Annotated in this window: 112 protein-coding genes, 4 tRNA genes and 1 other RNA gene (2 of these 117 running past the window's edge); 82 read left to right on the top strand and 35 right to left on the bottom strand. The window is 65.4% G+C overall.

The window, feature by feature from the left end; all coding sequences use genetic code 11:
* The 3 genes in view from U1738_RS12725 to U1738_RS12715 are tightly spaced (each overlapping or abutting the next) and all read left to right on the top strand, a layout consistent with a single transcriptional unit that may run on beyond the window.
* Positions 1–543 carry the 3' portion of an SDR family oxidoreductase gene (locus U1738_RS12725; protein ID WP_332789410.1) on the top strand. The gene continues 213 nt to the left of window position 1, outside the view, so only the last 543 of its 756 coding nucleotides appear in the window; its start codon lies off the left edge, out of view; the stop codon is at positions 541–543.
* Entirely contained in the window at positions 536–886 is a 351-nt protein-coding gene (locus U1738_RS12720; RefSeq protein ID WP_332789409.1) for a dihydroneopterin aldolase, read from the top strand. The genes U1738_RS12725 and U1738_RS12720 overlap by 8 nt, the downstream gene beginning before the upstream one ends.
* A complete protein-coding gene (locus U1738_RS12715) occupies positions 886–1,404 on the top strand; it encodes a GNAT family N-acetyltransferase (RefSeq protein WP_332789408.1) in 519 nt (172 codons plus the stop codon). Before U1738_RS12720 ends, U1738_RS12715 begins: the two co-directional genes overlap by 1 nt.
* Here U1738_RS12715 and leuA read toward each other — a convergent pair.
* Positions 1,382–3,040, bottom strand: coding sequence for a 2-isopropylmalate synthase (gene leuA / locus U1738_RS12710; RefSeq protein ID WP_332789407.1), 1,659 nt, complete (start codon positions 3,038–3,040; stop codon positions 1,382–1,384). The genes U1738_RS12715 and leuA overlap by 23 nt on opposite strands.
* A gap of 264 nt (positions 3,041–3,304) precedes the next feature.
* Between leuA and U1738_RS12705 the strand changes: the two genes are divergently transcribed.
* Complete coding sequence (locus U1738_RS12705; protein WP_332789406.1) at positions 3,305–3,754, top strand: BLUF domain-containing protein; 450 nt, start codon at positions 3,305–3,307, stop codon at positions 3,752–3,754.
* 22 nt (positions 3,755–3,776) lie between these two features.
* Here the strand turns inward: U1738_RS12705 and U1738_RS12700 are convergent, their stop codons facing one another.
* The 6 genes from U1738_RS12700 to miaA form a co-directional block, all read right to left on the bottom strand.
* Positions 3,777–4,415, bottom strand: a complete 639-nt coding sequence (locus tag U1738_RS12700; RefSeq protein ID WP_332789405.1) for a YceI family protein — start codon at positions 4,413–4,415, stop codon at positions 3,777–3,779.
* A gap of 120 nt (positions 4,416–4,535) precedes the next feature.
* The gene (locus U1738_RS12695) at positions 4,536–5,381 is read right to left on the bottom strand and encodes a glycosyltransferase family 2 protein (RefSeq protein ID WP_332789404.1); all 846 of its coding nucleotides are present in this window, start codon (positions 5,379–5,381) and stop codon (positions 4,536–4,538) included.
* A gap of 213 nt (positions 5,382–5,594) precedes the next feature.
* Entirely contained in the window at positions 5,595–6,614 is a 1,020-nt protein-coding gene (gene ilvC, locus U1738_RS12690) for a ketol-acid reductoisomerase (protein WP_332789403.1), read from the bottom strand.
* A gap of 133 nt (positions 6,615–6,747) precedes the next feature.
* Positions 6,748–7,263 carry an acetolactate synthase small subunit gene (gene ilvN / locus U1738_RS12685; protein WP_332789402.1) on the bottom strand — a complete coding sequence of 172 codons (516 nt, stop codon included), beginning with the start codon at positions 7,261–7,263 and terminating at the stop codon, positions 6,748–6,750.
* Positions 7,263–9,011, bottom strand: a complete 1,749-nt coding sequence (locus tag U1738_RS12680; protein WP_332789401.1) for an acetolactate synthase 3 large subunit — start codon at positions 9,009–9,011, stop codon at positions 7,263–7,265. The genes ilvN and U1738_RS12680 overlap by 1 nt, the downstream gene beginning before the upstream one ends.
* Before the next feature lie 83 nt (positions 9,012–9,094).
* Positions 9,095–10,018: a tRNA (adenosine(37)-N6)-dimethylallyltransferase MiaA gene (gene miaA / locus U1738_RS12675; protein WP_332789400.1), complete on the bottom strand. Its 924-nt coding sequence runs from the start codon at positions 10,016–10,018 to the stop codon at positions 9,095–9,097.
* Here miaA and serB point away from each other — a divergent pair.
* A complete protein-coding gene (gene serB / locus U1738_RS12670; RefSeq protein WP_332789399.1) occupies positions 10,017–10,898 on the top strand; it encodes a phosphoserine phosphatase SerB in 882 nt (293 codons plus the stop codon). The genes miaA and serB overlap by 2 nt on opposite strands.
* Positions 10,899–11,033: 135 nt before the next feature.
* On the opposite strand, the gene U1738_RS12665 is transcribed toward serB, so the two are convergent.
* The gene (locus tag U1738_RS12665) at positions 11,034–11,996 is read right to left on the bottom strand and encodes an SPOR domain-containing protein (protein WP_332789398.1); all 963 of its coding nucleotides are present in this window, start codon (positions 11,994–11,996) and stop codon (positions 11,034–11,036) included.
* Positions 11,997–12,162: 166 nt separating this feature from the next.
* Here U1738_RS12665 and U1738_RS12660 point away from each other — a divergent pair, with 166 nt between their 5' ends.
* From U1738_RS12660 to U1738_RS12650, 3 genes are read left to right on the top strand one after another with little or no spacing between them, the layout of a single operon-like run.
* Entirely contained in the window at positions 12,163–12,876 is a 714-nt protein-coding gene (locus tag U1738_RS12660; RefSeq protein WP_055783373.1) for an AAA family ATPase, read from the top strand.
* A 16-nt stretch (positions 12,877–12,892) separates the two neighbouring features.
* Positions 12,893–13,483 carry a hypothetical protein gene (locus U1738_RS12655; RefSeq protein ID WP_332789524.1) on the top strand — a complete coding sequence of 197 codons (591 nt, stop codon included), beginning with the start codon at positions 12,893–12,895 and terminating at the stop codon, positions 13,481–13,483.
* Positions 13,484–13,502: 19 nt separating this feature from the next.
* On the top strand, positions 13,503–14,966 hold the full coding sequence (locus tag U1738_RS12650) for an SPOR domain-containing protein (protein WP_332789397.1): 1,464 nt from the start codon (positions 13,503–13,505) through the stop codon (positions 14,964–14,966).
* Positions 14,967–15,088: 122 nt separating this feature from the next.
* On the opposite strand, the gene U1738_RS12645 is transcribed toward U1738_RS12650, so the two are convergent.
* The 4 genes from U1738_RS12645 to U1738_RS12630 are packed head-to-tail and all read right to left on the bottom strand — an operon-like array spanning position 15,089 to position 18,912.
* On the bottom strand, positions 15,089–16,315 hold the full coding sequence (locus U1738_RS12645) for a dihydroorotase (RefSeq protein ID WP_332789396.1): 1,227 nt from the start codon (positions 16,313–16,315) through the stop codon (positions 15,089–15,091).
* Positions 16,312–17,298: an aspartate carbamoyltransferase catalytic subunit gene (locus U1738_RS12640; RefSeq protein WP_332789395.1), complete on the bottom strand. Its 987-nt coding sequence runs from the start codon at positions 17,296–17,298 to the stop codon at positions 16,312–16,314. Before U1738_RS12640 ends, U1738_RS12645 begins: the two co-directional genes overlap by 4 nt.
* A gap of 46 nt (positions 17,299–17,344) precedes the next feature.
* Entirely contained in the window at positions 17,345–17,809 is a 465-nt protein-coding gene (ruvX, locus tag U1738_RS12635) for a Holliday junction resolvase RuvX (protein WP_332789394.1), read from the bottom strand.
* Positions 17,806–18,912: a DUF3089 domain-containing protein gene (locus U1738_RS12630; RefSeq protein WP_332789393.1), complete on the bottom strand. Its 1,107-nt coding sequence runs from the start codon at positions 18,910–18,912 to the stop codon at positions 17,806–17,808. The genes ruvX and U1738_RS12630 overlap by 4 nt, the downstream gene beginning before the upstream one ends.
* Before the next feature lie 131 nt (positions 18,913–19,043).
* Between U1738_RS12630 and U1738_RS12625 the strand changes: the two genes are divergently transcribed.
* The 8 genes from U1738_RS12625 to U1738_RS12590 all read left to right on the top strand — a co-directional run bounded on the left by U1738_RS12625 (position 19,044) and on the right by U1738_RS12590 (position 27,550).
* Positions 19,044–20,837 (top strand): DUF4153 domain-containing protein, encoded by a 1,794-nt coding sequence (locus U1738_RS12625; RefSeq protein WP_332789392.1) that lies wholly within the window; start codon positions 19,044–19,046, stop codon positions 20,835–20,837.
* A 37-nt stretch (positions 20,838–20,874) separates the two neighbouring features.
* Positions 20,875–21,162, top strand: a complete 288-nt coding sequence (gene gatC, locus U1738_RS12620) for an Asp-tRNA(Asn)/Glu-tRNA(Gln) amidotransferase subunit GatC (protein ID WP_332789391.1) — start codon at positions 20,875–20,877, stop codon at positions 21,160–21,162.
* Positions 21,159–21,287, top strand: a complete 129-nt coding sequence (locus tag U1738_RS12615) for a hypothetical protein (protein WP_332789390.1) — start codon at positions 21,159–21,161, stop codon at positions 21,285–21,287. The genes gatC and U1738_RS12615 overlap by 4 nt, the downstream gene beginning before the upstream one ends.
* Positions 21,284–22,768: an Asp-tRNA(Asn)/Glu-tRNA(Gln) amidotransferase subunit GatA gene (gene gatA, locus U1738_RS12610; RefSeq protein ID WP_332789389.1), complete on the top strand. Its 1,485-nt coding sequence runs from the start codon at positions 21,284–21,286 to the stop codon at positions 22,766–22,768. The genes U1738_RS12615 and gatA overlap by 4 nt, the downstream gene beginning before the upstream one ends.
* A 170-nt stretch (positions 22,769–22,938) precedes the next feature.
* On the top strand, positions 22,939–24,414 hold the full coding sequence (gatB, locus tag U1738_RS12605; RefSeq protein ID WP_332789388.1) for an Asp-tRNA(Asn)/Glu-tRNA(Gln) amidotransferase subunit GatB: 1,476 nt from the start codon (positions 22,939–22,941) through the stop codon (positions 24,412–24,414).
* 551 nt (positions 24,415–24,965) lie between these two features.
* Positions 24,966–25,718, top strand: coding sequence for a hypothetical protein (locus U1738_RS12600; protein ID WP_443027014.1), 753 nt, complete (start codon positions 24,966–24,968; stop codon positions 25,716–25,718).
* Positions 25,719–26,921: a M48 family metalloprotease gene (locus U1738_RS12595; RefSeq protein WP_332789387.1), complete on the top strand. Its 1,203-nt coding sequence runs from the start codon at positions 25,719–25,721 to the stop codon at positions 26,919–26,921. It begins immediately after the preceding gene.
* An 8-nt stretch (positions 26,922–26,929) separates the two neighbouring features.
* A complete protein-coding gene (locus U1738_RS12590) occupies positions 26,930–27,550 on the top strand; it encodes a hypothetical protein (RefSeq protein ID WP_332789386.1) in 621 nt (206 codons plus the stop codon).
* Positions 27,551–27,727: 177 nt separating this feature from the next.
* Here the strand turns inward: U1738_RS12590 and U1738_RS12585 are convergent, their stop codons facing one another.
* Together U1738_RS12585 and U1738_RS12580 are read right to left on the bottom strand one after the other, a co-directional pair.
* Positions 27,728–27,922: a hypothetical protein gene (locus tag U1738_RS12585; RefSeq protein WP_332789385.1), complete on the bottom strand. Its 195-nt coding sequence runs from the start codon at positions 27,920–27,922 to the stop codon at positions 27,728–27,730.
* Between the two features lie 10 nt (positions 27,923–27,932).
* Positions 27,933–28,142, bottom strand: a complete 210-nt coding sequence (locus tag U1738_RS12580) for a hypothetical protein (protein ID WP_332789384.1) — start codon at positions 28,140–28,142, stop codon at positions 27,933–27,935.
* Positions 28,143–28,288: 146 nt separating this feature from the next.
* Between U1738_RS12580 and U1738_RS12575 the strand changes: the two genes are divergently transcribed.
* The 6 genes from U1738_RS12575 (at position 28,289) to U1738_RS12550 (ending at position 34,800) form a co-directional block, all read left to right on the top strand.
* Positions 28,289–28,373, top strand: a tRNA-Leu gene (locus tag U1738_RS12575).
* 62 nt (positions 28,374–28,435) lie between these two features.
* Positions 28,436–30,097: a trigger factor gene (gene tig, locus U1738_RS12570; RefSeq protein ID WP_332789383.1), complete on the top strand. Its 1,662-nt coding sequence runs from the start codon at positions 28,436–28,438 to the stop codon at positions 30,095–30,097.
* A 146-nt stretch (positions 30,098–30,243) separates the two neighbouring features.
* On the top strand, positions 30,244–31,191 hold the full coding sequence (locus U1738_RS12565) for a glycosyltransferase family 2 protein (RefSeq protein WP_332789382.1): 948 nt from the start codon (positions 30,244–30,246) through the stop codon (positions 31,189–31,191).
* Positions 31,192–31,277: 86 nt separating this feature from the next.
* Positions 31,278–31,970 carry an ATP-dependent Clp protease proteolytic subunit gene (locus U1738_RS12560; protein ID WP_332789381.1) on the top strand — a complete coding sequence of 231 codons (693 nt, stop codon included), beginning with the start codon at positions 31,278–31,280 and terminating at the stop codon, positions 31,968–31,970.
* 88 nt (positions 31,971–32,058) lie between these two features.
* Positions 32,059–33,321, top strand: a complete 1,263-nt coding sequence (gene clpX, locus U1738_RS12555) for an ATP-dependent Clp protease ATP-binding subunit ClpX (RefSeq protein ID WP_055783340.1) — start codon at positions 32,059–32,061, stop codon at positions 33,319–33,321.
* A gap of 339 nt (positions 33,322–33,660) precedes the next feature.
* A complete protein-coding gene (locus U1738_RS12550) occupies positions 33,661–34,800 on the top strand; it encodes a calcium:cation antiporter (protein WP_332789380.1) in 1,140 nt (379 codons plus the stop codon).
* 7 nt (positions 34,801–34,807) lie between these two features.
* On the opposite strand, the gene U1738_RS12545 is transcribed toward U1738_RS12550, so the two are convergent.
* The 4 genes from U1738_RS12545 to U1738_RS12530 all read right to left on the bottom strand — a co-directional run bounded on the left by U1738_RS12545 (position 34,808) and on the right by U1738_RS12530 (position 37,836).
* Complete coding sequence (locus U1738_RS12545) at positions 34,808–35,020, bottom strand: hypothetical protein (protein WP_332789379.1); 213 nt, start codon at positions 35,018–35,020, stop codon at positions 34,808–34,810.
* A 153-nt stretch (positions 35,021–35,173) separates the two neighbouring features.
* Positions 35,174–35,521, bottom strand: coding sequence for a hypothetical protein (locus tag U1738_RS12540; RefSeq protein WP_332789378.1), 348 nt, complete (start codon positions 35,519–35,521; stop codon positions 35,174–35,176).
* Positions 35,522–36,154 (bottom strand): methyltransferase family protein, encoded by a 633-nt coding sequence (locus tag U1738_RS12535; RefSeq protein ID WP_332789377.1) that lies wholly within the window; start codon positions 36,152–36,154, stop codon positions 35,522–35,524. It abuts the gene before it with no gap.
* Positions 36,118–37,836: a M1 family metallopeptidase gene (locus U1738_RS12530; RefSeq protein WP_332789376.1), complete on the bottom strand. Its 1,719-nt coding sequence runs from the start codon at positions 37,834–37,836 to the stop codon at positions 36,118–36,120. Before U1738_RS12530 ends, U1738_RS12535 begins: the two co-directional genes overlap by 37 nt.
* Positions 37,837–37,924: 88 nt before the next feature.
* Between U1738_RS12530 and lon the strand changes: the two genes are divergently transcribed.
* The 5 genes from lon to U1738_RS12505 all read left to right on the top strand — a co-directional run bounded on the left by lon (position 37,925) and on the right by U1738_RS12505 (position 45,926).
* Positions 37,925–40,351, top strand: a complete 2,427-nt coding sequence (lon, locus tag U1738_RS12525; protein WP_332789375.1) for an endopeptidase La — start codon at positions 37,925–37,927, stop codon at positions 40,349–40,351.
* Positions 40,352–40,513: 162 nt separating this feature from the next.
* Positions 40,514–40,786, top strand: a complete 273-nt coding sequence (locus U1738_RS12520; RefSeq protein ID WP_332789374.1) for an HU family DNA-binding protein — start codon at positions 40,514–40,516, stop codon at positions 40,784–40,786.
* Positions 40,787–40,925: 139 nt separating this feature from the next.
* A tRNA-Val gene (locus tag U1738_RS12515) sits at positions 40,926–41,000 on the top strand.
* A 428-nt stretch (positions 41,001–41,428) separates the two neighbouring features.
* Complete coding sequence (locus U1738_RS12510; RefSeq protein WP_332789373.1) at positions 41,429–43,045, top strand: beta-helix domain-containing protein; 1,617 nt, start codon at positions 41,429–41,431, stop codon at positions 43,043–43,045.
* A 94-nt stretch (positions 43,046–43,139) separates the two neighbouring features.
* On the top strand, positions 43,140–45,926 hold the full coding sequence (locus U1738_RS12505) for a TonB-dependent receptor domain-containing protein (protein ID WP_443027013.1): 2,787 nt from the start codon (positions 43,140–43,142) through the stop codon (positions 45,924–45,926).
* Positions 45,927–46,084: 158 nt separating this feature from the next.
* On the opposite strand, the gene U1738_RS12500 is transcribed toward U1738_RS12505, so the two are convergent.
* Positions 46,085–46,735: a prolyl hydroxylase family protein gene (locus U1738_RS12500; RefSeq protein WP_332789372.1), complete on the bottom strand. Its 651-nt coding sequence runs from the start codon at positions 46,733–46,735 to the stop codon at positions 46,085–46,087.
* Between the two features lie 152 nt (positions 46,736–46,887).
* On the opposite strand from U1738_RS12500, the gene U1738_RS12495 reads away from it, so the two are divergent.
* The 14 genes from U1738_RS12495 (at position 46,888) to U1738_RS12430 (ending at position 59,479) form a co-directional block, all read left to right on the top strand.
* Positions 46,888–47,724: a type II secretion system protein N gene (locus U1738_RS12495; protein WP_332789371.1), complete on the top strand. Its 837-nt coding sequence runs from the start codon at positions 46,888–46,890 to the stop codon at positions 47,722–47,724.
* The gene (gspD, locus tag U1738_RS12490; RefSeq protein WP_332789370.1) at positions 47,721–49,919 is read left to right on the top strand and encodes a type II secretion system secretin GspD; all 2,199 of its coding nucleotides are present in this window, start codon (positions 47,721–47,723) and stop codon (positions 49,917–49,919) included. Before U1738_RS12495 ends, gspD begins: the two co-directional genes overlap by 4 nt.
* Before the next feature lie 140 nt (positions 49,920–50,059).
* On the top strand, positions 50,060–51,586 hold the full coding sequence (locus U1738_RS12485) for a GspE/PulE family protein (protein ID WP_332789369.1): 1,527 nt from the start codon (positions 50,060–50,062) through the stop codon (positions 51,584–51,586).
* On the top strand, positions 51,579–52,805 hold the full coding sequence (gene gspF, locus U1738_RS12480) for a type II secretion system inner membrane protein GspF (RefSeq protein WP_332789368.1): 1,227 nt from the start codon (positions 51,579–51,581) through the stop codon (positions 52,803–52,805). The genes U1738_RS12485 and gspF overlap by 8 nt, the downstream gene beginning before the upstream one ends.
* Positions 52,806–52,813: 8 nt before the next feature.
* A complete protein-coding gene (gspG, locus tag U1738_RS12475) occupies positions 52,814–53,299 on the top strand; it encodes a type II secretion system major pseudopilin GspG (RefSeq protein ID WP_332789367.1) in 486 nt (161 codons plus the stop codon).
* Position 53,300: 1 nt separating this feature from the next.
* Positions 53,301–53,747 carry a GspH/FimT family pseudopilin gene (locus tag U1738_RS12470; RefSeq protein WP_332789366.1) on the top strand — a complete coding sequence of 149 codons (447 nt, stop codon included), beginning with the start codon at positions 53,301–53,303 and terminating at the stop codon, positions 53,745–53,747.
* Complete coding sequence (gene gspI / locus U1738_RS12465; protein ID WP_332789365.1) at positions 53,740–54,225, top strand: type II secretion system minor pseudopilin GspI; 486 nt, start codon at positions 53,740–53,742, stop codon at positions 54,223–54,225. The genes U1738_RS12470 and gspI overlap by 8 nt, the downstream gene beginning before the upstream one ends.
* 146 nt (positions 54,226–54,371) lie before the next feature.
* On the top strand, positions 54,372–55,007 hold the full coding sequence (gspJ, locus tag U1738_RS12460; protein ID WP_332789364.1) for a type II secretion system minor pseudopilin GspJ: 636 nt from the start codon (positions 54,372–54,374) through the stop codon (positions 55,005–55,007).
* The gene (gene gspK, locus U1738_RS12455) at positions 54,994–55,971 is read left to right on the top strand and encodes a type II secretion system minor pseudopilin GspK (protein WP_332789363.1); all 978 of its coding nucleotides are present in this window, start codon (positions 54,994–54,996) and stop codon (positions 55,969–55,971) included. The genes gspJ and gspK overlap by 14 nt, the downstream gene beginning before the upstream one ends.
* A complete protein-coding gene (gspL, locus tag U1738_RS12450; RefSeq protein WP_332789362.1) occupies positions 55,968–57,062 on the top strand; it encodes a type II secretion system protein GspL in 1,095 nt (364 codons plus the stop codon). The genes gspK and gspL overlap by 4 nt, the downstream gene beginning before the upstream one ends.
* Positions 57,059–57,538, top strand: a complete 480-nt coding sequence (gene gspM / locus U1738_RS12445; RefSeq protein ID WP_332789361.1) for a type II secretion system protein GspM — start codon at positions 57,059–57,061, stop codon at positions 57,536–57,538. The genes gspL and gspM overlap by 4 nt, the downstream gene beginning before the upstream one ends.
* A complete protein-coding gene (locus U1738_RS12440; RefSeq protein WP_332789360.1) occupies positions 57,535–58,254 on the top strand; it encodes a type II secretion system protein N in 720 nt (239 codons plus the stop codon). Before gspM ends, U1738_RS12440 begins: the two co-directional genes overlap by 4 nt.
* Before the next feature lie 74 nt (positions 58,255–58,328).
* Positions 58,329–58,405, top strand: a tRNA-His gene (locus tag U1738_RS12435).
* A gap of 21 nt (positions 58,406–58,426) precedes the next feature.
* A complete protein-coding gene (locus tag U1738_RS12430) occupies positions 58,427–59,479 on the top strand; it encodes a Glu/Leu/Phe/Val family dehydrogenase (protein WP_332789359.1) in 1,053 nt (350 codons plus the stop codon).
* A 147-nt stretch (positions 59,480–59,626) separates the two neighbouring features.
* Here the strand turns inward: U1738_RS12430 and U1738_RS12425 are convergent, their stop codons facing one another.
* The gene (locus tag U1738_RS12425) at positions 59,627–60,370 is read right to left on the bottom strand and encodes an HAD-IIB family hydrolase (protein WP_332789358.1); all 744 of its coding nucleotides are present in this window, start codon (positions 60,368–60,370) and stop codon (positions 59,627–59,629) included.
* A 144-nt stretch (positions 60,371–60,514) separates the two neighbouring features.
* On the opposite strand from U1738_RS12425, the gene ccmC reads away from it, so the two are divergent.
* The 6 genes from ccmC to U1738_RS12395 all read left to right on the top strand — a co-directional run bounded on the left by ccmC (position 60,515) and on the right by U1738_RS12395 (position 65,413).
* Complete coding sequence (ccmC, locus tag U1738_RS12420) at positions 60,515–61,240, top strand: heme ABC transporter permease CcmC (RefSeq protein ID WP_332789521.1); 726 nt, start codon at positions 60,515–60,517, stop codon at positions 61,238–61,240.
* A gap of 100 nt (positions 61,241–61,340) precedes the next feature.
* On the top strand, positions 61,341–61,787 hold the full coding sequence (gene ccmE / locus U1738_RS12415; protein WP_332789357.1) for a cytochrome c maturation protein CcmE: 447 nt from the start codon (positions 61,341–61,343) through the stop codon (positions 61,785–61,787).
* The gene (locus U1738_RS12410) at positions 61,784–63,841 is read left to right on the top strand and encodes a heme lyase CcmF/NrfE family subunit (RefSeq protein WP_332789356.1); all 2,058 of its coding nucleotides are present in this window, start codon (positions 61,784–61,786) and stop codon (positions 63,839–63,841) included. The genes ccmE and U1738_RS12410 overlap by 4 nt, the downstream gene beginning before the upstream one ends.
* Positions 63,838–64,365 carry a redoxin family protein gene (locus U1738_RS12405; protein ID WP_332789355.1) on the top strand — a complete coding sequence of 176 codons (528 nt, stop codon included), beginning with the start codon at positions 63,838–63,840 and terminating at the stop codon, positions 64,363–64,365. The genes U1738_RS12410 and U1738_RS12405 overlap by 4 nt, the downstream gene beginning before the upstream one ends.
* On the top strand, positions 64,362–64,769 hold the full coding sequence (locus U1738_RS12400; protein WP_332789354.1) for a cytochrome c-type biogenesis protein: 408 nt from the start codon (positions 64,362–64,364) through the stop codon (positions 64,767–64,769). Before U1738_RS12405 ends, U1738_RS12400 begins: the two co-directional genes overlap by 4 nt.
* Positions 64,730–65,413: a tetratricopeptide repeat protein gene (locus U1738_RS12395; protein ID WP_332789353.1), complete on the top strand. Its 684-nt coding sequence runs from the start codon at positions 64,730–64,732 to the stop codon at positions 65,411–65,413. Before U1738_RS12400 ends, U1738_RS12395 begins: the two co-directional genes overlap by 40 nt.
* A gap of 108 nt (positions 65,414–65,521) precedes the next feature.
* Here U1738_RS12395 and U1738_RS12390 read toward each other — a convergent pair whose 3' ends face one another.
* Together U1738_RS12390 and ald are read right to left on the bottom strand one after the other, a co-directional pair.
* Entirely contained in the window at positions 65,522–65,740 is a 219-nt protein-coding gene (locus U1738_RS12390) for a DUF3072 domain-containing protein (protein WP_332789352.1), read from the bottom strand.
* Between the two features lie 39 nt (positions 65,741–65,779).
* Positions 65,780–66,886 (bottom strand): alanine dehydrogenase, encoded by a 1,107-nt coding sequence (gene ald / locus U1738_RS12385; RefSeq protein ID WP_332789351.1) that lies wholly within the window; start codon positions 66,884–66,886, stop codon positions 65,780–65,782.
* Between the two features lie 134 nt (positions 66,887–67,020).
* Here ald and U1738_RS12380 point away from each other — a divergent pair, with 134 nt between their 5' ends.
* The 4 genes from U1738_RS12380 to U1738_RS12365 all read left to right on the top strand — a co-directional run bounded on the left by U1738_RS12380 (position 67,021) and on the right by U1738_RS12365 (position 70,218).
* A complete protein-coding gene (locus U1738_RS12380; RefSeq protein ID WP_332789350.1) occupies positions 67,021–67,497 on the top strand; it encodes an Lrp/AsnC family transcriptional regulator in 477 nt (158 codons plus the stop codon).
* A 178-nt stretch (positions 67,498–67,675) separates the two neighbouring features.
* A complete protein-coding gene (locus U1738_RS12375) occupies positions 67,676–69,556 on the top strand; it encodes a potassium transporter Kup (RefSeq protein ID WP_332789520.1) in 1,881 nt (626 codons plus the stop codon).
* Between the two features lie 8 nt (positions 69,557–69,564).
* Positions 69,565–70,074: a 2'-5' RNA ligase family protein gene (locus tag U1738_RS12370; RefSeq protein WP_332789349.1), complete on the top strand. Its 510-nt coding sequence runs from the start codon at positions 69,565–69,567 to the stop codon at positions 70,072–70,074.
* A 67-nt stretch (positions 70,075–70,141) separates the two neighbouring features.
* A tRNA-Met gene (locus tag U1738_RS12365) sits at positions 70,142–70,218 on the top strand.
* Positions 70,219–70,233: 15 nt separating this feature from the next.
* On the opposite strand, the gene U1738_RS12360 is transcribed toward U1738_RS12365, so the two are convergent.
* Positions 70,234–70,842, bottom strand: coding sequence for a peptidylprolyl isomerase (locus U1738_RS12360; RefSeq protein WP_443027012.1), 609 nt, complete (start codon positions 70,840–70,842; stop codon positions 70,234–70,236).
* Positions 70,843–71,085: 243 nt separating this feature from the next.
* Here U1738_RS12360 and trxB point away from each other — a divergent pair, with 243 nt between their 5' ends.
* Positions 71,086–72,051 (top strand): thioredoxin-disulfide reductase, encoded by a 966-nt coding sequence (trxB, locus tag U1738_RS12355; protein WP_332789348.1) that lies wholly within the window; start codon positions 71,086–71,088, stop codon positions 72,049–72,051.
* Between the two features lie 3 nt (positions 72,052–72,054).
* Here trxB and U1738_RS12350 read toward each other — a convergent pair whose 3' ends face one another.
* The 3 genes from U1738_RS12350 to U1738_RS12340 form a co-directional block, all read right to left on the bottom strand.
* Complete coding sequence (locus U1738_RS12350) at positions 72,055–72,783, bottom strand: hydrolase 1, exosortase A system-associated (protein WP_332789347.1); 729 nt, start codon at positions 72,781–72,783, stop codon at positions 72,055–72,057.
* A gap of 38 nt (positions 72,784–72,821) precedes the next feature.
* The gene (locus U1738_RS12345; RefSeq protein WP_332789346.1) at positions 72,822–73,457 is read right to left on the bottom strand and encodes a hypothetical protein; all 636 of its coding nucleotides are present in this window, start codon (positions 73,455–73,457) and stop codon (positions 72,822–72,824) included.
* A gap of 71 nt (positions 73,458–73,528) precedes the next feature.
* Positions 73,529–73,771 (bottom strand): acyl carrier protein, encoded by a 243-nt coding sequence (locus U1738_RS12340; protein WP_332789518.1) that lies wholly within the window; start codon positions 73,769–73,771, stop codon positions 73,529–73,531.
* 151 nt (positions 73,772–73,922) lie between these two features.
* Here U1738_RS12340 and U1738_RS12335 point away from each other — a divergent pair, with 151 nt between their 5' ends.
* The 12 genes from U1738_RS12335 (at position 73,923) to U1738_RS12280 (ending at position 89,350) form a co-directional block, all read left to right on the top strand.
* Positions 73,923–75,422 carry an AMP-binding protein gene (locus tag U1738_RS12335; RefSeq protein ID WP_332789345.1) on the top strand — a complete coding sequence of 500 codons (1,500 nt, stop codon included), beginning with the start codon at positions 73,923–73,925 and terminating at the stop codon, positions 75,420–75,422.
* On the top strand, positions 75,419–76,651 hold the full coding sequence (locus U1738_RS12330) for a pyridoxal-dependent decarboxylase, exosortase A system-associated (protein WP_332789344.1): 1,233 nt from the start codon (positions 75,419–75,421) through the stop codon (positions 76,649–76,651). Before U1738_RS12335 ends, U1738_RS12330 begins: the two co-directional genes overlap by 4 nt.
* Positions 76,652–76,748: 97 nt before the next feature.
* Positions 76,749–77,393: an XrtA/PEP-CTERM system exopolysaccharide export protein gene (locus tag U1738_RS12325; RefSeq protein ID WP_443027011.1), complete on the top strand. Its 645-nt coding sequence runs from the start codon at positions 76,749–76,751 to the stop codon at positions 77,391–77,393.
* A gap of 1 nt (position 77,394) precedes the next feature.
* The gene (locus U1738_RS12320; RefSeq protein ID WP_332789343.1) at positions 77,395–78,915 is read left to right on the top strand and encodes an XrtA system polysaccharide chain length determinant; all 1,521 of its coding nucleotides are present in this window, start codon (positions 77,395–77,397) and stop codon (positions 78,913–78,915) included.
* Between the two features lie 5 nt (positions 78,916–78,920).
* The gene (locus U1738_RS12315) at positions 78,921–79,820 is read left to right on the top strand and encodes an AAA family ATPase (protein ID WP_332789342.1); all 900 of its coding nucleotides are present in this window, start codon (positions 78,921–78,923) and stop codon (positions 79,818–79,820) included.
* Positions 79,817–81,418 (top strand): TonB-dependent receptor, encoded by a 1,602-nt coding sequence (locus tag U1738_RS12310; RefSeq protein WP_332789341.1) that lies wholly within the window; start codon positions 79,817–79,819, stop codon positions 81,416–81,418. Before U1738_RS12315 ends, U1738_RS12310 begins: the two co-directional genes overlap by 4 nt.
* A gap of 93 nt (positions 81,419–81,511) precedes the next feature.
* Entirely contained in the window at positions 81,512–82,690 is a 1,179-nt protein-coding gene (locus U1738_RS12305) for an AAA family ATPase (RefSeq protein ID WP_332789340.1), read from the top strand.
* 5 nt (positions 82,691–82,695) lie between these two features.
* Positions 82,696–83,535 carry an XrtA system polysaccharide deacetylase gene (locus U1738_RS12300; RefSeq protein ID WP_332789516.1) on the top strand — a complete coding sequence of 280 codons (840 nt, stop codon included), beginning with the start codon at positions 82,696–82,698 and terminating at the stop codon, positions 83,533–83,535.
* 5 nt (positions 83,536–83,540) lie between these two features.
* Positions 83,541–84,605, top strand: a complete 1,065-nt coding sequence (locus tag U1738_RS12295) for a FemAB family XrtA/PEP-CTERM system-associated protein (RefSeq protein ID WP_332789515.1) — start codon at positions 83,541–83,543, stop codon at positions 84,603–84,605.
* Positions 84,606–84,616: 11 nt separating this feature from the next.
* Entirely contained in the window at positions 84,617–85,831 is a 1,215-nt protein-coding gene (locus tag U1738_RS12290) for a TIGR03087 family PEP-CTERM/XrtA system glycosyltransferase (RefSeq protein WP_332789339.1), read from the top strand.
* A complete protein-coding gene (gene xrtA / locus U1738_RS12285; protein WP_332789338.1) occupies positions 85,828–87,363 on the top strand; it encodes an exosortase A in 1,536 nt (511 codons plus the stop codon). The genes U1738_RS12290 and xrtA overlap by 4 nt, the downstream gene beginning before the upstream one ends.
* Before the next feature lie 100 nt (positions 87,364–87,463).
* Positions 87,464–89,350 carry an XrtA/PEP-CTERM system amidotransferase gene (locus U1738_RS12280; RefSeq protein ID WP_332789337.1) on the top strand — a complete coding sequence of 629 codons (1,887 nt, stop codon included), beginning with the start codon at positions 87,464–87,466 and terminating at the stop codon, positions 89,348–89,350.
* Positions 89,351–89,450: 100 nt separating this feature from the next.
* On the opposite strand, the gene U1738_RS12275 is transcribed toward U1738_RS12280, so the two are convergent.
* Positions 89,451–89,876, bottom strand: coding sequence for an MAPEG family protein (locus tag U1738_RS12275; RefSeq protein ID WP_332789336.1), 426 nt, complete (start codon positions 89,874–89,876; stop codon positions 89,451–89,453).
* 187 nt (positions 89,877–90,063) lie between these two features.
* Between U1738_RS12275 and U1738_RS12270 the strand changes: the two genes are divergently transcribed.
* Positions 90,064–90,288: a hypothetical protein gene (locus U1738_RS12270; RefSeq protein WP_332789335.1), complete on the top strand. Its 225-nt coding sequence runs from the start codon at positions 90,064–90,066 to the stop codon at positions 90,286–90,288.
* Positions 90,289–90,342: 54 nt separating this feature from the next.
* Here the strand turns inward: U1738_RS12270 and U1738_RS12265 are convergent, their stop codons facing one another.
* From U1738_RS12265 to U1738_RS12255, 3 genes are all read right to left on the bottom strand, one after another.
* Positions 90,343–91,314 (bottom strand): alpha/beta hydrolase, encoded by a 972-nt coding sequence (locus U1738_RS12265; RefSeq protein WP_332789334.1) that lies wholly within the window; start codon positions 91,312–91,314, stop codon positions 90,343–90,345.
* On the bottom strand, positions 91,314–92,363 hold the full coding sequence (locus tag U1738_RS12260; RefSeq protein WP_332789333.1) for a 1,9-bis(guanidino)-5-aza-nonane synthase: 1,050 nt from the start codon (positions 92,361–92,363) through the stop codon (positions 91,314–91,316). The genes U1738_RS12265 and U1738_RS12260 overlap by 1 nt, the downstream gene beginning before the upstream one ends.
* Before the next feature lie 148 nt (positions 92,364–92,511).
* Positions 92,512–93,732 carry a type III PLP-dependent enzyme gene (locus U1738_RS12255; RefSeq protein WP_332789332.1) on the bottom strand — a complete coding sequence of 407 codons (1,221 nt, stop codon included), beginning with the start codon at positions 93,730–93,732 and terminating at the stop codon, positions 92,512–92,514.
* A gap of 148 nt (positions 93,733–93,880) precedes the next feature.
* Between U1738_RS12255 and U1738_RS12250 the strand changes: the two genes are divergently transcribed.
* Positions 93,881–94,849, top strand: coding sequence for a threonine ammonia-lyase (locus tag U1738_RS12250; RefSeq protein WP_332789331.1), 969 nt, complete (start codon positions 93,881–93,883; stop codon positions 94,847–94,849).
* 126 nt (positions 94,850–94,975) lie between these two features.
* Positions 94,976–95,158 carry a hypothetical protein gene (locus U1738_RS12245; protein ID WP_332789330.1) on the top strand — a complete coding sequence of 61 codons (183 nt, stop codon included), beginning with the start codon at positions 94,976–94,978 and terminating at the stop codon, positions 95,156–95,158.
* A 347-nt stretch (positions 95,159–95,505) separates the two neighbouring features.
* Here the strand turns inward: U1738_RS12245 and U1738_RS12240 are convergent, their stop codons facing one another.
* The gene (locus tag U1738_RS12240) at positions 95,506–96,162 is read right to left on the bottom strand and encodes an alpha/beta hydrolase (RefSeq protein ID WP_332789329.1); all 657 of its coding nucleotides are present in this window, start codon (positions 96,160–96,162) and stop codon (positions 95,506–95,508) included.
* Between the two features lie 102 nt (positions 96,163–96,264).
* On the opposite strand from U1738_RS12240, the gene U1738_RS12235 reads away from it, so the two are divergent.
* The 7 genes from U1738_RS12235 to U1738_RS12205 all read left to right on the top strand — a co-directional run bounded on the left by U1738_RS12235 (position 96,265) and on the right by U1738_RS12205 (position 101,534).
* Positions 96,265–97,344, top strand: a complete 1,080-nt coding sequence (locus U1738_RS12235; RefSeq protein WP_332789514.1) for a cysteine desulfurase family protein — start codon at positions 96,265–96,267, stop codon at positions 97,342–97,344.
* Complete coding sequence (locus tag U1738_RS12230) at positions 97,341–98,549, top strand: cysteine desulfurase family protein (protein WP_332789513.1); 1,209 nt, start codon at positions 97,341–97,343, stop codon at positions 98,547–98,549. The genes U1738_RS12235 and U1738_RS12230 overlap by 4 nt, the downstream gene beginning before the upstream one ends.
* Positions 98,546–98,878 carry a 2Fe-2S iron-sulfur cluster-binding protein gene (locus U1738_RS12225; RefSeq protein WP_332789328.1) on the top strand — a complete coding sequence of 111 codons (333 nt, stop codon included), beginning with the start codon at positions 98,546–98,548 and terminating at the stop codon, positions 98,876–98,878. The genes U1738_RS12230 and U1738_RS12225 overlap by 4 nt, the downstream gene beginning before the upstream one ends.
* A gap of 42 nt (positions 98,879–98,920) precedes the next feature.
* The gene (locus U1738_RS12220; RefSeq protein WP_332789327.1) at positions 98,921–99,199 is read left to right on the top strand and encodes a hypothetical protein; all 279 of its coding nucleotides are present in this window, start codon (positions 98,921–98,923) and stop codon (positions 99,197–99,199) included.
* 42 nt (positions 99,200–99,241) lie between these two features.
* An RNA gene (gene ffs, locus U1738_RS12215) (signal recognition particle sRNA small type) lies at positions 99,242–99,337 on the top strand.
* Between the two features lie 206 nt (positions 99,338–99,543).
* Positions 99,544–101,214 carry a DNA polymerase III subunit gamma/tau gene (locus U1738_RS12210; RefSeq protein ID WP_332789326.1) on the top strand — a complete coding sequence of 557 codons (1,671 nt, stop codon included), beginning with the start codon at positions 99,544–99,546 and terminating at the stop codon, positions 101,212–101,214.
* Positions 101,211–101,534: a YbaB/EbfC family nucleoid-associated protein gene (locus U1738_RS12205; protein ID WP_332789325.1), complete on the top strand. Its 324-nt coding sequence runs from the start codon at positions 101,211–101,213 to the stop codon at positions 101,532–101,534. Before U1738_RS12210 ends, U1738_RS12205 begins: the two co-directional genes overlap by 4 nt.
* A 238-nt stretch (positions 101,535–101,772) precedes the next feature.
* On the opposite strand, the gene U1738_RS12200 is transcribed toward U1738_RS12205, so the two are convergent.
* From U1738_RS12200 to U1738_RS12185, 4 genes are all read right to left on the bottom strand, one after another.
* Positions 101,773–102,411 (bottom strand): CAP domain-containing protein, encoded by a 639-nt coding sequence (locus U1738_RS12200; RefSeq protein ID WP_332789324.1) that lies wholly within the window; start codon positions 102,409–102,411, stop codon positions 101,773–101,775.
* A 2-nt stretch (positions 102,412–102,413) separates the two neighbouring features.
* Entirely contained in the window at positions 102,414–103,151 is a 738-nt protein-coding gene (gene mtgA, locus U1738_RS12195; RefSeq protein WP_332789323.1) for a monofunctional biosynthetic peptidoglycan transglycosylase, read from the bottom strand.
* A 367-nt stretch (positions 103,152–103,518) separates the two neighbouring features.
* A complete protein-coding gene (gene rpoH, locus U1738_RS12190) occupies positions 103,519–104,421 on the bottom strand; it encodes an RNA polymerase sigma factor RpoH (RefSeq protein ID WP_055783172.1) in 903 nt (300 codons plus the stop codon).
* A gap of 52 nt (positions 104,422–104,473) precedes the next feature.
* Positions 104,474–105,424, bottom strand: a complete 951-nt coding sequence (locus tag U1738_RS12185; RefSeq protein WP_332789322.1) for an RluA family pseudouridine synthase — start codon at positions 105,422–105,424, stop codon at positions 104,474–104,476.
* Between the two features lie 16 nt (positions 105,425–105,440).
* Here U1738_RS12185 and U1738_RS12180 point away from each other — a divergent pair, with 16 nt between their 5' ends.
* The 8 genes from U1738_RS12180 to U1738_RS12145 form a co-directional block, all read left to right on the top strand.
* On the top strand, positions 105,441–105,857 hold the full coding sequence (locus U1738_RS12180) for a M67 family metallopeptidase (RefSeq protein WP_443027010.1): 417 nt from the start codon (positions 105,441–105,443) through the stop codon (positions 105,855–105,857).
* Positions 105,858–106,041: 184 nt separating this feature from the next.
* Positions 106,042–106,686, top strand: coding sequence for a histidine phosphotransferase family protein (locus tag U1738_RS12175; RefSeq protein WP_332789320.1), 645 nt, complete (start codon positions 106,042–106,044; stop codon positions 106,684–106,686).
* Between the two features lie 63 nt (positions 106,687–106,749).
* Positions 106,750–109,056 carry a chemotaxis protein CheA gene (locus tag U1738_RS12170; RefSeq protein WP_332789319.1) on the top strand — a complete coding sequence of 769 codons (2,307 nt, stop codon included), beginning with the start codon at positions 106,750–106,752 and terminating at the stop codon, positions 109,054–109,056.
* Positions 109,053–109,484 (top strand): chemotaxis protein CheW, encoded by a 432-nt coding sequence (locus U1738_RS12165; protein WP_332789318.1) that lies wholly within the window; start codon positions 109,053–109,055, stop codon positions 109,482–109,484. The genes U1738_RS12170 and U1738_RS12165 overlap by 4 nt, the downstream gene beginning before the upstream one ends.
* 72 nt (positions 109,485–109,556) lie before the next feature.
* The gene (locus tag U1738_RS12160) at positions 109,557–109,922 is read left to right on the top strand and encodes a response regulator (RefSeq protein ID WP_202090982.1); all 366 of its coding nucleotides are present in this window, start codon (positions 109,557–109,559) and stop codon (positions 109,920–109,922) included.
* Positions 109,923–109,935: 13 nt separating this feature from the next.
* On the top strand, positions 109,936–111,048 hold the full coding sequence (locus U1738_RS12155; RefSeq protein ID WP_332789317.1) for a chemotaxis protein CheB: 1,113 nt from the start codon (positions 109,936–109,938) through the stop codon (positions 111,046–111,048).
* 65 nt (positions 111,049–111,113) lie between these two features.
* The gene (locus U1738_RS12150) at positions 111,114–111,908 is read left to right on the top strand and encodes a CheR family methyltransferase (RefSeq protein ID WP_332789512.1); all 795 of its coding nucleotides are present in this window, start codon (positions 111,114–111,116) and stop codon (positions 111,906–111,908) included.
* A 39-nt stretch (positions 111,909–111,947) separates the two neighbouring features.
* Positions 111,948–111,988: the 5' end (the start) of a DMT family transporter gene (locus U1738_RS12145; protein ID WP_332789316.1), read on the top strand. It continues 853 nt past the right edge of the window; only the first 41 of its 894 coding nucleotides appear in the window; it begins with the start codon at positions 111,948–111,950; its stop codon lies beyond the right edge, outside the window.

The raw sequence follows: 111,988 nt of genomic DNA, 5'->3' as shown, positions 1-111,988 counted from the left end.
GCGCGGGGCGTGGCTGGCGGGCCGATCCATGGGTTGGTGAACAGCGCTTCCGCATTCGAATACGATACGCCGCCTGCGCTCGATCCGGCGCTGTTGGCGCGGCTCTATGCGATCGGGCATTCCGCACCGGTGCTGCTGGCCTCGGCTCTGGCGCGGCAGGATGATCTGGGGGAGGGGGCGGTGGTCAATCTGCTCGACCAGAAGGTGACAAACCCGAACCCCGATTTCTTCTCCTACACCGGCGGCAAGGTGGCCTTGGCCGGCGCGACGGCAATGCTGGCGCAGGCGCTGGGGCCGCGCATCCGGGTGAACGCCGTCGCTCCCGGAATCACGCTACCGAGTGGCGATCAGAGCGAAGCGGAGTTCCGCGCGGTGGCGAGCGAGAATGTGTTGCGGCGGCCGGTCGATCCGGCGGATGTGGCGGACGCGGTGGCGTTTCTGTTGGATGCGCGAGGCCTGAACGGGCAGACTGTGTTCGTGGATTGCGGACAGCGGTTTCTGAAGCGGGATCGCGATGTGATGTTCGAGCGTGCACGTGGCTGAATTCACCACGATCCTCGATAGCCTCGCGGTGATGATCCGGCTGGGCATTCACCCCTATGAGGTCGATCCGCAGCGGGTGATCGTGTCGGTCGAGATGATCGTCGATTATCCCGAACCGCTGGGCGAGGATGCGATCGAGCGGGTGCTGGACTATGATTTCGTCCGCGAAGAGATTTTGAAACTGGCGGCGGAGCGGCGGTTCGCGTTGCAGGAGACGCTGTGCGAAACGATCGCGGCGTTGTGCCTTGCGGATGTCAGAGTGAAGCGGGTTCGGGTCCGGACGATGAAGGCCGATGTGTATCCGGATGCGCGGATCGGGTGTGAGATTGTGCGGGGGCGGTAGTGGAAGTTCCCTTGATCCAAACTGCGCGTTTGACCCTTCGCTGTCCGACAGTGGACGATTTTCCTATTTATCGGGAATTTTACAGCGATGCCGAAGCTTCCTCATTTTACGGCGGACCGATCGATACTGCGGCCGCGTGGCGCCGATTAGCGTTTGACATCGGGCACTGGGCATTACGGGGTCATGGAATGTGGTCGGTGGTGGAGCGTGCTTCCGATCGGATGATCGGAGGCTGCGGTCTCTTGTGGCCGGAAGGCTATCCGCGATCGGAACTGACCTGGTGGATCCTGCCGGCTGCGCGACGGCAAGGCTTCGCGTCGGAGGCATCCGCCGCCGTCATTGCGTTCGGTTATGAAGTGCTTGGATGGTCAACGATCGAAACACATATGAAAGACGAAAACGTCGCGGCGCATCTGCTGGCGGCGAGACTTGGCAGCCGGATCATCGCGCGCGAGGTGTTCCCGGATGGGATCGCACGCGATGTTCACGCCTTCCCTAAACCCGGTTCGCCGCGCTGAGGACCGCGCGGACGCTGGCGGTGGCGATGTCGGTATCCAGCCCGACGCCGAAGACCGTTTTGCCTTCCGCCGTGCGGCATTCGACATAGGCGGCGGCCTGCGCATCGGCACCGTGGCCGATCGCGTGTTCGCTGTAATCGACGACATCCAAGGCCGGGCCGGTGCTGTCGCCAAGTGCCGCGATGACGCCCGAGATCAGGCCGTTGCCGCGTCCGGAGATCGAGCGTTCCTCGCCATCGACCGACACGCGTCCCACGAACAGCCGCTGACCGCTGGCGCCGCTTTCCTCATAATCGACCAAAGCGAAGCGATCCGCGTCGCGGGCGAGATACGTCGCCTCGAACACCTGCCAGATGTCGGCGGCGTTCAGTTCTCGGCTCGTTTCGTCGGCATAGGCCTGTACGTAGCGGCTGAAATCGGCTTGCAGGCGCTTGGGCAGTTTCAGGCCCTTGTCTTGCTCCAGCACCCAGGCGACGCCGCCCTTGCCCGATTGCGAATTGACCCGGATCACCGCCTCGTAGCTGCGGCCGAGATCGGCCGGGTCGATCGGCAGATAGGGCACTTCCCACAACTGATCGTTGCGCTCGGCCTGGGCGGTGAAGCCTTTCTTGATCGCATCCTGATGGCTACCCGAAAACGCCGTGAACACCAGATCGCCAGCATAAGGCGTGCGGGGGTGGACGGGGATGTTGGTGCAGTAGTTGATCGTGTTGACGATCTCGTCGATGTCCGAGAAATCGAGTTTCGGATCAACGCCTTGGGTGTACATGTTGAGCGCGACCGTGACGAGGTCGCAATTGCCGGTGCGTTCGCCGTTGCCGAGCAAACAGCCCTCGACGCGATCCGCGCCGGCCATCATGCCCAGTTCCGCCGCCGCGACACCGGTGCCGCGATCGTTGTGGGTGTGCAGCGAGATCACCACGCTGTCGCGGTTCGGGATGTGGCGACCGAACCATTCGATCTGGTCGGCATAGATGTTGGGCGTGGCGCATTCGACCGTGGCGGGCAGGTTGAAGATGATCGGCTTGTCCGGGGTGGGGGCCAGCACTTCCATGACGCTCGCGCATACCTCGACCGAGAAATCCAGTTCGGCTGTGGAAAAGGTTTCCGGCGAATATTCGAACGTCCAGTCCGTTTCCGGCTGGGCGGCGGCGCAATCGCGCAGGATCTTCGCGCCCTCGATCGCGATCGCGCGGACCTCGTCGCGGCTCATGCCGAAGACGATCTTGCGCCACGCCGGGCTGACCGCGTTGTAGAGATGGACGATCGCGCGGGGGACACCCTTCAGGCTCTCGAAGCTCTTCTCGATCAGGTCGCGGCGCGATTGCGTCAGCACCTGGATCGTCACGTCGTCGGGGATGCGGCCGTTCTGGACGAGACCGGAGATGAAATCGAATTCGGTCGCCCCGGCGGACGGGAAGCCGACCTCGATCTCCTTCAGCCCGACCTTGCACAGCAGATCGAACATCCGGGTCTTCTTCTCGGCATCCATCGGATCGATCAGCGCCTGATTGCCGTCGCGCAGATCGGTCGACAGCCAGCGCGGTGGCTGGGTGATCGTCCGCGAGGGCCATTGGCGGTCGGGGAGATCGATCTGGGGGAAGGGGCGGTATTTTACGGAAGGGTCACGCAGCATCGTGTGTCTCGCAGAACTTCGGGTCGTCGTTCGGGGCGGGTCGGTCCCTTAGGCGGGGTCGCTGTGCCGCGCCCGAGGGCGCGCACGGCGAGGTGTCGCGCCTAAGGGCACGTAAGTCGAAGCAGCGAAAGGAGCAGCCCTTGCGTCATTGCCGCGTGCGTAGCTTGGCAAGGCGCGTGCTGTCCAGCGTGGATTGCGGGCCACCCCCCAACAGATTGATCGATCTCAATCGCGATCGGGCAGATCAGTATTAAGACGATGCTCATGGACACCGCCCACATGCCGCTGCGCCAGCTTCTTTATATGAGTTCGAGCAACCCCGCCAACGGTGTGTTCGAACTGCCGCGGATCGTCGCGCAATCGCGGCAGAATAATGCGCTCGATGGCGTGACGGGTCTGTTGTGGAGCGACGGCACGCGCTTCCTGCAGGTTCTGGAAGGCCCGGCCGACAGCGTTTCGTCCACGTTCGATCGGATCCGGCGCGATCCGCGCCACCGCGCCGTAGTGATCCTGCACGATCGCGAGATCGAGGCGCGGCAGTTCGGAAGCTGGACGATGGTGCAGCGCGGGGAAGGGGACGGCGGCGATGCGTTCGATGCACAAATGCAACGCCTGCTCGAGAATGCATCGGAAAGCGTGCGCGGCAGCTTTCTCGGCCTGATCGCGGCGGGGGCTGACCGCGGCGGCGTCTTGTCGGAGCCCCTCCCTTTTTAGGGGGAGGGGCAACTCGGTGTGGTTACTTCTGGAACGCCGCAGCGATCTTCAGCTTCACCGCGTCGGACACCATCGGAATGCCCATGTTGACGCCGAAATCGCTGCGCATCAGCGTGGTGGTCGCTTCGAATCCGACATTCTCCTTGCCGCCCATCTGCGCCGGCATCTTGCCCGCGCCATAGAAGGTGACGGCCAAAGTCACCGGCTTCGTGATGCCGTTGAGCGTGAGATTGCCGATGACGGTCGCCTTGTCCTTGCCCAGCGGCTTGACCGAGGTTGAGACGAATTTGGCATCGGCGGGGGCGGGGCCGAAGAAGTCGGGCTTGCCGCCATCCTTGCCGGCGCGGAGCATATGTGCGGTCAGGCCGGCGCTGGCCGTCGTCACCTTGGACACCGGAATGGTGATATCGACCTTGGACGCGGCGGGGTTCTTGGGGTCGAGCGTCAGCGTGCCGCTGATGTCACCGAACAGGCCGAAATACGGCGTGAAGCCGAGATGGTTCACCTCCCAGCTGACCAGGGTGTGGTTGGGGTCCGCCGCGTAGGTGCCACCGGTGATCGCGGTAATGCTCTTGGTGCCGGGAGCCTGCATCGCTTGCTGGGCGATCAGCGGGGTGGCGATGGCCGTGGTGGCGGCGAGAAGAATGAGGGGGATGCGCATGATTTGTCTCCTGTTGTTGGGGACATGCTGGCGCATGACCGGGGGAGGGTCAAACCTTTGCCGGGCAACGCATCGTTTCGTGGGCGATGCTGTCCCCCGGTCGTTACCGCTGGGCGACGGTTACAGGTAGTGGGGAGCAGGCTCGTTTTGCGATAGGGTGGCGGTAGGCGTCTCGATCCAGTCGCGCTCGCGCAGATTGGCATTTGCCATGCCGCGAGCGCGGAAGCGCGCGGCGAGGAAATCATAGAAAAACCAGTCCTTCAGGGCGAACGGAGTCGCGTGGTAAAGCAGCCGTTCGAACAGCGTCCAGCGCACATGCGTGTTATGGCCGCGCCGGTCCGAGGGCAGGCAGACATGATCGGCCCGGTAGCAGGATCGCCCGATCTTGTGGACGCGCTGCATCAGTTCATGATCGTCGAGCACCCATGGCCATGCCTCCGACCGCGGCCCGCCGGCCGCGCGCAACGCATCGGTGTGGAAAGATTGGCCGAACGTGCCGGTATGCGCCTGACGCGACATCAATGTGCTGGCCAGTCGCTTATGCTGGCACCGTAGGCGCGAGAGGAAGCTGGTGGGCGGGGCGGGCAGGTCGATTGCCATCGCCGCGACGATACCCGGCCGGCGCAACATCGCCTCGGCGCGAAAAAGATAGTCGGCGGGATACCAGGTGTCGGCATTCCACAGGGCGACGAGCGGCGTCTCCACCCGATCGAACCCGGCCTTCAGCGCATGGCTGGGGCCCGGTCGCCTCTCGTGGACGAAAAGCACGTCGATATGCGGTGCTTCTGCGAGGAGCGATCGGCACAGTGCCTCAGATCCGTCGGTAGAGGCGTTATCGACGAGGATGAGCCGGAACGACACGTCGCGTTGCGCGATGGCGGCGGCGATCGTCGGGCCGATGAACGCGGTTTCGTTGTAATAAGGCAGGACGATCGACCAGACCGGATTGCAGCCCTCGATATGCAAGCGACCAACTCCTCCCTCGACCCCGCTCCGCAACATATATCCTATAACGAATTTTGAACAGGCCAGGACGAGCGGTGATCGCTCGTGACGGCCGATTGCGGCAGGGGCAAGGCAGGCGTTCGGCATCCACCGTGCCGCAACTCTATGCTACACGGTGGATGCCGACACGTCCGGGGTAGCCAAGTGCATGGAACTGGCGTGCCCCGGCGGCGGTCAGTTCTTGCCCTTGTCCACCAGCGCGTTCTTGCCGATCCAGGGCATCATGCCGCGCAGTTCGCTGCCGATCTTCTCGATCGGATGCGCCAGCGCTTGCTTGCGTGCTGCCTTGAGTTCCGGCTGGCCGGCGCGGTTGTCGAGGATGAAGTTCTTGACGAAGCGGCCCGACTGGATGTCGGCGAGGACGCGCTTCATCTCGGCCTTGGTTTCGGCGGTGATGATGCGTGGACCGGTGGTGATGTCGCCATATTCCGCGGTATTGCTGATCGAATAGCGCATGTTGGCAATGCCGCCTTCATACAGCAGATCGACGATCAGCTTGGTCTCGTGCAGGCATTCGAAATAGGCCATTTCCGGGGCGTAGCCGGCCTCGACCAAAGTCTCGAACCCGGCCTGGATCAGGTGGGTGATGCCGCCGCACAGAACGGCCTGCTCGCCGAACAGATCGGTCTCGCATTCCTCGCGGAAGTTGGTTTCGATGATGCCGCTGCGCCCGCCGCCGACGCCGGACGCGTAGGCCAATGCCACGTCATGCGCGTTGCCGCTCTTGTCTTGGTCGATCGCGATCAGGCAGGGGACGCCGCCGCCGCGAACATATTCGCTACGCACGGTGTGGCCGGGACCTTTGGGGGCGATCATGATCACGTCGAGATCGGCGCGCGGCTCGATCAAGCCGAAATGCACGTTAAGGCCGTGTGCGAAGGCCAACGCCGCGCCCTGCTTCATGTTATCGTGCAGGTCTTCTGCATAGATCGCGGCTTGATGCTCGTCGGGCGCGAGGATCATGACGATGTCGGCCCAGGCCGCGGCCTCCTTGTTCGACTTGACCGCGAAGCCGGCGTCGATCGCCTTCTTTGCCGTGGCCGAGCCTTCGCGCAGTGCGATGGCGACATCCTTGACGCCGCTGTCGCGCAAATTCTGGGCGTGGGCGTGGCCCTGCGATCCGTAGCCGACGATGGCGATCTTCTTGTCGGTGATCAGGTTCAGATCGGCGTCGCGATCGTAATATACGCGCATTGGAATTCCCTTTCGAAGATGATCGTCATGCCAGCGCAGGCTGGCATCTCAGGGGGCTCGGGTGGTGCCGGTTGCCGCGAGACCCCAGCCTTCGCTGGGGTGACAGTGGGTGGGTTGATGTGAACAGTGAAACTCAGGCCGCGTTCTTCCCGCGCGCGATGGCGACGATGCCGGTGCGGGCGACCTCGATCAGGCCGACCTCGCGCATCAGGGTGATGAACGTGTCGATCTTCTCGCGGCCTCCGGTGACCTCGAACACGAAGCTGGTCGTCGTGGCATCGACCACGCGGGCGCGGTAGACGTCGGCGAGGCGCAGTGCCTCGATGCGATGATCGCCGGTGCCGGCAACCTTGACCAGCGCGAGTTCGCGTTCGACGTGCGGACCGAGTGCGGTGAGGTCCGTTACCGAATGCACCGGGATCAGCCGGTCGAGCTGGGCGAGGATCTGCTCCATCGTCTGGTCGGACGCGGTGGTGACGATCGTGATGCGGCTGACGGCGTGATCGGCTGTGACGTCCGACACGGTCAGGCTCTCGATATTATAGCCGCGCGCGGTGAACAGGCCGGCGATCCGGGCGAGGATGCCCGGTTCGTTGTCGACCATTACCGCCAGCGTATGGCGGGACGAGGTTTCGGTTTTGATGTGCATCAGACCAGCGCCTTCGCTTCGTCGTCCATCTCGCCGGACACTTCCTCCGCCTGCAGGATCATGTCGGTGTGCGCCGCGCCGCTCGGGATCATCGGGAAGCAGTTGGTGAGTTGCGAGACCATGCAATCGACCATCACCGGGCCGTCATGCGCGAGCATCGCGGCGATCCCGGCGTCGAGGTCGTCGGGGTTTTCGATGCGGATGCCCTTCCAGCCATAGGCCTCGGCGAGCTTCACGAAATCGGGCAAGGCATCCGAATAGCTTTCCGAATAGCGCGAGGAATAGGTCAGTTCCTGCCATTGGCGGACCATGCCCATATATTGGTTGTTGAGGATGAAGACCTTCACCGGCAGGCGATATTGCGTCGCGGTGCCGAGTTCCTGGATGTTCATCTGGATCGATGCTTCACCGGCGATATCGATGCACAGCGCGTTGGGATTGCCGAGCTGCGCGCCGATCGCGGCGGGCAGGCCATAGCCCATCGTGCCGAGACCGCCGCTGGTCAGCCATTTGTTCGGCCCTTCGAAGCCGAAATGCTGCGCGGCCCACATCTGGTGCTGGCCGACTTCGGTGCTGACGATCGGCGCGCGCTTGTGCGTCGCCTCCCACAGCGCCCGGATCGCGCGTTGCGGCATGATCTCGGTCGGGTGATCGGCGAAATCCAGGCTGCCGCGCGCGCGCCAGCCGTTGATGCGCGTCCACCATTCCGACAGATCGGGTTTGGGATGGCGGCGCGATTTGTAGACGCGCACCATGTCTTCCAGTGCGTGGCCGACATCGGCGATGATCGGAAGATCAACGCGCACGTTCTTGTTCACGCTCGAACGGTCGATATCGATATGGATCTTGCGGCTGAGCGGGCTGAACGCGTCGAGCCGCCCGGTCACGCGATCGTCGAAGCGCGCGCCGAGGCAGACGATGAGGTCGGCCTTGTTCATCGCCATATTGGCTTCGTAGGTGCCGTGCATGCCGAGCATGCCGAGCCATGCCTCGCCGCTTGCCGGATAGGCACCGAGGCCCATCAGCGTCGAGGTGACGGGCGCGCCGGTGATGCGCGCGAGTTCGCGCAGTAACTGCGATGCGCCCGGGCCGGAATTGATGATCCCGCCGCCTGTATAGAAGATCGGGCGTTCGGCTGCGGCCAGCATGTCCACCGCCTGCTCGATCAGCGTGGGATCGGCCTTGATCTGCGGACGATAGGTCTTGTGCTTGATCGGGCCGGGCTTGGTGTAGCGCGCCGTCGCGACCTGCACGTCCTTGGGGATGTCGACCACGACCGGGCCGGGGCGACCCGAGGTGGCGATGTGGAACGCCTCGTGAATGATGCCGCCCAGCGAGGCGGGGTCCTTCACGAGATAATTGTGCTTCGAACAATGGCGCGTGATGCCGACCGTGTCCGCCTCCTGGAAGGCGTCCGTGCCGATCAGGGCGGTCGGCACCTGGCCGGTGATGACGACCATCGGGATCGAATCCATCAGCGCATCGGTGATGCCGGTGACGGCGTTGGTCGCACCCGGGCCGGAGGTGACGAGCACCACGCCGGGCTTGCCGGTCGAGCGGGCATAGCCCTCCGCCGCATGCGTCGCCGCCTGTTCGTGGCGGACGAGGATATGCTTGATGCGGCCGGACCTGAACATGGCATCGTAGATCGGCAGCACCGCGCCGCCGGGATAGCCGAACACGACCTCCACGCCGAGATCGCACAGCGCCTCGACCAGGATATCGGCTCCGCTCTTTTCCGCGTTCATCACTCAGATCCTCTTTTGCCGCGCTGCAATAGCGGCTTGGCGGGGGTGCGGCTACCCGTATGATTCGTACGCGTCAAGCGTTATTATTGTAATAATCTATCGTATTGAGCGATATAATTGGATATTTCTGACGTTACGATGCGGGGCCAATCGGGTGGCGGCTGGTTGCGGAACCAGGTGAACTGGCGCTTGGCATATTGGCGAGTGGCGAGGCGAAGTGCCTCAAGTGCCTGTTCGCGCGTGGTTTTACCGGTCAGCCAGTCGGCGATCTCGGCCACGCCGATCGCGCGGCGGACCGAGAGGTTCGGGGCGATGTCGTCGCGGGCGAGCAGGGCCGCGACTTCCGCGACCGCGCCGTCCTCCAGCATCGCTTCGGCGCGCGTGTCGCAGCGGGCGAGTAGCCAATCGCGGTCTGGTAACAGTATGGTGGGGATGAGGTGGATCTGCCCGGCGATGCCGCCCTCGCGGTGCGCCTGCCATTCGGCCAAGGTGCGGCCGGTCGAGCGGGCGACCTCCAAGGCGCGGGCAACGCGGGTGGTGTCGGCGGGGGCGAGGCGAGCGGCGGCTTTCGGGTCGGCTTGCAGGAGTTGCGCGTGCGCCTCGGCGACGGGCAGGGCGCGGACCGCTTCACGGATCGCGGGATCGATTTCCGGTACCGACGCGATGCCGTCGAGCAGGGTGCGGATGTAGAGGCCGGTGCCGCCGACGAGGATCGGCAGCTTGCCCGTCGCCTGCGTCTCGGCGATGGCGGCGCGCGCATCGGCGGCCCAGCGCGCGGCGGAGCAGCTTTCCGCGCCGTCGATATAGCCGAACAGACGGTGCGGCACGCGGGTCTCGTCCGCCACGCTCGGGCGGGCCGAGAGGATGCGCAGATTGGCGTAGACCTGCGCGCTGTCGGCATTGATCACTACGCCATCGTAACATTCCGCCAGATCCGTCGCGAGCGCGGACTTGCCGCTGGCGGTAGGCCCTGCGATGAGCGCGAGCTTCGGGAGGTTCTTAGCCATGTTCATCGCCACGCTGATAGCACCGGGGACGCTTTCCGGGGGCGATATTTCGGCCGCGCGCGATCGGCTGGCCGAGGCGGGGTGCGCGCCGGCCGATACGGCGTGGATCGATGACGGCTTCGCGGCCGATATGACCTTCGCCGAACTGCCCGAGGCCGCGCGCACTGCGCTGGAGGGTGCGATTCCGGGTGGCGACGTCGTGGTGCAGGCGGCAGCGGGTCGGGAAAAGAAACTGCTCGTCGCCGATATGGATTCGACCATGATCACAGTCGAATGCATCGACGAACTGGCCGATTATGCCGGCATCAAGCCGCAGATCGCCGAGATCACCGAACGCGCGATGCGCGGCGAACTGGATTTCGAGGCGGCGCTGGATGCGCGCGTGGCGTTGCTGGCGGACCTGGACGAAGCCGCGATCGGAACGTGTTTGAAGGAGCGCGTCGTGATCATGCCCGGCGCGGCGGCTTTAGTGCGCACGATGAAGGCGCGGGGCGCGTTGACGGTGCTGGTGTCGGGCGGCTTCACGCGCTTTGCCGAGCCGGTGGCGGCGACGATCGGGTTCGACCGGGCGATTGCCAACCGGCTGCTGATCGAGGGCGGCGTCCTGACGGGGAAGGTCGCCAAGCCGATCGTGGGATCGTATACGAAGCTGGAAACCTTGCTGGCCGCGACCGCCGAGCGTGGGCTGGCGGCGGCGGCGACGCTGGCGGTTGGGGATGGGGCGAACGATCTGGCGATGATCGAGCGGGCTGGCCTCGGCGTGGCGTACCGCGCGAAGCCGATCGTGGCGGCGGCGGCGGCTGCGCGGGTGGATCATAACGATCTGACGGCGTTGTTGTATGCTCAGGGAATCAGGCGGGAGGATTGGGTTTCGGGCTGACCACAATCGTCATCCCAGCGGAGGCTGGGATCTTGTGGCAATCGGCGCGTGTTTGCCGCTTGAGACCCCAGCCTTCGCTGGGGTGACGACGTAGGCGACGGTGTGACGAGGTAGGTGCTGGTGTGACGATTTAGTTTAGCCGCCGGTTGGCACGCAGGGCTTGATCGCGGCGCAGGCGCGCGCGGCTTCCGCGTTCGTTGCGTACGGACCGACGAGCAGGCGGGTGAGAGTGCCGGATTTCACGTAATAAGGCGTTCGACCGGCGAACTTGCCGCCCATTTGCGTCCAGAGTTTGCGCGCGTTTGCAGGGTCGCCAAAAGCGCCCAGCTGGACCCGCCAATTGCCGCTCGGCGCGGCAGGCGCGGGGACGACGCGCGTGGCTGCGACGGTCTGGCGTGGCGGCGCGGTGCGCGGTGCAGGCTGGTGATTGCTCACCTCGTAACTGGATGCCGGAAGTTCGGTTGCACGCATCGCATTGTCATTCCCCTGACCGGCGATTTCCGGGGGCGGCAGATCGACACGCTGCGCGTCCGCTTCGTATTGGCGGGCGAGGATCATGCCCTGCTGGCGGTCGGCGAGTGGGACGTATTGGTCCATCTGCGCGAGCACTTTCGAGGCGGAGGGGACGTTCGCGGCGGACGAGCGCACCATCAGCGCATAGGCGCGAGGGTAATCGCGCGACACGCCGTCGCCGTTGAACAGCATCGTGCCGAGTACGAGTTGCGCGCGCGGTTCGCCACGCGCGACCGATTTTTCCAGCCAGGGCAGTGCGCCGGCGCGGTCGCCACGATCGAACAGCGCCAGACCGTAATTCACTTCGGCCTGCGGCAGGCCCTGCAGCGCGGCCTTGCGATACCAGCTTTCGGCCATCGGCATGTCGGTCGGCACGCCGCGCCCGAGCTTGTAGGCCTGACCCAGATTGAATTGCGCCTGGGCATCGCCGGCGATCGCGGCCGGGCGCCACTCATCCGCGGCCTTGCGATATTCGCCCTGATTCCACAGATCGATGCCATGCTTGACGTCGGCCAGCGCCGCGCCGGATGTCGCCGCGATCAGGGCGGTGAGACCGATAGCCAGCAGAGATACGCGCTTACGCATGAATGTTCCCGCATTCGAAAATTCCGTGATCGCCCATCCCTATCGAGAAGATGGTAAACGGATCGTTAGCGTGACCCGCCCGCACACCCTTACTTTACGATGTTAACGTCTTCTTGAGAGGTGACGTGCGATCTCCGATGCTCGAATTGGGGAGTTCTTGGGACACATGCGCGTTCTCGCGATGGCATCACAGAAGGGCGGGTCCGGAAAGACCACGCTATCCGGGCATCTTGCCGTACAGGCACAGTTGGCTGGAGCCGGCCCGGTCGTGCTGATCGATATCGATCCGCAGGGGTCGCTGTCCGATTGGTGGAACGAGCGTGGCGCGGAATATCCCGCCTTCGCCCAGACCACCGTCGCGCGGCTCGCCGCCGATCTGGAGGTGTTGCGCCAGCAGGGCTTCAAGCTCGCCATGATCGATACGCCGCCGGCGATCACCATGGCGATCCAGAGCGTGATCGCGGTGGCCGAACTGATCGTGATCCCGACCCGCCCTTCGCCGCACGACCTGCGCGCCGTGGGGGCCACGGTCGACCTGTGCGAACGCGCCGGCAAGCCGTTGCTGTTCGTCGTCAACGGCGCCACCCCGAAGGCCAAGATCACATCGGAAGCCGCCGTCGCGCTGTCGCAGCATGGCACGGTCGCGCCGGTGACCATCCACCACCGCACCGATTTCGCCGCATCGATGATCGACGGGCGCACCGTGATGGAATGCGATCCCAAGAGCCGGTCCGCGCAGGAAGTGCAGGCCTTGTGGTCGTACATTTCCGATCGCCTGGAAAAGAATTTCCGCCGCACCGTGTTTTCGGCACCGGGTGCCAACACCTATGTGCCGCAGCGCACCGCCGCAGGTGGCTTCGGCCGCCGGGTCGTCAGCTAAGGAGCGCGGGCATATGATGGGAACCCAGAAACCGCTCGCCTCGCTGTCCTCCACCCTGCTCGCGCGCAAGGGCACCGCCCGTCCGGCGATGCGCCCGCAAGGCTTTGGTGGCTTCGGCGCGCCGCAGAACGTGCATGACGATCTCGGCTGGAACGATATGGGCGAGGCGGAGCTTGCTCCCGCGCCCGTTGCCGCCGTGCCGCCGGTGCTGCTGCAGCGTGAGGCGTTGCAGGAAGAATTCGCCGCTCCGGCCGCCGTCGAGAAACCGGTAACCGCCAAAGCTCCGATTGCAGCCAAGGCTCCGATCGTCATCGAGGCACCTGTGCCGGTCGAAGCGCCGGTTGCGGAACAGCCAGCGCGCAAATCGGTCTCCGTCGCCACCGCGACGCGGATCGGCCGCGAGACGCGCGCGCATCACAAGGGTGCCGCGAAATCGGCCTTCACGCTTCGTTTGGATGCGGATCGCCACCTGATGTTGCGGCTGGCCAGTGCGCTGGAGAAGCGCTCGGCGCAAATGCTCGTGACCGAGGCGTTAGACGCTTTCTTAACCACTTTGCCCGATGTTGCCGAGCTAGCGAGCCAGGTTCCGAACCGGGCTGGCAAGTGATCGAATAGGGATTTTTCCGATGAAGACCCGCGCACTCCTCGCCCTGGGACTATCCACCATTGCCTTTGCGGGCACGATGACCGCGTTCATCGGCGAGGGCGGCAGCGCCTATGCCGGCGCGTCCGATCCGACCAAGATGGCGCGCAAGCAGTTCGATTACGCGCGCAAGGCGCTGGCCGGCGATAATGCGCTGGCGGCCGTGAAGTTCGGCGAAGCGGCGGTCAGCTACGATCCCGGCGTCGTCGCATATCGGCTGGTTTTGGGTCAGGCGTATTTGAAGGCGGGGCGCTTCACGTCGGCGCGGGCCGCGTTCAGCGATGCGCTGGTGCTGGAGCCGACCAACGGCAAGGCAGCACTTAACCTTGCGCTGGCGGAGATCGCCGAGGGCAATTGGGACGGCGCGCGCCACACGCTCGACGCCAATGCCGCGACGATCCCTGTCAGTGATCGCGGGCTGGCGATTGCGCTGGCGGGTGATCCGGCCAGTGCGGTCGAATTGCTCGAACCGGCGGTGCGCGCACCCGATGCCGACGCCAAGACCCGACAGAATTTCGCGCTCGCACTGGCGCTCGCCGGCCGCTGGCAGGACGCCAAGACGGTCGCGGCGATGGACGTCTCGCCGGGCGACCTCGACGCGCGCATCCTGCAATGGGCTGCTTTCGCCAATCCCAAATCCGCATCCGATCAGGTCGCATCCTTGCTCGGCGTGACGCCGGTGGTCGATCCCGGCCAGCCGGTCGCGCTGGCGCTGAATGCCAACAAGAATGTTGCGGTTGCGGCGGTCGCGCCGGTCGATGCTTTCATGCCGAAGGCCCAGCCGGAAGCGGCGGCGGTCGCCACGGCGATGGGCACGCCGGTCGTGCCCGCAGCCGAGCCGGTGCCCGTGATGGCGTCGGTGTCGAGCGTCAGCTTCGCGCCGCGTCGTGAGATCGTACAAGTTTTGCCGGCCCGCGCCGTTAGCACCATTCCGGCCAAGCGCGAGAGCGCACCCGGTGCTGCGATTGCGAATGTGTTTGTAGCAAAATCCCGGACGGCGACCAGCGCCTTCGTAATTCCGAAGGCCAAGGCGGCACCGGTGGGCGCAGCCGTGGCCACTGCAAAGGGCAGTTATTTCGTCCAGCTCGGTGCGTTCGAGAATGCCGCTGTCGCCAAGGACGCTTGGGGCCGGGCGAGCCGCATCTCCAAATTCGGTGGCCGTGCGCCATCGGGTGCGCAATTCGCGAGCAAGAGCGGGAATTTCTACCGCCTGTCGGTCGGCGGGTTCACGCGCGAAGACGCGGACAAGACGTGCCGCAGCTATCGCGCCAAGGGCGGTCATTGCTTCGTGCGCACTGGTGCCGGGGATAGCATTCCGGCGTGGATCAAGGGTTCGACGGCTGTGAAGGCGGTCGCGGTGGTCAAGGTGCCGACTGCGGCCAAGGCTCCGGTTGCGGCTAAGGCTGCTGCTCCGGCTAAGGCTGCGGTCAAGCCCGGCAAGAAATAAGCCAACTAAACCCTAAACCCGTTCGTGCTGAGCTTGTCGAAGCACGTGCCCCGAACGCTCACCTCCGCTTGGGACACGCCCTTCGACAGGCTCAGGGCGAACGGGATTCTGGTGGCCTTAGGCTAAATCAGCGCCGTTCCGCCCTTCCACAGGCGCAGCACCTTGCCCTGCACGGGCAGTCCGTCGAACGGCGTATTGCCCGCTAGCGCGACCATCTTGTCGGCGTCGATCAACCAAGGCGTGCCGGCATCGAACAGCATCAGATCGGCCGGCATGCCCACCTTTAGCGTGCCGGTATCGAGGCCGAGGATGCGCGCCGGCGTGGCCGACAGCATCGTAACCAGCCGCTCGACCGTGATCAGCCCGTCGCGGACCATGCCGAGCGAGAGTGCTAGTAAGGTCTCCGCGCCGGCCATGCCGTTGGCCGAATCCGCGAACGGCAGGCGCTTCTCTTCCGGCCCGCGGGGGTCGTGGCCCGAACACAGCACATCGATCGTCCCATCGGCCAAGGCGGCGAGGCACGCCTGACGATCGCTCTCGTCGCGAAGCGGCGGCGAGAGGTGGGTGAAGGTGCGGAAATCGGACATCGCTATATCGGACAGCAACAGATGCGCGGGCGTGATGCCGCAGGTGACGTGGACGCCGCGCCTTTTCGCCGCGCGGATCAGGTCGAACCCCGCCGCCGTCGTCACCTGTCGGAAATGCAGTTTCGCGCCCGTTTCCTCGGCCAGCATCAGGTCGCGGGCGATGGCGAGCGGCTCGGCCAGGGCAGGGGCGGAAGGCAGGCCCATGCGCGTCGCGGTTTCGCCCGCCGTGGCCACCGCCGTGCCGACGATGCCGCCATCCTCGGCCTGCGCGATGACGGTGAGGCCAAGATCGCCGGCATAGGCCAGCACCTTGCGCATCACGCCGGAGTCCGCGATCCAGCGTTCGCCGGTGCCGACCGCCTTCGCGCCCGCCGCCGCGTTCATCGCCATCTCGGCGAGATCCTTGCCGGCCAGCGCGCGGGTCGCCGCCGCGATCGGGTGGATCCACAGGCCGGGCCGCCCGATCAGCGCCGCGCGTTGCACCACGCCCGGTTCGTCCAGCACCGGCGTCTGATCCGGCATCAGACCGACGCGGACGATGCCGCCGGCGTGGAAGGCGGGAATGTCGATCGTGAACACGCCGAGATCGACGATCGCGGGAGCAAGCGTCTTGCCCTTGCAGTCGATCGTCGCGATGCCGTCGGGTAATTCGAACAGTCCGGTCGCGGCGATGACGCCGTCCAGTACGAGCACGCCGCCCTTGCTGCTGCCCGCTTCCGGGCAGACGAGCTCGGCGTTGAGCAAAGCGACGTCGCGGATCATGCCCAGCCCTTCACACCGCGCGCGCGGCGGGTCAGCACGTCGAGACAGGCCATGCGCACCGCCACGCCCATCTCGACCTGTTCGGTGATCGCGGATTGATCGACATGATCGGCGACGGCGCTGTCGATCTCGACGCCGCGATTCATCGGCCCCGGATGCATCACCAGCGCGCCGGGCTGGGCCTTGGCGAGGCGCTTCAGCGTGAGGCCGTAGCGGAGGTGGAATTCGCGGTTGGAGGGCACGAAGCCCCCTGCCATGCGCTCGTTCTGCAGGCGAAGCATCATCACCACGTCGGCCCCCTCCAGCGCGGCATCGAAATCGGTGAACGGGGTGACGCCCATCCGCTCGATCCCGGCCGGCATCAGCGTGGAGGGTGCGCACACCCGCACCTCGGCGGCGAGCGCGGTGAGCGCGAGGATGTTTGATCGTGCAACGCGGCTGTGCAGCAGATCGCCGCAGATCACCACGCGCTGGTTGTGGATGCTGCCGCGGCGGCGGCGGATCGTCAGCGCATCGAGCAGGGCTTGCGTGGGATGTTCGTGCGCGCCGTCGCCTGCGTTCAACACCGGGCAATCGACCTTGTCGGCAATCAGCCGCACCGCGCCCGACGATCCGTGGCGGATGACGATCACGTCGGCGCGCATCGCGTTCAGCGTCATCGCCGTGTCGATCAGCGTCTCGCCCTTCTTTACGCTCGATTGGGCGGCGTGCATGTTGACGACGTCCGCGCGCAGCCGCTTGCCGGCGATCTCGAACGACAGGAGCGTGCGGGTGCTGTTCTCGAAGAAGGCGTTGATCTGAGTGAGTCCGCGCAGGCGTTTGTCGCGTTTCTTGCTGCGGTTCGCCTCGACCCATTGCTCGGCCTCGTCGAGCAGGAACGTGATCTCGTGCGGCATCAATCCCGCGATGCCGGTCAGGTGCCGGTGCGGGAAGACGGCGCTGCCGGGCAGGAGCGTCGCGGGGCTGTGATCCGATGCTGGCATTAAAGGGGCGCGGTAACGGCGCGCGGGTGCGGGCGCAAGGCCTGCATCAGGCGATCGCCACCAGCGCGTCGATCGCGCCCTGCAGGATGTAGGCGGCGGCCATCTTGTCGACCAGTTCGGCGCGTTTCGCGCGGCTGGCGTCTTGTTCGATCAGTGTGCGGGTGACGGCCTGGGTCGACCAGCGTTCGTCCCACAGCAGGATGGGCAGCGCCATATCCTCCAGATTGCGGGCGAAGGCGCGGGTCGATTGGCTGCGTGGGCTTTCGCTGCCGTCGAGATGGAGGGGCAGGCCGATGACGATGCCGACCACGCGCTGCTCGGCGATCAACTGGGCGAGGGCGGTCTTGTCCTTCTGGAACTTGGTGCGGCGGATCAGGAGGGCCGGGGAGGCGAAGCTCCAGCCGGCGTCGCACAAGGCGGTGCCGATCGTCTTGGTGCCGACATCGAGGCCGATCAGGCGGCCGGCGTCGGGCAGGGCGTCGCGGAAGGGGAGGCGGTCGGTGGTGATCATCCGCCCTTCCCGAACGTCGCCAATCGCCGTGCGACATCCGCGCGCACGTTCGCCCAAAACAGGCTATAATCGTAGACGTGGTAATTGTTGCCCGGCAGCACGTAATTGCCCATCGCGGGCGGCTCGCCGATCAGCAGGAAACCGCGCGGGTCGCAGCGCGCCGGGACTGCGCCGGGCTGGACCTGAGCCGTGTCGAGTGCGGCCGAGGGGATCAGAGTGCCGAGATTGGCCTGGGCCGGCGCGGTGGCGTTGGCGGTGCCGGTGAGCGGGTTCGTGCAGACCATCGGAGTGCCCTTGCGCGGCTTCCCGTCGAAACCGGTCGTCTTGTCATAATGTTCGAGGATCATCGTCGGATCGGCTGGCTCGGCGAAGCTTTGCCATGACAGGATGCAGCCGGCTTGGTCGGGGCGGGTGCATTCAGGCAGGCCGAGCGCCGCCAGATCGGTGCTGCGCGAGATCGGCCAGCCGATGACGTACGCCGCGACGATGCGTTTGGCCAAAGGTGTGTCGGCGATCTTCTCGCGCAGCAGGCGGGTGAGGTGCAACGCGCCTTGGCTATGTCCGGCGAGGATGATCGGGCGATCCCCCGCTTCCTTCACGAACTGGTCGAACGCCGCCGAGATGTCGCCATAAGCGAGGTCGAGCGCCTGGTTCGCGGCATCGGCATCGGTGAGGAATGCGCCGAACGTCGCCTGGCGATAGCGCGGTGCCCAGATCGCGCCGCTCTCGTTGAACGCCGTCGCCTGCGCGCGGAGGAACAGTTCGGCGCGGGCGTTGCTCTCGGCATCGTCGAGCTTCGCATTCCAGTGCGCGGTGCCGAGGAACGAGGTGGGGTGGACGTAGAACACCGCCGCGGGAGCATTGGCGACCGGCGCGTACCCCGGCGGCGTCCAGCGCGCGGCATCCTTGCGTAGGTCGGGATGGGCGAGCCACATCTTCGGATCGGCATAGGCATTGGCGGGAACCGGTGCCTGCGCCTCGAACTGCGCCGATGGCACCGCCCACCAGCGGATGATCTCCACCCCCCACAGCCGATAGGCGAAGGCGGCAGCGACCGTCAGCACGATGAGGCAGGCAAAGACGTAGAGAAACTTCCGGGCCAAGCGACGAACTCCATTGTGCTACGCGACACAGTCGTGTGAGCGGCGCGTGCTGATTCCGTGCAGCATCGATGCAGTGCTTGCAATCGCGATCGGACCCGGCTTGTCTTGGCGCAGACGGGGAGAGCGATGCGATGGGCGATTTCGAAACGCACGAAGCGGAGACCGGTGAAGGCTGGCGCGCGCGACCGTTCATCCTGGCGGGAATCGGCATCGTAGCGGCGGTGCTGGTCGAGCATCTTATTCTACCGCGCGGATCCTATTTCTGGTCCCCATCCACATCGTTGCCAGCGTGGCGGGTCGCGCTGGCGATCGGAATTGGCGGCGGTGCTGCGGCAATCGGCTTTTCATTGGAACGCGTGCGGATCGGCTGGGCGATCGGATTTGGCGTAGCGGTCGGCGTGGTGGCTGCCTCGATCTTCTATTGGAACGGCGAGCCGGGCTGGGGGTATATTGGCGATTGGCGATGCGCGAGCCTGATCCTTGCGATCGGGATCGCCGTTCCGCTGTTTCAGACGGCGCGCGATGAAGGCGGCGCGCGCTTTCCCTATGTTGAAGTGCATGGCCATGCCTGGACGAATGTCGTGCTGTGGTTCGCCTGCTGGTTCTTTACGGGCATCGTCTTTGCGCTGGCCTGGTTGCTGTCGTCGCTGTTCGATCTGATCGGGCTGCATTTCCTCCGGCAATTGCTCGGTCGCGATTGGTTTAATGCCGCTCTGTTTGGCGCAGCGTTTGGCGGAGCGCTGGGGCTGTTCCGCGAGCGCGACCGGGTGGTGCGGCTGTTGCAACGTGTCGTCACGGCGGTGCTGGGCGTGCTTGCGCCGGTGCTGGGTGTCGGATTGCTGGTGTTCCTGGTCTCGCTGCCGTTCACCGGCTTGGGCACCTTGTGGGAGGCGACGCGATCGACCACGCCCATTCTGCTGACCTGCGTGATCGGCGCGCTGATCCTCGCCAATGCGGTGATCGGCAATGGGACGGATGAGGAATTGCACAATCCGGTCTTGCGCTGGGGCGCGATGGCGCTCGCGCTGGCGGTGTTGCCGCTGGCGGTGATCGCAGCGATCGCGACCGGGCTGCGCATCGGGCAATATGGTCTGACGCCGGACCGGTTATGGGCGCTGACGTTCGTTATTCTGGCGAGCGCATATGGGCTCGCCTATTTCGTGTCGCTGGTGCGTGGGCGGATGCAATGGGGGGACCGGGTGCGCCCGGCCAATCTGCGCATGGCGTTCGTGGTGGCGGGGGTGGCCTTGTTTCTCGCGACGCCGCTGCTGAGTTTCAACGCGCTGTCGACGCGCGATCAGGTCGCGCGGCTGGAAGGCGGACGGATCACGCCGGACAAGTTCGACTGGGCGGCACTGGCGTTTGATTTCGGCGATTCCGGCCGGGTGGCGCTGAAGCGGCTGACGGCATCGGCCGATGCGGCGATCAAGGCGCGCGCGCTGACGGCATCGGCCAAAACCAATCGCTACGATCTTGTTGACGTGGGCCGGCAGATCAAAACTGCGGATCAACTCACGAAACGCCTCCGCATTCTCCCACGGGCGGTGCCGGTGCCGGAGGATTTGCGCAAGCTGCTGACCGACTGGAATGCGTGCACGGTCAATGAAAAGGACCAATGCACTTTGCTATATGTACCCGGCGGGATCGAAGCGATTACGTTGCGCGACACCTGCATCGACGAGCTTAAGCCGCAGGAGGGCAATGCCACGTCTCCTGTCGTCTGGATCGATCGCTGCGGCCCGGCGCGTTTTATCCTGCGTGACGGAAAATGGCGCAAACTGCGCGATAACGAGATGCCCCCGATCGATGAGGCACGCATGAAGGTCATCAAGGCGGCGCTTGCGGCGGGCCAAGTCGAAGTGCGTCCGGTGACAGTGCGTCAAGTGTTCGTCGGCGGCGTTCCGGTGGGCGAACCGTTCGAATAGGTTGCGCGGGAAGCGCGCCCTCTGCTAGCCGCGCCTGATGTCAGTTGATATCGCAACCGTGAAGAAGATCGCGAGCCTTGCCCGCATCGCGATCACCGAGGACGAGGCCGCGCGCATTGCGCCGGAACTCGACAACATCATGGGCTGGATCGAGCAATTGGGCGAGGTCGACACCAGCGACGTCGCGCCGATGACCGCGGTAATCCCCAACCATCTGCGCCTGCGCGACGATGTGGTGACGGATGGCGGCGTGCGCGATGCGGTTCTGTCCAATGCGCCCCAGGCCGAGCATGGGTTCTTCACCGTGCCGAAGGTGATCGAATGACGATCATCGCCAGCCGCCCAACCGTCATCCCGGCGCAGGCCGGGATCGCCGGGTTGGTGTGCACAGCGGGTGCCCAGAATGCAGCGGCCCCGGCCTTCGCCGGGGTGACGGGAGTGTCGTCGTGAGTGAATTGACCGATCTCGGCGTCGCCGCCATTCGCGACGGCGTGCGCGATGGCAGCTTTACGGCGCGTGAAGTGGCCGAGGCTTTCAACGCCAATGTCGCCAAGGCGAAGGTGCTGAACGCCTTCCTCGTGGAAACCCCGGACCATGCGCTCGCGGCCGCCGATGCCGCCGACAAGGCGCGTGCCGCCGGCGAGACGCTTAAGCCGCTGGCCGGCGTGCCGATAGGCATGAAGGATCTGTTCTGCACCAAGGGCGTGCCCTCGACCGCCGCCAGCCTGATCCTCGAAGGCTTCACCCCGCCGTATGAGTCCACCGTTTCCGGCAAATTGTGGGATGCCGGCGCGGGGATGCTTGGCAAGCTGAACATGGACCAGTTCGCGATGGGATCGTCGAACGAGACCAGCGCGTTCGGCAATGTGATCTCGCCGTGGCGGCGCAGCGACGGTGGAAACGCGGCGCTGGCGCCGGGCGGTTCCTCGGGCGGTTCCTCGGCGGCGATCGCGGCGCGTCTGTGTCCGGCGGCGACCGGCACCGACACCGGCGGCTCGATCCGCCAGCCGGCCGCGTTCGTCGGCATATCGGGCATCAAGCCGACTTATGGCCGCTGCTCGCGCTGGGGCGTGGTGGCGTTCGCCTCGTCGCTCGACCAGGCCGGGCCGATGGCGCGCGATGTGCGCGATTGCGCGATCATGCTGGAGGCGATGGCCGGATTCGATTCCAAGGATGCGACCTCGCTCGACCTGGCCGTGCCGAAATGGGAAGCGGGATTGTCCGGCGATCTCAAGGGCAAGCGGATCGGGATTCCCAAGGAATATCGCGTCGATAACATGCCGGCCGAGATCGACGCTTTGTGGCAGCAGGGCATTGCCTGGGCCAAGGATGCGGGGGCGGAGATCGTCGAGGTGTCGCTGCCGCACACCAAATACGCGCTGCCGGCCTATTACATCATCGCGCCGGCCGAGGCGTCCTCGAACCTCGCCCGCTATGACGGCGTCCGCTATGGCCTACGTGATCTGCCCGAGGGGGCGGGCTTGCAGGACATGTACGCCGCGACCCGTGCCGCCGGGTTCGGGCCGGAGGTGAAGCGTCGCATCATGATCGGCACCTATGTGCTCTCGGCTGGGTTCTACGACGCGTATTTCACGCAGGCGTCGAAGGTCCGCGCGCTCATTGCCCGCGATTTCGATCGTGCGTGGGAACATTGCGATCTGTTGCTCACTCCGACCGCGCCGAGCGCCGCGTTCGCGCTGGGCGAGAAGAGCGCCGATCCGATCGCGATGTATTTGAACGATGTGTTCACTGTGCCGTCCTCGCTGGCCGGCCTGCCAGCGATGAGCGTGCCGGGCGGGCTGGACGCCAACGGCCTGCCGCTGGGATTGCAGATCATCGGCAAGGCGCTGGACGAGCAGGGTGTGCTGAACGCCGGGCTGGCGCTTGAGCAGCGTGCCGGGTTCACTGCGCGGGCCGAGGCTTGGTGGTGAGATGAGCTGGATCGGTGAGCTTATGTTCCAAGTGATTGGGGAGCTTATCGCACTGCCGTTCGAAAAGGCCTTTGGGCGGCGCAAGGTTCGCTCTCGGGTTACGTCAGACCTCGATACACGGTCGAGGCACAAGAGAATGAGGCATCCCAAGCGGATGAAAAGGTCGGCAAATGACTGAATCCACCTATACACTCCGCGGCAACACCGGCGATTGGGAGGTCGTGGTCGGCCTCGAAGTTCATGCGCAGGTGACGTCGAACGCCAAGCTGTTCTCGGGCGCTGCGACCACGTTCGGAGCGGAGCCGAACACGCAGGTGTCGCTGGTCGATGCGGCGATGCCGGGGATGCTGCCGGTGCCGAACCGCGAGTGCATCCGCCAGGCGGTGCGCACCGGGATGGCGATCGATGCGGTGATCAATCCGTGGTCGCGGTTCGATCGGAAGAATTACTTCTATGCCGATCTGCCGCAGGGCTATCAGATCAGCCAGCTCTATCATCCGCTGGTCGGCGAGGGCGCGATCGATATCAGTCTGGACGAGAAGAATCCGGATGCCAGCGGCAAGCGCATCGGCGTCGAGCGCATCCATGTCGAGCAGGATGCCGGCAAGCTGATGCACGATCAGCATCCGACCCGCTCCTATGTCGATCTCAACCGGTCGGGCGTGGCGCTGATGGAGATCGTGTCGAAGCCGGATCTCGCGTCTCCTGCTGAAGCGGGGGCGTATCTGCGCAAGCTGCGTTCGATCCTGCGCTATGTCGGGTCGTGCGACGGCAATATGGAAGAGGGATCGATGCGCGCCGACGTGAACGTCAGCGTGCGCAAAGTCGGCGATCCGGAACTCGGTACGCGGACGGAAACGAAGAACGTCAACTCGGTGCGCTTCGTGATGGCGGTGGTCGAACAGGAGGCCAAGCGCCAGATCGAGGTGATCGAGGACGGCGGCAAGATCGTGCAGGAAACGCGCCTGTACGATCCCGACAAGAACGAGACCCGGTCGATGCGGTCGAAGGAAGATGCGCACGATTACCGTTACTTCCCCGATCCCGATCTGTTGCCGCTGGAACTGGATCAGGCGTTCCTCGACGAATGCCGCGCCAGCCTGCCCGAACTCCCCGATGCCAAACGGGCGCGATACGAGGCGCTGGGCGTCACGCCGTATCACGCGGCGGTGATGACCGCCGAGGTCGAGAATGCGCGCTGGTTCGACGCGCTGCTGGATACTGGCACGAAGCCGGTCGCGGCGGCGAATTGGGTGACGTCGGAATTGTTTGGTGCGCTCAACCGCCTGGGCAAGGATATCGGCAGTTCGCCGATCACGCCGGACGGCGCGGCCGAACTGCTCGGCTTGGTCGCGGACGGCACGCTGTCGGGTAGCCTCGCCAAGCAGGTGTTCGAGATCATGCTCGAAACCGGGCAGGGCGCGGGTGCGGTGGTCGAGGAACGCGGCCTGAAGCAGACCAGCGATACCGGCGAGATCGAGAAGGTGATCGCCGAGGTGATGGCGGCCAACGCGGACAAGGTTGCCGACTATCGCGGCGGCAAGGACAAATTGTTCGGCTTCTTCGTCGGCCAGACGATGAAGGTGATGGGCGGCAAGGCCAATCCGGGCGTGGTGAACGACCTGCTGAAGACCGCTTTGGGGTGAACGCTCGGGATCCGCGCCGGTAGATTGGCGAGTGTGTCGGTGATCCGCCGATCGGGCGAAGTTCACACAAAGCCATGGGGTATCGACGCGAACGGCGGCCCGGGCCGGCGAAGTTCACACAAGGTCACGCGGTATGCCCGAATTGGGCAGGCGTAGCTGGGGTGTGTGGTCGGAATGTACAGCAATGTCAAAGAGCGGCGGCCAACGTAGCGAATCGGCAGCGTGTAGGACAGCGGGTGTCGATATCGGTGGAAGTTGGGTCGCTAATTCCAGACCTCGAACACTTTCGGAACTTATCGCTTTACCATGCGCCGTTCGTGCTGAGCTTGCAGAAGCGCCGCACTTGTTCTTGTGGTCATGCTCGAATCATGAAGAAAAAATTCAGTGCTTCGACAAGCTCGGCACCAACGGAAAAAAAGGCAATTCAGAGCCGGGAAAAGCTAGTGCAGATTTGCATACGCGGCGCTAAACTTCGGCTTGCGTCGTTCGAAGTGATGTGGATTAGTATCCTTGCTGCTCTTCAGGTGTGGAGGCAGCAAAGGGGGGATTCGATGCTTCGTGGTTTGCTGACGCCTGTTCTGGCAATGTTTCTGCTCGTGACGGGCACCCAGATCGCGCAGGCGCAGGAAAAATCGGGCATCAAGGAGGGGTTCGTCCTCAAGGAGAAGTCGGCGAAGATCCTGTTGATCCGGCCGACGATCAAGGTCGGTGCGCAGTCTACTGGCGGGATGTTCGAACCGAACGCCGACTGGACCGCACAAGCCAAGGAAAATCTCGGTGCTGCGCTGGCCGCGGCCCAAGGCAAGCTGGGTAACGAGGTGATCGTTGCCGAAGAGCCGATCGGGGCCGCGGCGGAAAAGATGGCGGATTACCGCGCGCTGTTTTCGGTGCTGGCGGATTCCGTGATCCGATACCAATTCTTCCCCGGCAATCGCCTGCCGACGAAGAAGCGCAAGGGCGTGTTCGAATGGACGATGGGGCCGGGCGTGGCCGAGATCGCGAAGGGGACGGGCGCGGACTATGCCTTGTTCATCTACAACGAGGATCAATATGGCTCGACCGGGCGCAAGATCCTGCAGATCTTTGCGGCGATGGCCTATGTGTCGGTGAAATCCGGTGAGCATGCCGGATATGCGGGGCTGGTCGATCTGCGGACCGGCGATCTCGTCTGGCTCAACGCCGATCAGGCGATGGGCGGCGACGTGCGCACGCCGGAGGGCGCGCAGAAGCGCATCGGGCAATTGCTGGAGGATTTCCCCGGCAGCGCGCCGAAGCCCACGCCGGCACTTGCGGCGGCCAAGTAAGTGCGTGGCTTGAGCGGTTGGTGCGTGGCGGCTTGCCTGGCCGCGACGCAACCGGCGTTCGCCAAAGGCGACGCGGTTCCGGCGCTCCCGACCTATACTGCGGCGTATGAGCCGCAGGGCGTGGACGAGCGCGGGCTGTGGATGGAGGTGGACGAAGTCGAGCGCGCGATGCGCGATTCCAAGGCGATCATTACTGATCCCAAACTCAACCAATATGTTCGTGACGTCGTGTGCCGGACGGTCGGTGAGGACCGGTGCCGCACCGTGCGGGTCTACATCGTGCGCGATGCCAGCTTCAATGCCTCGATGTTCCCCAACGGCATGATGCTGGTGCATACCGGCCTGCTGCTGCGGGCGCGCGACGAAGCCGAAATGGCGTCGGTGCTGGGGCATGAATTCGCCCATTTCGAGTTGCGTCACTCCCTGAACGGCTTCAAGCAGCGGCGCACCGCGACCGACATCTTCGCCTGGGCTGGCGTGGCTGCGGCGGGTGCCTATCAACATGGCGGCCCGGGTGCCTATCAGACGGTGCGCACCGCGCAGGCAGTGCAGGCCGGTGCGGTACGCTCGATATATTCCCATTCGCGCGAGCAGGAGCGGCAGGCCGATCTGCTGTCGATGGCCTATCTGCGCAAATCACCTTACGACCCGCATTGCTTTTCGCGCGTCTGGACCCGACTGATGGACGAGGCCGATGCCACGGCGCACGGCCGCAGGCAGCGCAGCACGCGATACGACCGGGTCTCGTTCTTCTCCACGCATCCGACGCAACTCGAACGCGCCTCCTATCTCCGCGACATCGCGGATGGGATGAACAAGACCGGGGACGATGAGGCCGAGCGTTATCGGACGGCGCTGGAATCCTGGCGCCCGCAATTGCTGGCCGACCAGATCAAGCTCAACGATTTCGAGGGTACGGATTATCTGCTGACCGGGCTGGCGGGGGAGCGATGGACCGGGCCGTTGCTGTTTGCGCGGGGCGAACTCTATCGCACGCGCGGCCATCCGCGCGATCTGGTGTCGGCGGTTGCGTTCTACCGCGATGCCATCGCGCAGGATGCGACCAATGCTGACGCCTATCGCGGGATGGGCCTCGCGCAGTTGCGCAGCCGCGATCCGCAGGCGGCGGGCACGCTGAAAAAGTATCTCGCGATGAAGCCGGATGCTTCCGATAGCGCGATGATTTCCACTCTTTTGCAGTGAGTTGATCGATGACGATGATGAAGAAGTTCGGCTTGGCTCTTGCGGCTTTCGCGATGATGAGCGCCGCCCCGGTTTTGGCGGGCAACAAGTTGATCCCGCAAGGGATGAAGGTGGCGGTCGCGAAATCGGGGCTGACGATCACGCCGGATCGCGAGTGGAACAAGATGGGTGCCCGGCCGGGGCGCAGTTCGGAGACGTGGACGATCGATGGCGACGGCCTGAACGACGTGACCTTCTATGGCGGGATCGAGAACGACAAAACCCTGTTCCGCGAAGTGAACAAGCGGGCCAAACCGCTGCCGCGTTTCGCATCGAACATGCTGCTGACGGATATCCCGGCGCTGTTCGAGAACAGCTACAGCATCGCGCTCGATACGCAGTTGATGAAGATCGATTCGGTGCAGCCGACCATGTTTCTGGGGGCCAAGGGGATCAAATTCTCGTTCACCTTTTCAAGGTTGAACGAGGAGGTGCGGCGCAAGGGCGAAGCGTCGGCGGCGATCATCGACGGCAAGCTGTACATGATCACGTTCGAGGCGCCGGATGTGTATTATTTCGAACGGGACGTGCCCGCCTACCGGGCCGTCGTCGCGAGTGCGACGATCGAGCCTGTGGCGGGTGGGCGGTGATTGGGGCTTAAACCTTCCCAATCAAATCCGCTTCCCCGGCGAAGGCCGGGGCCCAGTTGCGGAGGTTGAAGTTACATCGCGCAGCGCCTGATTACTTCTGTTTCGCAACTGGGCCCCGGCCTTCGCCGGGGAAGCGTATCCGTTTGAGTGGGATAGGCACCAACGTAATTCGCGCCGCTATTGCGCGTCGTCGCCTTGATTTTTGGTCTCTCCGCCGGTGCCGCCGACACCGTCGGGCAGGCCGGGCGCGGTGAAGGCGTCCGGCTCGCGCCCGCCTTCGCCGCGCTCCACCGCGTCCTTGCGGGCTTCGACTTCCTGCTGGAGATCGCTGCGCTCATCATCCCTGGCGTCCTGTTTCGTGTCGTCGGCCATGATCGGTTCCTCAGGCAATGGGGGAGACGGGGGCTTCGTCATAGGGCTGGCCGGGTGCGATGTCGGGGCTGGTGCCGGGCGTCTGATCGGGCACGTCCACGTCCGGCTGCGGGGTGGGCAGTTCGGTCGGGACGGGGTCGGGCTGGGCCGGGGTGCTTATGTCCGGCTGTGCCGGCTGGCTGGGGAAGGGGGGCAGTTCGGTGGGGGGCTTGCTGGCCATCATCAGTCTCCTCGGCGCTTTGAACGCGCCGGGGTCGGGAGGGTTGCCGGACGGGCCAATAAAGCCTCTGTCGACGCTCGTGCGCGATGCGACTTGCCCCCGGCCCACCTGTTGCTATAGACGCCGCCGACCTGCGGTGTCCGAGTGCGGGCGTGGCGGAACTGGTAGACGCGCTTGGTTTAGGTCCAAGTATCGCAAGATGTGGGGGTTCGAGTCCCTTCGCCCGCACCAGTCCTTCGCGTAAGTGCGAGGGCCTGAGCAAAAAATATTCCTGAAAAGGCGTGAGAGTTGAAATGCAGACTGTCGAGACGTTGAACGAAGGCCTGAAGCGCGCCTATACCCTGAAGATCACCGCCAAGGATATCGATTCCAAAGTCGATGCCGAGCTGAAGCGTGTCGCGCCGCAAGTGCGCATGCCCGGTTTCCGCCCCGGTAAGGTGCCGGCGAACCTGGTGCGCAAGATGCACGGTCCGTCGCTGATGCAGGACGCGCTCAACACCTCGATCCAGGAAGGCATTCAGGCGCTGATCGCCGAACAGCGCATCCGCCCTGCGATGCAGCCTTCGGTCAGCCTCGAAGGCGATTACGAAGCCGGCAAGGATGCCGAGATCAAGGTCGAGCTGGAAGTGCTGCCGGACGTCCCGACCCCGTCGATCGACGGCCTGAAGCTGGAGCGCCTGACGGTGCCGGCCGATGAAGCCGCGGTACAGGCGCAGTTGCAGAAGTTCGCCGACCAGCAGAAGTCGTGGGACGACGCCAAGCCCGCCTACAAGGCGAAGGCGGGCGATCTCGTGACGGTCGATTTCGTCGGCAAGACCGCCGATGGCGTCGCGTTCGAGGGTGGCACGGGTTCCGACATGGCGGTCGAGATCGGCGCGGGCCGCCTGATCCCCGGGTTCGAGGATCAGGTGATCGGCGTGAAGACCGGCGACGAGAAGCAGATCAACGTCACCTTCCCGGAGGATTATCAGGCCAAGGATCTGGCGGGTAAGCCCGCCACGTTCGATCTGGTCGTGAAGTCGGTGAAGACCGCCGGCGAGAGCAAGATCGACGAGGATCTGGCCAAGAATCTCGGCCTTGAGAGCCTGGAGCAGCTTTCGGGCCTGCTCAAGGGCCAGATCGAGCAGGAACTGAACGGCCTGACGCGCACGTACATGAAGCGCAAGCTGCTCGACCAATTGGCTGAGGGCCATGATTTCCCGGTGCCGCCGTCGATGGTTGAGGCCGAATTCGGCCAGATCTGGTCGCAGCTCGAGCATGAAGCGACGCATGAGGAAGATCCGGCGGCGGCGCTCGCCGAGATGGAATCCGAGCGCGACGATTACCGCAAGATCGCCGAGCGCCGCGTGCGCCTGGGCCTGCTCCTGTCCGAGATCGGCCAGGCCAACGGCATCGAGGTGTCCAGCCAAGAAATGAACCGCCTGATCGCACAGGCCGCGCAGCAATACGGCCCGGAAGATCGAAAGCGCTTCATCGATTACGTCCAGCAGGAGCCGATGGCGGCCGCCCAGCTGCGCGCGCCTCTGTATGAGGACAAGGTGGTCGATTTCCTGTTCGAGAAGGCCGAGATCAGCGACCGCGACGTGACGCGCGAAGAGCTGGAAGCGGCGATCGAATCGGAAGAGGGCTTCTCGTCCGGCACGCACACGCACGATCACGACAATCATAAGCCAAAGGGCAAGAAGGCTGCCGCGAAGAAGGCCGAGCCGGTCGAGGGTGAGGCCGAAGTCGAGGCCAAGCCGGCGAAGAAGGCCGCGGCCAAGAAGGTCGAAGCGGCTGATGTCGAGCCGGCAGCGGCGGGCGACGAGCTGGTTCAGGCCGAGCCGGTGAAGAAGGCGGCAACCAAGAAGGCTGCGGCTCCGAAGGCGGATGCGGTCGAAGCTGCTCCGGCGGCCGAAGAGGCCGCACCGGCCAAGAAGGCTGCGGCGAAGAAGCCGGCGGCTAAGAAGGCTTAACGTACGTTCTCCGACACATCGTCATCCCAGCGCAGGCTGGAATCTCAAGCGGCTCTTGCGGGACAGGAGCAGCACGAGACCCCAGCCTACGCTGGGGTGACGAGTTGGAGAGGTCGGCAGCGGATGAATAGGCAGGGGCAGCGATAATGACCGAAACCGCCCCAAATATCGCCGTCCTGTTGCCCTGCTACAACGAGGAAGCCGCGATCGCGCAGACGGTGGCGGCGTTCCGCGCCGCGCTGCCCGACGCGACGATCTATGTCTACGACAACAACAGCCGCGATCGCACGATCGAGGTCGCACGCGCGGCGGGTGCGATCGTGCGGATCGAGCGGATTCAGGGCAAGGGTGCGGTCGTGCGGCGGATGTTCGCCGATGTCGATGCCGACATCTATGTGATGGCCGATGGCGACGCGACCTATGACGCGACCGCCGCGCCGGCGCTGATCGCGCGCATGCTGGACGAACAGCTCGACATGGTCGTCGGATCGCGTGTGACGCAGGAGACCGCTGCGTATCGCCGCGGGCACCAGCTCGGCAATCGCGCGATGACCGGGCTGCTGGCGCAACTCTTCGGGCGCAGCTTCACAGACATCTTCTCCGGCTACCGCGTGTTCTCGCGCCGGTTCGTCAAGAGCTTCCCCGTGCTGTCGGCCGGGTTCGAGATCGAGACCGAGATCAGCGTGCACGCGCTGGAACTCAAGATGCCGACCGGCGAGATCGAGACGCCGTATTTCGCGCGGCCCGAAGGATCGGTGTCGAAGCTCAGCACCTATTCGGACGGCTTCCGCATCCTGCACACCATCGCCACGCTCTACCGGATCGAGCGGCCGGTGCTGTTCTTCGGCGTGATCGCGGCTTTTTTCGCCGGGCTGGCGGTGATCCTGTCGATCCCGCTGATCGTGACCTATATTGAGATACGGCAGGTGCCGCGTTTCCCGACCGCGATCGTGATCACGGGCCTGGGCATCATGGCGGCGTTGAACGTCTTCTGCGGGCTGATCCTCGATACGGTGGTGCGCGGGCGGCGGGAAATGCGGCGGCTGGCGTATCTTTCGCACCGCGCGCCGGGCGGGCCGGATCGCCGGTCGTAGTCGGCGGGCGGGCGCGAAGGGCTTGAACTCGTTTCAGCCAAGGCCGATGTATATCGCTCACTGGGGCATAAGGACTGAATTCTTCCATGCATAATCCGTTCGAAACCGGTAATTTCGCGCCTCCGGGGTTCCGCGCCGATCCGATCACCGGCGGCCTCGTGCCGATCGTGATCGAACAGTCGAACCGCGGCGAGCGCAGCTTCGACATCTATTCGCGCCTGCTCCGTGAGCGCATCATCTTCATCACCGGCGGGGTCGAGGACCATATGGCCTCGGTCATCACCGCGCAGCTGCTCTTCCTGGAGTCCGAGAACCCCAAGAAGGACATCTTCATGTACATCAACTCGCCGGGCGGCGTGGTGACCGCCGGCATGGCGATCCACGACACGATGCAGTACATCCGTCCGCGCGTCGGCACGGTGTGCATCGGGCAGGCGGCGTCGATGGGCAGCTTCCTGCTGGCAGCCGGCGAGCCGGGCATGCGCGTGGCGCTGACCAACGCACGCATCATGATCCACCAGCCGTCGGGCGGGGCGCAGGGCATGGCGAGCGACATCCAGATCCAGGCGCAGGAGATCCAGCGCATCAAGAACCGGATGAACTCGCTGTACGCTCAATACACCGGCAAGCCGCTGGAAGAGATCGAGAAGGCGATGGACCGGGATACGTTCCTGGAAGCCAATGAGGCCAAGGCGTTCGGCCTGATCGACGAGGTGTTCGACAAGCGCCCCGCCGTGACCGACGAGAGCGGATCGACCCCGGTGTTGCCGGCTTCTTAAGGCGTTATTGCTACTTGTACGATTGAAGGCGGGCAGCCTAAGATGGCTGCCCGCACTAACGCGCACCCACGCGCGAAGGATGGATTGAATGACGAAGTTGAGCGGCGGCGATTCGAAGAGCACGCTATATTGCTCGTTCTGCGGCAAATCGCAGCACGAAGTGCGCAAGCTGATCGCTGGCCCGACGGTGTTCATCTGCGACGAGTGCGTCGAGTTGTGCAACGACATCATCCGTGAGGAAACCAAGTCCGCGCTCGTCAGCAAGAAGGACGGGGGCGTGCCGACGCCGCAGGAAATCTGCGACGTGCTGGACGATTACGTGATCGGCCAGAAGCGGGCGAAGCGCGTCCTGTCGGTCGCGGTGCACAACCATTACAAGCGTTTGAACCACGGCCAGAAGGGCGCGGACGTCGAACTAGCCAAGTCGAACATCCTGCTCGTCGGGCCAACCGGGTGCGGCAAGACGCTGCTCGCCCAAACGCTCGCGCGCATCCTCGACGTGCCGTTCACGATGGCCGATGCCACGACGCTGACCGAGGCCGGCTATGTCGGCGAGGATGTCGAGAACATCATCCTGAAGCTGCTTCAGGCATCCGACTATAACGTCGAACGCGCGCAGCGCGGCATCGTGTATATCGACGAGATCGACAAGATTTCGCGCAAGGCCGAAAACCCCTCGATCACGCGCGACGTGTCGGGCGAGGGCGTGCAGCAGGCGTTGCTGAAGCTGATGGAAGGCACCACCGCGAGCGTACCGCCGCAGGGCGGGCGCAAGCATCCGCAGCAGGAATTCCTGCAGGTCGACACGACGAACATCCTGTTCATCTGCGGCGGCGCGTTCTCCGGTCTCGAAAAGATCATCGGCGATCGCTTGCAGGGCAAATCGATCGGGTTCGGTGCCTATGTCGCATCGCCCGAGGAACGCCGCACTGGCGAGACGCTGAAGTCGGTCGAGCCGGAGGATCTGCTCAAGTTCGGCCTGATCCCGGAATTCGTCGGCCGCCTGCCCGTTATCGCGACGCTGGAAGATCTCGACGTGCCGGCGCTGGTCACGATCCTGACCGAGCCGAAGAACGCGCTGGTCAAGCAGTACCAGAAGCTGTTCGACATGGAGGACGTGAAGCTCGGCTTCACCGACGACGCGCTGGTGACGGTGGCCAAGAAGGCGATCGATCGCAAAACCGGCGCGCGCGGCCTGCGGTCGATCCTCGAGGGCATTCTGCTCGACACGATGTTCGATCTGCCGGGGATGGATTCGGTCGACGAGGTGATGATCGACGGCGATGTGATCGAGGGCCGCAAGGAACCGATCCGCGTCTACGCGAAAAAGGAAAAATCCGGGGCGGCTTGAGGGCTGGTTTCCGGTTGAAAGTTGAGGCGGGCGTCGAGCAATCGGCGCCCGTTTTGTTTTTGGGGTCCTCCCGGAGATAGGATCAAAGTAACCCCTATTTCGTCATCCCGGCGCAGGCGGGGATCCCGCTTCTTCCCTTTTTTTCTTCCGTCGCTCCTTCCTACCGAGTGCGGGGCAAGGCAGCGGGATCCCCGCCTTCGCGGGGATGACGGGTGAGGGCGGGGATGGTGTAGCACGCGGGAATCGCCGGTGAGCGCGAAGATGACGCGAAATCTTCCAGACCCGGAGCCTTTTCGCCGCTCGAACATTCCGTATCCAGAACGATCCGGGGACCGACGCATGACCGACATCGCCGCTTCAGGCGCAGCCACATCCGCGCTGACCACCCGTCAGGCCTTGCCGGTATGGACCTTGTTGTTCCCGGTATTGAGCGTGATCGCCGTTCTGGCGGGGCTCGCCAAGCTGGGCATGGGAGGGACGATCGTGGCGGCGATCGTGCTGTTCGGTGCGGTGATCGCCGCCGTGCATCACGCCGAGGTGGTCGCGCACCGCGTGGGCGAGCCGTTCGGTACGTTGGTGCTGGCGGTGGCGGTGACGGTGATCGAGGTGTCGCTGATCGTCTCGCTGATGCTCGTCGAATCGAGTTCGGCTACGGCCCCTGGCGCGGCGTCCAGCCTCGCGCGCGATACGGTGTTCGCGGCGATCATGATCATCCTGAACGGCATTATCGGCCTGTGCCTGCTGGTCGGCGGACTGCGCCACCACGAACAGCGCTTCACGCTGCGCGGGATGAGCGCGGCGCTCGGCGTGCTGGCGGCGATGGCGGTGCTGTCGCTGGTGCTGCCCAATTATACCTCCACCGTGGCCGGCCCGGTCTATTCCTCCTCGCAATTGATCTTCACCGCGGTCGTCTCGCTGATCCTCTATGTCAGCTTCGTGCTGGTGCAGACGGTGCGCCACCGCGATTATTTCCTGCCGTCCGATGATGTGGCGGCGAAGGAAACGCACGCCCCGCCGCCGACCGACACGGCCGCCTGGACCGCGTTCGGCATGTTGCTGCTCGCCTTGGTGGGCGTGGTGCTGCTCGCCAAGGGCCTGTCGCCGACGATGGAGAAGGCGGTGCTCGATGCGGGGTTGCCGCTGGCGGTGGTCGGTATCGTGATCGCCGGGCTGGTGCTGGCGCCGGAGAGTCTTGCCGCTTATCGCGCGGCGCGGCGGGATCGGTTGCAGACCAGCCTCAACCTCGCTTTGGGGTCCGCGCTGGCCACGATCGGGCTGACCATCCCTGCGGTCGCGATCGTCAGTCTGGTGCTGGGTCTGCCGCTGTCGCTCGGCATCGACCTGAAGAGCATCACGTTGCTCGCGCTCTCGCTGTTCATCGCCACGCTGTCGCTCGGCACGGGGCGGACGACGGCGCTGCAAGGCGTGGTGCATCTGGTGATCTTCGCGGCGTATCTGTTCACGACCGTGGTGCCTTAGGCGGGGCTCAATTGCCCTGCATGACATTGGCTAGGATCGCGAGATCGCCATTGTCGACTGTCACGCCGGTCGCATCCTGATCTGGCGCGGCGGCGGTGGCGTTGTTGGTGGCGGGCGCATCGGGCGATGAGAAACCGGCAACATCCACTGCCGTCCATAGAATGCCTGCCGCCCAGATCATGGCGGCCCAGCGGCTGCGGAAGAGCTTGGCGTATGGCATGGACTAAGGGTGCGCCCGGATCGGTTAAGGAATTGGCGGCTGTTTCGCGGAGCAACATTCTCCGTCATCCCCGCGAAGGCGGGGATCCCGCTTCTTCTTCTGGCTGCGCGGCAAGGCAGCGGGATCCCGGATCAAGTCCGGGATGACGGGGGATTATTTGGCAGCGTCGCGCGCCAATCGCTCCAGCCACGCCTTGGCCTGTTTCGGCTCGCCGACCGCGCTCGCATCGGCCTTGCCGCGCGCAGCCAGGAATTCGGGATGCAAAGCGAAGGGCTCGATGCCGAGTTGCCCACGCATCCGGTCGATCCCCGCCGCCAGATCGTCGAGTTCCTCCAGCACCGGCGCGACCTTGGCCGCCATCTGCCGGTCCTTGGTATGGCCGAACAGACCCCAGCGGCCGCGCGCGCAATCCTCCAGCGCGGTGACGAGCGTCGTACGATATTCCTGTTCGTCCTCCACCCGGCGCAGGTCGAGTTGTTCGAGTCGGTCGGCCTTGGCCATTTAGAAAATCCCCGGAACGAAGCGCTTCACGCGCGCGGCATAGTCGTCATAGTCCGCGCCGAACATCTCGCGCAGCAGGCGCTCCTCATGCCCGATGCGCAGCCAGGTGCCGAGCGCGAAGATCGGCACGCCGAACAATAGGTGCTGCGTGTGACCGGCGGCGATCGCGATGGCGATCATGAACAGGAACAAGGCGACGTAGATCGGGTGACGGACATAGCCGAACGGCCCGTCGGTCACGAGACTGTGATCGGACCGGGTCCGGGCGACGAGGCTCCAGTTTTTGCCCATCGTCGTGGACGCGGCGAAGAACAGCCCGACCGTGGCGGCCATCAACGCCGCGACGATCGCCGCCTCGCCCAGCGCGAGCGGGGAGGCGGGGTCCAGCGCGATATTTTGCGGGCCGAAACTAGACAGGCCGATGCCCAAGCCCTGTACGAGGATACCGATCCACGATCGGTTCACGCGCTGCCCGCCGCCCCCCTCGGGCTTGCGCGCGCCGCGCAGCCGGGCGGCGAACAAGGCGGCGAGGAACAGGACGAAGCCCAGGCCCAGCGCGATCAGGCCGGGCCAGCCGACCGGATCGCCGGGGCGCATCACTTCGCGCCCTTCGCGGCCTGCGCCAACCGCCACGCTTGCGTCTCCTCGATCGCGACCGAGCGGCGCAGCACGCGCGCCATCGGATCGATCACGACATGCGCCGCCGGCGATACCGACAGCGTATCCTTGCCGCCGGTCATCGCCAGGCGCGTCAGCTTGCCGTCCACCTCGATCTCGATCGGCATCGGGAAGGGCAGGTCCTTCGGCGTCTTCCAGCTGAGCGACAGCGTGCCGCCGCTGCGCGTCTCGACCAGATCGGGCAGGGCGGCCTGACGCAGATAGACGTCGAAGAACCAGCCATAATCCTTGCCCGTCACCTGTTTGACGAAGCCCTGATATTCGCCCGAGCTGGCGAAACGCGGCGCGAAATTGCCCGGTTTGGGATCGGTGCGGCCATAGACGGCCAAGCGGGTAACGTCGAAAAAGTCCTTGTCGCCGATCAGGCCCCTAAGCGTGTGCAGCATCCACGATCCCTTGACGTAGATGTCGCCGCCGGGGCCGCCATTCTCGGTCTTGTAGACGTCTTCCTCGCTGCGCGGCTTGCCGGAAATGATCGGCGCCTTGTTCAGGATCGTCTCGCGCGATTTGGCCAGCATCGTGACGTAGCGCGCATCGCCCTCGCGCCACTGGCCGTAGAGCGGCTGCATGTACGAGCCGTACCCCTCGTGCAGCCACATATCGTCCCAGTCGGCGACGGTCAGCTGGTTGGCGAACCATTCATGGCTGAATTCATGTTGGAACAGCCAGTCGAACCCCTCGGGCGCCTTGGCATAATCGTTGCCATAGCCGTTGATCGTCTGATGCTCCATGCCCTTGTGCGGCGTTTCCACCACGCCGACCTTCTCGTCGCCCCACGGATAGGGGCCGATCATCGCTTCGAAGAAATCGAGCGTCGGCGCGAATTCGGCGAATAGACCCTCGGCCTGTTTCTTCTCGCCCGGCAGATACCAGTAGAACATCGGGATCGTGTTGCCGAAGCGGCTCTTGTAGCTGCCCTCGATCACCTCGTACGGCGCGATGTTGAGCGTGATGCCGTAGACCGTCGGGTTCTTGACACTCCAGTTCCACGTCGTGCGACCGTCGGGCAGGGTGGAGACGCCCTGCAGCACGCCGTTGGAGGGTGCCTTCAGTCCCTTCGGCACGGTGATGTGGATCTGCATCGATTTCGGTTCGGCGGTCGGCGTGTCCATGCACGGCCAGAACAGGTCGCAGCCTTCGCCCTGCACGGCGGTGGCGACCCATGGCGCGCCGTCCGGCGTTTTCGACCAGACGAAGCCGCCGTCCCACGGTGCGCGGATCGCGACGTGCGGGGTGCCGCCATAGCTGATTTTGGCGCTGACCTTGTCGCCTGCGGCGATGCGGTGGGGCAGGGTGATGGTCAGCACGCCTTCGGGATTGCTCCACGCCTTGAAGGGCAGAGCGACGCCGTCGATCGCGATGGCGGAGGCCGGAAGGTTGCGATCGAGATCGATGATCAGACGGGTGAGCGGGGCCTTGGCGGTGAAGTTCAACGTCGCGACGCCGCTGATCTTTTCGCTTTCCGGCATCACCTCGATCGCGAGATCGACCGTGTCCAACTGCTGGCGCATCTGTTCCGGGTTCCCCGCGCCGCCGGACTTCTGCGTCTGCGCGGTGAGCAGTGGCTTGCCCGGTTCGGCGGGTGCGGCCGCCGCGATGGCGGTCAGCGACGCGGCGAGCAGAAACCGTGCGATCATGCGCGGAAAAATCCGAAGATTGATGGATCGGCAACCATCACCATATAAGATCGGTGAAGCGCCCCGTTCAGGCGCACCCGGAGTATGCATGACCCAATCCTACCCTGTGCTGCCACTGCGTGACATCGTCGTTTTCCCGCACATGATCGTGCCGCTGTTCGTCGGCCGCGACAAGTCCGTTGCCGCGCTGGAAGCGGCGATGAATGCCGACAAGGAAATCTTCCTCGTGGCTCAGCTCGATCCCGCCGAGGACGATCCCGCGCGCGACGATCTCTACGATCTCGGCGTTACCGCCACCGTGTTGCAATTGCTCAAGCTGCCCGATGGCACCGTCCGCGTGCTGGTCGAGGGCAAGAAGCGTGCGCGGCTGGATGTGCTGGTCGAGGACGGCCCGTTCCTGACCGCCTCGGTCGACCTGCTCGAAGGTGATGACGGCGCGGAAGAACTCGACGCCGCCGAGGAGAAGATGAGCAACGAACTCGCCGCGCTGATGCGGTCGGTGGTCGACCAGTTCGAGAATTACGCCAAGCTCAACCGCAAGCTGCCGGCCGAGACGGCGGTGCAGCTGAACGAGATCGAGGACGCCTCGCGCCTCGCCGATGCGGTCGCCGCAAATATCTCGGTCAAGGTTGCCGACAAGCAGGCGCTGCTGGTCGAGATGGATGCCGGCCGTCGTCTCGAGATGGTGTTCGGCTTCATGGAGGGCGAACTCGGCGTCCTGCAGGTCGAGAAGAAGATCAAGAGCCGCGTCAAGCGTCAGATGGAGAAAACGCAGCGCGAATATTACCTCAACGAACAGTTGAAGGCGATCCAGCGCGAACTCGGCAACGAGGGCGAGGAAGGCGAGGGCGACGAGATCGCCGAGCTGACCCAGAAGATCGCGACGCTGAAGCTGTCGAAGGAAGCCCGTACCAAGGCGACAGGCGAGCTGAAGAAGCTGAAGACGATGGCACCGATGAGCGCCGAGGCGACGGTGATCCGCAACTATCTCGACGTGTTGCTCGGCCTGCCCTGGGGCAAGAAGTCCAAGGTCAAGAAGGACATCGCGGCGGCGCAGGCTGTGCTGGACGAGGACCATTATGCGCTGGAGAAGGTCAAGGACCGGATCATCGAATATCTCGCGGTACAGGCGCGCACCAACAAGCTGAAGGGCCCGATCCTGTGCCTCGTCGGCCCGCCCGGCGTGGGCAAGACCTCGCTCGGCAAGAGCATCGCCAAGGCGACCGGGCGCGAATTCATCCGCCAGTCGCTGGGCGGTGTGCGCGACGAGGCCGAAATCCGGGGCCATCGCCGCACCTATATCGGCTCGCTGCCGGGCAAGATCGTGACGAACCTGAAAAAGGCCGGCACCAGCAACCCGCTGTTCCTGCTCGATGAGATCGACAAGCTCGGACAGGATTTCCGTGGCGATCCGGCTTCGGCGTTGCTCGAAGTGCTCGATCCGGAGCAGAATGCGAAGTTCCAGGATCACTATCTGGAGGTCGATTACGACCTGTCGGACGTGATGTTCGTGTGTACCGCGAACTCGCTGAACCTGCCCCAAGCGTTGCTCGACCGCATGGAGATCATCCGGCTGGAGGGTTACACCGAGGATGAGAAGGTCGAGATCGCGCAGCGCCATCTGCTCGACAAGCAGATCGAGGCGCATGGCCTGAAGAAGGGCGAGTTCGAGCTGACCACCGAAGGTCTGCGCGCGCTGATCCAGTTCTACACTCGCGAGGCCGGCGTGCGTACGCTGGAGCGCGAGATCGCGCGTCTGGCGCGCAAGGCGTTGCGCCAGATCCTGGAGGGCAAGACCAAGAGCGTGACGATCACGCCCGACAATCTCTCGGAATTCGCCGGCGTGAAGAAATTCCGCCACGAACTGGGCGAGGAGGAGAACCAGATCGGTGCGGTTACCGGCCTGGCCTGGACCGAAGTCGGCGGCGAATTGCTGACGATCGAGAGCGTCACCGTGCCCGGCAAGGGCGCGGCGAAGGTCACCGGCAAGCTCGGCGACGTGATGAAGGAATCGATCGATACGGCGCTCAGTTTTGTCAAGGCGCGCGCGCCGAGCTACGGAATCAAGCCGAGTCTGTTCAACCGCAAGGACATTCACATCCATCTGCCCGAGGGCGCGGTGCCGAAAGACGGTCCTTCGGCCGGTATCGGCATGGTCACGGCGATCGTCTCCACATTGACCGGAGTTGCGGTGCGCCGCGAGATCGCGATGACCGGCGAGGTGACGCTCAGAGGCCGCGTGCTGCCGATCGGCGGCCTGAAGGAGAAGCTGCTCGCGGCATTGCGCGGCGGCATCAAGACGGTGCTGATCCCGTTCGACAATGAGAAGGATCTGGCAGAAATCCCGGCCAACATCCTGAACGGCCTGAAGATCATTCCGGTCAAGCATGTCGACGAGGTGCTCAAGCTGGCACTGACCGAACCGCTGACCGCGATCGACTGGACCGACGCCGACGAACTGGCCGCGCTGCCGCCCGCAGGCGTCACCCCGGCCGGTGGCGAACTGCATCATTGATCCATTATTGCGGCGTGCGGGCAACGGCACGCCGCAATTGTGCCGTTTTCCGTAGCGGCAGGCGTGATTTTGCTTTGACAGCCCCCGTACGAGTCGCCTTACTGCGCCACCGGCTGCGCGCCGGGAATCATTTTGTATCCAGTAACCCGGGGGCATGTGGGCATGAACAAGCAGGAATTGATCGGATCGGTGGCGGACACGTCTGGCCTGAGCAAGGGCGACGCGAGCAAGGCAGTCGAGTCGGTTTTCGATGCGATCTCGGCATCGCTGAAGAAGGGCGATGAAGTTCGTCTCGTCGGCTTCGGCACTTTTTCGGTCAGCAAGCGCAAGGCCTCGACCGGTCGCAACCCGCGCACCGGCGAGCCGATGACGATCAAGGCATCGACCCAGCCGAAGTTCAAGGCCGGCAAGGGCCTGAAGGACGCGGTGAACTGATCGGCCCGATGTGCATGGCAGGGCTGGACAAGCCCGGCACGTGCGCATTAAGGCGACATCAACAGGGCGGCGGCAACGTCGCCCTGTTCCGTTCAAGGCCCGACATCTTCGGATTTGCGCCACGGACGGAGCAACGGATGGGCGCGTAGCTCAGCGGTAGAGCACACCCTTCACACGGGTGGGGTCACAGGTTCAATCCCTGTCGCGCCCACCATCCGACAAAGCCCGCCGGTCGCGAGACCGGCGGGCTTTTGCGTTTTCGTCGCCCCGTCACCCGGGGCCGGTTCGACGATTATCCATTTACGACAATCGTATTTGGCGCTTCCCCGGCGGAGGCCGGGGCCCAGTCGGGAAGCAGAAGTGATCGGGCGCTGCGCTTCGTAACACCTACCTTCGCGACTGGGCCCCGGCCTCCGCCGGGGAAGCGATATGAACTGGATAAGGGGGTGGGTCGTCACTTATCCGTAACAACAGTCACAAATAAGTCATCGCAACGTCATTCCCGAGTCTCCGAATCCGCGTCTTGCCGTCACAGGCCCCGCCTAGTCGCGTCATGCAGCCGGCGGGGGGATGATCCGAGTCGCGCTGTTGGGCAGCCAGCCCACAGGTCAACCCGGCGCGACAGCCGGATCGGAGAATTTCATGTCCAGCTACAAGCGCCTCGGCCTCGTCCTGATGACCAGCAGCGCGGCTCTCGCGCTCAACGGGTGCAGCGGCGCCAGCGACGTCGCCTCGCCGGGGGCCGGTTCGGTCGTCATCAACGTGCCGGCACCCGCGCCATCGCCGACCCCGTCGCCCACGCCGTCGCCGACCGCGATCACCGCCGCGCAGTTCGCCGCCGTCACCACCGTCAACACCATCTCGATCACGGCCGACGAACAGCTCGCTCTGGTCACGGCCGGCACGAACAATAATGTCAGCGGCACCAACATGCTGAACGGCGTGTACCCGACCGTCGCGATGTCGCTGACTCCGGCGATGGACCCGTCGACGATCAACAGCTTCTTCACCAGCACCAATTTCGTCGGCGCGCTGAACGGCCCGACCGACACCGCATTCCAGGCCTGGACCTGCAACTCCACCTCGGCCGAATTCGGCGGGTCCGGCGCGCGCTGCACCGCGGTCCCCGCAGTCGGCACCGGCGGTTCGGCTGCGGCCTGCCCGACCGGCACGATCGACGATGGCCTGGTCGCCACGTTCCGCGCCTGCCGCCTGCCGAGCGTCATCACCGGCACGCTCAACCTGCCGAAGGTTGCCGGCGTCTTCTACCGCCTGCGCGGCCAGACCGAAGTCGGCACCGATGTCGGCACGACCGGCGCGGATTCGGGCGCGGTGCTCAACATCGAACCGGGTGTCGTCATCGCCGCCGATTCGAGCGAGGCGACCAACGATCTGCTGCTGGTCAATCGCGGCGCGAAGATCAACGCGGTCGGCACCGTTTCCAACCCGATCATCTTTACCTCGCAGCAGAACCTCACCGCCAACGGCGTCAGCGATGCGTCGCAGGGGCAATGGGGCGGCGTGATCCTGCTCGGCCGCGCTCCGGTTGCCGTTTGCGCCACCGGCACCGGGCCGAACAACGCCGCCGGGTCCAGTCCGACCTGCCAGCTCGCGATCGAGGGCGTCACCGGCCGCTTCTATGGCGGGCCAACCGCCGCGGACAGCAGCGGTGCGTTCCAGTACGTGCAGATCCGCTATAGCGGCATCGCGATCAGCGACGGCAACGAGCTTCAGGGTCTGACGCTCGGCGGCACCGGTTCGGGCACCGTGATCGATCACGTCCAGAGCCACAATTCGGCCGATGACGGGATCGAGATCTTCGGTGGCACCACCAACTTGAAGTATATCGCGATCACGGGTGCCGACGATGACGGCTTCGATATCGACAACGGCTATCGCGGCTACATCCAGTTCATGATCGCGGCGCAGCGCCTGGTCGGCGCGACCGCCGACTCGTTCTCGACCGAGATCGACTCGAACAATGCCGAGGATCTGCTGCCGCGCACCTTCGGCCGCTACGCCAACTTCACCTTCATCCAGACGGCCCTTGCGCCGGCCGCGATCCGCTTGCGCGGCGGTGCGGACATGACCTTCGTCAACGGTGTGGTGAAGACGGTGGCCAATGTCGCCTGCGTGAACATCATCGCGGGTGAACAGACCGCCGGTGGCCGCACGACGATCCGCCCGGCGGACGCGGCGCTGCAGGATGTCGGACCGCCGGTGTTCAACTCGGTCTACTTCAGCTGCCAGGGCCGCTGAGCGGGCGCGCTGCGGCCAATGAGCGGGAATGTCGGGGCGGCCAGAAGTGCCGCCCCGACATCGGCATATGACGATCGATTCAGGGATACAGGCCATGCAGAGCCGCCGCGCATTCAATGATAAAGCAGGGGGGCGGTTGGCGCTCCTTCTTCTGTCCACCACGATGTTGGCCCCGGCCGCGTTCGCGCAAGCCGCGCCGACGCCTGCCGCTCCGCCGCCCGCGCAAACCGCGCCCGCCGAAGCACCCGCGCCGGACCAGAGTGGCGATCCGCAACAGCAGGTCGAGGTCTCCAGCCCCGGCTATGATGCCGAGGCTGCGCAGGAGATCGTCGTTGTCGGGCGCAACATCCCCAACGTCGTCCGCGCCACGCCGCAGGTCGTCTCGGTCCTGTCGGGGGCGGATATCGCGCGTACCGGGGAAGGCGATATCGCCGGCGCCCTGTCGCGCGTCACCGGCCTCAGCGTCGTCGGCAACGGCTTCGTCTATGTGCGCGGTCTCGGCGATCGCTATTCGTCGTCGATGCTCAACGGCTCGCCTTTGCCGAGCCCGGAGCCGCTGCGCCGTTCGGTGCCGCTCGACATCTTCCCGACCAGCATCGTCGGATCGGCGCTGGTGCAGAAGACCTATTCGGTGAACTATCCCGGCGAATTCGGCGGTGGCGTCATCAACCTGACGACCAAAGCGATTCCGACCAAGAATTTCCTCTCCGCCGGTGCCTCGATCACCGCCGATACGGTGACGACCGGCGGCCTCGGCTACACCTATCGCGGCAGCAAGAGCGACTGGACCGGTTATGACAGCGGTGCGCGCAAGGTGCCCGATTTCATCACCAACGCCCCCAACGGCACCGGTATCATTCCGAGCGCGCAGGTCGCGCAGCTCAACAATGCCCAGACGACCCTGCTCCAGCGCAACACGAACCTGCCGGCCAATTGGTCGGGCGAATTGAGCGGCGGCGCGGTGTTCGATCTCGGCGGCGGCGACCGGCTCGGCCTGATCGCCTCGGTCAGCGCTAGCAACACGTTCCGCACCCGCCAGACGAGCCAGCAGGACAGCGTCTCTGCGGACGGCACGCTGCGCAACGATTACAACACGTTGCTGACCGACAACCGCATCGTCGCCAACGCGCTGCTTGGTCTGGGGTACGAATTCGGCCCGAACACGATCCGCGCGACCGGCGTCTACATCCACGATACGCTGAAGCAGGGCCGTGGATCGTCGGCGACGCTCTACAACAATTCCAGCGGCCTACGTTTTCAGCAGAACACCAACTGGTTCGAACGTCAGTTGATGGAGGGGCAGTTGGTCGGCGAATTCAAGCTGACCGACGCGCTGAAGCTCGACGTGCGCGGCGCCTATGCCAATTCGAAGCGCGACGCGCCGTACGAGCGTCAGTTCGATTATCTCTGCGCGCCCGCCACCACCACCGGCCTGCCGATCACCGTCACGCAACCGAACACGATTGGCGGCGCGCAGTGCAACGGCGCATACCAGGTGACGCAGCGTTTCTCGCCCTTCGCCTCGATCATCTTCAGCAGCCTGAACGAGAATCTGTACAGCGGGCAGGGCGACCTGACCTACAAGCTGGATGTCGGCCGTCCGGTGACTTTGTCCACAGGCTATTATTTCTCGGACACGCAGCGCAATTCGACCCGCCTGCAATTCAACTATCAGACCGCGAACGGCGGCGGCACCGCGCCGGGCTTCCCGTACAATCTGCTGCGCCCGGATTATCTGCTGTCGCTCGATTCGATCGCCATCAACCAGATCCAGTTGCAGTTCAGCACGCCGCTCGGTGCCTATGCCTATGACGCCAAGTTGCGCATCCATGCCGGCTACGGCCAGGTCGAGGCGGAACTGCTCGATGGCGTGCGCGCCACGCTCGGCGTGCGCTACGAAACTGCGGACGAACGTGTCACGCCCATCGGCACCACGACGACACGGCTGAACAACGATTATTTCCTGCCCGCATTCACCGCGACGTGGAATTTCTCCCGCGACATGCAGCTCCGCGCGAGTGCCTCCAAGACAATCTCGCGCCCGCAATTCCGCGAACTCGCGCCGCAGCAGTTCCGCGATCCGGAATCGGACCGCCTGTTCTTCGGCAACCCGCGTCTGGTCGATTCGGAATTGTACAATTTCGAGGCGCGCTACGAATGGTTCTTCGCGCGTGACCAGCGTTTCACGCTCGGTGGCTTCTACAAGAACATCAAGAATCCGGTCGAACAGGTCGGCTTCTACACCGGTGCCGATGATCGGTTGCAGACCGGCTTCACCAACCTGCCCAAGGCGAAGCTGTATGGCGGCGAGATCGAGGTGCAGAAATACTTCCCGCTCGATTTCCTCGACAGCGATTTCTTCTCCAGCCGTCGCGCGCTGGTGATCGCCAACTACACCTATTCGAAATCCTCGATCACCGCCGATGCGCAATGCGCGCCGAACGTGCTCGGCCAGACGTTGGGCGGCTGCCAGCCCGGCTTCGGCCCCGCCGGCCTGCAATTCCGCGACGGCGCACCGCTCACCGGCCAGTCGGATCATCTCGTCAACCTGCAACTCGGGATCGAGGACAGGGCGTCGCTGTCGCAGGTCACCTTGCTGTTCAACTATGCGAGCGAGCGCGTGACCAATCGTGGTCCATCGAACCTGAGCGGCGTGGGCTTCCAGCCCGACGTGATCGAGAAACCCGGCATCCGCGTCGATCTCGTCGCGCGGCAGGGGTTCAAGGTGGTCGGCGGCGAATGGGAACTGAAGCTGGAGGCGCGCAACCTCACCGGCACGCGCTATGAGGAAGGGCAGACGTTCGCCGGCGGGAACAAGGTCTATACCAACCTGTATAAGCTCGGGCGGACGTTCTCGGTCGGTTTGAGCACGACGTTCTGATTGCTCGGGGGACGGCAGGCGTCTCCACGCACACCGCCGTCTTCCTGAACTTGTTTCAGGATCCATCTCTCCGCGAGCCAAGGCGGTGATTGTGGCACGATGGATGCTGAAACAAGTTCAGCATGACGGCAGGATGCGGGGGCAGTGGTGGCGCTTTCTCAAAACCCCCACGGTCTCTCCCGAAACCATTTGGTGATCACGTACTTCACCCCGGCGCGCACCTTCATCCCCTGATGGATCGTCGCCGGATTCGGCGTCCCATCGGTGCGTAGATTGTTCCACGCCAGCAGCTTGCCCAGTTCCGGCGGCACGATCTTGTCGATCGTCTTGAAGCGCGTCGCGCCACCGGCCGCCGGATCGTTGAGGTAGATCATCACCGTCCAGGTCCGTTGCCCGGCAACGCTGCAATATTTCGCGAAATCCGCGCCTTGCGGCTCGAAATAGTCGGTATGCCCCTTGAACTCCTGCCCCACGGCGTAGCGCTGCCCCTGCATCGGTTCGCCATGCGCGGGGTCAAGGCCGGTGAATTCCATGATGCGCCGCTCGACCTCGATCACCGACGGATCGGCCGGGTTCAGGTCGCACGTCTCGCTGGTGCGGAAGGCGGCGTCGCCATTGGGATCGGAGATCGTCGAGGGTCGCCGCTGCGCCTCGATCAGCGCAACGATGCCCGCACATAGCTCCGGCTCAAGGAAGCCCTTGCGCAGGAACAAGGTCAGCTTCGGGCTGGGCACGCGCTGCACGCCGGGTTGCGCGCGCAGATGCTCGATCATCGAGTCCGAGGGGTGGCCGCAGCCGAACAACGCCATGCCGATGCGAATGCCAAAGACGCGGCGGATTCGCCAGCCCGAACAATCGCATGCCCGGACAATCGCAAACACTGCGTCACAACCAGTTCACATCCATGCCATCCAACTGTAACACGGGCCCCGTAGCAGAGCGTGATCCGCAGGGAATTCCAATGCGCCTCGAACTCGACGCCCGCGCGCGACGCCTGCTCCGGCGGTTGCCGCGCACCAATCTCTATTCGGCGCTCGAGCTTGTGCTGCTCGCCGCGCTGGCGGTGCAGTGCGCGCGGCTGGTGTGGACGATCGTCACGCCGGTGACGCCGCTCGGCCACTGGCGCCCGAACCAGCCCGGCGTCGCGGGATCGCCGAGCGATATCCTGCGCGGCTTCGACCCGTTCTTCCGTCTGAGCGCTGGCGACGCCAAGCCCTCGGTCGTCACGTCGCTGCAACTCACTCTGTTCGGCACGCGGATCGACGATGCGACCGGCGGCGGATCGGCGATCGTCGCCGGGCCGGACGGCGTGCAGATGAGCGTCGCAGTCGGAGAGGAGATTAGCACCGGCGTAAAGCTGAAATCCGTCGCCTTCGATCACGTCACCGTCTCGCGCGGCGGGACGGACGAGGATCTGTTCCTCGATCAATCCGGTGCCGTCACGCCCGTAGCGCCGCCCGCCGGTGGCCCGCCCGCAATGTCGCTCGCCGGCCCGCCGCCACCCGGCGGCAACGGCATCAAGCTCGCCCAGATCCAGAGCGATATCGGCTTCATCCCCCGCATCGATTCGGGCCGGGTCAGCGGCCTCGTCGTGCGCTCGCAAGGATCGGGCGCGGCGTTCCGCCAGGCGGGTCTGCGCGACGGCGACATCGTCACCGCGATCGGCGGCCGCCCGGTGACCGGGCAGGGCGATATCGAACGCCTTGCCGCGCAATATGGCAATGGCGGCACGCTGTCGCTGACGGTAGAGCGCGGCACCGACACCCTTCCTCTTGCGATCACGATAGCGGGCCAATGAAAAAACCGATCCTAGTTGCCGCGCTCGCTCTTGCGCTGGCGACCCCCGCATTGGCGCAGACCACGCTGAACGTGCGCGATGCCGATATCCGTGCGTTCATCGCCGATGCCGCCAAGGTGACGGGCCGCACCTTCATCATCGACAGCCGCGTGGCCGGCAAGGTGACGGTGGTCACCGATCACCCCTTGAGCCGTTCCGAATATTTCGAGATTTTCCTCTCGACGCTTCGCGCCAACGGCCTGGTCGCGGTGCCGGCCGCGGGCGGCGCGTTTCGCGTGCAGCCGATCGATAATGCCGCCAGCCAGCCGAGCCGAGTCGGCGCGAGCGGTGCCAACCGCAACAGCCTCGTCACCGAGATCGTCCGGCTGCGTTCGGTCGATGCGCAATCGGCGATGGAGACGGTGCGGCCATTGGTCAGCGCGCAAGGGTCGGTCAGCGCCAATCGCGGCGGCAACAGCCTGGTGGTGGTCGATTTCGCCGACAATGTCCGCCGTGTGAAGGAAGTGCTGCGCCGGATCGATACCGACAATGCCGCCACCCGCGTCATCGCGCTGAAGAATGCCGGCGCGCGCGAGATCGCGACGGCCCTAACCGCGCTCACCGCCGGCCAGCAAGGCGGGCAGGGCACCGCCACCACCGGCGGGGTCAGCGTCGTCGCCGTCACCAGTTCGAATTCGGTCGCGTTGCGCGGTGACGCCGCCTCGGTCGCGCGGCTCGCCGCCGTCGCGCTGGACCTCGATGCGCGCGCCAAGAACGGCACCGAGATCAAGGTTCAGTTCCTCGAAAACGCCGATGCCGAACAGCTGCTGCCCGTGCTGCAGCAACTCGTCGGCCAGACGCCGACCCAGCCGACCACCAGCGGCAACACGCTGTCGCGCTCCAATTTCGGCGGCACCAGCGCCAACGGTGCCAATCAAAATTCCGTGAGCCAGCAACAGGTGCAGCAGCAGCCGGCCGCGCAGGTATCGAGCGGCGGCACCCCCGGTCAGGCCGCGATCGTCGCGGAGGGCGGGCGTACCGCCTCCGTCGTCACGCGCTTCGCCGGGGCCAATGCGATCGTCATCGCCGCGCCCGCCGAGGTGCAGCGGCAATTGTCGGAGGTGATCCGCCAGCTCGACACGCGGCGCGAACAGGTGCTGGTCGAGGCGATCGTGGCCGAAGTGTCCGACGCGACGGCGAGCAAGCTTGGCGTGCAATTCCTCGCTGCCAGCCTGGACGGCGGCGTGCTCGCCTCGACCAGCTATTCCAATTCCGCGCCGAACCTGCTGACCATCGCGGGTGCAATCGGCGCGCAACAGCTCAACACCACGACCACCACGATCAACGGCAGCACCGTCACCACCAGCACGAACAGCAGCGTCAGCGATTCGCTCACCCAGTCGGCGATCAGTTCGTTGCTCGGCACGACCGGCGGCATCGGCGGGTTCGGCACGCAGGTCGGCAGCACGGTGTTCGGCGCGATCATCAATGCGCTGAAGAGCGACACGACCTCCAACCTGCTTCAGGCCCCGAGCCTGACGACGCTCGACAATCAGGAGGCGCGCATTCTGGTCGGGCAGGAAATTCCGATCACGACCGGGCAGGCGCTCAGTACCAATTTCGACAACGCCTTCCGCACCGTGCAGCGCGAGAATGTCGGCATCCAGCTGGAGGTGAAGCCGCAGGTCAATTCGTCGGGCGCGATCAAATTGTTCCTGCACCAGCAGGTCAGCAGCATCGCCGGCCCGGTGAGCGGCGACAATAGCGACCTGATCCTCAACAAGCGCGAAGTCGAGACGACGCTGACGGTCGATGACGGCCAGATCGCGGTGATCGGCGGGCTGCTGAGCGACGACGAGCGGCGCACGATCGAGAAAATTCCTTTGCTTGGCGATATTCCCGGCATCGGCCAATTGTTCCGCTCCAAGGCGAAGCAGCGCACCAAGACCAATCTGATGATCTTCATCCGCCCGACGATCCTGCGCACGCCCGAGGACCAGCGCCGCGTGACCGAACAGCGCTACGGCTATCTCCGACTGCAACAGGCCGGGCAGAATCCGGACGTCGAACCGAGCATCGACCAGCTCGTCCGCGATTATATGGGGGCCGCCGCACCGCTGCCGCCGGCGGGCAAGGACGGCAGCATCGAGGATCCGCGCGTCGGCGTGCCGGTGCAGCGGCAATCGACGCGGGTCATCAGAAGCAAGGGCGAGTGATGCAGATCCGCGCGGGCCAGGAGAGCGACATATCCCCCCCCCGCTTGCGGGAGGGGTTAGGGGAGGGGCTTCCTTTGGCAGGTGCTGATCTTGAAACAGTCCCTCCCCCGACCCCTCCCGCAAGCGGGAGGGGAGAAGTGATGGAAATGCTCGCCATCCCCTACGCCTTCGCCCGCCGCTTCGGCGTCGTGCTGCAACCCGGCGAGGGCACGCATACCGCCATCGCGATGCGCGAAGGCTCGGACCCCAAGGTGCTGCTCGAACTGCGCCGCCATCTCGCGCGGCCGTTCGACGTGGAATTCGTCGCCGCCGACGCGTTCGATCGCCTGCTGTCGGATCGCTATGCGATGGACGGTCAGGCCGCCGCCGTCGCCGCCGGAACGCTCGGACTTGGCGACGAACTCGACATGCTCGCCGGGGATATGCCGACCGCCGACGATCTGCTCGACACCGCCGACGACGCGCCGGCGATCCGCCTGATCAACGGCATAATCGCCGATGCCGCGCGCAACGGTGTATCCGACATCCATGTCGAGCCGTACGAAACCGGTCTGGTCGTGCGCATGCGCATCGACGGCGTGTTGCGCGAGACGCTGCGCATGCCGCCGCACGTCGCGCCGGTGGTGGTCAGCCGCATCAAGGTCATGGCCCGGCTCGACATCGCCGAACGCCGCGTGCCGCAGGACGGGCGCATCGGGCTGACGCTCGGCGGCAAGTTGCTCGACGTTCGTGTCTCGACGCTACCGAGCCGGGCGGGTGAGCGGGTGGTGCTGCGTATCCTCGACAAGGACAATGCAGGCATCGACATGGACGTTCTGGGGATGAGCGCGGCGATCAACACGATGCTGAAGGGGGCGCTCAGCGAACCGAACGGCATCGTCCTCGTCACCGGCCCGACGGGTTCGGGCAAGACGACCACGCTCTACGCCGCCTTGCGCCTGCTCAACGACGGCAGCAGCAATATCCTGACGGTTGAGGATCCGGTCGAATATGCCATGGACGGGGTCGGCCAGACTCAGGTCAATGCCAAGGTCGGGCTGACGTTCGCAGCTGGCCTGCGCGCGATCCTGCGCCAGGATCCCGACGTGGTGATGGTCGGCGAAATCCGCGACCGCGAAACCGCCGAGATCGCGGTGCAGGCCTCGCTCACCGGCCATCTCGTTCTGTCCACCGTCCACACCAACGATGCGGTCGGCGCGATCACGCGCATGCGCGATATGAAGATCGAGCCGTTCCTGCTCGCCTCCACGCTGCGCGCGGTGATCGCGCAGCGGCTGGTGCGCAAATTGTGCGGCCATTGCCGCCGCCCGGTCCAGGCGACCGGCTCCGTCTCCGCGTTGCTCGGCTTCGATCCCGGCACGGTGGTCTACGAAGCGGTCGGGTGCGAACATTGCGCGCAAACCGGCTTCAAGGGCCGCATCGGCGTGTTCGAGGCGATCCGCGTCGACGACACGATCCGCCGCCTGATCAACGACGGCGGCGACGAGGCGATCATCGCGCGGCATGCCTTCCTGCATGCGCCGAACCTCGGGTCGGCGGCGCGGCAATTGGTGCGCGACGGGCTGACCACACCGGAGGAAGCAGTGCGTGTCTCACGGCGCGACATGGCGGATATCGAGGCGCCCCCGATCACGTCACCGCTGGTCGTGGACGAGGCTGGTGGCTGACTTCGACTATCTCGTCATCGATACGGCCGGGCGCGAGCAGCGCGGGCATATCGCCGCCGATTCGATCGACGCCGCGCGCATCGCGCTCGATCGGCGCAAAATGTATGTCGTGCGGATCGAGGCCGGCTCCGGCGCGCCACCGCGGGCCAAGCCGCTCGTCACCGGCTTCACGCTCACGCGGCGCAAGATGAGCGTGAAGCAGTTGACCCTGTTCACCCGCCAGCTCGCCACGCTCAACCAGGTCTCGCCGCTGGAGGAATCGCTTCGCACCATCACGCGTCAGACCGAGCAAGAGAGCGTGCGCGAGATCGTCGCGACCGTGCATGCCGGTGTGATGGAGGGGCGTCGCCTCGCTGAGGCGATGGGGCGCGAGCCGAAAAGCTTTCCGCCGCTGTACCGCGCGATGGTCTCGGCCGGCGAGCGTTCCGGATCGCTGCCGGTGATCCTCGATCGCCTGTCGGTGCTGCTGGAACGCCAAGCGGAAATCAACGGCAAGATCGTCACCACCCTGGCATATCCGGCGATCCTGTCGGTCGTCGCGATCGGGGTCGTCACGTCGCTGATGGTGTTCGTGGTGCCGCAGGTGGTCGAACAATTCGACACCGTAGGCCAGCAATTGCCCCTCCTCACGCGCATCGTTATCGGCCTGTCAAGTTTCCTTGTCAGTTATTGGTGGGTATTGCTGTTGTGCGCCACCTTTGGCACCTTCGGCGCCTGGCAGGCGCTGAAACAGCCGTCGATCCGCCTGTCGTTCGACGCGTGGATCCTGCGGGTGCCGATGATCGGTCGCCTGATCCGCGATCTCCACGCCGCGCGCATGGCCCGCACGCTCGCGACGATGGTCGCCAGCCGATTGCCGTTGCTCGAAGGGCTGACGCTCACCGCCGGCACGATCCATAACCGTCGCCTGCGCGCCGCCTCCGACGAGATCGTCGACGCGATCCGCGGCGGTGGCTCGCTGTCGGCGGCGATGCGTCGCAGCGGCGTCTTTCCGCCCTTGCTCACGTACCTGACGGCAAGCGGCGAGGCGGCCGGGCGGCTGGATGAAATGCTGGAACGCGCGGCGGAATATCTCGAACGCGAATTCGACCGCTTCACCGCGACGGCGCTGTCGCTGCTGGAGCCGGCGATCATCGTCGTGATGGGCGGCATCGTCGCGACGATCGTGTTGTCCATCCTGCTGCCGATCCTGCAGCTCAACACCCTTGCCGGCCAATGAGGTTTGTCATGATTGCCCCCGACCCGAACCCGATCCGCAAGCGCTCCCGCGAGGAATCCGGCTTTACGCCCTTGAGGCGTTCCGCCGAACACGGCTTCACGCTCGTAGAACTGATGGTCGTCATCGTCATCCTCGGCCTGCTCGCGACGATCGTCGCGATCAACGTCATCCCGCAGGGCGAGAAGGCGAAGACGGTGCGCGCCAAATCGGACATCGCAACGATCGAGGGCGCGCTGGACATGTACAAGCTGCAGAACGACACCTACCCGTCGACCTCGCAGGGCCTCGAAGCGCTCGTGATCGCGCCTGCGGGTTCGGATGCGAGCAAGTATCAGCGTGGCGGCTACATAAAGAAGCTGCCGGTCGATCCGTGGAACCGGCCGTATCTCTACGCCTCGCCCGGCACGCACGGGGCGATGGACATCTGGACCTACGGCGCCGACGGCAAGGAAGGCGGCGAGGGCGGCGACGCCGACGTCACCAGCTGGCAATGAGATGACGCGCGCCGCCGAACACGGCTTTACGCTGGTCGAACTGATGGTCGTCATCGCGATCATCGGCGTGGCGTCGGCGGCGGTGGTGTGGGCTTTGCCCGATCCGCGGGGGCGCTTGATGGACGAGGCGACGACCTTCGCTGCGCGCGCTCGCGCCGCGCATGACGCCGCGATCGTCGAGGCGCGCCCGGTGAGCCTGTGGGTGTCGCCCGGTGGCTATGGCTTCGACGAACGCGCTGGCGGCCAGTGGCAGGCGATCGGCGAGAAACCATTGCGTGTCGCGCAATGGGGGCAGGGGGTGCGCCCGTCGCTGACTCTGGCGCGCGACCGTGTGACGTTCGACACGACCGGCCTCGCCGATCGCGCGCTCGACCTGCGCCTGACCCGCGATGACGAGAGCGCAACGGTACGGATCGGCATGGACGGATCGGTGCGCGTCGGTGGCTGATACCTATCAGCCATCCTCCGTTCGTTTCGAGCGTAGTCGAGAAACAGGAACCGCGCGTTGGTGGCGGTTTCTCGACTACGCTCGAAACGAACGGGGTAGAGAGAAAGGCTTCACGCTGATCGAGATCATGGTCGCGCTCGCCGTGTTCAGCCTTGCGGCAATGGCGTTGATCCGGCTGGAGAGCGCGACGATCCGGGGGGCGGGCATTCTCGATTCTACGCTCGTCGCGCAGATGGTCGCCCGCAACGTGGCGTTCGAGGCGATGACGGATGCCCGCCCGCCGGCGTTGGGCCAGGCGCAAGGCATCGAACGAAATGGCGGACGAAGCTGGGCCTGGACACGAATAACAAAACCAACTGGCGATGCGCGAATTCTGCGGATCAATGTCGCGGTGGCGGATGCCGAGGGGAATGTGCAGGGAAGGCTGACCGTGGTGCGCGCGCCGACGCCGGAGGCCGTGACGGCGACGGCGTCATGAGGTTTGGCGTGTCCTTATCCTCTCGCTCCTGGGCTTCCCCGGCGAGGGCCGGGGCCCAGTCGCGAAGGTGGACGTTACGACGTGCAACGCCCGAGAACTTCTGTCTCCCGACTGGGCCCCGGCCTTCGCCGGGGAAGCGCAATGAATTGGGAAAGCACCCCAACGAACACGGCTTCACCCTAATCGAGGTGATGATCTCGCTCCTGATCTTTGGCATGCTGTCCGCCGCCGGGGTGGCGCTGCTCGCATTCAGCGTTCGCGCTCAGACGACGACGGGCACCAAGTTGGACGACGTCTCCGCGCTTGCCCGCGTGTCCGCCGCGATGTCTGCCGATTTCGCCCAGGCGCGCGATCGCCAGACGCGCAACGAGGCCGGCGACCTGTTGCCCGCCTTCACCGGGGAGGCCGGTTCGGGTTCGGTGCCGATGGTGCGGCTGGTGCGCGGCGGATGGAGCAATCTGGATGCCGCCCCGCGCGCCGGCGAACAGAAGGTGGAATATCGCCTGACCGACGGCAATCTCGAACGCATAGCCTATCCGATGCTCGACGGGGCGGAGGCCTTGGCGCCCGCCATCCTGCTCGCGAACGTGCGGCAGGTGGCGCTGCGTTATCGCATCGACGGCGCGTGGAGCGATCGCTGGCAGGGCACGCCGAAGACGCCGCTGCCGCAACTGATCGAAATGCGGCTGGTGCGAATCGATGGTCGGGAATTCCGCCAATTGTTTCTGGTCGGCACCGGATATCGCCCGACCGTCGCGGGGAACGCCAATGCGACCGGGTGAAAGAGGCGCGGCACTCCTGACCGTTTTGCTGCTGGTCGCGGTGATCGCCGTACTTGCCGCGACCGCGCTGGAGAAGCTGCGCCTCTCCACCCGTCTCGCCGGCAATGCGGCGGCAGGGGAGCAGGCGCGCGCCTACGGCTATGCCGCCGAAACGCTGGCCCTGTCGCGCGTCAACGATCTACTCGGGCAGGCGGGGCAGCGCGTTACGCTGGCTGGCGGATGGAGCAACACGCCGTTCCGCCTGCCGGTGCCGAACGGCCTCGCCACCGCTCGCGTCAGGGACGGGGGCAATTGCTTCAACCTCAACGGTCTGGTCACGGAAAGCGCGCCGGGCGTCTATGCCGAGAACGCGCCGGCCCGCATCCAGTTCGCGCGGCTGATGCGGCTGGTCGGCGTGTCGGCAAGTGTCACCGATGGGATCGCCGCAGCGACGGCCGACTGGATCGACACCGATAACACTCCGTTGCCGGCCGGTGCTGAGGACGGCGCCTATACGGGCGCGGCGGTGCCGTATCGCACATCCGGTACGCTGATGACTGATATCAGCGAATTGCGCGCGGTCAGCGGCGTGACGGCCGACATTTATGCTAAGCTGCGCCCTTGGCTCTGCACGCTGCCGGTGGCAAAGCCTTCGGTGATCAACGTCAACACGCTTTTGCCGGAGCAGGCCCCTTTGTTTGCAATGCTGCTCCCCGACACGCTGGGCGTCGAAGCCGCGCGGCAGATTTTGCTCAAGCGTCCGCCACAGGGCTTTGAAAGCACCACCGCGTTCTGGGCAGTGCCGGCGCGGAACGCGGTCACCGCAGCGCCGGATGCGGTGGCGCAGACGGCCGTAACGACCAAATGGTTCGCACTGCAGGTCGATGTCGCGGTGGGCAGCGCGGAATTGCAGCAGCAATCGATCATCGACGCGACGAAGTTGCCTGCGCGGCTCGTCTCGCGCTCGTGGGGCGAACCGTCATGAGCGACACGTTCGTCCTGTTCCTGCCCGGCGAAGATCTGCCTTGGCGCTGGCTGCGCATCGCCGACGATATGGTCGCGGCGCGGGGCGAGGGCTTTCCCGAATGGTTCGACGCGGATGCGCCGCCGCCGGTCGCCGTGGTTCCTGCGGGCGCGGTGACGTTGCACTGGGCGGAACTGCCCGATCGCTCGGCCGCGCAATCGGTGACGGCGGCGCGGATGCTGGCGGCGGATGCCAGCGCCTCGCCGATCGGGGACCTGCACGTTGCGGTTGGGCGCGAAGGCGACAATGCCGAACGTCCGATCGGCGTGGTGTCGGCGCGGCAAATGGTTGGCTGGATGGCGACGCTGGCGGCAAACGGGGTCGATCCCGCCGCGGTGCTGCCCGCGCCGATGCTGCTGCCGCGCCCGGACGAAGGCTTCCTCCGCGCCGATCTCGGTGGCGAGGGGGTCGTGCGCGGCGTCACCAGTGGCTTTGCCGATGAAGCGCGGCTGACCGAACTCGTCACCGGCGGCACGGCACCGACCGTGCTGGGGCGCGAAGACCTGGAGGCGGCAATCGTCGCTGCGGTTGCCGCACCTACGCTCGACCTGCGGCAGGGCGCGTTCGCCCGGCGGCGGCGCTTCGCGATCGATTGGGCGCTGGTGCGGCGACTCGGCTGGCTGTCGGTCGCGATCCTCGCCGTCAGCCTGTGCATCGCGCTGGTGGGCATCGTGAAATACAGTTTCGCTGCCGACGCGCTCGACCAGCGGGCCGATCTGCTCGCGCGGCAGGGGCTGCCGCGCGGCGAGACGGTGAACGATGCCGATCGTCAGCTGGACGAGCGCCTGACGCGCCTGAGAGGCGCGGGGCTTGGCTTCACCCGCACCGGCGCGGCGTTGTTCTCGGCGGTGCGCGGGGTGCCGGGGGCGGAGATATCGACGCTGGCGTTCGATCCCAATGGCGATGTCCGCGCGACGCTATCGACCGAGCGCGAGGGGCAGGCCACCGACGTGCGGCTGCGGGTCGAGGCGCAGGGCTTTACGGCCCGGCTCAGCACGCTCGAATCCGCCGCCGGACGGGTGAGCGGACAGATTACGGTGAGCGCGAAATGATCGCCAATTTGAAGAGCTGGTTCGACGGGCGGTCTTTGCGCGAAAAGCGCCTGTTGCTGGTGATGGCGGCGTTGGCGCTGCTGACGATCGTCTGGGGCGGGATCATCCGCCCGGTGACCGACGCCTTGTCCTCGACCCGCGAACGCTTTGCCGGCGCGGTGGTGCGGCTGGGTGATACCGAATCGCGCGTCGCGGCGGTGCAGGCGTTGCAGGCGAACAAGCCGCCGGCCTTGTCCGGCCCGCTCGACGCGATCGTCCGCGCGCGCGCCGATGCCGCCGGTTTCCCGCTCGCCTCCACCAATCCGCTGGCCAATGATCGGGTTCAGATCGCGATCAATTCGGCGCGGCCGGCGGCCCTGCTCGCCTGGATCGCCGATCTGGAAGCATCGGGCATTCTGGTCGATGCGCTGAACGTCACCAACAATGGCGACAAGACCGTCGCGGTGCAGATGACACTGAAGGTGCGGGGATTATGAGGCGCATCCGCCTCACCACCGGGCCGGGGCTGCTGTTCGCCGCCGCCTTCGTCTTGGCGCTGATCGCGTTTCTGCCGATGCGCCTCGTGCTCGGCTGGATCGGGCTCGGCGATCAGGGGCTCAGCGCGCGATCGGTGGATGGCAGCGTGTGGTGGGGCACGCTGAGCGAGGCGCGGTTCGGAGAATTGTCGGTCGGCGATCTCGATGCGGGCCTGTCGCCGTTCCAGTTGCTGGTCGGGCGGGCGCGGGTCGCACTCGACAGCCGCGGGAGTGCGCGCTCGCTCCACGGTGCGGTCGGCGTCAGCCGGCACAGTTTCGGGCTGGACGATATGACCGGGTCGCTGTCCGCCGGCACGGTGTTCGCGCCGGTGCCGGTGACGGGGATCGACCTCGACGACGTGTCGGTGCGCTTCCAGGACGGATCGTGCCAGCGCGCCGAGGGGCGCGTGAAGGCGATGCTGTCAGGCGATGTCGGCGGATTGCCGCTGGCTCAGGGCCTGAGCGGCACGGCGAAGTGCGAATCGGGTGCGCTGCTGCTGCCGCTAGCCAGCCAATCGGGCAACGAAACGGCGGCGATCCGCCTTTGGCCGTCCGGCCGCTTCCGTGCGGAACTGACCGTGCGGCCGGGCGATCCGGCGGACGGTGCGAAGCTGATGATGAGCGGGTTCCAGCAGAGTGCAGGCGGATACACGCTGGCGGTCGAGGGTACGTTCTAGCGAGTTTGGGATTTTAGACGGGCATGCAATCTTGACGCATCCACCCGCCAGCCGCTAGGGGCACCCGCTCTGCGGCGATCGTAGTTCAATTGGTTAGAGCGTCGGCTTGTGATGCCGGATGTTGCGGGTTCAAGTCCCGTCGGTCGCCCCATTCCTTCCCCGAGAGCATGTCATGACCAGCAACTGGGGCTTCCCCGACTTCGACGCGCACGAGGGCGTGCATCTGTTCACCGACGCGGCCAGCGGCCTGCAGGCGGTGATCGCGGTGCATTCGACGCATCTCGGGCCGGCGGCGGGTGGCGTGCGCTTCTGGCATTATGCCGATAGCGACCGGGCGATCACCGATGCGCTGCGTCTGTCGCGCGGCATGAGCTTCAAGAATGCGATGGCCGGCCTGCCGATGGGCGGCGGCAAGGGCGTGGTGCTGGCGAGCAAGCCGGGCGACACGATTTCTCAGGCGCAATTGGAAGCATTCGGCCGCGCGGTCGAATCGCTGAACGGCAAATACGTGACGGCCGAGGATGTCGGCATGTCCGAAGCGAGCATGAAAGTGATCGCGACGCAGACCCGCCACGTCTCCGGCCTGCCGGTCGCGGCGGGCAGCGCGGGCGGCGATCCGGGGCCGTACACCGCATATGGCGTCTATCTGGGCGTGAAGACAGCGGCAAAGCGCGGCCTGGGGGCCGATTCGATGCAGGGCGTGCATGTCGCGATCCAGGGCGTCGGTAGCGTCGGCGGCGGTCTGGCGAAGCTGCTCGCCAAGGACGGCGCGCGCCTTACGCTAGCCGACGTCAACGTCGGTCGCGCGCAGGCACTGGCCGACGAACTCGGTGCGCAGACGGCGGCGGCGGACGCGATCCTCGGCATTGAGGCGGACGTGGTCAGCCCGAATGCGCTGGGCGCGATCCTGACCGAATCGTCGATCGCTGCGCTGAAGACGAAGGTCATCGCCGGCGGGGCCAATAACCAGCTCGGGACGCGCGAAGACGGCGCGCGACTGGCCGAGCGCGGAATATTGTATGCGCCGGATTACGTCATCAACGCGGGCGGCATCATCAATGTCGGCCTCGAATATCTGGGACAAGGCGACGAAGCCGAGGTCATGGCCCGGATCGAACGCATCCCGTCGCGCCTGATCGAAGTGTGGGACGAAGCCGACCGCAGCGGCGCGCCGAGTTCCGACGTGGCGGATATGCTGGCGCGGCGGCTGATCGGGCGGGGCTGACGCTTTTCCGCTAGAAGCGTCGAAGGTGTTCTCCCGCGGAAGCGGGAGTCCAGAGTTACAAAAGATGCCGCTCGTGGTTCCTGGACCCCCGCTTTCGCGGGGGAACAGTGCTGCCAAAGGCATTGCCGACTTGGTCCGGGCTAGCGGCTACACCATAAACGCCAGCATCCCCGTCAGCGCGGTCATCGTCTCTTCCGGATCACGCACCTTGATCGTGTCGATCCCCGCTGCACGTACCGGATCGTCATTTCCGCCGGGATAGATCGCGTCGCCCAGGAAGATCATGTCGGCGGTTGCGATTCCCGAATGATCGGCCAGCTTGGCCATCGCGGTCGCCTTGTCGGTGCCTTCGCGGGTGATGTCGATCGAGGTCGATCCGCCGACATTGATCGCGAAGCCCTTGAGTTCGCCCTGCAAGATGCTCTGCAATTTCTTGCGCTTGGCGAAATCGGGGTCCCATGCCTTCTTCGCATCGATCGGCGCATCCTGGCCGAGCCCGGAAAAGGTGATCTGGCTGCCGCGATCCTCGATCTTCTCGCCCCAGGTTTGCTGATCGGCGAAACCGGCGGTTTCCATCGCATCGTCCAGCGCCTTCAGGATATGATCGTGCTCCTCCTTCGAGAACACATCGGCATAGATTGCGCGCCATTCGCCATCGTAGCGGTAGAGCTTCGTGCCGGTGGTCGGCATGATGAAGAGATTTTCCAGCTTGGCGTCGGCGGGCAGGCGGGCGACGATCTGCTTCTCGAACTGCGGCCAATCCCCGCCGGAGATCACTGCGAGCGGGATGTGCGTGGTGATCTTCGCCAGCAGTGCAGCCATGTCGGCCCCGATCGCCTGCTTGCTCTCGGCGAGCGTTCCATCGAGATCGAAGGCGACGAGTTTCTTCATGGCAGCGGGCCTTTTCGCGGGAGTTTGACGGGGGTTCGTTCGGCAGTTCTGGGGGCACAACCGACGAGCGGCGATATGGTCGCACGCCTGACACCTTCAGGTCGGTTGAGTAGCACGCCAACTCGCTCTAGACGCTTGCTGATAGTGCCCAGCATCCATGCCCTCGCCAATCCCGCCCGCTTCCTGAAGATCGCGCGGCCGCTGACGCCCGCTTTGTTCTGGGGTGGCGTGGTGCTGATCGCGTTTGGCGCGTGGGCGGGGCTGACCCAGACGCCGCCGGACTTCCTGCAGCGCGATTCGGTGCGGATCATGTACATCCATGTGCCGACCGCGTGGCTCGGCATGGGCGGGTGGAGCGGCATCGCGGTGTCGAGCATCGTCTTCCTCGTCTGGCGCCACCCGCTGGCCGGTATCGCGGCGCGCGCGATCGCCTTGCCGGGGGCGGTATTCGCCGCGCTTTGCCTGATCACCGGATCGATCTGGGGTCGGCCGACCTGGGGCACGTGGTGGCAGTGGGACGGGCGGCTGACCTCGATGCTGCTGCTGTTCTTCGTCTATCTCGGCTATATGGCGCTGGCCCGTGCGGATGCCGATCGCGGCGGTGACGGGCGGATTCCCGCGCTTTACGGCGTGGCGGGGTCGGTGCTGCTGCCGATCATCCGCTATTCCGTGGTGTGGTGGAACAGCCTGCACCAGGGGCCGAGCATCGGGCTGACCAGTTCGACGATCGATCCGTCGATCCTATGGCCATTGTGGTTCACGCTGGGCGGGTTCAGCCTGTTCTTCGCCGGTGTGGTGTTGATGCGGATGCGCGCGATGCTCGCGGTTGCCAAGGCCGAGGCCCGGATGCGTCGGATGGCGACAGCATGAACCATTGGCCTTTCATTATCGCTGCTTATGGCGTGACGCTCGCCGGGGGCGGGGCGCTGGCGCTCATCAGCTATCTGGCGATGCGGCAGGCGGAGCGGCCGTGAAGCCCAAGCATCAGCGACTGACGCTCGCCCTGCTCGCTGTCGCGGCGGTGGTCGGGGCCGGGCTGCTCGCGCTCTCCGCGCTGAAGGATCAGGCGGCGTTCTTTTATGCGCCGGGCGATGTCGCCAAGGCCGGGCCGCCGGTCGGCCGCGCGGTGCGGCTGGGCGGGATGGTCGAGAAGGGATCGATCAAGCGCCAGCCGGACGGCGTGTCGATCGCGTTCGTTGTGACGGATGGCGTGGCGACCGTGCCGGTCGCCTTTCGCGGCGTGACACCGGACCTGTTCCGCGAGGGATCGGGCGTGGTGGCCGAGGGACAATTCAACGCCGACCGCAGCTTCACTGCGACCAACCTGCTTGCCAAGCATGACGAACGGTACATGCCGCCCCAAGCCGTCAAGGCGGCGGCGGGCGAAATGCACGAGACGAAGACGCTGGAACCATGATCGCCGAGGCTGGCCTTGCGGCATTGTGGTTCGCGGCCGCGCTGGCGGTGTTGCAACTGGTGCTGGCGATTGTCGGTATTCGGCTGAACTCCCGCGCCGTCCGTCCTGAGCCTGTCGAAGGACTGCCTTTTTCTTCCGCCGTGGAAAGGAAGGACAGTGCTTCGACAGGCTCAGCACAGACGGGGTTAAGGGGCGAGGGGGTTAGCCAAACCAGCGTAGGTGCGCACGAGATCATGGCGGCCGTCCGCCCGATCGCCTTCGTGCAGGGTCTGCTCGCCTTGCTCGCGATGGCCTTGCTGATCACCGTTTTCGTGCGATCCGATATGTCCGTGCTGCTCGTTGCGCAGAACAGCCATTCGGACAAACCTTTGCTCTACAAATTCGCCGGGGCATGGGGGAATCACGAAGGGTCGATGCTGTTGTGGGTCACGATCCTCGGCCTGGCGGGCGCGGCGATTGCGGTGCTGGAACACAATTTGCCCAAGCCGACGCTGATCGCGACGCTCGGTGCGCAGGCGGCGATTGCGCTGGGTTTTTATGCCTTTCTGCTGTTTTCTTCCAACCCGTTCGCACGATTGAACCCCGTGCCGGCGGATGGGGCCGGACTCAATCCGCTGTTGCAGGATCCGGGTTTGGCGTTCCATCCGCCAACCTTGTACATCGGCTATGTCGGCATTTCGGTCGCCTTCTCCTTCGCGGTTGGTGCGCTGGTGACGCGCGACGTCGGTCCGGCGTTCGCGCGGGCGATGCGGCCCTGGGTGCTGGGGGCATGGATATTCCTCACGCTCGGGATCACCGCCGGCAGCTATTGGGCCTATTACGAACTCGGCTGGGGCGGCTGGTGGTTCTGGGATCCGGTCGAGAACGCCTCGCTGATGCCTTGGCTTGCGGCGACGGCATTGCTCCATTCGGTCAGCGTATTGGCGACGCGCGACGGCTTACGCGCGTGGACGGTGATGCTGGCGGTGGTCGCGTTCTCGATGTCGATGGTCGGCACATTCCTCGTCCGATCGGGCATCCTCACCAGCGTGCACGCCTTCGCGGTGGACCCGAAGCGCGGCAGCTTCATCCTTGCCTTGCTGGCGATCTATATCGGCGGCGCGCTAATGCTGTTTGCCCTTCGGATCGGCACGGTGCGGCAGGGGCGGACGTTCGATCTGGTCAGTCGCGAAGGCGCGCTCGTCGCTAACAACCTGCTGCTGTCGGTAATCCTGGGCATCGTGCTGATCGGCACGCTGTATCCGATCGTCGCGGCGTCGTTCGGCGTGCAATTGTCGGTCGGCCCGCCTTTCTTCAACAAGGCGGCGGGGCCGGTGGCGCTGGCGCTGGTCGCGATCATGGGCGCCGGGCCGCTGCTGCGCTGGCGGCGGGACGACGGCAACGAACTGGTCGAGCGGATGATGCTGCCGATCGCGGCGGCGGCGCTGGCCGGGGCGGGAGTGTTCATCGTGACCGGCGGGATCGCGATCCTGCCGTTCCTCGGCATCGCGCTGGCGGCCGGGCTGGCGGCGGCGAGCGTCGCGCCGCTCTGGAAACGCAATCTGCGCCGCACGCCTTTGTTCACCTGGGGCATGGTGATCGCGCATCTCGGCATCGCGGTCAGTCTGGCGGGCATGGCGTCGGAAAGTGCGTTCACCAAGGAGACTCTGGTCGCGGCGCGCGTGGGTGAGCCGCACCGTGTCGGACCGTATTTCGTGCGGCTGGACGGGATCTCGCCGGTCATCGGCGCGAACTGGTCGGCATTGCAGGCGCGGTTGAGCATCCGGCGCGGGGAGGATGGCGACTGGTTCGTGCTGCGCCCGCAATCGCGCTTCTTCGCCTCGCCGCCGACCGTGACGAGCGAATCCGCCATCGCGACGGTGCTGGACGGGCAACTCTACACCGTGCTCGGGGCGCCAGACGGGCAGGGGCGCTGGCAGCTTCGTCTGTGGTGGAAGCCGTTCGTGACGTTCATCTGGCTCGGCGGCGCGCTGATCGCGCTGGGTGGCGCACTGTCGCTGATCGGGCGCGTGCGGCGTGAGCGCAAGGCGTCGTACCGGGAGGCGTATGTATGAGGCGCGGGCTGATCTGGCTGCCGCTCGGGCTGTTCGCGCTGATCTTCGCCGTGGTGGCGATCGGCCTGACCCGGCCGGCCGAGCGGACGGTGCGATCGGCGATGGTCGGCAAGACGCTGCCAGCTTTTGCAGTCGGGGCGCTCGTTCCGGGCAAGCCGGGCCTGTCCAGCGCGATGTTCGCCGATGGGAAGCCGCGGCTGCTGAACGTGTTCGCCAGCTGGTGCATCCCGTGCATCGCCGAAGCGCCGATGTTGCTGCGGCTGAAAAAGATGGGCGTGCTGGTAGACGGCCTGGCGATTCGCGACACGCCGGTCGCGATCCGTGCCTTTCTCGCGCGCAACGGCGACCCTTATGAGCGGATCGGCGACGATCGCCAGAGCGCGGTGCAATTGGCCTTGGGGTCGTCGGGCGTACCGGAGACGTTCGTGATCGACGGCAAGGGCCGGATCGTGCTGCAGCATGTCGGGGATATCCGCGAGGACGATATTCCGGAAATCCTCGCGGCGCTGGAGGGGGCGAAGTGAGGGCCGCGGCGCTTCTGGTACTCACCTTGTTGGCCGCGCCTGCCTTTGCCGACAGCAAGCTGCCGCCGGCGGATTTTGCCAACACTCAACTGCGCGATCCGGCCAAGGAAACGCTCGCCCGCGATCTGATGGGCACGTTGCGCTGCCTCGTCTGCCAGGGTCAGTCGATCGCGGATAGCGATGCCGAGATGGCGGGCGATATGCGCTCTCTGGTGCGCCAACGCATCCTGGCAGGCGAAAAACCGACCGACATCCGCGATGCGTTGATCGCCAGCTACGGCGATTACGTCACCTACGACCCCCCGTTCAACTGGCTCACCGCCCCCTTATGGCTAATGCCCCTCCTCCTGATCGGGATCGGCGGGTGGCTGGCGCGCGGCTTGTTCACGCGGCGGCGCGGCTGATGGGCTGGGCGATGCTGGCGGTGATCGGAGCTTGTATCTCCGGATTGCTGTGGCGGATCGGCCTGCCGCGCGGGCTTTGGGCGTTCGTCGGGTCCGCGCTGATGCTCGGGGCCGCCGGCTATGCCTTACAGGGCGAACCGGCCCTGCCGGGCCATCCGGTTAAAGCGGGGGCCGATCCGATCGAGATCGATCCCGATCTGATCGCGCTGCGCGACGCGATGATGGGCCGTTTCACCGGCGACGGTGCGTATCTGATCGCGGCGGATGGCATGACCCGCGTCGGAGATACCGGATCGGCGGTGCAATGGGTGCTGGCAGGGATCAACAAATATCCGCAAAGCTATGCGCTGTGGACCGGCCTAGGCACTGCCCTTGCCGCGCATGATGGCGGGCAGGTGTCGCCGAGTGCGTTGTTCGCGTTCCAGCAGGCCGCGCGACTGGCACCGGGGCAGCCGGCACCGCCGTTCTTCGCGGGCTTGGCTTATATTCGTGCAGCGGAATTCGCGAACGCGCGGCCCTATTGGGCGCGTGCCGTGGCGCTGACGCCGAAGACATTGTCGTATTATCCAGAATTGGTGAAGCGACTAGCGTTGCTGGATCGATTTCTGGCAGCGGCCGAACGGCAGCAGGCTGTAGCGCGATAGCCGGTTGCCCGTCGGTCTGATGGAGGTTGGGATGTTGTTGGGACGAGCGTTGCGCCCGCCCCATGAAGATCCCGGCCTGCGCCGGGATGACGATTAGGGTGAGGTAATTCAGTCGGCCCCACGCCCGGTTTTCGATTGCAGCGCGTCAATCCGCTTCGAGGCGTCCGCCTTGGTCAGCGTATCGTCGAACTCCTCATGCGCCTCTTCGCTCAGCGTCTTGAGATAGCTGGCCTGAGCGCCGGTCATCGGTTCGTCGCCGGTGGTCCAATCGTCGGGATCTTTTTCGGCGTTGCCGGTCGGGTGGTCTTTCGGGTTCTGGTCGGTCATCGGAGTGTTCCTTTCGAAACACTCCAACGGCCATGTTCCTTATCCGTTCCACGCCTCGAACGGCAGATCGAGATCGTCGGCGACGGCCTTGAACGCGATCTTGCCCTTATAAACGTTGAGGCCGTTGGCGAGATGCGGATCGGCCTTCATCGCGCCCTCCGCGCCCAGATTGGCCAGCTTCAGCACGAACGGCAGCGTCGCGTTGTTGAGCGCGAAGGTGCTGGTGCGGGCGACCGCGCCGGGCATGTTGGCGACGCAATAATGGATCACGCCGTCCACTTCGAATACGGGATTGTCGTGCGTGGTCGCGTGGCTGGTTTCGAAACAGCCGCCCTGATCGATCGCGATGTCGACCAGCACCGAACCGCGCTTCATGGTCTTCAGCATCTCGCGCGTAACGAGCTTGGGTGCGGCTGCACCGGGCACCAGCACCGCGCCGATGACGAGATGCGCATTCTTCACCGCCGCGGCGATCGCCGCCTTGCTGGCATAGGCCGTCTTGATCTGGCTGGAGAAGAACATGTCGAGTTCCGCCAGGCGCGCGTTCGAGATGTCGTAGATCGTCACGTCGGCACGCATGCCGACCGCCATCTGCGCTGCGTTCACTCCCGACACGCCGCCGCCGAGTATCGCGACGCGCGCCGGTGCCACGCCCGGTACGCCGCCGAGCAGCACGCCGCGTCCGCCTTGTTCCTTCTCGAGATAATGCGCGCCGACCTGGATCGACATGCGGCCGGCGACTTCCGACATCGGCTTGAGCAAGGGCAGGGAGCGATCGTTCGCCGTAACCGTCTCGTACGCGATGCAGGTCGCGCCGGACTTCATCAGCCCTTCGGCCTGCGGCTTGTCGGCGGCGAGGTGAAGATAGGTGAAGAGCAGGTGGCGCGATTCGAGCAGGGCGATCTCGCTGGGCTGCGGTTCCTTGACCTTCACGATCATGTCGCTGGCGGCGAACACGCTGGCGGCGTCGGGCAGGATCGTCGCGCCGGCGTCGATATAATCCTGATCCTCGAAATCGATGCCCATGCCGGCACCCGTCTGCACCAACACCGTATGGCCCTGCGCGACCAGCTCGACCACCGAAGGCGGAGTCAACCCGACGCGATATTCGTGGTTCTTAATTTCCTTGGGGACACCGACGCGCATCACGAAAACTCCCGACAGAGATGAGATGATTGTACTCTATCGCAAATCCGATCCGGAATCTCTGCAAAGACCTATGGTGTCGAAGGCGCTGCTTGCATAATATTTCTGCAATCCCATTTCGCGAGGTGGAAATGATGCAGATAGATCGAATCGATTCGGGAATTCTCCAGCAATTGGCCGCCGATGCGCGCGCGTCGGTGAGCAATATCGCGGCGCGGGTCGGCCTGTCGCAATCCGCCTGCACGCGGCGGATTCAGGCGCTGGAGGCGTCGGGCCATATCCTGGGTTATGGCGCGCATCTCGGGCATCGCCGACTCGGCTTTCGGGTCACCGCCCTGGTCGACATCACGCTGGGTACGCAGGTCGATGAGGATCTCGCCCAGTTCGAGCGTGCTGTCGCGCAGATCGACGGGGTGGTCGAATGCGCTCTTGTGTCGGGCGCGCAGGATTATCGATTGAAGATCGTCTGCCGCGATCTCGACGATTACGAACGGCTGCACCGCGAACATCTCGGCCGATTGCCGGGCGTCAATACGATCAGCAGCAGTTTCGTGCTCCGCGCCGTGCCGACGCGCGGCGAGGCCGACGCGCTTTTCGGCGGCGCGGCATGAACGTCATTCGCGGAGAACGTTTGCGGGGGCGCTCGTGCAGGTGTAAGCCGCCGGGCTTCGGGCCAAGGGGGCGCGTCGGCGAACTTCCAATGATGTATGACGTTGTAATGCGGATGCGAATGTTCCGTCCGTGACCACCGGTATCCCCATCGAAGATCGCGATCCGGCCGGCGGCGACATGCACCTGTCCGAAGGCCATCATAAGGACGGCCTGCCCAAGCTGGCGCTCGGCGCGATCGGCGTGGTGTTCGGCGATATCGGCACCAGCCCGCTCTACGCTTTCCGCGAGACGTTCCACGGGCATCATCCGCTGGCACTCGATACCGTCCACATCATGGGCGTGGTCAGCCTGATGTTCTGGTCGATGATGATCGTGGTTTCGCTGAAATACGTCTCGATCATCATGCGCGCCGACAATAAGGGCGAGGGTGGCAGCTTGGCGTTGCTGGCGCTGATCTCCGGCCGGACGCAGATGAAGCGCTGGTCGCGCGGCATCATCCTGCTCGGCGTGTTCGCCACCGCCTTGTTCTACGGCGACAGCATGATCACGCCGGCGGTGTCGGTGCTGTCGGCGGTGGAAGGCCTCGCGGTCGCCGCACCGGCGTTCGCCGGTCTGGTGCTGCCGATCGCGGTGGTGATCATCATCGGCCTATTCTCGATCCAGCGGAGCGGTACGTCGAAAGTCGGCCTGTTTTTCGGGCCGATCATGCTGACCTATTTCGCCGTGATCGCGACGTTGGGCGTGATCAGCGTGTGGCAGACGCCGGAAATTCTCTGGGCGTTTTCACCGCATTACGCGCTGGAATTCTTCTATCTCGACCCGTTGCGGGCATTCCTTGCGCTGGGTTCGGTCGTGCTAGCGGTCACGGGTGCGGAGGCGCTGTATGCCGATATGGGGCATTTCGGGCGCAACCCGATCCGGGTGTCGTGGCTGTTCTTCGTGCTGCCCGCCTTGATGGCGAATTATATGGGGCAGGGCGCGTTGCTGTCGCGCGAGGGGGCAGCGGCACTGGTCAGCCCGTTCTACAATCTGGCACCGACCGGGCTGCAGTTGCCGCTCGTCATCCTGGCGACGTGTGCGGCGGTGATTGCTTCACAGGCGGTAATTTCGGGCGCATTTTCGGTGACGCAACAGGCGATCCAACTTGGCTTCATGCCGCGCCTGCGCATTGACCATACCAGTGCGGCGACGGCGGGGCAGATCTACATCCCGCTCGTCAACTGGATGCTGCTGACGATGGTGTTGCTGCTGGTGATGTTCTTCCGCACCTCGTCCAACCTCACCTCGGCCTACGGGATCGCGGTGACGGGGGCGATGCTGATCGATACCTGCCTGCTTGCCGTCGTCCTGTTCAAACTTTGGGGGTGGAAACGCCGCTATGCCATTCCATTGCTGGCGATTTTCTTCATCGTGGACGGCGCGTATTTCGCCGCGAACCTGACGAAGGTGCCGGCCGGCGGCTGGTTCCCGTTGCTCGCAGGGCTGATCATCTTCACGTTCCTGACGACTTGGTCGAAGGGGCGGCAGTTGATGATCGAGCGGATGCGAGAGGCGGCGATGCCGATCAAGGTGTTCATCCAGTCCGCCGCGACCTCAGCCACGCGTGTGCCTGGCACGGCGGTTTTCATGACCTCGTCGCCGGCCGGCGTGCCGCATGCGTTGCTGCATAACCTCAAGCACAACAAGGTGTTGCACGAGCGTATAATCCTGCTCACCGTCAAGGTAATGGACGTGCCATATTATCCCGATGATGGGCGCTGCCATCTGGAGGATCTCGATCAGGGCTTCCACCGCATGGTGCTGAAATACGGCTTCATGCAGGAACCGGATGTGCCGGCGGCGCTGGCGCGGATCACGCAGTGCGGCGCGGATTTCCGCATGATGGACACCAGCTTCTTCCTCTCGCGCCAGACGTTGCTGGCGTCGGAGCGGCCGGGGATGATGATCTGGCGCGAGAAACTGTTCGCGTGGATGCTGCGCAACGCGGAAAGCGCGATGGAATTTTTCCGCCTGCCGACGAACCGGGTGGTGGAGCTGGGCAGTCAGGTCGAGATTTGAGCGAGGCTGTGACTGCTTCGGCGCCGATCATCGTGACGGCGCTGTTCGGCAAAAGCGATGCGGCGTATTTTGATGGATTGCGGCGCGCGCATTTTCCGCCCGAGCGCAACCAGTTGGCGGCGCATCTGACGATGTTCCATCACTTGCCGCCGTCGCTGGAGGTGGAACTCAAGCAGCGGCTGGCAGGCGAGACGCGCGGTGTGCCTGCGCCCGCGGCGCGGGCGGCAGGGCTTATGTCGCTCGGGCGCGGCGTGGCGTTCCGCATCGAATCGCCCGAACTGGCGGATATCCGTGACGGGTTGCGCGATGCCTTCGCCTCGATGCTGACGCCGCAGGATTCGGCGGGATGGCGGCCGCACGTTACGATCCAGAACAAGGTAGAACCGTATCAGGCCAAGGCGTTGCAGGCCGAACTGGAGCTGGAATTCCGCCCCCGGCCGGTGGCGATCGCCGGGCTGGCGAGTTGGTGGTATCGCGGCGGGCCGTGGGAGCCGCTGTCGCGTCATATGTTCGCTTGACCGCTTCGGGCGCGGTTCCTATAGCCCGCGCCTCGCGAGTGGAAACGCGTTCCCGCACACCGGGTACGGCGAAGTAGCTCAGTTGGTTAGAGCACGGGAATCATAATCCTGGGGTCGGGGGTTCAAGTCCCTCCTTCGCTACCACTCGCGGTTTTTTCCTTAGATCGCCGGAACGCGTCGCGCCGCCTTGATCAGGATCGGCGGCACGATCATCTGGCCTTTCATCACGCCCTCTCCGGCGGTCGGGGAGGTGGGTGCGTCGAAGATCTTCTGGATCACGTCCATCCCCTCGACGACATGACCGAACGCGGCATAGCCTTGGTTGTCTCCGGATGCGGCCGGATTGGCATCGAGGCTCGGTTGATCGCCGACCATGATCGTGAAATCGCCGTTTGCGGTACCGGGCGCGTAGCGCGCGATCGAGATCGTGCCGTCGAGATGCTTGAGCCCGGTCAGCGTGGTCGGCTCGTGCTTGATCGGCGGCAGCACGCGCTTCGGGGCGTTCTGCACGCCGAACTGGACGAAGCCGAAATGCGGCCCCGCCTTGGCGGTGCGATAGAAGCCGATGCCGTCGAGGCGCTTCTGATCGACGTATTTGAGGAAGTTGGCGGTGGTGATCGGCGCGCGGCCTCTTTCCAGTTCAATCACGATGCGGCCTTCCGTCGTGTCGAGCGCGACGCGGACGCTGGCGGGGGGCGGGGTGGGTGTCGGCGCAGGGACGGGTGCGGCTTGGGCGGCGAGCGTCAGGGCGAGGATCAGTTTCAGCACGCTTCGTCTCCACACCAGCTACCGTCACCCCGGACCTGTTCCGGGGTCCATCGGGCTGCGCGATCTTCACCGGCGAGTGTGCGGCACTGTGGACCCCGGAACAAGTCCGGGGTGACGTGAGGGCAATCGGCGCTTGCCCATCCACAAGATTCGCTGGTCTTTCATGCGAGCAGGGCGGCTCCCATGTTGCATCCTGACGCTAGCGCCCCCTAGAAGCGCCGAAACCCAGTACGGACGAAATCCATGACCACGCACACCACCAAGATGCTTATCCTCGGCTCCGGCCCCGCTGGCCTGTCCGCCGCGATCTATGGCGCGCGTGCCGGCATGGCGCCGATCGTTGTGCAGGGTATCCAGCCGGGCGGGCAGCTGACCACGACGACGGACGTGGAGAATTATCCCGGTTTCAAGGAAGTGATCCAGGGGCCGTGGCTGATGGAGCAGATGCAGGCGCAGGCCGAACATGTCGGCACGCGGCTGATGTGGGACACGATCGTCGAGGTCGATCTCACCAAGCGCCCGTTCCGCCTGATCGGCGATGGCGGCGATGTGTATGAGGGCGACGTGCTGGTCATCGCGACCGGCGCTCAGGCCAAGTGGCTCGGGCTCGACAGCGAGGAAGCATTGAAGGGCAAGGGTGTCAGCGCCTGCGCGACGTGCGACGGCTTCTTCTATCGCGGCAAGAAGGTGGCGGTGATCGGCGGCGGCAATACCGCCGTGGAAGAAGCGCTGTATTTGACCAACCACTCGCCCGACGTGACGTTGATCCACCGTCGCGACAGCTTCCGTGCGGAAAAAATCCTGCAGGAACGGTTGTTTGCGCACAAGAGCGTCAACGTATTGTGGAACAAGGAAGTCGCGCAGTTCATCGATGGCGGCGGCACCAGCGGTCTTGTGGCGCTGGAGTTGCGCGACACGGAGACCGGCGAGATGTCGCGCCTGGATGTCGCAGGCGGGTTCGTCGCGATCGGCCATCATCCGGCGACGGAGTTGTTCCGCGGGCATCTCGATCTCGATTCGGACGGCTATATCGCGGTGCAGACCGGCAGCACGAAGACCAGCGTACCCGGCGTGTTCGCGTGCGGCGACGTTATGGACAAGATCTATCGCCAAGCTGTGACGGCGGCGGGTACCGGCTGCATGGCCGCTCTGGATGCGGAGCGGTTTCTGGCGGAGGCGGAGTTCGAGTTGGCCGAGGCGGCGGAGTAATCCTCAGTCGAGTGCGGTGCGGAGGATGGTTTCCAGTGCGGCCTTGTCGGCGGCACCGGCAAAGCTGTGCGAGGCGCTGTCGAGCGTGTCCGTTTGCGCGATGAGGCTCGCGCCCGCACCCGATGCGGTAAAGGCGATGGCGGTTGCGTCGCCCTTGGCGATGATGATGTGGACAGGTTTATTCACGATAACCAGGGCTCTCTTCAATCGCGCGGCAAGACCGTCCTCATTCTGAGATCTGGTCGACGATATCTTCGATAAGCCCTTAAGTAATTTGCCGAAATCTATCTTGCCGCGCAGAAGGCGTTGATATGTGTCCGGATTTTTCAACCGTTCGACGTAGCGCGCGCGGATCGCCGCAGTCGGCGGCAGGTCTTCGGTCTGGTCGATCGTCCAGGGGTTGGCGAGGACCAGCGCATCGATACCGGCCTGCTGGTGGAACAATGCGAGGGCTGTGGCCGCGTCGCAATTGCCGAATCCGACGATGCGATTGAGATGCGGGGCTTCTGCTCGGAATGTGGTGACCGCGGCTATCATGTCTTCGGCCGAGTGTTCGAAGCTAGTGTTTTCGCCGGTCGAATCGCCGATCCCGCGTCGATCGTAGCGGAACACAGGAGTGCCGGAAGCGGCCAGCCGGGCGGCAAGCAGGGCCATGCCGCGATGTGCGCCGACGCGGATTTCGTTGCCGCCGGAGACGATCAGCAGGCCGGTTTTGCCGTGGCCCTCGTCCATCGTGCCGACCAGCGTTTCGCCAGCGCAGGAGAAAGCGATCAGCCTTCGCATGTTGCGATCCAGTCCGTGATATCATCCGCAAGCTGTTCTGCCAGAACGATATCGTTGTCCGGTTCACTGCGCCGCCAAAGCGGCGCGACATCGAATTTGATGTCGGCAGGCCTCGGGTCAGTCAGCAGTCGAGCGACGCGGCAGGGAGCGGCGTCTATCGGCTTTTTCGCCGCCAATTCGGTCAGCATATCAGCGGTTATCGGATTGCCCGCGATTTCGACCGGGGAGGGAGGGCCGTCGAGATACCACATATCGCTCAAAGGCTTGGCGATATCGAGTTCGGCCTGTTTGATTCGGGTCAGTTCGCGCAGCAGGTCTTCGCCGTTCTGCGGAGCAAAGTGCCAGCGGCCAAACAACAGGCCGAGCGCATCAAGCAATGTGCCGCTGCGAATGCCGATGCCATAGGCCCGGCGTCCCTCCCGATCCGTGACAGAGACGAGATCGCTGTAAGCACCCTGCATTCGCAGCATCGTCATCGTTTCGAGCGGGGTGAGGCTTTCCCCCGTTCCCGGCAGATCGGGCAGGATCGAGGCAATCCCGCGCTCCGCCAGCGCGCGGAGGATCGAGACGGTGAATGCCCGCGTGCGATTGGCTTCCTCGAACAGCGGCAGCGCTGCGATCACGACTGGGCCGGTATCGGGTCCGAAGCGGAGCATCGCCTCGGTTCCGCCGGACCAGTCGTAACGTCCGATCCTCACCCAATAGCCTTGGCGGCGGCGAAGCGGACGAGCGCACCGAACGTCTCCAGCATCTCGCCGTCGACTTCGTCATCCTCGATCAGGATGCCGAGCCGTTCCTCCAGTTCGGTGAGCAAGCCGGCGACGGCCATCGAATCGAGTTCGGGCAATGCGCCGAACAATGGCGTCTCGCTACGGAAGGTATCGACGCGTTCCTGGCTCACGCCCAAAATGTCGCGCAACGTCGCGCGCACGGTCATGTCGATCTGGTCGCTATCTTCTGGCAAGCTTGCGCGCCCCCGTTTGGCCCGGTTTTCTGGTCGCCCGTTAGAGGCTGGCGGCGTATATGCCAAGTACGGGATGCCAAGCACGGGCCTTGGCAGTGTGCCCGCGCCCTGCGTATCAGGGGCGATGATTTCGCTCGATCCGATACCGCAGCCGATCGATGCGCTGCCGTTGCGCGGTATGCCCGACCACGTGGCGCTGATCGATCGTGCGGGCGCGCTGGATTTTGCCGGGCTGGAAACGTTGACCGGGCGCACGGCGGCGTGGCTGGCGGCGACGGGCTTGCAACCCGGCGACCGGGTGACGAGCTGGCTGCCCAAGACGCGGATGGCTTGCGTATTGCCGATGGCAGCACCTCGCGCCGGTCTCGTGCATGTGCCGATTAATCCGATGCTCAAGCATGCGCAGGTTGCGCATATTCTCGGCGATAGCGGTGCGAACCTGTTGGTGACGCAAGCCGCGCGGGCGGACACGCTGGCGGCGAGGGATGTGCCTGCGGGATGTCGCATAGTGTTCGAGGAGGAGGTGACGGCGGACGATGCCATGCCGCCGTCCGTTGCCAATCCGGTGGATTTGGCCGCGATACTCTACACGTCCGGATCGACCGGGCGGCCCAAGGGCGTGATGCTGAGCCATGCCAATATGTGGCTCGGTGCGATTTCGGTGGCGCATTATCTGAAGCTGTCGCCGGACGATCGGGTGCTAGGCGTTTTGCCGTTGAGTTTCGATTACGGACAGAACCAGCTATTCTCGACATGGGCGGCGGGGGCATCCTATGCCCCGCTCGATTATCTCACCGCGCGGGATGTGGTGAAGGCGGTCGATCGCCTTGGCGCGACGACTTTGGCCGGGGTGCCGCCTCTATGGGTACAGCTTCTGGAAGTGGAATGGCCGGTGGAGACGGCGGCTCGGCTCAAGCGGCTGACGAACTCGGGCGGGGCCTTGACGCCGCGCCTGATCCGAGGGCTGCGCGAGCGGTTTCCGGAGGCCGATCTGTACCCGATGTACGGGCTGACCGAGGCGTTTCGATCGACCTATCTCGCGCCTGATATGGTGGATTTGTTTCCGGAGGCGATGGGGCAGGCGATTCCGTTTGCCGAGGTGGGGATCGCGCGGGCGGATGGGTCGCGTGCGGATGCCGGGGAGGCGGGGGAATTGGTGCATGCCGGGCCGCTGGTGGCGCAGGGGTATTGGCAGGATGCCGAGCGTACGGCCTTGCGGTTTCGCGATGCGCCGGAGTGGATGTCGGCGGGGGGCAAGGCGGTTTGGTCCGGCGATACCGTGATCCAGGGCGCGGATGGACTGTTTCGCTTCGTTGGGCGCGATGACGAGATGATCAAATCGGCGGGAAACCGGATCAGCCCGACCGAGATCGAGGAGGCGGTGCTGGCCGGGGGCGAGGTGGCCGAGGCGGTAGCGCTGGGCGTGAAGGACGAGAGATTGGGCCAGGCGATCGTTGTGGTGGCGCGGGGGGATGGCGCGGCGGAGGCGGCGCTCAGGGCGCGGTTGCGGCGGGATCTGCCGAGTTTCATGCAGCCGGGGCGGTATGTCTGGCGGGAGGAAATGCCGCGCAATGCCAATGGGAAGCTGGATCGGGCGGCGTTGAAGGGGGAATTGACGTCATGAAGCCGATGGGGCCGGTGCCGCCGGAATTTGCGGGCGAGGGGCCACTTTCGATCGGCGGACGCGCGGCGGACCAATGGGCGGCCGAGGGCGATACGCCGCTGTTCGTCTATGACCTGAACGTCGTCCGGGCGCGGGCGGCGGCGCTGCGGGCGCATATGCCGGCCGGGCTGGATGTGCATTTCGCGATCAAGGCCAATGCGATGCCGGCGCTGGTCGCGGCGGTGGCGCCATTGTTCGACGGGCTGGATGTGGCGTCGGCGGGGGAATTGGGTGTGGCGCTGGCTGCCAAGCCCGCCGCTGCGATCAGCTTCGCCGGCCCGGGCAAGCGGGATAGCGAGCTCGAGGCGGCGATCCGGACAGGCGCGACGATCAATCTCGAATCGTCCGGCGAGTGCGATCGGGCGCTGGCGATCGGCGATCGGATCGGCATCACGCCGCGCCTTGCCGTGCGGGTGAATCCGGATTTCGAATTGCGCGGATCGGGCATGAAGATGGGTGGGCGCGCCTCTCCGTTCGGGATCGAGGTGGAGGACGCCGTCGGTGTAGTGGCGAAGCTGCGCGCGGCCGGGGCGGATTGGCGCGGGTTTCATATCTTCGCCGGATCGCAAGCGCTGGATTCGACCGCGATCATCGAGATGCAGGCGGCGACGCTGCAACTCGCGGCGCGTCTGTCGGAGCAGGTCGGGGCGCGGCCACCGTTGGTCAATCTGGGCGGCGGGTTCGGAATTCCCTATTTTGCCGGGGACACTGCGATCGAGCTGTCTGCGATCGGCGCGGCGCTGGGGCAGGAACTCGATCGGCGCGCGAACATCCTGTCGGATGCGAAATTCGCGATCGAACTCGGGCGCTTCATCGTCGGGGAATGCGGCGTGTACCTGACGCGGGTGATCGAGCGGAAGGTGAGCCGGGGCGAGACGTTCCTCGTCGTGGACGGCGGCCTGCATCACCAGCTTGCCGCGTCGGGCAATTTCGGGACGGTGGTGAAGCGCAATTATCCCGTAGCCGTCGCCACTGCCGCGGCCGATGCCCCGACCGAGACGGTCAGCGTGGTCGGATGCCTGTGCACGCCGCTCGACCGCCTGGCCGATCGGGTGACGTTGCCGGTTGCCGGGCCGGGCGATCTGATCGCCGTGTTCCTGGCAGGCGCGTATGGGCGATCCGCCAGCCCGACGGCGTTTCTCGGCCATCCCATGCCGGCCGAGCTGCTGGCCGATACGCCCGGTTCCTAACGCAATCTTTACCCTCCCGACCGCATAGCCCGACCATAGCCCGAAGACCGTGTGGGGAGACGTCTCCGCCGGACCGAGCGGCAGGGAGGTCTGTAAGATGCGTATGGGTTCCGGTTTCAAGGCTCTGACGATGGCGACGATCGCCAGCACCGCGTTGTCGGGCTGCATGGGCGGCGGGGGCCGTTCGCAATTGCCGCCGGCCAGCTTCGTCGCGACGCAGGAGCAGCCGGGCGAGGAATATGTCATCGGCCCGCTCGACCAGTTGCAGATCTTCGTGTGGCGCAATCCCGAACTGTCGTCCGACGTTCAGGTGCGCCCCGACGGCCGCATCACCACGCCGCTGATCAGCGACATGCCCGCGGTCGGCAAGACCCCGGCGATGCTGGCCGACGATCTGAAGATCGCGCTCGGCGAATACATCAAGGATCCGATCGTATCGGTGATCGTCAAGAATTTCAGCGGCACGTTCAGCCAGCAGGTGCGCATCGTCGGCGCGACCGAGAAGCCGGCATCGATCCCGTATCGCGCCAACATGACCCTGCTCGATGCGATGATCGCGGTCGGCGGCCTCAGCCAATATGCCGCGGGCAACAAGGCACGGCTGGTGCGCTACGACCGCAACACCGGCAAGCAAGTCGAATATAATCTCAAGCTCTCCAGCCTGCTGAAGAACGGTGATTCGCGCGCCAACGTCCGGCTCGCGCCGGGCGATGTGATCATCATTCCGGAAAGCATGTTCTGAGATGAGCGGACTTTATGACGAGGTCCGGGTCCTGCTGCACGGGATCTGGAAACGGCGCTGGCTGGCAATGGCGGTGGCCTGGGCGATCGCGATCGTCGGGTGGCTGTTCGTGTCGCAGATCCCGAACTCCTATGAATCCAAGGCACGCGTGTTCGTGCAGATGCAGTCGATCCTGCCCTCGACCGTCGGCATCACCACCGCCGATCAGCAGAAGGATGTGGACCGGGTTCGCCAGACGCTGACCAGTGCGGTCAATCTCGAGAAGGTCGTGCGCGGCACCGATCTTGCCAACACGGTGCAGACCGATCGCGATGTCGCCGACCGGGTGGCTGGCCTGCAAAAGGCGATCACGATCACCGCGCAGCAGGACAATCTGTTCGAGATCAGCGCCAAGGGTGGCAGCCCGAAAATCACGCGCGCGATCGTGCAGAAATTGATCGATATCTTCGTCGAGGAAAACCTGGCGGGTGATCGCGACGAGACGAGCCAGTCGCTGCGCTTCCTTGATGCGCAGCTCGAACAGCGCCAGAAGCAGTTGCAGGACGCGGAAGCCAAGAAGACCGATTTCCAGAACCGGTATCTGGGATCCTTGCCCGGCACCGGATCGCTGACCGATCGGATGAGCGCCTCGCGCAGTGCGCTGTCGCAGGTCGATGGCGATCTTGCCGCCGCGCAATCGAGCCTGGCCGCCGTGAACGGGCAGATGGCGGGCACCCCGGCGACGGTCGCCGGCGCTGCCGGCACGGTCACGACCGGCCCGGCCCGCGCGCGGCTGGCCGCGATCCAGGGGCAGATCGCCGAGGCGCGGTCGCGCGGCTTCACCGACAATCACCCGGACATGATCGCGCTGAAGAGCCAGCTCGGTGCGGCCACCGCCGCCGCGCGCAGCGAGCCGGTCGGTTCGGGTGGCGCTGGCGGGTCTTCGGCCAATCCGCTTTATCTGTCGCTGCGATCGATGCAGGCCGACAAGCAGGCGCAGGTTGCTGCGCTTACCATGAGGAAGACGCAGCTTCAGGGGGATCTTGATACGATCAATTCGAAGCTGGCGGGCGACCCGGCGGTGGCGGCCGAACAGGGCCAGATCGAGCGCAATTATTCCGTGCTGAAGGATCAGTACGACAAGATGCTGGCGGACCGCGAGGACATCAAGCTGCGCGGGCAGGCGCAGACCCAGACCGATTCGATCAAGTTCAGCGTGATCGATCCACCGAGCGCGCCGCGCGTGCCGAGCGCACCTAACCGCCCGATGCTGCTGACCGGCGTGTTGATTGTCGCGATTTTCGGCGGGATCGGCGCGGCGTTCGCATTCGGGCAGCTCAAGACGACCTTCGCCACCGCCGCGCGGCTGGAACGTGCGACCGGCATGCCGGTGATCGGATCGATCGGCGAAGCGGTGACGGCGGTGCAGATCGCCGCGCGACGCCGCAACCTGATGTATTTCGGCGGGGGCGCAGCCGCGCTCGGTGCCGCGTATGTGGCGCTGCTCGGCGTCGAAATGGTTTCACGGGGGCTCGCGGCGTGACCGAGATGCGTAAAATCAAGCCGTCGCTGCTGGAACGCGCGGCGCAGGTCTACGATTTCGAGGCGCATCTGCGCGCTCGTGACGGTGCCGCGCCGGTTTACGACGAGGTGGATGCGCCGGTTGTACCCCAGGCGACGTCGAAGCCCGTGCCGTTGCAACCTCGCGCGGTTGGTGGCGTCGCGATCGACCGGGCGATGCTCGAGGAGAAGGGCTTGCTCGTGCCCGGTGCGGCGATCGGCGCGCTGGCCGAGGAATTCCGTCAGGTGAAGCGCCAGATGCTGATCACCGCGCGCACCGTGCGCCGGCAGGATGCGGACCGGTCGCGCACGATTCTGATCTGCTCGGCCAATCCGGACGAGGGCAAGACCTATTGCGCGGTCAACCTCGCCATCTCGATGGCGGCGGAACGCGATACCGAAGTGCTGCTGATCGATGCCGATTTCGCCAAGCCGGACGTGATGAACCGGCTGGGCGTGCGCGACAGCGCCGGGCTGCTCGACGCGCTGGGCGATCCGCGCATCGACGTGGAAAGCTGCGTCGTACGCACCGACATTCCGCAACTGAGCCTGTTGCCGGCCGGTACCAAGACGCATCAGGACACCGAATTGCTCGCGAGCGGGCGGACGCGCGAACTGATCGCCGCTTTGCTCGCTGCCGATCCGCGCCGCATCCTGATCTTCGATTCGCCGCCCGCGCTGGCGGCGTCGCCGGCTTCGGTGCTGGCGGGCGAGGTCGGGCAAGTGCTGGTCGTGGTCCGCGCCGATAAGACGGGGGAAAGCGATCTTCGCGAGGCGGTCGGCGAACTCGATGGCTGCGAACAGATCCAGCTGATCCTCAACGCGGTGTCGTTCACGCCCGGCGGTCGCCGCTTCGGCAGCTATTATGCGCAGGACGAATCGAAATGATGCGGACTCCATTCCTCGTGGTCGGGGGTGTCGCGCTCCTCGCCGCCAGCCCGGCGGTGGCGGGCCCGCGAACGTCGATCACCCCCTATATCGAACTGGGGCAGGTCCTGACCGCCAATCTGCAGACCGGCGACGTGCTGACCTATTCCACCGCATCGGCGGGTGTGGATGCGACGATCAGCACGCGCAATGTCGAGGTGCAGCTGAGCTATAATTACCAGCACAATTTTTCCTGGGACAAGAGATACGGCGACGACGATCTGCATTCGGGCCTCGCGCGCGCATCGGTGAAGGTCGCGCCGGGCGTGAGCATCGACGGCGGTGCGCTGGCGACGCGGGCGCGCTCCGATATTCGCGGTGCGGCACCGGCGGTGCTGGCCGGGCGGCAGGACAATGTGACGCAGCTTTATTCGGCCTATGTCGGGCCGAGCGTGGCGACGCATGTCGGGCCGGCGAGCCTGAACGCCAGCTACCGCTTCGGCTATACCAAGGTGGAGGCACCGGGGGCTACCGGCGTGGCACCGGGCAGTCCGCGGCTGGACAATTTCGACGATTCCAAAACGCATCTGGCGACCGCTTCGATCGGGGTGGCATCGGGTCATGGTCTGCCGGTGGGCGTGACGGTGTCGGGCCAGTATGAGCGCGACGATGCCAGCCAGTTGAAGCAAAGGTACGAGGGCAGGTTCGGGCGCGGCGATGTGGTCGTGCCGGTGCTGCCGACGCTCGCGCTGACGGCGGGTGCGGGATACGAGAAGATCAAGGTGTCGCAGAAAGACCCGGTGGTGGACGGCGTGACCGGACAGCCGGTGGTCGATGCCAATGGCCGCTTCGTGACCGACGAGGCGTCGCCGCGCCGGATCGCGTACGAGACGGACGGGCTGATCTACGATGCCGGCCTCGTGTGGAAACCGAGCCCGCGTACGACGCTGCAGGCGCGTGTCGGCAAGCGTTATGGCGGCATGACCTATACCGGATCGCTCAGCTATGCCGCGAGCCGCTCGATCGGCGTCCAGATCGCGGTGTATGACAGCGTCGATACGTTCGGACGCCAGTTGCGCGACGGGATCGCGGCGCTGCCGTCGAGCTTCGTCGACCAGCGCGATGCGTTCAGCCAGCAATTCTCCGGTTGCACGTTCGGGCAGTCGAACAGCGCGGCGGGATCTTGCCTCAACGGCGTGCTGCAATCGATCTCCACCGCCAGCTACCGCGCGCGTGGCGTGGATGCGGTGATCTCGGCCAATCGCGGGCCGCTCAGCTTCGGTGTCGGTGCGGGCTATGCCAACCGCAAGCTCTATGCGCCGGGCGGCGTCGGCTACACGGTCTATGGCGTGACCGACCAGAGCTATTACGGGCAGGCCTATGTGAGCGCGCATCTCGACCGAAATTCCGGGATCAACGGCAATGTCTTCGTCAATTATTACGAGAGCGGGCTGAGCAATGCGCCGGCGGTGTTCTCGACCGGGGCGACGGCGAGCTATTACCGGAACTTCGGTCGGGTCGGGACGACCTTGTCGGCGGGGGTGTACAACTTCAGCCAGGAAGGGTTCGAGGATCAGACCTCGGGCCAGGCTCAGGTCGGGGTTCGCTACAGCTTCTGAGGTGGAGAGCCTCCCCACAGTGAAGGATCGGTTAACCGATTGCGGATAGAGACGATGGTGTAGAGATATCCTACGCCCTTTGAGGTGGTGACGATGTACGACGACCATTATGGCCTGACCGGACGGCCGTTCCAGCTGACGCCCGACCCGCGTTTCTGGTTCGACACGGCCACGCACCGCAAGGCGATGGCCTATCTGGGCTATGGCCTGGCGCAGGGAGAAGGCTTCATCGTCATCACCGGCGACGTGGGCGCGGGCAAGACGACTCTGGTCGGCCATCTGATGGCGACGGTGGACCGCGAGCGGCTGAACATCATCAAGATCGTCTCGACCCAGATCGAGGCCGACGACCTGCTGCGGCTGGTGGCCGGCGGGCTGGAGATCGATGCCGACGGGCTGACCAAGGCGCAATTGCTCACCGCGATCGAACGCGGGCTGCACGCCACGGCGCGGGCCGGGCGGCGGACATTGCTGATCGTGGACGAATCGCAGGCGCTGCCGGTGTCGAGCCTCGAAGAATTGCGCATGCTGTCCAACTTCCAGGCGGGCGGGCATGCGCTGTTGCAGATCTTCCTGCTCGGCCAGCCGGAGTTTCGCGAGCGGCTGCACGGCTCCGATCGGCTGGAGCAGTTGCGCCAGCGCGTGATCGCGATGCATCACCTAGATCCGATGGGGGCCGAGGAGGTCGAGCCTTACATGATCCACCGCCTGTCGCTGGTCGGCTGGCAGGACAATCCGCATTTCACGCCGGACGCGTTCCGCGCGTTGCACGATGCGACGGACGGCGTGCCGCGCCGGCTGAACCAGCTGGCGGGCCGGGTGCTGCTGTATGGCGCGATCGAGCAGTTGCGGACGATCGACCGCGACGTGATCGACACCGTGCTCGCCGACATCGCGAGCGATACGCCGTCGATGGCGCATGCGGTGATCCCGCCGGTGGTGGTTGCCGAGATCGTGCCGGAGGAACCGATCGAGGTCGCTGAGGAAGCGCCTGCGCCGCGCCCGCTGTTCCACACGCCGCCGCCGAGCGAGGTGCGTCCGATCCGGGCGCCGCTTTTCGTGGAACCCGAGCCGGTAGCCGAAACCGACGCCGAAGCCGAAGCTGAACCGGCTGCGCCTGCTGAAGACGCTGCACCGGCCGATCGTATCGCCGCGCTCGAAGCGCGGATCGAGGAGCAGGAGGAGGCGCTGCGCCGCGTGCTGACGCTGCTGGTGGATTGGGTCGAGCATGATCCGCGTGCCGCTGCCGCGCTTTCCGCTGTGGGTGGATGAGCCAGATGCGCCATGCGCTGTCCGTCGATGTCGAGGACTGGTTCCAGGTCGGCGCCTTCGAGAAGGTGATCGACAAAGGGGACTGGGACGGCCTGGAAACGCGCGTCGAGCGCAATACCGATGCCGTGCTGGCGCTGTTCGGCGAGAGCGGGGTCAAAGCGACCTTTTTCACCTTGGGCTGGGTGGCGGAACGCTATCCGCAACTGATCCGCAGGATCGCCGATGCCGGGCATGAGGTTGCGAGCCACGGCTGGGATCACCAGCGCGTGTTCACGATGGATGCGCCGACGTTCCGTGCCGATTTGGCGCGTGCGCGCAAGGTGCTGGAGGATGCCGGCGGGCAGGCGGTGACTGGATATCGCGCGCCGAGCTTCTCGATCGACCAGCGGACGCCCTGGGCGCATGCCGAACTGGCCGAGGCGGGCTATACCTATTCGTCCAGCGTCGCGCCGCTGAAGCACGATCATTACGGCTGGCCGGAAGCGCCGCGTTACGCGTTCAGGCCGCTGAAGGGTTCCGATTTGATCGAGGTGCCGGTGACGGTGGCCGATCTGGCCGGGCGGCGCATGGCGACGGGGGGCGGGTTCTTCCGCCTGTTGCCCTCGGCGTTGATGAACTATGCCGTGGGGCAGGTTTCGGGCGAGGGGCAGCCGGCGGTGTTCTATTTCCACCCGTGGGAGATCGATCCGGGCCAGCCGCGCGTCGCGAATGCGCCGCTGCGATCGAAGCTGCGCCACTACAGCCGCTTGGGCGCGATGGCGGGCAAGTTGCGCGGGCTGATCGGCCGGCACGATTGGGGCCGGATGGATGCGGTGGTCGCCGAGGCGCGGGCTTCGCTGCAATGAACATGATGCTGTTCGGCAAACCGCTGGCGCTGCGCTTCGCCGATCTTGGCGACACGCATGAGCGTGCGCGGATCGATGCCTGGGTGCGGGCGCAGCCTGGGGCGACGCCGTTCCATCTGCCGGCGTGGAGCATCGCGGTGGCGCGGGCGTGCGGGCATACGAGCCATACTTTGATCGCCGAGCGGGCCGATGGCGACATCGCCGGGCTGCTGCCGCTGACCGAGATTTCCTCGCCCTTGTTCGGGCGCGCCTTGGTGTCGAACGGCTTTGCGGTCGATGGCGGCATATTGGCGGGCGAACCGGCGGCGGTGCGGCAATTGGGCGAGGCGGCCTGGGCGCTGGCGCAGGAATTGCGCTGCCCGACGCTGGAACTGCGTGGCGGCCCGGCGGAAGGGCCGGAATGGCTGCGCGACGACAGCATTTATCTGGGGTTCGTGCGCGATCTGGCGAAGGACGACGAGGCGGAACTGCTCGCGATCCCGCGCAAGCAGCGCGCCGAAGTGCGCAAGAGTTTGGGCTTCGATCTCGATGTGAGCATCGGGCGCGATGCGGCGGCGGCGCGGGCGCATTATGCGGTCTATGCCGAATCGGTGCGTAACCTCGGCACGCCGGTATTCCCGGCGCGGCTGTTCCGCGAAGTGCTGGCAGAATTCGGCGACGATGCGGATATCCTGACCGTTCGTGCGAACGGCGTGGCGCAGGCAAGCGTTTTGAGCCTGTATTTCAACGGCACGGTCTATCCCTATTGGGGCGGCGGCACGGCGGCGGCGCGGGGACTGCGCGCCAACGACCGGATGTATTTCGCGCTTATGGGGCATGCGCGCGGCAAGGGCTGCACGCGGTTCGATTTCGGTCGCTCCAAGGCGGGCACCGGGCCGGCGGCGTTCAAGAAGAATTGGGGGTTTGAGGGCGTGCCGCTGGCATATGCCAAGCGCGCCGCGCCGGGCGAGGAACCGCGCGAGATCAACCCGCTCAATCCGCGCTATCAGGCGAAGATCGCGCTGTGGAAGAAGCTGCCCTTGTGGGTGGCGAACACGATAGGACCGCATATCTCGCGCGGCCTGGGCTGAGGCGCGGGCGGATGGGTGGCATCCTGTTCCTGGCGCACCGCGTGCCGTATCCGCCCGATCGCGGCGACAAGATTCGCGGCTTCAACATCCTGAAGTTTCTCGCGGCGCGGCAGCGCGTGCATTTGATCGCGTTCGCCGACGATGCGCGCGACATGAAGGGCAAGAGCGGCCTCGCGAAATATACCGGCAACCGTTCGATCTTCTGGCGGTCCAAATCGCAAGTCGTGGCGGCCGTGCAGGCATTGTTCCGCCGCAAGCCGGTGTCGCTGACCGCGTTCGAGAACCAGTCCCTGCGCGACGCGGTGGATAACCTGCTGGCGCGGCATGCGATCGATACGATCTACGTCTTCTCCAGCCAGATGGCGCAATATCTGCCGGCCAATACCAAGGCGCGGGTCATCATGGATTTCGTCGACATGGATTCGGCGAAGTTCGCCGCTTACGGCAAGGCGCAGCGCGGGCCTATGGCCTGGATGATGCGGCGGGAAGCGCGGTTGCTCGGCGCGTACGAACGCATAGTGGCGAAGCGGGCGACCGCCAGCTTGTTCGTCAGCGAGGTGGAGGCCGCCTTGTTTCGTGACAAGACGGGCGCGGATCGCGTGTTCGCGGTGGAAAACGGGATCGATACCGAATTCTTCGATCCCGCTGCAAAGTTCAGGCGGATGGAAGCGACCGGGCATCTGATCGTGTTTACCGGCCAGATGGATTACCGGCCCAATATCGAGGCGGTGACGTGGTTCGTCGATTCGATCCTGCCGCACGTGCGGGTCGAATTCCCGCAGGCGCGTTTCGCTATCGTCGGCCGTGCGCCGACCGAGGCGGTGAAGGCGCTGGCCGCGCAACCGGGCGTGATCGTGACGGGCGAAGTGCCGGATGTGCGCGGCTGGCTGGCCGCCGCGTCGGTGGTGGTCGCGCCGCTGAAGCTCGCGCGCGGGGTGCAGAACAAGGTGCTGGAAGCGATGGCGATGGCGCGGCCGGTGGTCGCCTCCGCCGCCGCCGCCGAAGGGATCGACCACGGCGATACGATCCGCGTGGGCGAGACGGTGGGGGAGATCGCCGAACAGATCGGCGTGCTGCTGGGCAATCCCGATATCGGTGAAACGCTGGGTATCAAGGCGCGGGCGCAGGTGCGGAAACGCTATAGCTGGGACGCGCGGCTCGCGCCGCTCGATGCTATTATCGGCACGCGCATCAAGGCATCACCGCGAACGCGCGGCCCGGCATGACGATCGCCTTTCCGGCGACCGGCTTTGCGACCGCCCGGTTGAGCGCCCTGTGGCGGCGGCATCTGGTGGTGCTGGGCGGCGTGGTGGCCGTGCTGCTGGTGTTGTTCCGGGGGGATGTCGGCGATCTCGCGCATATCTGGTGGACCAGCACGACGTTCGGGCATTGCCTGTTCATCGGACCCGTCATCGCATGGCTGGTGTGGCAGCGGCGGGCGCAACTGGCGGACCTGACGCCGGTGGCGTGGTGGCCGGGGCTGGCGCTGGTCGCGGTCGGCGGGTTCGGCTGGCTGCTCGGCGACGCGTCCAGCGTCGCGTTCGCGCGGCAGCTCGGGCTGGTGATGATGGTGCAGGGTGCGGTGGTGACGATCCTTGGGCCGAACGTGGCGCGGGGGTTGCTGTTTCCGCTCTGCTATGCCGTGTTCCTGGTGCCGTTTGGGGAGGGGCTTGAGGCGCCGCTGCAGACGATCACCGTCGCGATGACGATGCCGTTGCTGCACCTGTTCGGCGTGCCGGCGGTGGTGGACGGCGTGCTGATCACGATACCTAACGGTTATTTCGAAGTTGCCGAGGCGTGTTCGGGCGCGAAGTTCGTGATCGCGATGATCGCCTATGGCGCGCTGGTCGCCAATGTGTGTTTCGTTTCGTGGCGGCGGCGGGCGATCTTCATGGTCGTGGCGCTGGTCGTGCCGGTGATCGCCAACGGGCTGCGCGCGTTCGGGACGATCTATGCCGCGCATCTCACCTCGGTCGAGCGGGCGACCGGGTTGGACCATATCGTTTACGGCTGGGTGTTCTTCGGGCTGGTGATGGCGGCGGTGATCGCGATCGGCTGGCGTTGGTTCGATCGCGCGCCGGACGATGCGGTGTTCGATCCCGCCGCTTTGCAGTTGGTGCCGAAGTGGCGGATCGATCTGCTGCTGGCGGGCGCGCTGACATTGACGGTGGCGGGGGTGTTCCCGGCCTGGGGCGGGGCGATTGCCGGGCAGGCACAGGTGTTGCCCGATGCGATCAGCCTGCCCGACGTTCCGGGCTGGCAGCGCACGCGGATGAGCGTGCGGGCGGCGTGGTCGCCTTATTATCCCGGGGCGGATCATTTCCTGATCGGGCGCTATAGCGACGGCAAGGGTGCATCGGTCGATCTGGCGATTGCGGTCTATGGCAGCCAGCGCGAGGGCAAGGAACTGGTGTCGTTCGGCACCGGGGTGTTGCGGCAGGATGATGTGTGGGTGCGGGTGGATGATCTGCCCGATCTGGCCGGGGGATCTGCGATGCGCATCACCGCGCCGGGGCCGGTCGAGCGGCTGGTGGCGACCTGGTATGTGGTTGGTGACGTGGTGACTTTGGATGAGAAAGTCGTGAAACTGGAGACGCTGAAGGCGAAGCTGCTCGGCGGGCCGCAGCGTGCGGTGGCGGTGCATGTTTCGGCGGAGGTGATGCCGGGTGTGGATGCGCGGGCGGCGATGGCGCGGTTCGTCGCGGCACTGGGGCCGATCGACCGGCTGGCGGATCGGGCGGCGGGGATGGAACGCTAACATCCGTTCGTGCTGAGCTTGTCGAAGCATCGTTCTTTCTATCTACGGCAGCGAAGAAGAGCCGTCCTTCGACAGGCTCAGGACGAACGGTGGTGTAACCATGTGCGGCATCGCCGGTCTCTATTATCCGCAGACGCCCAAGCCGGTGGATCCGGCGCGAATCCGCGCGATGGCGGATGCGCAGGCGCATCGCGGGCCGGACGGATCGGGCGTGTGGACCGCGCCGGGCGTCGGGTTGGGGCATCGGCGGCTGTCGATCATCGATCTCGCCGGATCGCCGCAGCCGATGGCGAGCGCTGACGGGGCGCTGACCGTTACCTACAATGGCGAGATCTACAATTTCGCCGAACTGCGCGCCGAATTGCAGGCCAAGGGCGCGGTGTTCGTTACGTCGGGCGATACCGAGGTGTTGTTGCATGGCTGGGCGGCATGGGGGCCGGCGATGCTGGAGCGGTTGAACGGGATGTTCGCCTTCGCGCTGCACGATGCGCGCAGGCAATGCCTGTTCCTGGCGCGCGATCGGCTGGGCGTGAAGCCGTTGCATTATGCCGAACTATCGGACGGCGCGGTGGCGTTCGCGTCCGAACTGAAGGGGTTGCTGGCGCATCCTTTGCTGCGGCGCGAGCCGGATATCCGCGCGGTCGAGGATTATATGGCGTTCGGCTATGTGCCGGACGATGCCTGCATCGTGGCGGGTGTGAAGAAGCTGGCGGCGGGGCATGCGCTGTTGATCGAGCGCGGCAAGCCGGTGCCCGTGCCGTCGCGCTGGTGGGGGGTGGATTTCTCCAGGCGGGCGAGCGGATCGGCTAAGGCGCTGGAGGATGAACTCGTTGCGCTGATGCGCGGGGCGGTGCGATCGCGGATGGTGTCCGACGTGCCGCTGGGGGCGTTCCTGTCGGGCGGGGTGGATAGTTCGGCGGTCGTCGCTTTGATGGCGGAGGCTTCGGGGCGGGCGGTGAAGACCTGCACGATCGGCTTCGACGAGGCCGGGCATGACGAGCGATCGTATGCCGCTTTGGTTGCCGAGCGGTTCGCCACCGATCATCGCGAGCGTGTGGTCGCGGCCGACGATTTCGCGCTAATCGATACGTTGGTGGCTGCGTTCGACGAGCCGTTCGCCGATGCCTCCGCGCTCGCCACCTACCGGGTGTGCGAACTGGCGCGCGAGCAGGTGACGGTGGCGCTGTCGGGCGACGGGGCGGATGAAGCGATGGCAGGGTATCGCCGCTACAAGTTCCAGGCGGCGGAGGAGCGGGTGCGCGGGCTGTTGCCGGAGCATCTTCGGACGCGCATGTTCGGGGCGCTGGGGCGGGCGTATCCCAAGGCGGATTGGGCACCTCGCATGTTTCGGGCGAAGACGACCTTGCTGGCGCTCGCCGAGGATGGGGCGGAGGCCTATGCGCAGGCGGTGGGCGTGACGACGCCGGAGGTGCGCGCGGCGTTGTTTTCCGATGCGGCCAGGCGGGCGCTGGGCGGGCACCGGGCCGAGGATCGCTATGTCCGTTCGATGCGCGATGCTCCCGCGCGCGATGCGATCGACCGGGCGCAATATGCCGATTTCCAGCACTGGCTGCCGGGCGATATCCTGACCAAGACCGATCGCACCAGCATGGCGGTCGGGCTGGAGGCGCGCGAGCCGTTGCTGGATTACCGATTGGTGGAATTCGCCGCAGCGCTGCCGGTGTCGATGCGGTTGCGCAGCGGGCAGGGCAAGTGGCTGATGAAGCGATCGATGGAACGCTATCTGCCGAAAGAGGTGCTGTACCGGCCCAAGATGGGGTTCGTGACGCCGGTGAGTGCGTGGTTCCGCGGCGCGCTGGCGGACGAGGCGGGACGGCTGGCGAAGTCACGCGTGCTGGGCGGGATGTTCGATCCCGCCGCGATTGCTAGGCTCGCCGCCGACCATCGCAGCGGGCGGGCGGAGCATGGGCGGACGTTGTGGCAGCTGGTGATGCTGGAGCGGTCGATGGAGCGGTTGTTCGGTTAAATTCCAGTCACCCCGGCGAAGGCCGGGGCCGCTGTGTTCGTGGCGGAACGCGTGCCCCAAATCCGGCGGCCCCGGCCTTCGCCGGGGTGACGGAGGCGTTTCAGAACACTGCCATCGCGGCGTGCAGTGTCAGCGCGATCAGCACCAGGCTGGACAGCAGGAACAGCGCGAAGCGGGTGCTGATCTTGTTGAAGGTCGCCTGCACGATGCTGTGGACGATGCGCAGGCCGACATAGGCCCATGCGAGCGTGGCGTTGAACCCGTTGCCTGTGCCGGTGAACGCGATCACCAGCGCGACGGCGTAGAACAAGGTCGGCTGCTCCATCAGATGCATGTAATTGTGCGCCGGCCATTGCGCCTGATCGGGCACCACGCCGTCGAGCTGGCCGGGCTTGCCGCCGCGGGCTTTGGACAGATCGATCCCGACCTTCTTCATCGCCGGCAGGCGTACGGCGATCATCCACGCCCACATCACCAGCGACCATGCGATCAGGACCACGATCGGCTTCAGAATTTCGCTATGCATTGCCCTTACTCTCCCCTGTTTGGGACGAAGATGCACCACGCGCCACGATGCGGCAACGGATTTGCATGTGGCGGCAACGGTGAGTGGATGACGGATTTGTCATGCGATGATCAGAATATTCACGGGGTTGTCTGAAGCATCATGCGCGCATGGCCGGGACAGGCCGGTTCCAGCAGGAGAAGGTTCCATGAAATTCACTGTCATCGCAGCGCTTGCCGCCGCCACTCTGGCCTTAGCCGGTCCGGCCGACGCCAAGGGATGCCTCAAGGGCGCGGCCGTCGGCGGGGTCGGCGGGCATCTGGCCGGGCATCACGCCGTGCTGGGCGCGGCGGCGGGATGCGCGATCGGGCACCACCGTGCCGCGAAAGCCGCACGGACTGAAAAGACCCAGGCCGCCGCAGCGCGTCACTGAAGCTGAGACATACTTCCGGGTGATGCAGCCGCTCCAAACGAGCTGCATCACCCGTCAGGGGCGGGCCATCGCGCCGTTCATCCAGCGCACGAACAGTTGCGGCCAGAGCGAGCCGGGCAGCGCATCGGGCAGGCCGACGCCGAAACCGTGGCCGCCCTGCTGGAAGATATGGGCCTCGACCGGAACGCGGGCGGCATGGGCGGCGGCGATCAGATCCAGACCGTTGATGACCGGCACGGTGCCGTCATCCTCGGCATGCATGATGAACAAGGGTGGCGTATCGGCGCGCATGTTGCGATCGGTGGCGTAGCGCGCCTCCATCGCCGGCGACGGATTGGGGCCGAGCAGGTTGGGCCGGGAGCCGCCGCGGCTGCGTCCGGGATCCATGTTCGACACCGCATACATCAGCCCACCAAAGCGCGGGCGGGCCGATTCGGCGTCGGCGGCATCGATGGAAGTGTAGACCTTCGCCGCATATTGCGTGACGAGCGAGGCGGCGAGATGGCCGCCAGCGGAGAAGCCGACCACGCCGAGCTTGGCCGGATCGATGCGATAGCGCGCGGCCTGGAAACGGATGAGGCGCATCGCGCGCTGTGCGTCGGCGAGCGGAGTATCGGCCCGATCGCGCCAGCCGTCGCCGGGCAGGCGGTAGTTCAGGACGAAGCAGGTGATGCCGTGTTGCGCGAGAACGCGCGCGACGCTGACGCCTTCATTTTCCAGCGAGACGAAGCCGTAACCGCCGCCGGGCGCGATCAGCACGGCGCGGCCGTCGGGACGGGCAGGCCGGATCACGCCGACGTCCGGCGACGACGTGCCGCGCATCCAGATGTCGCCGCGCTGGGTGAATTCCGGCGACGGGCGTGGCATCCGGGCCGGGGCACCGGGCGGCAGGCCGGGCCAGAGTTTGAAGCTTTCGAGCGGCGGCCAGATCGGCGCGACCGGTCGTCCTTGCGCGGCGCGCGCGAGGGAAGGGACCGCCGCAGCCCCGAGGCCGAGGCCCAGAAGCGCGCGGCGGTCGGTTGTCATCAATCGAAGCTCGCGCCCCAGCGGCGCTTGGTGCGGTCCTTCCACAGGCCGCGATGATAGGCGTCCGACGCCAGCAGCGGCATGACCGAACCGGCTTCGGCGAAGACCATCTGTTCGATGCCGGTGTTCACCTTGCCCCAGCTCGCCGCTTCCTGCAGCGTGGACGAGGAGCAGGCACCGTCGCGCACGTCGGCGACGGTGATCTGCACGGCGTATTTATGAACCTGCACGTCGTCATGACCGAGGATTTCCGCGCAGACGACGGTGTCCTGGATGAAGTTCTTCGGCACGCCACCGCCGATCATCAGCAGGCCGGTGGTGCCGGCCTTGATCTTGATGTCGGTGAGTTCGCGGAAGTCGGCGATGGCGTCGAGCACCATGTACGGCTGCCCCGCCTTGGCGCGATCGACCTGATGCTTGACGAGGCCGAAGCCGGCCGAGCTGTCCACGAATGCCGGGCAGAAGATCGGCACGTCATGCTCGTAGGCGAGCTTGACGAGGCTGTTGTCCTTCTTGCCGTGCTCGACCAGATACTTGCCCATCTCGCGGATGAATTCGCGGCTGGAATAAGGGCGCGGTTCGAGCGTTTCGGCGATCTCGAAGATCGTGTGATCGACGTGCTGGAGTTGCTCCTCGTCGATATACGTATCGTAGATGCGGTCGATCAGCAGCGAGCGCAGCGTATCGTCGTCCGGCACTTCGAGCGCCTGATAATGTTTGTGGCCGAGGCCTTCGAAGAAATCCATGTCCACGATCGTCGCGCCGGTGGCGACGACGCCGTCGATCATGTTGTTGCGCAGCAGTTCCGCATAGAGGTCCATGCAGCCGCCGGCGCTGGTCGAACCGGCGATGACGAGGAAGATCGAGCAATCGGGATCGGCGAGCATCTGGTTGTAGATGTCGGTCGCGCGGCCGAGATCGCGGCTGGTGAAGCTCATCTTCTTCATCGCATCGACGATCGGGCGGGCGTCGAACTTGGTGATGTCGATATGTTCGACGGTGGTCGAGAGAAGCTCGGCCTTGCGGTTGGTGTTCAGGGGTTCGGTCATGATCTATCCTTATCCCCCTCCCGCTTGCGGGAGGGGCTAGGGGTGGGCTCGCGCTTACCGCGAGCGTTTTGCGTGGAGGTGAGCGCGAGCCCACCCCCGACCCCTCCCGCAAGCGGGAGGGGGGAAGAAGGCGAATGCGCTTATGCTGTTACAGCGTGACGACGTTCGAGGCGACCTGTTCGTCGGCCTCGAGGTACAGCGAGGCCATCGGCTCGTCGTCCATGATCACCGTTTCGTCCGAGCCGAAGCCGTTGAACGCGGTGCGCATGGCGCAGCCGTAGGCGCCGAGCATGCCGATCTCGATATAGTCGCCGGCCTGGGCATCGGCGGGCAGCATGAACGGGCCGGCCATGTGATCCATATCGTCACAGGTCGGGCCGTAGAAGCTAAACGCCATATCCTTGGCGCGGCTGTCGGGCTCGCGGAGCAATTGCACCGGGAAGCGCCAGCCGACATGCGCGGCATCGAACAATGCGCCGTATGCGCCGTCGTTGATGTAGAGTTCGTCGCCACGACGACGCTCCACGCGGACGACCAAAGAGCTGTATTCGGCGCACAAGGCACGGCCCGGTTCGGCCCAGAGTTCGGACGAATAGCTGACCGGCAGCGATTCGAACGCACGGTGGATCGTCTCGAAATAGCGCTCCAGCGGGGGCGGCTCCATGCCGGGATAGCTGGACGGGAAACCGCCGCCGACGTCGATCACGTCGACCGTGACCGCCGCATCGACGATCGCCGCGCGGACGCGTTCGAGCGCGTTGGCATAGGCCTCCGGCGTCATCGCCTGCGACCCGACATGGAAGCAGATGCCGAGCGCATCGGCCGCCTGACGGGCACGGAACAGCAATTCCTTCGTTTCGCCCGGTGCGGCGCCGAATTTCGATGCGAGGCTGAGCTTCGAATGTTCCGACGACACGCGCAGCCGGACGCAGAGGGTCAGGTCCGTCGCGTTCTTCGTCGCGAGCAGGATCTTGTCCAGCTCTTCCAGCGAATCGAGACTGAAGGTGCGACAGCCGTGCGTGAAATACGCCTCGGCGATCGCCTCCGATGCCTTGACCGGGTGCATGAAGCAAAGCGTTGCTTCGGGCAGCAGGCGCGCGACCAGGCGCACCTCGGCGATCGAGGCGACGTCGTAATGCGTGATGCCGCTATCCCACAGGACCTGGATCAGGTCCGGCGAGGGATTCGCCTTCACGGCATAGAGCGACCGGCCCGGAAACTTCTCGACGAAGAAGCGGGCGGCGCGCGCAGCGGCGTGCGGGCGGATCAGCGTGACCGGCTGGACCGGTCGTGACTTAGCGATGTCAGCTGCGGTGATCGCAGTCGGACGGGTGGTCGCTAACCCCAGCGTGTTATGATGCTTGTGCAATTCAAGGGACCTCCAATGTCCGTAGACAAGTTCACGAAACACTGCCTTGCGGTTGGAAGTCCCATGGGGCAGCGGAAGGGCGAAATAGGATCGTGTTTCGGCGATGTAAAGCGGTATTGGACCCGTCTCGATTGATCGGAGACGAATTGTGACGTTTGTGCGACAGCCTACCCGAGCCGGCGTCCGCGATGCGGCGGCGAAGATCGCTTCGGTGGTGCCCCCGTCGCCGCTGTTCGTCGCGGAAATCCGTGGAAGTTCAATCGCTTTCAAATGCGAATGCCTGCAACCGATGGGCGCGTTCAAGCTGCGCGGGGCGTGGCACCGGCTGACGGCGATCGACCCGGAAATGCGCGGGCGCGGCGTCGTGGCGTTCTCCAGCGGCAATCATGCGCAGGGAATCGCCTGGGCAGCGAAGCGCCTCGGCATGCCGGCGACGGTGGTGATGCCGGCGGACGCGCCGAAATCGAAGCGCGAGGGCACGCTGGCGCTGGGGGCGGAGATCGTTTCGTACGACCGGCACAGCGAGAGTCGCGAGCAGATCGCCGGGCGGCTGGCCGAGGCGCGGGGCGCGGTTCTGGTGCCGAGCTTCGACGATCCGTGGGTGATCGAGGGGCAGGGCAGCACGGGCATAGAGGCGGCGGCGCAGATGGAGGCGCAGGGGCTGGGCCCAGCGGTACAGGTGGTGGTGCCGTGCGGCGGCGGCGGGCTGGCGGCGGGCATCGCGCTCGGCCTGCCGGATGCGATGATGACGGTGGTGGAGCCGGAGGGCTGGGACGATATGCGCCGGTCGCTGGAGGCGGGGTGGATCGAGGAGGTCGGGGCGGATGCTCCGGCGACGGCATGCGATGCGTTGCAGACGAAGCGGGTGTCGGACCTGACGTTCGACGTGCTGTCGCGCCGGGGCGTGCGCGGGGTGGCGGTTAGCGAGTTCGAGATCCGGGTCGCGCAGCGTTGGGCGGCGGAGCAGTTGCGGCTGGTGGTGGAGCCGGGCGGCGCGGTGGCGCTGGCGGCTTTGCTGGCGGGCAAGGTGGAGGCGACGGCGGGGACTTTGGTGATCCTGTCGGGCGGGAATGTGGACCGGGAGAATTATGGGCGGGTGTTGGCGGGAGGGGATTGATCCTCTGGCCCCGGTTTTTCCTCAATCCTTTCATCTCCGTTCGATTCGAGCGAAGTCGAGAAACTTTGCGCAGCGCCAAGACCTGTTTCTCGACTTCGCTCGAAACGAACGGGTAAAGGGGGCGCTATGAATACCGAAACCTTGACCGGCATTGGTGCCGCAGCGCCGGCCATTGCGATGCTCGGGATGTTCGCCTGCGTGGCGGGCGGCATCTATCTGATCGCGACGAAGCGGGATCGGAAAAAGGGCGTGTTGCTGCTGGTGATGTCGGTGGTCTTGCTGGGCAACGTGCTGGTTTGGACGCTGTAGTTCGCGGCGAAATCTGGGCGAAGTTCACACAAGGTCACACCGTATGAGGCAGTGCGTCGCGAGGCGCGGAGGTGGTGTTCGCAGCGATGTGAAAGAGCGAGGCTGCTTATACTCGGACCGGCGCTTGTAGGACAGGGCTGTTCGGACCAGCCTTTCTGCCGCCCTGCCGTTGAAGCGAGCTTTTAGAAAGAGGAAGCGGGATCCCGGGTCTAGCCCGGGATGACGGTGGGGTACATTTTGCGGGGCGGGCATGGGCGAAGCCCATGCCGTCGGCCGGTGCGAGGGCACCGCCGGCCGGGCTCGACATCGCGGGCGCGGATTAGCGCAGCTAATCCGCTGCTCCCAATTCACCTGATGGGTGAATTGGGGTCGAGCCGCATATCCAGATACTTGTCCACGCTGCCCATCAGCTCGGGCATCTCATGCTCGAAAAAATGGTTCGCCTTGGGGATCGTGTCGTGGTGGATCGTGATGTGCTTCTGCGTGCGCAGCTTGTCGACCAGCTTCTGGGTGGCGAGCGGCGGGGAGACTTCGTCATTCTCGCCCTGAATCATGATGCCGCTGGCCGGGCAGGGGGCGAGGAAGGTGAAGTCGTACATGTTGGCCGGCGGCGCGACCGAGATGAAGCCGCGGATTTCCGGGCGGCGCATCAACAGCTGCATGCCGATCCACGCGCCGAAGCTGAAGCCGGCGATCCAGGTGGTCGAGGCTTCGGGGTGGAAGCTCTGCACCCAGTCGAGCGCGCTGGCCGCATCGCTCAGTTCGCCGATGCCGTTGTCGAACGTGCCCTGGCTCTTGCCGACACCGCGGAAGTTGAAGCGCAGGGTCGCGAAGCCGCGGCGCTGGAAGGTCTTGTAGAGCTGTTGCACGATCGCGTTGTTCATTGTGCCGCCGGCGGTCGGGTGCGGATGCAGGATCATCGCGACGGGTGCGCGCGGGCGCGGGCCGGGGGAGAAACGGCCTTCGAGACGGCCTTCGGGACCGGGGAAAATGACTTCTGGCATGGGAACCTGACCAATCTGGACGCGCAGCTTGGGCGCTGGAATGTGCGCGCTATATAAGAGACGCGCACCTTTTCGCAATTGGAACGACTCCTGACCGTCAACATGCCTGAACGCATCTATCTGGATCATGCCGCGACCACCGCGATGCTTCCGTGCGCGATCGATGCCGTGGCGGCGGGAATGCGGCGCTGGGCCAACCCGTCTTCGCCGCACGCCGAGGGGCGCGCGGCCAAGGCGGCGCTGGAGCAGGCGCGGTCGGCGGTGGCCGCTGCCTATGGATGGGCGGGCGAGACGTTGTTCACCAGCGGGGCGAGTGAATCGCTGGCCATCGCGACTCACCGGGCGGACGTTTCCGTGCGGATCATCACTGCGGTCGAGCATGATGCGGTGATGCGTTGGGCCACGCCGGAAACGATCGTGCTGCCGGTGGGGTCGGACGGCGTGCTGGCGCCGGAGGCGTTGGAGCGCGCCTTGTTGGCGGAGGGCCGTGCGCTGGTGACGGTGCAATGGGCCAACAGCGAGACGGGCCTGCGCCAGCCGATCGCGGAGATCGCGCGGGTGGTGCATGACGGGGGCGGGTTGCTGCTGGTCGATGCGGCGCAGATGCCTGCCGGAGTCGATCTGGACGTGGCCGAGCATGCCGATTTCGTGGCGTTGTCGGCGCACAAGCGTGGCGGGCCGCCGGGTGTCGGGGCGTTGCTGGTGCGCGATCTGGGCACGCTGGCGCCGACCGGGGGGCAGGAGCGCGGTTACCGTCCGGGGACGGAGAATCTGCCTGCCGTGCTGGGCTATGCTGCGGCGTTGGCCGAGCCGGAGCCTGTCGAAGAATATGCGCGTTTGCGGGCGATGCTGAACGATTCGGTGACGCGATCGGGGGGTGAGGTGATTGCGGGCGGGTCCGTGCGGCATCCGGCGATCGGGGCGTATCGCATGCCCGGCGTGCCGAGCTTCGTGCAGTTGATCGATTTCGATGCGGCCGGGTTCGCGGTGTCGGCGGGGAGTGCGTGCGCCTCGGGCAGCATGAAGCCGAGCCATGTGCTGGCGGCGATCGGCCTACCGGAAGCGGCGGGGCGCGAGGTGGTGCGCGCGAGTTTCGGGCGGTCGACGAGCGAGGCGGATGTGCGGGCGTTCATCGCCACGTGGCGCGGCGTGGCGCGATCGAAGCAGCGGTTCGTGGCGTGATCTATCTGGATTATCAGGCGACCACGCCGCTGGCACCCGAGGCGTTCGAGGCGATGCTGCCGTGGCTGCGCGACGATTTCGTCAATCCGCATTCGTCGCATGCGGCGGGGCGGCGGGCGAAGGCGGCGGTGGAGGTGGCACGGGAGCAGGTGGCGGCGTTGCTGCCCGAACGCGGGCGGGTGAGTTTTACTAGTGGGGCGACCGAGGCGCTGAACTGGGCGCTTAAGGGTGTCGGCTCTGGGCGGATCGTGACGCTGGCGACCGAGCATGCCGCAGTGCTGGATACGGTCGAGGCGCTGGCGCGGGGCGGGCGCGAGGTGGTCGTGCTGCCGGTCGGGGCGGATGGGCTGGTCGATCTGGGGTTGGCGCGGGCGGCGATTCAGCCGGGGACGGCTCTGGTCGCGGCGATGCTGGTCAATAACGAGATTGGGGTGGTCCAGCCGGTCGCCGAACTGGCGGAGATGGCGCACGCGGCGGGCGCGCTGATGCTGTGCGATGCGGTGCAGGGGTTCGGGCGGGTTGTAATTCCCGACGGGTGCGATCTGGTCGCGGTGTCTGCGCACAAGGTGCATGGGCCGAAGGGGATCGGGGCGCTCTGGGTGCGAGACGGGCTTGCGCTGGAGCCGCTGATGCATGGCGGCGGGCAGGAGGCCGGTGGGCGATCAGGGACTTTGTCGCCGGCATTGTGTGTGGGGTTTGGCGTGGCGGCGCGGTTGATGGGGGAGTTGCGGGCGGCGGATGCGGGGCATGTCGATGCGTTGTGGGAATTGGCTTTGGCCCAGCTCGACTTACTTGCTCCCCTCCCTGGAAGGGAGGGGTTGGGGGTGGGTTCCTATCGAGGGAATGTTGCGCCAGCCCCATACCGACCCACCCCCGGCCCCTCCCTTCCAGGGAGGGGAGTAGAAAGGTGGCACCTCAATGGCTCCGCCGCCGCTCGCTACTACGGCAATCTCAACATCCGTCGCGATGGCCTCGACGTGGCGCGCCTCATGTCGGACCTGCGCGATATCGCATTCTCCGCCGGGTCGGCGTGCGCGAGTGGATCGGGGCGGTCGAGCCATGTGTTGCGGGGCATCGGGCTTACCGAGACGCAGGCGCGGGCGAGTGTTCGGATCGGGTTCGGTCGCTATACGACCGAGGCAGAATTGATCGAGGCGATCGAGCGGATCGTTGCCGCCGCCGATGCTCAGCGGATTGCCGCGTGATGCTGGTGCGATTCGTTGGGACGGACGGCGCGGTGCGTGAGGTGCAGGGCGTTCCGGGCGACCGGTTGCTCGATCTCGCGCAGGCAGACGGGCAGCCGCTGGAGGGGACGTGCGAGGGGCAGATGGCGTGTTCGACGTGCCACGTGATCGTCGCGGCGGAGGATTTCGCGCGGCTGCCCAAAGCGAGCGAAGATGAGGAGGATATGCTCGATCTTGCGATGGGCGCGACGCGGACGAGCCGGCTTGCCTGCCAGATCTGGCTCGATGCGGATTGGCCCGAACTGACGGTACGGATTCCGGGCGAAGCGCGGAACATGAGCGGACGGTAATGGTTTCGCTCCCGTGCCGAAGAGGCATGGAGGAGATAAGACATGAAGATTTTGGGATTGATCGCTGCCGGGTTGCTCGGCGCCGTGACGTTGGCGCCGGCCTCGGCGAGCGCCGCTCCGGTCGCAGCGGGTTCCGCTACGCTGATGGTGGCCGGTGTCGTGGTCGCGCCGCAGGCGGTCGTCGTGCGCGAGCGGACCACGGTGCGTCGCGGGCCGGGCTATCGCGGTGGCAATCGCTGGGCGAACCGACGCGTGTGCACCAATCGCTGGCGCGGCAACCGCAAGATCCGCACCTGCCGTTCGGTGCGCTATCGCCGCTGATCTGCGCTATTGATCGCACCGCCCGACTTCCCTATCTGAGCCGCGGAAGTCGGGCGGACGTGGTCGTCGCCAACCTGGTCAGATCCGGAAGGAAGCAGCCACAACGATTTCGCCACGGGTCGTTCCGGCTTCCACCGCGAACCGCAGCAATGCTGCGGTGAGCGCGGCCGGCGGGGCTACAAGCCCCGTCCGACGGCGCGGCTTTGCCGCGGCGCGCTCTTCATTCCGACGTCGTAGAAGAAGAAGCGGGATCCCGGATCAAGTCCGGGATGACGGTTTTGGTTGGGGTGAGCGCAAAAACCTTTTCCTTACATCGCGCGTCATCCGCCCCTAGATAGTCGGCGATGTCCGAATCCCCCGATCTTCCGTCATTCGACTTGGGCGAACCCGCGCAGCCGCAAAAGCCGGAGGCGTACCGGGTGCTGGCGCGCAAATACCGGCCGCAGACCTTTGCCGAGCTGATCGGGCAGGATGCGATGGTCACGACGCTGGGGAACGCCATCAAGCGTGGGCGGTTGGCGCATGCCTTCCTGCTGACCGGCGTGCGCGGGGTGGGCAAGACCAGCACCGCGCGGCTGATCGCAAAGGCGCTGAACTGTATCGGGCCGGACGGTGAGGGCGGGCCGACGATCGATCCTTGCGGGACGTGCGAGCCATGCCGGGCGATCGCCGAGGGGCGGCACATCGACGTGATCGAGATGGACGCCGCGAGCCATACCGGCGTGGACGACGTGCGCGAGATTATCGATGCGTCGCGGTATTCGGCGGTTTCGGCGCGGTTCAAGATCTACATCATCGACGAAGTCCACATGTTGTCGAAGAACGCGTTCAACGCGCTGCTGAAGACGCTGGAGGAACCGCCCGCGCATGTGAAGTTTCTGTTCGCGACGACGGAAGTGAACAAGGTGCCGGTGACGGTGCTGTCGCGCTGCCAGCGGTTCGATTTGCGGCGCATCTCGGCGGAGCAGTTGGCGGCGCATTTCGCGTTCGTGTCGGCGGCGGAGCAGGTCGAGGCGGAGCCGGAGGCGCTGGCGATGATCGCGCGGGCGGCGGAAGGCTCGGCGCGCGACGGGCTGTCGATCCTCGATCAGGCGATCGCTCATGCGGGGATCGAGGGCGGTGGCGTGAAGGCGGCGGCGGTGCGCGATATGCTGGGCCTGTCGGATCGCGGTGCGGTGCGCGACCTGCTCGGGCTGCTGCTGGCGGGTGATGGACTGGGCGCGCTGGCGGCGCTGCGGCGGCAATACGATCTCGGCGTCGATCCGCAGGCGGTGCTGCGCGCGCTGCTGGAGACGGTGCATGGTGTGACGCTCGTGAAGCTCGGTACGCCGCCCGAATCGGGGCAGGCGCATGAGGAGCGCGCGGCGCAGGAGGGCTGGGCGAGCGCCCTGTCCTTCGCGGCGTTGCACCGGCTGTGGCAATTGCTGCTGAAGGGACATGACGAGGTCGCGCGGGCGGCGTTGCCGATCGAGGCGTGCGAGATGGCGTTGCTGCGCGTTGTCCATGCCTCGCAATTGCCCGATCCGGGTGAGCTGGCGCGCCAATTGGCGGCGGGCGGGCCGGTGACGATGGCTGCTGCGCCTTCTGCGCCAGCCGCGCAGGGCGCCGCGCCGGTCGAAGCGGCTCTTCCGGATACGATCGAGGGCATCATCGCGGTGCTGGAGACGGCGGGCGAATATGGCCTGGCGGTGAAGCTGGAGCGCAGTGCGAGCGTGATCGAGATCGCGCCGCCGGAAATGGTGCTGAGTTCGCTCCGGCCGCTGCCCGCCGATATGGTGCGCGACCTGATGGTCGAGCTGAAGCGCTGCACCGGGCGGGCGTGGAAGGTGACGACGGATGATGCCCCCGGCGCGCCGACGATCCGCGAGCGGCATCTTGAATCTAAAGAGGCGGTCCGGGCGGAAATTCTCGAAAGCCCGGTGGTCAAGGCGGCGTTCGAGGCGTTTCCCGATGCGGTGCTGCCCGAGGATGAACTGGACCGGCTGATTGCCGCCAAGAGGAGCGAACAGAAGTGAAGAGCATCGAAGACATCATGGCGATGGCGCAGAACGTGCAGAATGAACTTACCAAGGCGCAGGCCAATCTCGACACGATCGAGGTCGAGGGCGCGTCCGGCGGCGGACTGGTGAAGGTGAAGGCGTCGGCCAAGGGGCGGATCATCGGCATCGCGATCGACGATTCGCTGATCGTCGCATCCGAGAAGCAGATGCTGGAGGATTTGATCGTCGCGGCATTCAACGATGCGCGGGCGAAGGCCGATACGGCGTCGAACGACGAGATGGGCAAGCTGACCAGCGGGATGCCGTTGCCGCCGGGGTTTAAGCTGCCGTTTTAAGGTCTTGGTATCTTTTGAGATAATCCCCGTCATCCTTGCGCAGGCGAAGGGCCTTTTTTGTCCAGAGCGCGATGACAATAAAATGAACCGTTCGTGCTGAGCCTGTCGAAGCACGTGTTCCACAATCACCCACTGCGTTTGGGACACGTCCTTCGACAAGCTCAGGACGAACGGAGAGGGGGCAAGGCAGCGGGATCCCGGATCAAGTCCGGGATGACGGATTGGCAGGGTGGCGCGCTTATTCCGGTCTTGGCTTCCCGGCGGGCCAGGCGGAGAGGTCGATGACGCACATCGCGCCGAAGCGGGCGTGCGGGCCGCACCAGATGCCGGCGAAGCGCAATTCGGGTGACAGGAGCGTGCGGCGGTGGCCTCGGCCAGGAATGCCGTCGTCGATGACCAGTTGCCGCACGATCGCCTCGGCGCTGTCGAAGCCGTAGCTGACCGCTTCCACCACATATATGTCGCCGCCCTGCGCCTTGACGCGTTCTCCGGGCGAGAAGCCGCGTGCGGTGCGATGGCCGATCGCGCCGGTTTCGGCTTGTTCGTCCGCGAGGGTGCGGGCGGCGGTTTCCAGTATCGAGCCGGGGGCGAGCTGGGCGACCGGTGCCTGCCGGTTCAGCGCGGCGATCGCTTCGTTCACCGCTGGCGCGCCGTCGATCGAACGGCGGGTCAGCGCCTCGCCGGGTAGCGTGTAGGTTCGCGAATCGGGTGTGCCGAACAGGCGGCGATAGGATTGCAGGCTGGCGGCGTATCCGGCCGGATCGGTGCGCAGGCGGTTGAGTTCGGCCAACACCTCTTCTGTGCCGGGATAGCCGGGCGCTGAGGCGGTGAGCAGCGCCAGCATGATGGCGAGCAGCGGAGAGCGGAGCGCGTGCATCCTTATCTCAGGCAGGCGTCCAGCCCGTCGTTGCGGACCACGCCGACGCGGCGGGTGATGGCGTTGCCGTGGCGGCGGGTGAAGCCTTGCGGGGCGATGGCGGCGCGCTTTTTCGGCAGGGGTAGGATTGCGGCGATGCGGCCGGCCTCGGAGGGGGATAGAGTGCCCGCGCCATGGCCGAAATAGCGGATCGACCCGGCCTCGACGCCGTAGGTGCCGATGCCGGTTTCGGCGACGTTGAGATAGACCTCCATGATGCGGCGCTTGCCCCACAGGGTTTCGATCAGGACGGTGAAATACGCCTCCAAAGCCTTGCGGGCATAGCCGCCACCCTGGATCAGGAAGACGTTCTTCGCGGTCTGCTGGCTGATCGTGGATCCACCGCGCACGCGCCCGCCCTTGGCGTTGCGATAGGCGGCGTTGGCGATGGCGGTGAAATCGAAGCCGTGATGCCGGCAGAAGCGCGCATCCTCCCCGGCGATCGCGGCGCGCGGCATGTTCGGGTCGATCTGCGACAGCGGCTTCCATTCCTTGGTGACGCCGTTGCCGCCGATCAGGTCGCCGATCATCGTGAAGGTGATCGGTGGCGGCACGAAGCGGAACAGGAGAACCAGCAGGATCGAGCCGAGCAGGAACCAGAGCAGGCCCTTGACGATCCAGCCGGTGATGCGTCGGACGAGCGGGCGGCGGGGCTTGAGTGGGCGTGCGGTGGATCGGCTGCGGAGGGTGGCGTCGCTCATGACGTCTAGGTGCCGGATTGGAATGCGCGAGGGAAGGGTTTTGAGGTGGGGCGGCGGGGGCGATTATGGGTGTCGCTACTCCACAATGCCTTCACCTCCGATTTGAACAATGCCCACACGCCTTGATGTTCCCCAGCGGAGGCCGGGGCCCAGTCGTGAAACGGTCGTTGGCACGCCCCTTCCTTCGTTACATCGACCTTCCCGACTGGACCCCGGCCTTCGCCGGGGAACGAGATGTCCGGGAGGTCATACGCTACTGATCACCCCAGCGCAGGCTGCGGTCTTTGTGGGGCGGGTGCTGTGCCTGCCCCATAGAGATCCCAGCCTGCGCTGGGATGACGACGGTTTGATGGGGGGAGGGGTGTGCTTACACCGCCGCCAGCAAACGCCGATCGCCGGCCAGGCGCATCATCGCCTTTTGCAGCTTTTCGAACGCGCGGACTTCGATCTGGCGGACGCGTTCGCGCGATACGCCGTAGACTTGCGATAGTTCTTCCAGCGTCTTGGGGTCGTCGGTCAGGCGGCGTTCGGTCAGGATGTGCTGCTCGCGCTCGTTGAGGTCGTCCATCGCGCTGGTCAGCATTTCGTGGCGGACATCGGCTTCCTGCGCCTCTGCCACGACCGTGTCCTGCAGGGGAGCGTCATCCTGCAGCCAATCCTGCCACTGGCCGTCGCCATCCTCACGCATCGGCACGTTGAGCGAGGTGTCCCCGCCCATCGCCATGCGGCGGTTCATGCTGGTCACTTCCGCCTCGGTGACGCCGAGATCGGTGGCGATCTTGGTGAGATGCTCCGGCGACAGATCGCCGTCCTCGAACGCGTCGAGCTTCGACTTCATGCGGCGCAGGTTGAAGAACAATTTCTTCTGCGCGGCGGTGGTGCCCATCTTCACAAGGCTCCACGAGCGCAGGATATATTCCTGGATCGAGGCGCGGATCCACCACATCGCATAGGTGGCGAGGCGGAAGCCGCGATCGGCCTCGAACTTCTTCACGCCTTGCATCAGGCCGATATTGCCTTCGGAGATCAGTTCGGACGTCGGCAGGCCATAGCCGCGATAGCCCATCGCGATCTTCGCCACGAGGCGGAGGTGCGAGGTGACGAGCTGCGCCGCCGCATCCGTGTCGCCATGTTCCTCGAAGCGCTTGGCGAGCATATATTCCTGCTCGGGCGCGAGGATGGGGAATTTCTTGATTTCCGACAGATAGCGGTTGAGGCTTGCCTCGCCGCCAAGAGCGGGGACCGTGGCTGGCACGTTGCTTTTAGCCATGACTTGATCTCCCTTTGAACTGGGTATGCCGCATTGCAGCGAAACCCGATAGCTATACGTTAAGATGGCTGAACAGTTCCTGCATGTCGGCAGGCATTTCGCTTTCGAACGCCAAAGCTTCGCTTCTAATAGGGTGGATGAACCCCAAAAGGGCGGCGTGCAACGCCTGGCGACGGAAATTCAGGGTTTCCAAAAGCGGACGATGGCCTTGCTTTGTTCTACCGTAGACCGGGTCGCCGAGCAAGGGGTGGCCGATCGATGTCATGTGCACGCGCACCTGATGCGTGCGGCCGGTTTCGAGCCGGCATTCGACCAGGGCGGCGTTCCTGAGCGGGGTGACGGTGCGATAATGCGTCACCGCGCGTTTGCCGCCCTGGACGATCGCGACCTTCTTACGATCGGTCGAGGAGCGGGCGAGGGGAGCGTCGATCTTGCCCTCCAGCGGCATCGGACGGCCCTGCACGATCGCCTTGTAGCGCCGGTCGATGCTGTGATCGTGGAACTGTCGGGCGAGGCCTTCATGCGCGCGATCGGTCTTGGCGGCGACCATCAGGCCGGACGTGTCCTTGTCGATGCGGTGGACGATGCCGGGCCGCGCGACGCCGCCGATGCCCGACAGGCTGCCGCCGCAATGGTGGAGCAGCGCGTTGACCAAAGTGCCGTCGAGATTGCCGGCGGCGGGATGGACAACGAGACCGGCCTGCTTGTCGATGACGATCAGATGCTCGTCCTCGTAGACGATGGTCAGCGCGATATCCTGCGGCACGTTATGGGCCGGCGTCGGATCGGGCACCGCGACATTGAACATCGCCCCTGCCGCGGCCTTGCGCGAGGGATCGCGGGCCAGCGTGCCGGAGGGCTCGCTGACCGCGCCGCCGTTGATGAGCACTTTCAGGCGTTCGCGTGACAGGGTTGGCACCGCGTCGGCCAGCGCACGATCGAGACGCCAGCCGTCGGCTGTGTCGGAGATCGTTGCGGCGATGATGGAAACCCCCCGGCTCATGGCTTAGGATGTGGTCATGGTGTTGGAGATTTCAAGCACTCTGGTGGCGAGACTGCTAGACGAAGCGGCGGCGTCTCCCGGGGTGGAGGTGTGCGGGTTGCTGTTTGGGACGGGCGGGCGGATCGCGGGGTTGCAAAGTTGCCGCAATGTCGCTGCCGATCCCGCGACGGCGTTCGAGATCGATCCGGCCCAACTGATCGCGGCGCACCGGGCGGCGCGGGCGGGTGGCCCGCAGGTCGTCGGTTGTTATCATTCTCATCCGTCTGGGACGACCTTGCCTTCGGAACGTGATGCCCGGGCGGCCGTGGCGGACGGATCGATCTGGATCATCGTGGCCGGGCACGATGTCGGGTGTTGGCGCGCGGTGGTGGACGGGGCGGTGCATGGCCGCTTCGAGGCTGTTGCGATCCCGAGTTCTCCGTCGTCATCCTGACGAATGTCAGGATCCATCGTGCCACATAGGCGATCGTCAAGGTGGAGAAATGGATCCTGACCTTCGTCAGGATGACGGCAATAAGATGACGGATGTGAGGGCCATACCGGCCCGGCATGGGTTGCGCATGTGGCACGGCATCGCCAGAGAAGTGATGACGTCTATTACCTATCGGACCTTATCCATGACCATCAGCCCGGTCGATTTCGCCAGCCTGCTCTGTTCGCGACTGTGCCACGACCTGCTTTCGCCCGTCGGTGCGCTCAACAACGGGCTGGAACTGCTGGCCGACGAGCATGATCCCGAGATGCGCCAGCGTTGCCTGGAACTGCTGAACGAAAGCGCGCGGGCGTCGGCGAACAAGCTGAAATTCTTCCGGCTGGCGTTCGGCGCGGCGGGCGGGTTCGGCGAGATGGTGGATTCGCGCGAGGCGCGGGCGGCGATCGAGGGATTGTTCGGCGACAATCACCGCGTGAAACTCGGCTGGCTGATCGAGGACAGCACATTACCCAAGCCGGCGATCAAGGTTCTGCTCAACCTGGCGCTGATCGCGGGCGATGCGCTGATCCGGGGCGGGCAGCTGGATGTCGGCGCGGAGAGCGTGGACGGCGCAGTGGAGATCGTGGTGCGCGCGGATGGACCGCGCATCGTGCTGGACCAGGAAATGCGCGGCGCGCTGACCGGGGCGGACCCCGATGCGGTGATCACGCCGCGTGCGGCGGCGGCGTATCTGGTCCATGCCCTGGTGAAAGAGGGCGGCGGGCAGGTGCAGGTGTCCGATCCGGAGGAGCCGGTGTTGCTGTTCGGGGCGTCGTTCAAGGCCGGGTGACGGCCAACCTAACCGCTCCTTAACCAATCATCGCCAATGGTTACCGCCAATCGCGGGGGCCTAATGGACGATCTGCTTCAGGAATTCATTGCCGAAACCCGTGAGACGCTCGAGGCGCTCTCGGGGGAGATCGTCGCGTGGGAGAGCGATCCGTCGGATCGCAACCGGCTCGATGCGATCTTCCGCTTCGTGCATACGGTGAAGGGCAGCTGCGGTTTCCTGGACCTGCCGCGCCTGGCCCGGCTGAGCCATGCCGCCGAGGATGTGCTGGCGGCGGTACGCGATGGCTCGCGCTCGCCCGATACCAAACTGGTCAATGCCGTATTGGCGATCGTCGACCGGATCGGCGAGATCGTCGAAGCGATCGATGCCGGTGCGGCGCTGGACGATTCGGGCGAAGACCTGCTGATCGCCGCGCTGGACGAGGGATCGGAGAATTTGGTCGTTGCGGTCGCGCCGCTCGCGGTGCGCGCGCAATCGCGGAGCGTGCGGCTGAACGTGGATCTGCTCGATCGGATGATGTCCGGCATGTCGGACATGGTGCTGGCGCGTAACGAACTCGCCCGGCGTCTGCGTGACGACGGGGCCGATCCGGCGGTCGAGGCGGCGCTGGAGCGTCTGTCGCTGACCGTGGCCGAAATGCGCGACACGGTGACGCGGACGCGCATGCAGAAGATCGATGCCCTGTTCTCCGCATTGCCGCGCATGGTGCGCGATACGGCGGCCGAACTTGGCAAGGCGGTGACGCTGAACATCGAGGGATCGGACGTCGAACTCGATCGCGAGATGATCGAGATGATGCGCGATCCGCTCGTCCATATGGTGCGAAACTCGATCGATCACGGGATCGAGAGCGTGGTGGAGCGCATCAAGGCGGGCAAGCGCGAGAATGGCCGGCTGACCGTGTCGGCGCGCCAATCCGGCAACCAGATCATCATCGAGATTTGCGACGACGGTCGGGGGATCAATGTCGACCGGCTGATCGAGAAGGTCGCTGCGGGCGGACGGCCGATGCGCGATCTGCTCGCGCTGAGCGACAAAGCGAAACTGCAACTGGTGTTTGAGCCGGGCGTCTCGACCAAGGAAGAGGTGACGTCGATCTCCGGCCGCGGCGTCGGCATGGACGTGGTGCGCGCCAATATCGAACAGATCGGCGGGCGGATCGAGATCGACAATGCGCCGGGCCGGGGCTTGCGGATCGCGATCCACGTGCCGCTGACGCTGTCGATCATGGCGACGATCGGCGTGGGCGTTGGCGATCAGCGCTTCGCGATCTCGCGCCAGGTGATCGAGGAGATAGTGACGGTGCGCGGCGATGCGATCCGCATCGACATGCTCGGCGACACGCCGGCCGCGACGGTGCGCGAACGGCGCATGCCGCTGATCGATCTGGGCAATATCCTGGCGTTGCGCGATGGCGCGCACGATCATCCCGCGATGCTGGTGATCGTCGGCGTTCCCGGCGGCAGTTATGCGCTGGCGGTCGACTCGGTACTGGATCACGAGGAACTGGTGATCAAGCCGGCCACCCCCGCCGTGATGGCGACGGGCATCTATGCCGGACAGACCTTGCCGGATAGCGGACTGCCGATGCTGCTGCTGGATTGCGCGGGGATAGCGGCGGTTTCGGGGCTTGAGTTCAAGCGTGACGTGAGTGCGGACGACTTGGTCGAAGACGTCGCGGCGGACGGCGTTTCGGCGTTGCTGTTCGACGATCTGGACGGCGTGCGCCGCCTCGTGCCGCTGTCGGTGATCGACCGGGTCGAGCCGGTGCAGGCCGACGCGATCCGCTTCGCCGCCGGGCGGCTGCGACTGTCGGTGGAAGGGCGGATCATCCCGCTCGCCGCGATGGCGGGGATTGCGGACGGGCAGGATGTGCATGTGTTGCGCCTGCGCGATGGCGCAACCGAAATCGGTTATGCCATATCCGCGGCGCTCGACATCGTGACGTTGCCCGATGCGATGGTGTCCGCGCGCGAGGCCGGGCCGGTGGCGGGCGTGATCGCGATCGACGGCGACCAGATCGAATTGCTCGACGTGCACTGGCTGTTCGCCACGCATGGTGATGGACAACGGCCCGAAATCCCGCCGGTCTGCCTGATCGCGGGCAGCGAATCCGCGTGGATGACGACGTTCCTGAAGCCCGCGCTGGAAGGGGCCGGATACCGCGTCGCGACGAAGCTGAAAAAGGGCGAAAGCGCTGCCGTGGTGCTGACGATGGACGAGGAATCGGTCGCCGCGACGCATGCCGCGCCGGTCGTCCGGCTGCGCCACGATCGATCGCAGGCTGCGAACGATGGCAGCATCTATCGTTACGATCGTCCCGGGCTGCTCGCTGCGCTCGCCGAACGGGCAGGGGGTTTCAAATGAGCGCATTGTTCCTGATCGCGCATATCGCCGGGCGCGCCGTGGCGATCGATTCCGCGCAGGTCGAATCGGTCGTCGATATCGGCACCGTCATCCCGGTGCCGAAAACGAGCGCACAGGTGTTGGGCCTGACGGCGCTGCGCAGCCGGGTCGTGACGGTGATCGACACCCGCGCGGCCTTGGGCGTGGCGGCATCGGATGTGCCGGCCCGGCGCGCGGTGATCACCGTGGCCGAGGGGCATCATTACGCCGTGCTGGTCGATTCGCTGGAGGATGTCGCGCCGTTCGATCTGCTGCCTTTGTCGCCGGGCATCGTGCTCGACGGCGGATGGCGCGGGGCGGGCTGCGGCATCGTCGAGCGGGACGGGGAGCCGGTGCTGGCGATCGACCTGCGCGCCGTGCTGCCGGGGCTGACCACACTCGCCGCGTGAAATTGTAACGAATTAACGGGACGCTTACGCATTTCGGGCACACCGGTGGCGTTGCTATAACGGGAAGCATTCATGAAAACGTGCCTGGTCGTCGATGATTCGAAGGTGATTCGCAAAGTGGCGCGGCACATCCTGGAAACGCTGAACTTTCAGGTTTCCGAGGCTGGCGACGGCAAGGAAGCGCTCGATTCGTGCCTGGCCTCTGCGCCGGACGTGATCCTGCTCGACTGGAACATGCCGGTGATGAGCGGCATGGATTTCCTGCGCGCGCTCCGCGTAAGCGCAGTGACGAGCCGCCCGAAGGTGGTGTTCTGCACGACCGAGAACGGCATGGGCCATATCCGCGCCGCGATCGAGGCGGGGGCGGACGAATATGTCATGAAGCCGTTCGATCGCGAGACGTTGGAAAGTAAGCTCCAGATCGTCGGCATGGCCTGAAGGTGCCGCCGTCATGAAGCCCGCGCCCGCCGAGGCCGCAGCGCCCCCGGGGCGACCCGCCGCCGATCAACCACCGACCGTTTTGCCGACCGTCCTGCCAAAAATCCTGATCGTCGATGATTCGGCCGTCGCCCGCGCGGTGATCGGGCGGATGATCGAGGCCAGCCGCCGCTTCGCGCTGGCCGGTACCGTGCCCGACGTGCAGGCCGCTCTGGCCTTCCTGAAGACGCAGCGCGTCGATGCGATCCTGCTGGATATCGAGATGCCCGGCATCGACGGCCTGACCGCCTTGCCCGACCTGATCGTGGCCGGTGAAGGTGCCAAGGTGCTGGTCGTGTCCTCGTCGTGCGACGATGGCGGCGCGGCGACGATCCAGGCCCTGTCGCTCGGTGCCGCCGACACACTGGTGAAGCCCGGCGTCGGTGCGTTCGCCGGACGATTTTCCGATGTGCTGGTCGACAAGCTCTCCCGCCTGCTCGCGATCGATCCCGTCGCCGTACCGGCCGTTCAGATCGCGCCGGCCGGCATCGCGCCGCGTGTCGCACAGAACCGCTTCGACATCGTCGCGATCGGTGCCTCGACCGGCGGTATTCACGCGTTGAGCCAGTTGTTGCGAGAGATTCCGGCTGATTTCACCACGCCGATCCTGATCACGCAGCACCTGCCCGAATCGTTCATGCCCTATTTCGCAGCCCAGGTTGCCGTGCTCGCCGGGCGCCCCTGCGACGTCGCGATCGATCGGTTGCGCATCCGGCCCGGCCGGGTGATCATCGCGCCCGGCGATGGCCATATGCGGGTCGTCTCGCTCGGCGACGGAAATTTCGCCGTGCGACTGACTCGCGATCCGGCCCGCAGCGGTTGCATGCCCTCGGTCGATCCGATGTTCGAGAGCCTGGCGGAGACGCATGGTGCCCGCGCGATCGGTATCGTGTTGAGCGGCATGGGACGCGACGGCAGCGATGGCGCGCGTAAATTGGTCGAGGCCGGTGGTGCGCTGGTCGCGCAGGATCGGGCGAGTTCGGTAGTTTGGGGCATGCCCGGCGCGGTCGCTCCGCTGGCCGGGGTGATGTTGCCGCCCGGAGAGATAGGGCGGCTGATCGCGGACGGACGGCGGCCGACATGCTGAGCCCGCTGCCCCGCCGGCCGATCGGCCTGCCGAAGATCTCGCCATCGCCGCGGCCGGCCGCAGCGATGCAGATCCTGGCGGCTTTGCTCGAACAGCGCACCGGTCAGCAGATCGCCGCGAACCGCGAATGGCGGATCGAGACGGCATTGAAACCGGTGCTGCGCGAACGCGGACTCGAAACGCTCGACCAACTCGCCGGCGAGATCATCGGCGGCACCGACCCGCTGGTGGCCGATCAGGTGGTCGACGCCTTGCTCAATCAGGAAAGCTCGTTCTTCCGCGACGCCGCCGTGCTCGACATGGTCGGCGCGGCGATTCAGGACATGCGGGCGCAGGCACCGACGCGGAACATCCGGGTCTGGTCGGCCGGCTGTTCGATGGGGCAGGAGCCCCTGTCGCTGGCGATGCTGTTCGCCGAACAGGTCGAGGCGACGGGCGGGCGCATGCCGGAGATCGTCGCCACCGACGTGTCGGAAGCGGCGCTGGCCCGTGCGCGCATTGGGCGCTTCTCGCAGTTCGAGATCCAGCGCGGCCTGCCGATCCGGCGCATGATGCGCTGGTTCGATGCGGATGGCGGGGATTGGGCGGCGAAACCGGAACTGGTGCGGCAGATAAGCTTCCGCCGCCTCAATCTGGTCGCGGATCCGCTGCCGATTGGGAAATTCGACGTCGTCCTGTGCCGCAACGTATTGCTCTATCTGTCGCCGACCTTGCGGCGGCAGGTGCTCGACCGGTTGGCGAGCGTGATGCGGCCGGGCGGGTTGCTGGTGCTGGGCGCCGGCGAGACGGTGATCGGGCAGACCGAAGCGTTCCAGCCCGCGCCGGACCATCGCGGCCTGTATGAGATGATCGCCGGCTAAGCGTTTACTTTGCGCACCGCCCGTCGCAAGCGGTGGCCGGTGACACAGACTTCTCCTCCGCGCGGCTTCACCCTGCACGA

This window comes from Parasphingomonas caseinilytica (genome assembly GCF_036663755.1).
Taxonomy (GTDB): Bacteria; Pseudomonadota; Alphaproteobacteria; order Sphingomonadales; family Sphingomonadaceae; genus Sphingomonas.
Note: the sequence above shows the minus strand (reverse complement) of the source record. Positions and strands in the feature narration are given on the sequence as shown.

What these genes read in the sequence shown, in the direction of transcription:
- leuA (WP_332789407.1), bottom strand. Translation starts at nt 3,040, where the DNA reads ATGCTGCGTGACCCTTCCGTAAAATACCGCCCCTTCCCCCAGATCGAT.
- U1738_RS12705 (WP_332789406.1), top strand. Translation starts at nt 3,305, where the DNA reads ATGGACACCGCCCACATGCCGCTGCGCCAGCTTCTTTATATGAGTTCG.
- U1738_RS12700 (WP_332789405.1), bottom strand. Translation starts at nt 4,415, where the DNA reads ATGCGCATCCCCCTCATTCTTCTCGCCGCCACCACGGCCATCGCCACC.
- ilvC (WP_332789403.1), bottom strand. Translation starts at nt 6,614, where the DNA reads ATGCGCGTATATTACGATCGCGACGCCGATCTGAACCTGATCACCGAC.
- ilvN (WP_332789402.1), bottom strand. Translation starts at nt 7,263, where the DNA reads ATGCACATCAAAACCGAAACCTCGTCCCGCCATACGCTGGCGGTAATG.
- U1738_RS12680 (WP_332789401.1), bottom strand. Translation starts at nt 9,011, where the DNA reads ATGAACGCGGAAAAGAGCGGAGCCGATATCCTGGTCGAGGCGCTGTGC.
- serB (WP_332789399.1), top strand. Translation starts at nt 10,017, where the DNA reads ATGTTCATCGCCACGCTGATAGCACCGGGGACGCTTTCCGGGGGCGAT.
- miaA (WP_332789400.1), bottom strand. Translation starts at nt 10,018, where the DNA reads ATGGCTAAGAACCTCCCGAAGCTCGCGCTCATCGCAGGGCCTACCGCC.
- U1738_RS12665 (WP_332789398.1), bottom strand. Translation starts at nt 11,996, where the DNA reads ATGCGTAAGCGCGTATCTCTGCTGGCTATCGGTCTCACCGCCCTGATC.
- U1738_RS12660 (WP_055783373.1), top strand. Translation starts at nt 12,163, where the DNA reads ATGCGCGTTCTCGCGATGGCATCACAGAAGGGCGGGTCCGGAAAGACC.
- U1738_RS12655 (WP_332789524.1), top strand. Translation starts at nt 12,893, where the DNA reads ATGGGAACCCAGAAACCGCTCGCCTCGCTGTCCTCCACCCTGCTCGCG.
- U1738_RS12650 (WP_332789397.1), top strand. Translation starts at nt 13,503, where the DNA reads ATGAAGACCCGCGCACTCCTCGCCCTGGGACTATCCACCATTGCCTTT.
- U1738_RS12645 (WP_332789396.1), bottom strand. Translation starts at nt 16,315, where the DNA reads ATGATCCGCGACGTCGCTTTGCTCAACGCCGAGCTCGTCTGCCCGGAA.
- U1738_RS12640 (WP_332789395.1), bottom strand. Translation starts at nt 17,298, where the DNA reads ATGCCAGCATCGGATCACAGCCCCGCGACGCTCCTGCCCGGCAGCGCC.
- ruvX (WP_332789394.1), bottom strand. Translation starts at nt 17,809, where the DNA reads ATGATCACCACCGACCGCCTCCCCTTCCGCGACGCCCTGCCCGACGCC.
- U1738_RS12625 (WP_332789392.1), top strand. Translation starts at nt 19,044, where the DNA reads ATGGGCGATTTCGAAACGCACGAAGCGGAGACCGGTGAAGGCTGGCGC.
- gatC (WP_332789391.1), top strand. Translation starts at nt 20,875, where the DNA reads ATGTCAGTTGATATCGCAACCGTGAAGAAGATCGCGAGCCTTGCCCGC.
- U1738_RS12615 (WP_332789390.1), top strand. Translation starts at nt 21,159, where the DNA reads ATGACGATCATCGCCAGCCGCCCAACCGTCATCCCGGCGCAGGCCGGG.
- gatB (WP_332789388.1), top strand. Translation starts at nt 22,939, where the DNA reads ATGACTGAATCCACCTATACACTCCGCGGCAACACCGGCGATTGGGAG.
- U1738_RS12600 (WP_443027014.1), top strand. Translation starts at nt 24,966, where the DNA reads ATGCTTCGTGGTTTGCTGACGCCTGTTCTGGCAATGTTTCTGCTCGTG.
- U1738_RS12590 (WP_332789386.1), top strand. Translation starts at nt 26,930, where the DNA reads ATGACGATGATGAAGAAGTTCGGCTTGGCTCTTGCGGCTTTCGCGATG.
- U1738_RS12585 (WP_332789385.1), bottom strand. Translation starts at nt 27,922, where the DNA reads ATGGCCGACGACACGAAACAGGACGCCAGGGATGATGAGCGCAGCGAT.
- U1738_RS12580 (WP_332789384.1), bottom strand. Translation starts at nt 28,142, where the DNA reads ATGGCCAGCAAGCCCCCCACCGAACTGCCCCCCTTCCCCAGCCAGCCG.
- tig (WP_332789383.1), top strand. Translation starts at nt 28,436, where the DNA reads ATGCAGACTGTCGAGACGTTGAACGAAGGCCTGAAGCGCGCCTATACC.
- U1738_RS12565 (WP_332789382.1), top strand. Translation starts at nt 30,244, where the DNA reads ATGACCGAAACCGCCCCAAATATCGCCGTCCTGTTGCCCTGCTACAAC.
- U1738_RS12560 (WP_332789381.1), top strand. Translation starts at nt 31,278, where the DNA reads ATGCATAATCCGTTCGAAACCGGTAATTTCGCGCCTCCGGGGTTCCGC.
- clpX (WP_055783340.1), top strand. Translation starts at nt 32,059, where the DNA reads ATGACGAAGTTGAGCGGCGGCGATTCGAAGAGCACGCTATATTGCTCG.
- U1738_RS12550 (WP_332789380.1), top strand. Translation starts at nt 33,661, where the DNA reads ATGACCGACATCGCCGCTTCAGGCGCAGCCACATCCGCGCTGACCACC.
- U1738_RS12545 (WP_332789379.1), bottom strand. Translation starts at nt 35,020, where the DNA reads ATGCCATACGCCAAGCTCTTCCGCAGCCGCTGGGCCGCCATGATCTGG.
- U1738_RS12540 (WP_332789378.1), bottom strand. Translation starts at nt 35,521, where the DNA reads ATGGCCAAGGCCGACCGACTCGAACAACTCGACCTGCGCCGGGTGGAG.
- U1738_RS12530 (WP_332789376.1), bottom strand. Translation starts at nt 37,836, where the DNA reads ATGATCGCACGGTTTCTGCTCGCCGCGTCGCTGACCGCCATCGCGGCG.
- lon (WP_332789375.1), top strand. Translation starts at nt 37,925, where the DNA reads ATGACCCAATCCTACCCTGTGCTGCCACTGCGTGACATCGTCGTTTTC.
- U1738_RS12520 (WP_332789374.1), top strand. Translation starts at nt 40,514, where the DNA reads ATGAACAAGCAGGAATTGATCGGATCGGTGGCGGACACGTCTGGCCTG.
- U1738_RS12510 (WP_332789373.1), top strand. Translation starts at nt 41,429, where the DNA reads ATGTCCAGCTACAAGCGCCTCGGCCTCGTCCTGATGACCAGCAGCGCG.
- U1738_RS12505 (WP_443027013.1), top strand. Translation starts at nt 43,140, where the DNA reads ATGCAGAGCCGCCGCGCATTCAATGATAAAGCAGGGGGGCGGTTGGCG.
- U1738_RS12500 (WP_332789372.1), bottom strand. Translation starts at nt 46,735, where the DNA reads ATGGCGTTGTTCGGCTGCGGCCACCCCTCGGACTCGATGATCGAGCAT.
- U1738_RS12495 (WP_332789371.1), top strand. Translation starts at nt 46,888, where the DNA reads ATGCGCCTCGAACTCGACGCCCGCGCGCGACGCCTGCTCCGGCGGTTG.
- gspD (WP_332789370.1), top strand. Translation starts at nt 47,721, where the DNA reads ATGAAAAAACCGATCCTAGTTGCCGCGCTCGCTCTTGCGCTGGCGACC.
- U1738_RS12485 (WP_332789369.1), top strand. Translation starts at nt 50,060, where the DNA reads ATGGAAATGCTCGCCATCCCCTACGCCTTCGCCCGCCGCTTCGGCGTC.
- gspG (WP_332789367.1), top strand. Translation starts at nt 52,814, where the DNA reads ATGATTGCCCCCGACCCGAACCCGATCCGCAAGCGCTCCCGCGAGGAA.
- U1738_RS12470 (WP_332789366.1), top strand. Translation starts at nt 53,301, where the DNA reads ATGACGCGCGCCGCCGAACACGGCTTTACGCTGGTCGAACTGATGGTC.
- gspK (WP_332789363.1), top strand. Translation starts at nt 54,994, where the DNA reads ATGCGACCGGGTGAAAGAGGCGCGGCACTCCTGACCGTTTTGCTGCTG.
- gspL (WP_332789362.1), top strand. Translation starts at nt 55,968, where the DNA reads ATGAGCGACACGTTCGTCCTGTTCCTGCCCGGCGAAGATCTGCCTTGG.
- gspM (WP_332789361.1), top strand. Translation starts at nt 57,059, where the DNA reads ATGATCGCCAATTTGAAGAGCTGGTTCGACGGGCGGTCTTTGCGCGAA.
- U1738_RS12440 (WP_332789360.1), top strand. Translation starts at nt 57,535, where the DNA reads ATGAGGCGCATCCGCCTCACCACCGGGCCGGGGCTGCTGTTCGCCGCC.
- U1738_RS12430 (WP_332789359.1), top strand. Translation starts at nt 58,427, where the DNA reads ATGACCAGCAACTGGGGCTTCCCCGACTTCGACGCGCACGAGGGCGTG.
- U1738_RS12425 (WP_332789358.1), bottom strand. Translation starts at nt 60,370, where the DNA reads ATGAAGAAACTCGTCGCCTTCGATCTCGATGGAACGCTCGCCGAGAGC.
- U1738_RS12410 (WP_332789356.1), top strand. Translation starts at nt 61,784, where the DNA reads ATGATCGCCGAGGCTGGCCTTGCGGCATTGTGGTTCGCGGCCGCGCTG.
- U1738_RS12405 (WP_332789355.1), top strand. Translation starts at nt 63,838, where the DNA reads ATGAGGCGCGGGCTGATCTGGCTGCCGCTCGGGCTGTTCGCGCTGATC.
- U1738_RS12390 (WP_332789352.1), bottom strand. Translation starts at nt 65,740, where the DNA reads ATGACCGACCAGAACCCGAAAGACCACCCGACCGGCAACGCCGAAAAA.
- ald (WP_332789351.1), bottom strand. Translation starts at nt 66,886, where the DNA reads ATGCGCGTCGGTGTCCCCAAGGAAATTAAGAACCACGAATATCGCGTC.
- U1738_RS12380 (WP_332789350.1), top strand. Translation starts at nt 67,021, where the DNA reads ATGCAGATAGATCGAATCGATTCGGGAATTCTCCAGCAATTGGCCGCC.
- U1738_RS12375 (WP_332789520.1), top strand. Translation starts at nt 67,676, where the DNA reads ATGCACCTGTCCGAAGGCCATCATAAGGACGGCCTGCCCAAGCTGGCG.
- trxB (WP_332789348.1), top strand. Translation starts at nt 71,086, where the DNA reads ATGACCACGCACACCACCAAGATGCTTATCCTCGGCTCCGGCCCCGCT.
- U1738_RS12350 (WP_332789347.1), bottom strand. Translation starts at nt 72,783, where the DNA reads ATGGACGAGGGCCACGGCAAAACCGGCCTGCTGATCGTCTCCGGCGGC.
- U1738_RS12340 (WP_332789518.1), bottom strand. Translation starts at nt 73,771, where the DNA reads ATGACCGTGCGCGCGACGTTGCGCGACATTTTGGGCGTGAGCCAGGAA.
- U1738_RS12335 (WP_332789345.1), top strand. Translation starts at nt 73,923, where the DNA reads ATGATTTCGCTCGATCCGATACCGCAGCCGATCGATGCGCTGCCGTTG.
- U1738_RS12330 (WP_332789344.1), top strand. Translation starts at nt 75,419, where the DNA reads ATGAAGCCGATGGGGCCGGTGCCGCCGGAATTTGCGGGCGAGGGGCCA.
- U1738_RS12325 (WP_443027011.1), top strand. Translation starts at nt 76,749, where the DNA reads ATGCGTATGGGTTCCGGTTTCAAGGCTCTGACGATGGCGACGATCGCC.
- U1738_RS12320 (WP_332789343.1), top strand. Translation starts at nt 77,395, where the DNA reads ATGAGCGGACTTTATGACGAGGTCCGGGTCCTGCTGCACGGGATCTGG.
- U1738_RS12315 (WP_332789342.1), top strand. Translation starts at nt 78,921, where the DNA reads ATGCGTAAAATCAAGCCGTCGCTGCTGGAACGCGCGGCGCAGGTCTAC.
- U1738_RS12310 (WP_332789341.1), top strand. Translation starts at nt 79,817, where the DNA reads ATGATGCGGACTCCATTCCTCGTGGTCGGGGGTGTCGCGCTCCTCGCC.
- U1738_RS12305 (WP_332789340.1), top strand. Translation starts at nt 81,512, where the DNA reads ATGTACGACGACCATTATGGCCTGACCGGACGGCCGTTCCAGCTGACG.
- U1738_RS12300 (WP_332789516.1), top strand. Translation starts at nt 82,696, where the DNA reads ATGCGCCATGCGCTGTCCGTCGATGTCGAGGACTGGTTCCAGGTCGGC.
- U1738_RS12295 (WP_332789515.1), top strand. Translation starts at nt 83,541, where the DNA reads ATGCTGTTCGGCAAACCGCTGGCGCTGCGCTTCGCCGATCTTGGCGAC.
- U1738_RS12290 (WP_332789339.1), top strand. Translation starts at nt 84,617, where the DNA reads ATGGGTGGCATCCTGTTCCTGGCGCACCGCGTGCCGTATCCGCCCGAT.
- xrtA (WP_332789338.1), top strand. Translation starts at nt 85,828, where the DNA reads ATGACGATCGCCTTTCCGGCGACCGGCTTTGCGACCGCCCGGTTGAGC.
- U1738_RS12280 (WP_332789337.1), top strand. Translation starts at nt 87,464, where the DNA reads ATGTGCGGCATCGCCGGTCTCTATTATCCGCAGACGCCCAAGCCGGTG.
- U1738_RS12275 (WP_332789336.1), bottom strand. Translation starts at nt 89,876, where the DNA reads ATGCATAGCGAAATTCTGAAGCCGATCGTGGTCCTGATCGCATGGTCG.
- U1738_RS12270 (WP_332789335.1), top strand. Translation starts at nt 90,064, where the DNA reads ATGAAATTCACTGTCATCGCAGCGCTTGCCGCCGCCACTCTGGCCTTA.
- U1738_RS12265 (WP_332789334.1), bottom strand. Translation starts at nt 91,314, where the DNA reads ATGACAACCGACCGCCGCGCGCTTCTGGGCCTCGGCCTCGGGGCTGCG.
- U1738_RS12260 (WP_332789333.1), bottom strand. Translation starts at nt 92,363, where the DNA reads ATGACCGAACCCCTGAACACCAACCGCAAGGCCGAGCTTCTCTCGACC.
- U1738_RS12245 (WP_332789330.1), top strand. Translation starts at nt 94,976, where the DNA reads ATGAATACCGAAACCTTGACCGGCATTGGTGCCGCAGCGCCGGCCATT.
- U1738_RS12240 (WP_332789329.1), bottom strand. Translation starts at nt 96,162, where the DNA reads ATGCCAGAAGTCATTTTCCCCGGTCCCGAAGGCCGTCTCGAAGGCCGT.
- U1738_RS12235 (WP_332789514.1), top strand. Translation starts at nt 96,265, where the DNA reads ATGCCTGAACGCATCTATCTGGATCATGCCGCGACCACCGCGATGCTT.
- U1738_RS12220 (WP_332789327.1), top strand. Translation starts at nt 98,921, where the DNA reads ATGAAGATTTTGGGATTGATCGCTGCCGGGTTGCTCGGCGCCGTGACG.
- U1738_RS12210 (WP_332789326.1), top strand. Translation starts at nt 99,544, where the DNA reads ATGTCCGAATCCCCCGATCTTCCGTCATTCGACTTGGGCGAACCCGCG.
- U1738_RS12200 (WP_332789324.1), bottom strand. Translation starts at nt 102,411, where the DNA reads ATGCACGCGCTCCGCTCTCCGCTGCTCGCCATCATGCTGGCGCTGCTC.
- mtgA (WP_332789323.1), bottom strand. Translation starts at nt 103,151, where the DNA reads ATGAGCGACGCCACCCTCCGCAGCCGATCCACCGCACGCCCACTCAAG.
- rpoH (WP_055783172.1), bottom strand. Translation starts at nt 104,421, where the DNA reads ATGGCTAAAAGCAACGTGCCAGCCACGGTCCCCGCTCTTGGCGGCGAG.
- U1738_RS12185 (WP_332789322.1), bottom strand. Translation starts at nt 105,424, where the DNA reads ATGAGCCGGGGGGTTTCCATCATCGCCGCAACGATCTCCGACACAGCC.
- U1738_RS12180 (WP_443027010.1), top strand. Translation starts at nt 105,441, where the DNA reads ATGGTGTTGGAGATTTCAAGCACTCTGGTGGCGAGACTGCTAGACGAA.
- U1738_RS12175 (WP_332789320.1), top strand. Translation starts at nt 106,042, where the DNA reads ATGACCATCAGCCCGGTCGATTTCGCCAGCCTGCTCTGTTCGCGACTG.
- U1738_RS12170 (WP_332789319.1), top strand. Translation starts at nt 106,750, where the DNA reads ATGGACGATCTGCTTCAGGAATTCATTGCCGAAACCCGTGAGACGCTC.
- U1738_RS12165 (WP_332789318.1), top strand. Translation starts at nt 109,053, where the DNA reads ATGAGCGCATTGTTCCTGATCGCGCATATCGCCGGGCGCGCCGTGGCG.
- U1738_RS12160 (WP_202090982.1), top strand. Translation starts at nt 109,557, where the DNA reads ATGAAAACGTGCCTGGTCGTCGATGATTCGAAGGTGATTCGCAAAGTG.
- U1738_RS12155 (WP_332789317.1), top strand. Translation starts at nt 109,936, where the DNA reads ATGAAGCCCGCGCCCGCCGAGGCCGCAGCGCCCCCGGGGCGACCCGCC.
- U1738_RS12150 (WP_332789512.1), top strand. Translation starts at nt 111,114, where the DNA reads ATGCAGATCCTGGCGGCTTTGCTCGAACAGCGCACCGGTCAGCAGATC.